The following is a 111553-nucleotide window of genomic DNA, read 5'->3' on the forward strand; positions in this document are numbered from 1 at the left end:
GGGTCGGCCCGAGTACGCCGCGGCGGTGCTCGCCGACGGGCACCGGTTCCTGTTCCAGGTCGACGAGGAGGGCTGGCCGCAGGACGGCGCGCTCGCGGACGTGGTCGACGAGTACCTCTGGGGCTTCGGGTCGGTGTACTTCTACGGCACGCCCGGCGCGGACGGCGTGCCACCGGAGGTCGTCGCCGGTTTCATCGACTTCTGACCGGGTCCGGCGCGGGTCGGCTGGTCACGGGCACAATCGGCGGGTGCCACCCGACCCGACCCGCAGCTTCACCGCGTCGCCGAACGCCCTGTTCGCGACGCACGTCGCCCGTACGGCCCGGCTGTCGCCCGGGTTCGTGCGGCTCACGCTGACCGGGCCGGACCTGGCCCGGTTCGCCCCGTACGGCCTCGACCAGCGCGTGAAGATCCTGCTCGGCGGTCCCTGCCCGGAGCTCGCCCCCGGCCTGCCCGAACGCGAGTGGCGACGGGTCTGGCGCGCGGTCCCCGAGGACCGTCGACCCGTCCTGCGGAGCTACACGGCCTACGAGGTGCGGCCCGCGACCCGGGAGATCGACCTCGACTTCTACGTCCACGACCCCGCGGGTCCGGCGAGCGACTGGGCGCTGGGCGCCGCGCCCGGGGACCCGCTCCTGGTGTCGGGCCCGGACGTGACGGCGGGGCGGCCCGCGCACGGCATCCAGTGGGAGCCCGGGCCGGACGTCCGCCGGGTGCTGGTCGCCGGCGACGAGACCGCGTACCCGGCGATCCGCGGCATCCTCGCCGCCCTCCCCCGGTCCGTCCGCGCCGACGTCGTCCTCGAGGCGGGCGACCCCGCCGACGCCGCGACGCTGGACGACGTGACGCACGGGCCCGGCCGGTCCGCGCGCGTGGTGCTCCGTGCGGGCGCGCCGGGCGGGGTGGCGCTGACGGCGGCACTCGGTCGTTGGGTGGACGAGCACGGCGCCGCGGCCGCCGATCTCGGGACGGGGTTCTACGCGTGGGCGGCGACCGAGAGCACGCGGGTGCGCGCCGTCCGGGACGCGTGGGACGGCGCCGGCCTCGACCCCGCCCGGGTGCACACCCAGGGCTACTGGCACGACCGGCCGCGCTGACTCGGGCCGCCGACCTGCGCGGACGCCGAGTCGGGTCGAAGTAAGGGTTTGCTAACCTTCCCTCGCCCGCACGTCGCGGGCCCTGCTCGAGAGATGGGGTAGCACGTGCGTTCTCCGGTGACCACCACCCGGACCGGGACCGGCCTGCTGGCCGCCGCGGTCGTCGCCCTCCTGGCCGCGTGCAGCGGCGGGTCGGGCGACGGCACCGCCGCGACCGACGGCGCCTCGACCCCCGCCGCCGAGGCGAGCCACGTCGTGGAGCACGCGCGCGGCGAGACGGAGGTGCCCGGGGCGCCGACCCGGGTGGTCGTCCTCGAGCCCGTCCAGCTCGACACCGCCGTCGCGCTCGGCGTCGTCCCCGTCGGGGCCGCCGTGCTGAACGAGGCCGCCGGGGTGCCCGCCTACCTCGGCGACGAGGCCGCGGGCATCGAGACCGTCGGCACCGTCCAGGAGCCCAACGTGCAGAAGATCGCCGCACTCGCGCCCGACCTCATCATCGGCACCGAGTCCCGGCACTCCGCGCTGTACGACCAGCTCTCCGACGTGGCACCGACCGTGTTCATGGCGTCGCAGGCCGACCCGTGGCAGGACAACGTCCGGTTCACCGCCGAGGCGCTCGGCGACACCGCCGGGGCCGACGCGCTGCTGAATGCGTACGACGACCGGTGCGCCGCGATCGCCGACGAGCTCGGCACCGCGGGCACGACCGCCCAGCTGATCCGGCCCCGCGACGGCATCCTCACGCTCTACGGGCCCACGTCGTTCGCGGGCAGCACGCTGGAGTGCGTCGGCCTGACCACCCCGGAGCGCGACTGGGAGGACTCCATCTCCGTCGACCTCTCCCCGAGCTGGTGCTCGAGGCCACGGCCGACCTCGTGCTGGTCACCACCACGGACGTGACCGACGAGTCCACCGTCCCCGAGGCGGTGCGCGCCAACGCCGACGCCCTCGGCACCGTCGAGCTGGTCGACCAGTCGACCTGGATCACCGGCGTCGGGCCGCTCGGCGGCCAGGCCGTCCTCGACGACATCGAGCGGATCCTGCGCGCGGCGGCGTGACGACCGCCCTCCCGCGACCGCACGCCCCGGCGGCGGCGCGACGGCTCCGGCCGCCGCGCCGCCGCGCGGGTGCGTGGGTGCTCGGCGCCGTCGCGGCGCTCGGCGCGGTCGTCGTGCTGTCGCTGCTGGTCGGCGCCAACCCTGTCCCACCTGGCGACATCTGGGCCGCCCTGCGCGGCGGCGGCACCGCGACCGCCCAGCTCGTGGTCGACCAGCGCGTGCCCCGCACCCTGGCCGGCCTCGCCGTCGGCGCCGCGCTGGGCGTCGCCGGGGCGCTCATGCAGGCCGCGACCCGCAACGCCCTCGCCGACCCCGGCCTGCTGGGCGTGAACGCCGGCGCCGCGGTCGCCGTGGCGGTCGGGATCGCGTTCCTGGGCGTGACCGCGCCCGCCGGCTACATGGGCCTCGCGTGCGCGGGCGCCCTGGTCGCCGCGAGCACCGTGCACCTGCTGGGCGGCGCCGCCGACCCCCGGGCCGCCCCCGGCCGCCTGGTCGTGACCGGGGTCGCCGTCGGCGCCGTCCTCGCCGGGCTGACCACCGGGATCACGCTCACCCACCCGGACACGTTCGACCGGATGCGCGGCTGGAGCGCGGGCAGCCTCCTCGAGCGCGGTCCGCAGGTGCTCCTGCCCGTGCTGCCGCTGCTGGTCGTCGGCCTGCTGCTCGCCGCGGGCGTCGCGCGCAGCCTGAACGCCGTCGCCCTGGGGCCGGACGTCGCCCACGCGCAGGGCGTCGACGTCCGGCGCACCCGCGTGCTCGTGCTCGCCGCGATCACGCTGCTCGCGGGCGGCGCCACCGCGGTCGCCGGGCCGATCACGTTCGTCGGCCTGATGGTCCCGCACGTCGTGCGCTGGGTGGTCGGCACCGACCAGCGGCGGGTGCTCGCCGGGTCCCTGGTCGCCGGGTGCGTGCTGGTCGTCGCATCCGACGTCGTCGGGCGGATCGCGGTCCCCCCGGGCGAGATGCCCGTCGGCGTCGTCACCGCGTTCGTCGGCGCGCCCGTGCTCATCGCGCTCGCGCGCCGGCGCCGGGCGGCCGCGCTGTGACCGCCCCGGCTCCGGCCCGCCGCGGGGTGCGCGTCACCGGCGGCCCCCGCCGCCGCGTCCTGCTCGGCACCGACCGCCGGCACGTCGGCCTCGGCGTCCGCGAGGCCGCGGTCACGGGCGTCGCGCTCGCCGCGGTCCTCGTGCTCGGCGTCGTCGCGCTGGCCGTGGGTGACTTCCCGGTCCCCGTCGGCGACGTGCTGGGCGCGTTCACCGGCCGCACCGACGGGCTCGCCCGCACGGTCGTGCTCGAGTGGCGTCTCCCCCGAGTCGTCGCCGCCGTGCTGTTCGGGGCGGCGCTCGCCGTCGCCGGCGGGGTGTTCCAGGCCGTCACCCGCAACCCCCTGGCCAGCCCCGACGTGATCGGCCTGTCCAACGGCGCGTTCACGGGCATGCTCGTCGCCCTGGTCTGGTTCGGCGGCAGCTGGCCGCTGCGCACCGGCGGCGCCCTCGTCGGCGGTCTGCTGGCCGCCGCGACGATCGCCCTGCTCGCCCGGGGCGGCGGGCTGCAGGGGTTCCGCCTCGTGGTCGTCGGCATCGGGGTGTCGTCGATGCTCGCCGCGTTCAACACGTGGGTGCTGCTGCGCGCCGACCTCGAGACGGCACTGCTGGCCTCCGCCTGGGGTGCCGGCACGCTCAGCACCGCCACCGCCGAGCTCGTCCTCCCGGCCGCGGCCTGCGTCGTGCTGCTGCTCGCGCTGGTCGCCGGACGGTCCGCCGCGCTCGCCCAGCTCGAGCTCGGCGACGACGTGGCGGCGACCACCGGCGTCGACCCCCGGCGGGACCGTGCCGTGCTGCTGCTCGGCGCCGTCGGCCTGGTCAGCGCCGTCACCGCTGTCGCGGGCCCGGTCGCGTTCGTCGCGCTCGCCGCGCCGCAGATCGCCCGCCGCGCCGTCGCGGGACCCGGCATCCCGCTGGGCGTCGCCGCGGCGACCGGTGCGCTCGTGCTGCTCGGGTCCGACCTGATCGCCCAGCACCTGCTCCCCCTGACCGTGCCCGTCGGCGTCGTCACCATCGTCGTCGGCGGCGCCTACCTGCTCTGGCTGCTGCTCCGCGAGGCGAGGACCCGATGACCGCGACCGACCCCACCCGGCTGCGCGCCGACGGGCTGACGCTCCGCTACGACCGCCGCACCGTCTCCGAGGACCTGTCCCTCGCGGTGCCCGACGGCTCGTTCACCGTGATCATCGGCCCGAACGCCTGCGGCAAGTCGACGCTGCTGCGGGCGATGTCCGGCCTGCTCCCGCCCGCCGCGGGCCGGGTGCTGCTGGACGGCGCACCCCTCACCTCCTACCCCGCGCGCGAGCGCGCCCGCCGCCTCGCGTTCCTCCCGCAGTCGATGGCCGCACCCGAGGGCATCACCGTCGCCGAGCTCGCCGCACGCGGGCGGTTCGCCCACCAGGGGCTGCTGCGTCGGCACTCCGCCGCGGACGCCGACGCGGTCGACCGCGCGCTCGCCGCCACCGGCACCGCCGACCTCGCCGACCGCCGCCTCGACGAGCTTCTCCGGCGGGCAGCGCCAGCGGGCGTGGATCGCGATGGTGCTCGCGCAGGACACCCCGCTGATCCTGCTCGACGAACCCACCACGTACCTCGACATCACCCACCAGCTCGAGGTGCTGACCCTCCTGCACCGCCTCCACCGCACCGGCCGCACCGTCGTCGCCGTGCTCCACGACCTGCACCTCGCCGCTCGGTACGCCACGCACCTCGTCGCGATGAAGGACGGGCGCGTCGTGGCGCAGGGGCGGCCGGAGGACGTCGTCACCGGCGCGTTGGTGCGGGAGGTGTTCGCGCTCGACGGGACCGTGGTGGCCGACCCGGTGACGGGGGCGCCGCTGGTGGTGCCGGCGGACACGCGGTGAGGGGAGTCGCCGGTCGGCGGCGGGGGGGCGGGGGGGTCCGGACCCCGGGGACTGCGTCAGGTGAACACGAACGACGCGCCGCGGGATCCGCACCGTGCCGGAAGCGCCTGCTCGGCGGCGACCCCAGCAGCTGCCCGGCCGCGAGGTCGGAACCGGAGGCGGCAGCCCGGCGGGACGAGACCCGCCCGGGCGCTGACGCGTGCCCTCTGAGACCCGATCGGCCACGGGTGGACGATGAGCCTCGTCACTGCCGCATCAGCCGGGCGCGGCGCAGCAGGGACCGGATCCGCATGCGACGGCCTGCCGGCGCACGGGGCCGCACCCGTTCGTTCGTCCCGGACCACCACGAGCCACCGATCAGCGGCGAACCGATCAGGAGATCGGGCGGCCGGCGCCTCCCGACCAGAAGGCTGTGGTCCGCGACCAGCTCATCCAGTCGCGGATAGTGGTCGACCTCGGCCATCTCGCCAGCTGCGTACTCGATCGTCTCGATCAGTCCCGTGTCGCCGATCCACAGCAGGAGACTCCCCCACACCACGACGCCGTCGCGCGTGACGACCGCAGCGCACGGGATCGGAGTGCCCTCGGGCACCGCGATGGCGCCCTACGCCAGGTCCAGGTCGACGTACCAGCAGGTACCCGAGACGCCCCGAAGGCGCTCTGCCTGCGCGACGAGCGCGGCGTGCCACGGCGATCCGCGCGCTGCCTCGACCAGGAGACCGAGCACCGGGCGCACTTCGCCCAGCCCCGGGCAGCGGTCGCCCCACAACGGTTCCATCAGCCGCCCTCCTCCCGAACCATGACGACGCCCAGCGCGGGTCCACCTGCGTGGTGATCCGGGTCGAAGAGACCTAGCGATGGATGCGATCGCTCACTTCGGCTTGGAGCAGTCGGTCCAGGGCCTTGATATCCCGGATATCCGGACAAAGATGTTATCGAGTCACGTCGGTACACGTTCCAGTAGCTCGTGCATTAGGCGCGCAGCCTCACAATGAGCCAAGGATTCTCGCGGAGAATACCGCGCATCCCATGCCTTCGCGATTCACCTGCCCGCGTGTTTTCCAGTATCGCAGACGCAGCAATGTCGACGATTTCGACCACATAATCCCCGAGCAGCACGAGGATATACAAGTCCACCCAACTCTCGCTGTAGTAGAGCAGGATGCGCGGATTTATTTCGCGAACGCGCCCATCCGCATGTCGGGTCATCAGGCAGGCGACGATCGCCCCGCGGGTCGGCTCGCAATCTGTCGGAACCTGGACCGCCCGGCCCGCAATCCGACGGGGGACTGCAGAGCTTCGCCGTCTAGTCGAACGCACAGCGCGTCGTCGCCCTGCCGAGAGAGGCCTCCCAGCGAGGGCGCATGGCGTCGAGATCACTTCGGAGCCCGCCCGGGGAACATGCCGTGTAGTTATACATGGGGCGCAGACGCACGTGATGTGGAATGACCGGCGATCTCCCCTTCTGCCCCGATGCCAATCGCCCTGAGTATATCACCCAGCCAAACGAGGTGATATGTCGTGGCGCGCTCTGGGTCATCGACGACCGCACGAATCTCTTTCATGCAGTCGCTCAGCTGCCCTAATCCTGGATCCTGCGGAGAGCGGGACGGGTCCAACACATCCGCGGGATCAAGAGCCCAGTAGTAGTCCGCATTCAAACGAACTCGGCCCTCTTCCACGAGCGCAAGGGAGTCAATCATGTCATTGAATGCGCCCTTGATAACCCTCAAGTCGATGTCCGTCACTTCGTACTCCGATGCTGTTGAATTCGGCGTCTCGAGTTTCCTGATCCGACCTTCATAGATCGAGTTGCGAACTGCGAGGCTCGCTACCTCGCCGCGCGCCCAGCGGTACGCGGGATATCCTGGTCGCCGCGCCCGAACTCTGGCGATCAGTCAGAATCATCAGTACCGATTGCCCACGGCGGGGGTCCAACCTGGAGCGCCGGAAGCCAGTGATCGCCCGACGTCGGTCCGCGGTTGTGGTCACGTTGCACATGACCCTGGACACTGAACTCAGTGCGGAGTCCGGGAACGAGCGAGCCGATTCGCGCTTGTAGTTCGCGAGTCCAAGACGAATGATTCGGATGAGGTTCTTCAGCATATCCGACGAGGAGTTCCGCGCGGCCCGGCGCTCCGCGCACCATGACATTCACGAGGTCCGAGGTCACCAGCCCCCGAAGCGCGATGAAGACGACGATGCGCAGTTGGGCCGTCGAACCGTACGAACTCGAGACCGGCTCATCCCAAGCCCAGTTGCGGCCCGTCGGGTCCCGCTCCCCGTGCCTCGCGTAGACGACAAAATCATCTGGCCCAAGCGCCGGTATTTCTGGTGGCGGCAATGTCAACGGCCGGCGGTCGAGGGCCGTTGGCTCTCGGTGGTCCACCTGCGCCACCATCTCTCCGTCGAACTCTGAAGCGTCGTCGAGGTCCTGCGCCGTGACGGCGTCTTCGTACACGAACAACCCGCCAACTTCACCCCGCTCTGGGGTCGAGCGCGCTCGTACGACCACATACCTCAGACGGGGCGTTGGGATGTCCAGCAGCGCGAGGCATGCTCCTCCCGCCCAGTGGAATTGCGACTCGCCACCTCGCTGGCCCCGGGACCCGGGCTTGTAGCGTGGGTCGGGGGCGTATTCGGGGTTCTGCGTCTTGGAGCCTCTCACTACACTGCCCTCCATGCCGATTCGGAGTTGACCATCGGTCGAGTGGGGCAGAAGTGAACCTCCCGTGTGGTGAAGCCAGTTAGGCCGAACTCGAGCGCCCGAAACAAGTCCGAACCGCCAAGGTGCTGTCGTGGAGATGGGATTGTCGGCTCCGGAAATCTCGAGGACGCGACGCTGGCGCAGACCCCGACGGTGGCTGCGATGCACGCGGCGAGGGCGACGGCGGTGCCGATGACGGCGCCAGCGATCTCGCGTTGTGACCGGAACCCCGTTCATCGCCACCTGAGCTTTCTGGGTTCCAGTCTTTCGTGAGTTCGATCTTCGGAAGAGTCCTGGTCATGACGATCGCGGCAATCAACGGGCGTTTCTGACCACGTATTTGGGGCGTTAGATCCACTCTTCAACCTCATCGGCCGTGGGATACTTCTTGACCAGCTCTTTCTCGACGACGGCGAACTCGACACAGTCGATCACGCCCGTCCGTGATTCGCTCCATAAAAGTAGACTGCCCGGCGGTTCGATGCCAGATCGTGTGATGAGTTCCCGACGTAACGGGATCTGCGTACCACTTGGCATCGGCAAGCAGTCTCCGTCGAGTATCAAGTCTGCATACCAGAACGTGCCCGTGACGCCGACGACTGCGTCGACCTGACTCTGGAGCGCTTCGAACCAGGGGTCGCTTCGACTCACGTCAACAAATACGCGCAAAATGGAGACGACATCCTCGAATGGTGGTGGTCCACTACTTCGGGAACCTGACACAGCTACCTCGATTCACCGCTCACCTGAAGCGCGCTGTGTGTTGCTCGGGCACAAACATCGTCGATACTCTAAAGACCCCGTTCACGACGACACTGTGCCAGGCGTCGTGGACTGCGCAGTCACTTCGGCCCGCCATCGCCTTCGATTTCCTGGCAGCGCGCGCCATCATTCCGCTGCTCTGCGGGGCAAGGCCGGTGCAGCACTGACCCACTATTCAGCGCGGCGTGTTTGCACCCGTCGAATCCCATGTCCGATATCGACCTCGTCTCGTAATGAGATGTCGCTCGGCCATGAGATGACGAGTGCAGCCGGGGCTGTCTTTATGCCACCCCACCAACCAGCATCCCCATATCCGTGCGGCCCACGGAAGGCCACCTCGGGATCGAACGCCCAGTAGTAGTCCCCATCCACGCGGGCCTCTCCACCGGTCATAAGAGCAAGGGAGTTCATGAACTCGACGAGCGCCCGCATGTTGAAGTTCAGACCGATGTCCGTCACGGCGCGCAGCCCCGCTGTGGTGCTGTACCCGACGCCTCCGGTGGGCCATCATCTGGTCATCCATTGGACTCGTCGCTGGCTTCCTCGTGTAGGCGCACAATAAGCCTGCCGCGATATTCAATCTGCATGTCACCCAGCTCGGAGATTATGTGTGCGGAGGTCTTTGTAATCGTGTGCACGACAGGGTGATCCCAATCCAATTGTCCCGAGGCGTCCCGCACAGGTTCTTGCCCTGTGTTCGACCACGTCAAGCGACGCAGCTGGTCAAACGCTAGCGTCCCCTTTCGGAACGACTCGGCCTCTCCCGATCGAGGTTTGCGATAGTCCCGGTGCCCCGGTAGTAGGACGAAGTCGAACTCAAGTTCGAGCAAGCGGGGTCCAACGGAGACGCCCAGGACCCAACTCTCGGCCAGGTCGATATTATCCAGGTCCATCAATGACATCTCACACCGCCATGGGATAGTGATTTCCGCCGCCTCGGCGGGTTGTTGGTTGGCCCATAATATCGATTCTCCTAAGGCCTGGACTGCGGATCTCTACGTGAGGGCGGGGGCTTCCTGGTGCACGCGTGCTGTGTTCTCCGCACGAGATGCTCCGACGATCCCTCGGAGGCTGCGATGCTAGCAGCGGCGATCCAGCAGATCCTGGCGCTCGCGGCGATGCAAACGGCGACTCCGACTGTGACGACTCCCGTGACGATGGCGCCCTTGTGGTCGGAGATCCATCCGCCGACGGCGTTCCAGTCCGGCCATTCTCAAGCGAGACGCCGTCTAGTCCATATGGGTCATATAGCCTCCTCTCAATCGCTGGCCATCCGCGGTGGAGAATTAGATAGTGATTGTCTGCGGGACGCCTCGCTACGACCATCCCGGCGAAGCTCAGTGAATCCCCGCCCTCCGCGCACTTGTGTTGGTGAGCCCTGCCACGATGCCGAGACCGTTTAGGAATCGTCCCACTCATGGAGCTCGCGCGGAGACGGGTAGTGGTCGATCAGTTCCATATCATAGGCCGCCATTTCGACGCAATCGATCAGGCCTTCGTCTAGCCATACGAGAAGCGTTCCGGCGAGTTTTCCGTCGCCGCCGACGAACTCGACACCCCTGAGCGGATCAGGAACAGACTCAGGCAAGCGCGGCGGAGTCCCAGACACAACGATCTGGCAATACCAGTAGGTTCCGCGAACAGCCGACACGCTCTCGACCTGCTGGCGGAATACACCCGCCCACGGTGCGCCGCGATGACGGCGTGCAAAAGCGTGGAGCACAGAAACGACTTCGCGCAACTCTGGTGTGCGATTGCCGTGAATGCTGGAGTCTGGAGCCACACCTCCCCCGCTCTCGATCCACCTGCCCATCGACCATTCATCACCCATTGAGCGCGAGCCACCATTTCGGTATGTACATTGTTCCGAATCGAAACCCACCGGCAGTAACCAGTCCGTCCACTATTACCGGGACTCCATTGACCACGACCTGGACTTTCTGGGTCCCGGATCTCGTGAGGTCAACCTTCGAAATTGCCCGAGCCATGACACTGGCTGCGATCCCATCCGGAGTTCCCCCCATGCGAGATCCATATTGAACGAACCCATGCTTAAGCGGAGCATACCAATGAGCCACCTTGTTCGGTCGTGTCGCCTCTTGGATCAATCGATCGAGTTGCTGCCCGGCGGACGCGGACGGACGCGAAATGGCTTGATTGGATTGCGCCTTGTGGGGGCCGCTGCTGCGCGTCGTGCCGCCAGCGCGCGCGGGCGTTACTCGCATGGCTGCAGCGCTCGGCGCCCGAGCCGCACGATGTGCAGCCGTGACGCGGCTGGCTACGGCGCCCAGACTGGCAGTGATCCCGTACCCAAGCCCACCGGAGATGGCGCCAGCGGCCATGTCGTTCGCGTAGCCGGTCCAGGTGTACTGACCGTTGGCCTCGCCGGTGACCGCGTAGCCCGCCGCTGCACCGACGGCGCCTGCGATGACGCCGGTGACCGCTGCTGCGGCGACCGCGGACCCGCCGAATCCGGCGGCGATGCCGGCGGCGGCGATCCCGCAGATCCCGGCGCTGGCGGCGATGCAGGCGGCGACTCCGACGGTGACGACGCCCGCGACGATGGCGCCCTTGTGGTCGGAGATCCACCCGCCGATCGAGTTCCAGTCGGGCCAGTACCCCAGGACGTCGACGACGGTGAGGGGGTCGCTCAGGACGTAGGCGTAGGCGTGCAGGGTGCCGGGTTCGGTGAGCAGTCCTGCCCAGGGGTCGGGGGTGGTGAAGGTGGCGGTGGTGGGGTCGTAGGTGCGGGCGTAGAACGCGACCAGCCCGAGGGTGAGGTCGGTGGTCTGGGAGGTGTACCCGTGGTCCGCGTCCCAGCCGGCGGTGGTGGTCTGGGTGTTGCCCCAGGGGTCGTGCCAGGCGATCTGGGTGAGGGTGTCGCCGGTGGCCTGGGCAATCACGGACCCGAGGGCGTCGGTGAGCTCCCACACCGGGCCCGCGGTGACACCGCCCGGCAGCACGGCGCCGCCGCCGCTGCCGTTCGGCTCGGTGCTGGGGTCGGTGGGTGGGTCGTGGGCGCCGGTGCCGCCGGTGGCGGGGGTGCTGGCGGGGCGGGTGGTGGTCTGGGCGGCGAGGTGGTCGGCGGCGTCGCGGGTGTAGGTGGTCGTGCCGAAGGTGTCGTCGGTGGTGGCGACCTGGGTCAGGTGGTCCCAGGTGGCGGTGGCGGTGTGCTGGACGAACTCGGTCGTGGTGGTGGTCGCCGCGAGCCGCCCGAGGCCGTCGTGGGTGGTGGTGATCGTGCGGTCGGGGTCGGTGGTCGTCGCCGGGCGGCCGTCGGGGCCGTAGGTCCAGGTCCGGATGGTGGTGTCCGGGGACAGGGGCGCGCCGGGGCGGGTCGTGGTGGCGCGGGTGCGGTTCCCGGCGTTGTCGTACCGGTAGTCGGTGAGCGTGGCCGTCGGGTTGGGGGCAAGTGCGCCCAGCACGGCCGCGGGGGTGCCGGGTGCCGGGGTGGTCGCCGCGCCGGCGGTGGTGTCAGGGGTCTGGCTGGTGTCGGTGGTCCGCAGGACGCGGTTGGCGGCGTCGTGGGTCGCGGTCTGGGTGTGGGTGGTCCCGTCGGGGTCGGTGCGCGTGGCGGTGAGCCGGTTGCCGGACGCGTCGTAGGTGAACGCGAGCTGCGTCACCGGCGCCGCCGGCTCGGGTACTGCGGGCGGCGCGGGCGGTGCGGGCTCAGGGCTGCCCGGGGACTCAGGGCTGCCCGGGGACGAAGTGCCGTCGCCGGGTCCGCCGGACGGGCTGGGGAGGTCGGCGGTCTCGCCGCCCGTGGTCGGCGCAGTCGGAATGGCCGGGACGGATTCAGTGCCGGTGGTGAGCCGGCCCAGCGGGTCGTAGGCGTAGGTGCCGGTCAGGGCGCGTCCGCCGGTGTCGATGCGGGTGCGGGACGCGACGTGCCCGGTCGGGGTGTAGGTCTGGTCGATCGCGATGTCCCAGACCCCGGACCCGGTGGTCCCCGCGCCGGGCAGGGTCCGGCCGGCGAGGTAGTCCTCGCCCGGCAGGCAGACGTCGCAGGTCGTGGCGACCTCCCCCGGGGCCGGGACCGGCACGGTGGCGACCTCGGTGACCTGGTGCCGCACCGTGGTGGTGCGCCCGGCGGGGTCGTAGCCGAACACGGACAGCGGCCCCGGGGTGCCGTCGGTGTTCGTGCGGGTGATCTGCGCGACCCGATCCGTGGGGTCGTAGGTGTAGGCCAGGGTCCCGGCGGGGGTGGTCTGCTCGGTCAGGCGACCGGCGCTGTCGTGGGTCCAGGTCTGGGTGGTCCCGTCGGGGGTGGTCTGCGCGGCACGCCGCCCGGCCGGGGTGTAGGTGGTGGTCAAGGTGCCGGTCGTGGTGCGTTGCGCGGTCTGGCGCCCGGCGGCGTCGTAGGTCCAGCCGGTCACACCGGTGGGGTCGGTCATCGCGATCGGGTTGCCGGTCGCGTCGTACTCGAACCGGACCTCCACCGCCGTGTCCCGGCTGCGGCCCTGGGTGGAGGTGACCTGGGCGACCCTGCCTGCGGGGTCGTACCGGTAGGCGGTCCTGCGCCCGTCGGGGTCGGTCTCGCGCAGGAGGCGGCCCGCGTCGTCGTACCGGTACGTGGTCCGGTTGCCCAGCGGGTCGGTCTCGGACCTCGGACGCCCACCAGCGGTGTACTGGTAGCGGGTGACCGCCCCGGTCGGGCCAACCACCTGCGCCAGGTCCCCGACCGGGGTGTACGCATAGGTGGTCGTGACGTCCCGGTCAGGCGCAGCAGCACGGGAGCCGGTGGCGGTGTCGGTGGTGTTGGTGGCGTTCTGGACCACCTGGGTGAGCTGCCCCGCGGGGTCGTACCCGTAGCGGGTGACCACCCCCGCGGGGTCGGTGCGGGTGGTCTGGCGTCCCGCCGGGTCGTACCCGAAGGCGGTGACCGCGCCGGTCGGGTCGGTGACCTGGACGATCCGGCCCGCGGGGTCGTGGGCGTAGGTCGTGCTCGCCCCGGTCGGGTCGGTGTCGGTGAGCACCCGCCCGGCCGGGTCGTAGGTGTACTGCCGCTGCGCGCCGCCGGTGGTTCCGGTGGTGGTGACGTGCCCGGCGGGGTCCAGGGTCCACTGCTCGCGGACCCCGTCGGCGTCCACGACCGCCACCAGGCGACCGTCGGCGTCGTACTCGAACGTGCTGCGCGCACCGGTGGGGTCGGTCTGCGCGACCACGCGACCCGCGGCGTCGTACTCGCTCGACGTGGTCCGCCCGGCCTGGTCGGTGGTCGCGACCACCCGCCCCGTGGGGTCGTAGGTGACGGTCTGGGTCCCGTCGGGGCCGGTGCGCGCGACCGGGCGCCCCGCGGCGTCGTAGCGGAGCGTGGTGGCCGCGCCGGTGGAGTCGCGGACCTCGACCAGCTGCCCACCGGGGGCGTAGGCGTACCCGGTGGACACCCCGTCCGGGTCGGTCTGCGCGACCATCCGGCCCGCCGGGTCGTACTCCCAGGTCGACACACCACCGGCAGGGTCGGTCTGCTCGATCACCCGCCCGGCTGTGTCCAGGACCCGAGCCCACACCCCGCCGGTCGGGTCGGTGACGGACGTGACCCGGTGCGCGGCGTCCAGGGCGTACGCGGTGACCGCCCCGGTCGGGTCTGTCACCGACACGAGCTCGTCCTCGGGGTTGTACGCGTACCGGGTGGTCGCGCCGGTCGGGTCGGTGGTCTCGACCAGGCGGCGCCCGGTGTCCCACACCTGCCGGGTGACCGCCCCGGTCGAGTCCGTGACCGAGGCGAGGTTGTCGTTCGCGTCATACCCGTACGTCGTCACGGCCCCGTTCGGGTCGGTCTCGGTGACCAGGCGGCCCGCGGCGTCGTACCCGTAGGAGGTGCTTGCGCCCGACGGTGACGTGCTGCTCAGGAGCCGGTTGCCCGCGTCGTAGGTGAACGAGGTCGTCCGCCCCGACGGGTCCGTCGCTGACGTCTGGTTCCCGCGGGCGTCGAACGCGGCCGTCCAGCGGCCCCCGGCGGCGTCGGTGAACGCCACGGGGTTCCCCGCGTCGTCGTAGGACGTGACCTCGACCGCACCGCCTGGATGCGTCACCTCGGTCGGACGGCCCCCGGCGTCACGCGCGATCGTCGTGGTCAACGCTGGGTGGTCGTCGGTCCCGGGCTCCGTGACCCCGGTGACCCGACCCCACGCGTCTAGGACCAGGGTCGTGCGGCCGCCGCCGGGCGCGTCCACGCCCGTGGTCCTGCCCCAGGCGTCGAGGTCGTACGTCGTGCGCGCCCCGTCCGGGTCGATGACGGCGGTCGGGGTGTTGAGCTCCCCGTACTCCAGGGTGGTGGTCTGCCCGAGCGGGTCGGTGGACGACGTGACCCGCCCACGCCCGTCGACCTCGTAGGACCACACGGACCCGGCGGCGTCGGTGTAGTCCACCCCACCGGCCCGGTAGGCGAACGTCCGCACCCCGCCGACGCCGTCGCCCTGGGACACCACCCGCCCGGCGCCGTCGAACACGTTGCTCAGGTACACCTCCCCCGCGGCGTCCCGGGCCGTGGTCAGGCGGTGGGTGTCGTCGTAGTCGAAGCCCCGCACCCGCCCGTCGGGACCGGTGATCGTGCGCAGGTCCAGCGCGGCGTCGTACCCGAGCTGCCAGGTCCGCCCGTCCGGGGCGCCCAGCGCGGTCACGACCCCGCGGGCGTCGGACGTCACGGTGACCCGCTGCTGCCCGGGCAGCACCACGGCGGTCAGGGGCCGGAACATCGCCTCGTCGGTCAGGGCTGCGTACTCGAACCGCGTGATCGCACCGGTGGGGTCGCGCTTCTCGATGACGTCGCCGACGCCCTCGGGGTGGGAGGCGTCGAACCGCCACGTGGTGCCGTCGTCGACGGTCAGGACCAGGTGCCCGCCACCGCCCTCAGCCAACCGGGCGCCGGTGTTGGCGTCCGCGACGTACCCGCCGGCCCCGTCCGGGGCGAACACGTACGACGCCCCGTCGCCGCGCACGACCATCTCCGACCCGTCCGCGAACCGCTGCACCCGCGCGGTCAGGTCACTGCTCCAGGACGTCCCGAACCGGGACACCCGCCCGTCCGCGGAGTTGTAGACCAACGCCACCTGCGTGTCCGACCCGCCCGGTCCGGTGACGTGGAACAGGTCCTCGAGCTCGACCAGGTTCCCGGTGGTGAAGTTCACCGGGTCGCCCCCGTAGGCGGCGTAGTTCGCGAACCCCAGCTGCATCCACGCCGCGACCTGCGCCGCGGACGGCGGGGCCGGCCACCCTCCACCACGGTTCGGGTCGGAGCAGTCGAACCCCTGGTTCTCCAGCTGCAAACCCAACGACGTGAACACCCCGTCCACCACGAACGAGAACCCGTGGTCGATCACCGGCCGGTCGAAGTTGTGGTCCAGGAACAACGTCTCCAGGTGGATCACCGCACCCGGCAACCCCGCGTACTGCGGGTACGTCAGGTTCGCCCGCGCCTTCGGGTTCGCGGGCCGGCCCGTGTAGACCGGCAGGACCCCCAGGACCGTCGCGCGGGCCTGCTCGTCCAGGGGCCCGCCGCGGGAGTAGACCTCCGAGCCGCCGTTACCGATGTTCCCCCACGCCGTGCCCTGGTTGCCGTTGAACCCGAACGTGACCGTCAACGCCGGGTCGTGCGCGAACGCCATCCCCGCCCGCACGTCCCGGCCCAGCTCCGGGGTCGGGGTCGTGCGGGTCACGACCACGTCCGCGTTGCACACCTGCGTGAGTCGCGCCGCGACCTGGTTCGCCAGGGCGACGTTGTACCCGACCTCCGTGACCCGCGGCCCCGGGGAGTTCGCGAACGCCCGGTCGTTGTCCGGATCCAGCACCACCCGCGGCCGCGGGTCCCCGACGTCCTTGCCCCCGATCACCACGAACTGCGACAGATGGTCCAGCTCCCCGACCACCACCGACCGCTCCACATCCAGGAACGACGGCACCACCACCCACGCGCCGGCGTCGGACTCCCGCGTCACCAACCGCACCGACCCGGCACGGACGCCCTCCAGCGCACCCGGGTCGACCTGCACCTCGACCCGCACACCCGGAACCGAGTCACCGTCGTCGCCGGCCATCGACTCACCCAGCACCACGTCGAAGCCCGCCGCCTCGGGGTGCGGGGCCCGACCCACCGGCAGACCGCCGATCAACGTCGACCCGTCCGCCGCCTCGGTCACCGGCAACGACCCAGCCGTCCGGCGCGCCCCAGCACCCCCGGCAGGCTCGGGCGCGTCGGGCGCGTCGTGCGGGAACGACGTCACCTGCTGCCCGTCCGGGTCGACCGCCGACACGTCGAACCCCGGCGCCAGCACCACCATCTGCTCGGACCCGGCCGTCGCCGTCACCGCGTCGTCCAGCGCGGTGACGCTCACCTCGACCGGCCCGGCCAGGTCGTGCCCCGAGAACACCACCGACACCGACTCGCCCGACACCACCCCGCCCGCCTCGGGCGTCACCGACCCCGACCCCCACACCGGCGCGGTCACCTCGCCCGCGGCCCCGGGAGCGGCCTGCGGCTGCGGGTCCGGTGCCACCGGATCCGGCCCCGGGTCCACTGCGGCGGCGGCGTTCGCCCGCGCCCACGCCAGCACCTCGCCGGCCGCCCGCGCCCGCGCCACGGCCGGCGACGGCGTCGCCGGGACGAGCATCACCCCGACCAGCGCCGCGACGCACGCACCCCCGACCACCCCGCGACCGACCCACGCCGCCAACGCGACCGTCACACCCCGCACCCGGCCCGCGGCGCCCACACCGCCCACGCCGCCGCCGCTCACGCCGACACCCCCGAGCCCGACGCGACCCGACCCCGCCGCAGGTCCCGCCACCCCCGCAGCACCAACCCCGACCCGCCCAGCACGCACGCCGCAGCCAGCAGCCACCACACCGCCGCCGCCCCCGTCGTCGCCAGGGCGCCACCTGCCACCCGCAGGCACGCCACCAACGCCGCCGCGTCCGCGACCCCGTCACCGTCGAGGTCCTCCGACCCGGTCGCGTCCACCGCGTTCCCGGCGATCAGCGCCTCGACCCAGTTCTCCACCCCGTCACCGTCGACGTCCCCCCGCAGCACCCCGCCCGGGCACCCGCCCGCCCCGCACAGCAGCACCCCCACCGCGTCCGGGATCCCGTCACCGCCGACGTCCACGCCCGTGTTCGCGCACCCCGCGTCCCCGCAGACCAGCACCTCCACCGCGTCCGGCAACCCGTCACCATCGACGTCCGCCCACGGCACCGCACACGTCCCCGACCCGCACAACGCCTCCTCGACCCGGTCCGCGACCCCGTCACCGTCGACGTCCGCCCACCCGCGCCGGTCCACCAGCCCCGACCCCGCGAACGACACCTCGCCGGCACCAGCGGGCGAGACCGACGACCCCCGCTCCAGACCCGGCAGCAGCCCCGCGACCTCCCGCGCACCACCCCCTGCCCGCTCCTCGACCTCGCCCGGCGCCGCCACGGCGACACCCACCCCGAGCACCACCAGCACCAGCCCGGCCACCGCCACCGCACCCGACGCGGGCGAGGTCGGGCGCGCGGACGAGGACACGCGGACAGCAGGCATCGGACCCCCGGAGGACAGGCCGGCGCACCCGCCCAGCAGACGTCACCCGTCCGCCGAACGGGTGAACCCGACAAGCGAAGCCCCAGGCTGGCGCCCTGCCCCGTCCCCGATCAGGACCAACGTCCCCTACTCAGCCGCCTCGCCCTCTCCGAGCCTCGGCACACCCGATCGCCCCGACGGCCGACTGAGTGGTCCCCGCGCGCCACCGGCACCGTCAGCCCGACGGCCGCACCAGGCACCACTCGTTCCCCTCGGGGTCCAGCAGCACCTGGAACGCCCCGCCGCCCGAGATCTGCACGGTCCCGACCCGGCGCGCGCCGAGCACCTCGGCCTGCTCCGTCGCCCGCGCGATGTCGTCGACCCGCACGTCGAGGTGCAGGCGGTTCTTCCCGGCCTTCGGCTCGGGGACCTTCTGGAACGACAGCTGCGTCCACCCGGGCGGCACCACGTACCACCAGGCGTCGTCCCGGCCCACGGGCTCGCCGCCCAGCACCTGCGCCCAGAACCCGGCCAGCGCGGCCGGGTCGGCGCAGTCCACCACCACCTCGTCGATGCTCCCGATCATGCGCGCACGCTAGACCCGCGGGTGGGCCTGGCGGGCACGGGCGCGGCGGTCGGGTTCAATGGGCAGGACCAAGGTCCCCCGCAGGAGGTCTCGATGACGCCGCCCCCCGTGACTCTCGCGCGGTCCGGCGCCGCCGGCCAGATCGGGTACGCCCTGCTGTTCCGGGTGGCGAGCGGGGAGATGTTCGGCCCGGACACGCCGGTGCGGGTGCGGATGCTGGAGCACCCGGACGCGCTGGCGTCGGGTGCCGGGGTGGCGCTCGAGCTGCAGGACGTCGCGTCCCCGCTGCTGCTGGACGTCGAGGTGACCGCCGACCCGCGGGTGGCGTTCGACGGTGCGGACGTGGCTGTCCTCGTCGGCGCGCGGCCTCGGACGGCCGGCATGGAGCGGGCCGACCTGCTGAGCGCCAACGCCGGGATCTTCGGACCGCAGGGGGCGGCGCTCAACGACGTCGCGGGTGCCGGGATCCAGGTGCTGGTGGTCGGCAACCCCGCGAACACGAACGCGATGATCGCCGCCGCGCACGCGCCCGACGTGCCGCGCGAGCGGTTCACGGCGCTGACCCGGCTCGACCACAACCGGGCGGTGGCGCAGGTGGCGCTCCGTGCGGGGGTCAGCCCGCGGGACGTCACGCGGGTGGCGGTCTGGGGCAACCACTCCCCCTCGCAGTACCCGGACCTGCGGCACGCCCGGGTGGCGGGGCGGCCCGCGCTGGAGGTCGTCGACCGCGCGTGGGCCGAGGGCGAGTTCATCGACACCGTCGCCCAGCGTGGCCGCGCGATCATCGCCGCGCGCGGCGCGTCGTCGGTCGCGTCGACCGCCACGGCCGTGATCCAGCACAGCCACCTGCGCCGCCACGGCGTCCCGGACGGCGACTGGACCTCGGCGGGGCTGGTGTCGGACGGCTCCTACGGGGTGCCCGAGGGCCTGGTCTGCTCGTTCCCGGTGACGTCCGTCGACGGGGTGTGGCAGGTGGTGCCGGGCCTCGAGCTCGACGCGTTCTCGCGAGCGCGGGTCGACGCGTCGGTGGCGGAGCTCGTCGCGGAGCGGGACGCCGCCCGCGCGCTCGGCCACCTGGACCCGACCGCGCGGGCGGCTGCCCGCCGCGCCTGAGGACGGCTCAGCCCAGCAGGGTCAGGTGGGCGCAGACCGCGACTGCGCGCACCACCCCCGCCCCGACGGCGGTCGTGCCGGCCAGGACGATCGCGACGGTGTACGGGACGACGAGCGTCGCGGACCCGGGTGATGACGGCCTCGATCCCGGCGGGCGCCACTGTGGCCACGCCGAGGCGGGACGCCTCCGGGTGCTCCGCGCTCGCGACGTCCGGCCCCGCCGGTCTGGTCGGCGCTGCCGCAGGCGCGCTGCTCCTCGTGCTCGGCGGGGTCGCGCTCACCCGCGTGCGTCGAGCGCCCCGACCCTGACCGCCCAGCGCGCCGCTCCACCCCCGCCCGCGTACAGTCACGCCACGCGCCCCGCCCCTCCCCCGCCGGAAGCAGCCGAGGTCGAGGGTTCCGGCCGAGATCGACCGTTGAAACCCACGACCTCGGCCGACGCCCTCGACCTCGCGAGCAGCACCGCGGGGAGAGGGGAGGCGGGGGCCCTGCTTCGAGGAGAGCCGATGAGCACCACCCGACCCGTGTCGACCGAGCAGGCCCTGCCCGAACCCGACGGCCCCGACGGGCCCCTGCGGTCGGTCGTGGTGGTCAACCCCGCACGCGTCGCCGACCTCCCCGAGCGCCGCGCCGCGGTCGACGCCGCCCTGGCCGCCGCCGGCTGGCCGGCGCCCGAGTGGATCGAGACCACCCCCGAGGACCCCGGCGCCGGGCAGACCCGCCGGGCCGTCGCGGACGGGGCCCAGGTCGTGTTCGCGTGCGGGGGCGACGGCACCGTCCGGTCCTGCGTCGAGGGCATCGCCGGGACGGACGCGGCACTCGCGGTCCTGCCCGCCGGCACGGGCAACCTGCTCGCGACGAACCTCGGCGTCCCCGAGGACCCGGCCGCGGCGGTGCGGATCGCGACGGAGCGCGGGCGGCGGCGGATCGACGTCGGCGAGGTCGACGGGCAGGCGTTCGCGGTCATGGCGGGCATGGGGTTCGACGCGGCGCTGCTCGACGACGCGTCGACCACGCTGAAGGCGCGCCTCGGACCGGTCGCCTACGTCTTCTCGGCGCTGCGGCACGTCCTCGACCGGCGGATGGAGGTCGAGATCCGCCTCGACGACCGCCCGCCGCTGACCCGGCGGGCCCGGTCCGTGCTCGTCGGCAACGTGGGCCGGCTGCAGGGCGGCGTCCACCTGCTCGTCGACGCCGAGCCCGACAACGGGCAGATGGACGTCGCCGTGCTCGCCCCCCGCTCGCTCGGCCACTGGGTCCAGACGTCGTGGGGCGTCCTGCGCGGGCGCGGGCGGGTCCCGCACCTCGAGGTGCTCCGGGCCGCGCGGATCACGGTCGTGAGCACCCAGGAGCAGCGGCGGCAAGCTCGACGGCGACGTCATCGACCCCGGCCGCGAGCTGACCGTCACGGTCCGGGCCGGCGCGCTCGAGCTGTGCGTCCCGCGTCCGGAGCGCAGCCCCGACCTCACCGAGGGCGCGGACCGCCTGACCTGACCACCGTCAGGAGTTCCGGCGGACCGGGACGACGGCGACGTCGCGCAGGACGTCGCCGTCGACGACGGCCGTCATCAGCGTGCACGCGGGCTGGCGTCGGCGGTCGGTCGGGGAGCCGGGGTTCAGGAGCCGGATGCCGCCGGGGGTGACGGAGTCCCACGGGATGTGGCTGTGCCCGAACACCAGGACGTCCGGCCGCCGGTCGCCGGCGGACGTCGCGTCCACCCGGCGCTCCCGGCCGGTGGCGGCGCCGGTCTCGTGCACCACCGCGAGCCGCAGGCCCTCGACCTGCGCGGTGGCGACCTCGGGCAGCCGTGCCCGCAGGTCGGGGCCGTCGTTGTTGCCGTGCACCCCCACCAACCGGGCGGAGCGCGCCTCCAGGGCGTCGAGCGTCGCGAGGTCCACCCAGTCGCCGGCGTGCACGACGACGTCCGCGGCGTCGACCGCGCGCCACACGTCGTCGGGCAGGCGGCGGGCCCGTGCGGGGACGTGCGTGTCCGACAGGAGGAGCAACCGGGTGACCACGGCCCCATGATGCCCGCGGAGGGCCCGCGCGGGGGCGCGCCGCTGCTAGCGTGACCGCCCACCCGGCGGCGTCCGGGCGCCGCCCGACCGGAGGAGACCCGCGTGCCCCCCACCGTGAACCCGTGGCGCGCCGCCGCGCGGGACGCCTGGTCCGTGGTCTGGCGGTGCCTCGCGGTGCTGACCGCGCTGGCCGCCGTGGCCGCCGTGGTCGTGGCGGCCTCGTACCGCTCCGACGACCTCCTCGACGGGGCCACCGGCTCGGCGTCGATCGTCGGCATCATGTGGCTGATGCACGTCGCGGTGACGCTGGTGGTGGGCTACCCGGTCGGGCTGGTCGTCAGCCGACCGCTGCTGGGGGTGACCTCGCGCGCGGGCGCTGCGGGCTGGTTCGCGCTGGCCGGTGCGGTGTCGGGGGCAGCCGTCGTCATGATCGTGCAGTTCCCGCCGGTGGTCTGGTTCGTCCTCGGCGGGGTCGTCGCGGGCGGCGCACGCGCGTGGGCGCACGGACCGATCCGGCGCCGGGCCGACCGGGACGCCCAGGCCCACCAGGCCGCCGCGACGCCCTGGCCCTACCCCGCGACCCCGGTCGGCGAGGCCGTCGACCCGCTCTAGCCGCGCGCGTCCGTCAGCGCCCGGCGTCGACGGCGTCCAGCCACCCCGCCAGCAGCCCGGCCAGGGCGGCGGGCTGCTCGTGCGGCAGGGCGTGCCCCGCGCGGTCCAGGACCGCCACCGTGGCCCGGGGGTGCACGGCGAGCAGGTCGAGCGCGGCCGCCCACCCGACGGTCGCGTCCCGCCGACCGGCGACGACGAGCACCGGCCCCCCGTACGGCGGCCCGTCGGTCCCGGACAGCTCCCACCGCTCGCCGACGCGCGCCGCCGCGGCGTCGTCGGCCAGCGCCGCACCCGGGGCGACGAACCGCCGGTACCGGTCGAGCATCTCCGCGGTCTGCACGACCAGGTAGTCCCGGAACCCCGCGTCCCCGAGGCCCGGGTCCGCGACCACGGGCCGGTGCTCCGGCACGTCGCGCGTCCCCGCCAGCAGCGGGCAGACCAGCGCCAGCCCGGCGACCTCGCCGGGCCACCGGGCCGCGAACCCGTGGGCGTAGTACCCGCCCGCCGAGTGCCCGACCAGCAGCACCGGCGCTCCGCCGGCCACGTCGTCGACGAACGCCCGCAGGAGGTCGAGGACCCCGTCCGCGCTGCGCAGGTCCGTCGGCGCCGGGCTCAGCCCGCAGCCGGGCAGGTCCGGGTAGATCCGCCGCAGCCCGCCGTACACCCGCAGCGCCGCCTCGAAGCACCCCTCCGGCTCCCGGTGGTCCACCCCCGCGCCGTGCAGCACCACCACGGGCCGCCCCTGCCCGTGCTCGACGTGGTGCAGCGGCGCGGTCACTCGTCCGCCGGCTCGTTCTTGCCGCGGATCACCAGCAGCGGGTCGGGACGCCCGACCACCGACGCGTCCTTGCCGTCGTAGTCGAACTGGCCGAGGAAGAACCGCATCGCGTTGATCCGCGCGCGCTTCTTGTCGTTGGACCGGATGATCGTCCACCGCGCGTTCCGCTTGTCGGTGCGGCGGAACATCTCCTCCTTCGCCGCGGTGTAGTCGTCCCACCGGTCCAGCGAGGCGAGGTCCATCGGCGACAGCTTCCACCGGCGCACCGGGTCGAGCTGCCGGATCGCGAACCGGGTGCGCTGCTCGGTCCGCGACACCGAGAACCAGAAGCTTGGTGACGTGGATCCCCGAGTCGACCAGCATCTTCTCGAACGCCGGGGCCTGCGCCATGAACGTCTGGTACTCCTCGTCGGACGCGAAGCCCATCACCCGCTCGACGCCGGCCCGGTTGTACCAGGACCGGTCGAACATGACGATCTCGCCCGCGGTCGGCAGGTGCTGCACGTACCGCTGGAAGTACCACTGGCCGCGCTCGCGGTCGCTCGGCTTGGACAGCGCGACGACCCGGGCGGTGCGCGGGTTGAGGTGCTCGGTGAACCGCTTGATCGTGCCGCCCTTGCCGGCGGCGTCCCGGCCCTCGAACAGGATGATCGCCCGCTTGTCGTTGTCCTCCAGCCAGTACTGGAACTTCAGCAGCTCGACCTGGAGGCGGTACTTCTCGAGCTCGTAGGCGTCGCGGTCCAGCAGGTCGGGGTACGGGTAGCCCTCCTGCCAGGTGTAGACGGGGTTGCCCTCGGGGTCGATCAGGTCGGGGTCGGGTGTGTGGCCGTCACGGACCGTGTAGCCGGTGTCCCGCAGGTACTCGATGTATCCCCGCAGGTCACGCGGCTGCTCGTCTCGGGTCATCCGGGGCTCCTGGTGGCCGTCGCGTCACGGGCTGCTGCCCTCTCGGATCCTCAGCCACCCACCGGCGGGGCGCAACCGCCCGTTCGTGCCGCGTCAGCCGCCCAGCACGACGCGGACCGCCCGGAGCGCGTGCTCCCGCGCGGCGTCGGGGGTGGGCGCCGACGCCAGCCCGAGCAGCCGGCGGCGGTGCGGCTCACCGAGCAGCAGCGTGTAGAGCTCCGGCGCGGACCGCGCCGGGTCGTCGACGCGCCCCGCCAGCAGCTCCCCGAGCGCCGCGATCGAGGCCGCGGGCCCCTGCGCGTAGAACGTGGCCGCCAGCCCGGGCAGCTGCGGCGCCTCGGCGGTGACCAGGCGGTGCAGGGTCACCGCGTCGTCCCCGTGCAGGGTGTGCACGATCCGCGCCGCCACCGACTCCAGGTCCGCCTCGCCGGGGTCGGGCGCCCGTTCGTGCGCGTGCAGCCGGTCGACCGCGGCGAGGAGCAGCCCCGTCTTGTCGGTGAACCACGTGTAGACGGTGCGCTTGCTGACGCCGGCCGCCGCGGCGACGGCCTCGACCGTCGTGGCCGCGAAGCCACGCTCCCCGAACAGCGCGACGGCGACGTCCAGCACCGCCTCGCGGCGCGCGGCCACCTCGTCGGCCCGCGGCCGTCCCCGGCGCCTCGGCACGGCGTTCTCGTCCTGGTCGCTCACGGACTTAATGCTACGGTGCGGTTTCTTTATCGACAAGGAGGACCCCCGTGGACGGATACCGGGTGCTGCACGTGGCGTTCAGCGACGACTGGGAGGCGTGCGCGCGGTTCGGGGGGTACGACGTCGCGACCCGCAGCACGCTCGTCGAGACCACGGGCTTCGTGCACGCCACCACCCGCGACGGCCTGCCGGCGGTGCTGCGCGACGTCTACGGCGACACCACCGAGCCCCTGCTGCTGGCCGTCGTCGACGAGGACGCGCTCGCCGAGGCCGGCGTGCCCGTGACGTGGGTGCACGCCCGGCCGGGCGCCCCGGCGACGCCGCGGATCGGCGGCGTGCTGCCGATGGACGACCGGACCGTCGTCGCCATGCTCGAGCTCGCCCGGGGCGCCGGCGGCTGGTCGGCCCCCGACCTCACCGGGCTGCGGGTCCGCGCCGCAGCACCCGAGGACCAGCAGTAGCCCGACGCGCGCGGGCAACCTGACACCACTCGGCTCTTGCATGACACCACCGGTGGTGTCATGCTGACGTCATGGACCTCACGCGCTACGTCGACGACCTCCAGGACCGGCTGCTCACCGCGGCCGACGCCGCGGGCGGCGACGCCCGGGACCTCGCCCAGCGCCTCACCGCACCGCTCGACGCGGCGGTCCGGCTCGTCCTGCTCGAGGCCCTGTCCGCGGCCGCCGGTGAGATCACCGCCGACCTCGCCCCCGGCTCCGTCGACGTGCGGCTGCGCGGCGGGGAGCCGGAGTTCGTGGTGGACGCGCGCTCCGACGCGGGGTCGCACGCAGCCGCACCGGCACCCGCCGCACCCGCACCCACGGCCGCACCCGCACCCGCACCGGTCGACGCCGACGAGGGCGCCACCACCCGCACCACCCTGCGCCTGCCCGACCACCTCAAGGCCCAGGTCGAGGTCGCCGCCGCGCGCGAGGGCCTCTCCGTCAACTCCTGGCTCGTCCGGGCGGTCGCCGCCGCGCTCGAGCCCGTCGACCGGCCCGCCCTGCAGGCCCGTCCCGAGCAGCGCGGCACCCGGCTCACCGGCTGGGTGCGCTGACACCCGCTCCGCCCGCTCCACCGCCACCTGACACCACACCGACACCACCCGCCTGGAGCCGTCATGCCCACGTACCCCGCACCCACCCCGGTCGCGGTCGCCGTCGACCTGCTCGTCGGCACGCTGCACGTCGTCGCCGGGGACCGGGACGACGTCGTCGTCACCGTGCTGCCGCTCGACCCCGCCAAGCAGCGCGACGTGCGCGCCGCCGAGGAGGTCCGCGTCGACCGCGTCGGGGACACCGTCACCGTCACCGGCCCGCGGTGGAAGCAGTACCTCCCGTTCGGCACCGGGACCCCGGCCGTCACCGTCGAGCTGCCCACCGGGTCAGACCTGTCCGGCACCGCCGGGACCCTCTACGCGGAGGGCACGCTCGGCACGGTCAGGATGTCGGTCAACGCCGGCAACGCCCGCGTCGGCGAGGCCGACCGGCTGGACCTGAAGGCCTCGGCCGGCTCGGTGACGGTCGGCCGGACCACCGGCGCGACGACGGTCCGGGCCGGCGCGGGGTCGGTCCGGATCGGGGAGGTCGCCGGGCAGGCCACGGTCCGCGCGGCCAACGGGACCACGACCGTCGAGGCCGTCACCGGCGCCCTGCACGTGGCCGGCGCCCACGCCGACGTCGCGGTCGGTCGCGTGCGCGGGACCCTGACCGCCAAGGCGGCGTCCGGCGGCATCCGCGTCGACCGCGTCGAATCGGGCACGGTCACGCTGACGACGTCCTACGGCTCCATCGAGGTCGGCGTGCCCGAGGGCACCGCCGCCTGGCTCGACGTCGCCTCGGACCACGGGTCCGTGCGCGACGAGCTCCGCCCGGTGGAGGGCCCCGTCGTCGACGAGGACACCGCCGAGATCACGGCCGGCACCGGCTACGGCGACGTCCTCGTCCGCCGGCCCTGACCGCACCCGCACCACCCCACCCGCTCCCCGAGGAGGACCCCCATGTCCGACGACCTCGCCGTGGACGTCCGCGGCCTGCGCAAGTCCTACGGCGACCAGCTCGTGCTCGACGGCGTCGACCTCGCCGTCCGCGCCGGCACCGTCACCGCCCTGCTCGGCCCGAACGGCGCCGGCAAGACCACCACGGTCGGCATCCTGTCGACGCTCCTGCGACCGGACGGCGGCACCGCCCGCGTCGCCGGGCACGACGTCGTCACCGACCCGCAGGCGGTGCGCGCCGCGATCGGCGTCACCGGTCAGCTGTCGGCGGTCGACGACCTGCTCACCGGCGTCGAGAACCTGCGGCTCATGACGCAGCTGCACCACCTCGGCCGCGCCGCCGGGCGGGAGCGCACCGACGCGCTGCTCGCCCGGTTCGACCTCACCGACGCCGCGCGCAAGCCGGTGTCCACCTGGTCGGGCGGGATGCGGCGCAAGCTCGACCTCGCGATGACCCTGGTCGGCTCCCCCGCGGTCGTGTTCCTCGACGAGCCGACCACCGGGCTCGACCCGCGCAGCCGCCGGACGCTCTGGGACGAGGTCCGCGCCCTGATCGCCGCCGGCACGACGATCCTGCTCACCACCCAGTACCTCGACGAGGCCGACCACCTCGCCGACCGGGTCGCGGTGCTCGACGGCGGCCGGGTCGTCGCCGAGGGCACCCCGGCCGAGCTCAAGTCCACGCACGACGCCGGCACGCTCGACGACGTGTTCCTGCGCCTCACCGCGCCGTCGGCCGCCGCCGACCCGTCCTCGGAGGAGGTGGCCTGATGGCCGCCGTCACGCTCGCCCCCGCGCCCGTCGCGGTCGGTCCCCGCCCCGTCGCGGACACGCTCGCCATGTTCCGCCGCAACCTGCTGCGGGCCGTCCGCTACCCCGGCCTGACCGGGTTCACCGTCGGCATCCCGATCGCGCTGCTCCTGCTGTTCGTCTACGTGTTCGGCGGCGCGTTCGGCGCCGGGGTCGCACCCGGCGTCGCCCCCGGTGCGGACGGCCGGGCCGCGTACCTCGACTACATCACCCCGGCGATCCTCCTGTTCGCCGTCGTCGGTGCGGCGCAGAGCGTCGCGATCACCGCCGCGATGGACGCCACGAGCGGCATCATGGCGCGGTTCCGGACGATGGCCATCTCCCCCGGGTCGGTCCTCGGCGGGCCGGTGCTGGGCACGGTGGTGCAGGGGGTGCTCGCGGTCGCCGTGGTGCTCGGGCTCGCGGTGGCGCTCGGCCACCGACCGGGTGCCGGGCCGCTGGGCTGGCTCGCCCTGCTGGGGCTGCTCGCGCTCGTCACCTTCGCCACCGCCTGGTTGTGCGTGGCGATGGGCCTCGCCGCCCCGTCGGTCGAGACCGCGTCGAACACGCCGATGCTGCTCACGTCCCTGCCGTTCCTCGGCAGCGGGTTCGTCCCGGTGGACACGATGCCCACGGCGGTGCGCTGGTTCGCCGAGTACCAGCCGTTCACCCCGATCATCGAGACGACCCGCAGCCTGCTCGCGGGCACGCCGCTCGACGCGGCGCGCACCGCGCAGGCCCTGGGCTGGACGGTGGTGATCGGCGCGCTCGGGTACGCGTGGGCGCGGTCGCTGTACCGCCGCGAACGCCGGTGACAGCGCGCCCGCACCGGGTGCACGCTGGGTCGGTGGACGCCACCTCCCCGGACCCCGGCCCGTTCTTCCACGGCACGCGCGCGGACCTCGCACCCGGCGACCTCCTGGAACCCGGCTTCCGGTCGAACTTCGGCAGCCACCGGGTCGCGCGCTACCTGTACCTGACCGCCACGCTCGACGCCGCGACCTGGGGCGCCGAGCTGGCGGCCGGGGACGCACCGGGCCGGATCTACCGGGTCGAACCGACCGGCCCGTTCGAGGACGACCCGAACCTCACCGACCAGAAGTTCCCCGGCAACCCGACGCGGTCGTACCGCACCCGCGCACCGCTGCGGGTCGTCGGCGAGGTCGAGGACTGGACCGGTCACCCGCCGGAGGTCCTGCAGGCGATGCGCGACCACCTCGCCGAGCTCGACCGGGCCGGCGTGGAGGCGATCGAGGACTGACGCGTGTCGGCGGCGGGTCGTACGATCCGCGACATGCCCGACGACACCCCGACGCTGCTGGTCGCCGACGCCGCCGCCTGGCGGGCCTGGCTCGACGCGCACGAGGACGAGACCGCCGGGGTGTGGCTGGTCCTCGCCAAGAAGGGCGTCGTCGACCCCACGTCGCTCACCTACGCGCAGGCCCTCGACGAGGCCCTGTGCAGCGGCTGGATCGACGGCCAGAAGCGCGCAGGCGACGCCGCGACGTTCCTGCAGCGGTTCAGCCCGCGCCGGGCCCGGTCGCTGTGGTCGCAGCGCAACATCGAGCACGTCGCGCGGCTCACCGCCGAGGGCCGGTTCCGGCCGCGCGGCCACGCCGAGGTCGACCGGGCCCGGGCCGACGGCCGCTGGGACCGCGCCTACGCCGGCTCCGCGGCGGCCGAGGCGCCGGAGGACCTGCTGCTCGCGCTCGACGCGGTGCCCGGCGCCCGCGCGCGGTTCGACGCGCTGAGCCGCCAGGACCGGTACTCCGTGCTGCACCCGTTGATGACGGCGGCGACGCCGCAGACCCGGCAGCGCCGGCTCGACCGGGCCGTGGCGCAGCTGGCCGCTTCCGACTAGCCCTCGGGCGCCGGCCGCGGTGCGGAACCCCCGGCCGCGCGCGCCTGGAGCCGCTTGCGCAGGAAGACGTACGGCAGCAGCCACGTCGCCACGGCGGTGACCAGCCAGACGAGCACCACCGCCGCGATCCACGTCGCGGCTCCACCGGTGACCCGCAGCCCGTCCGAGATCGTCTGCGCCAGCAGCAGCGCCACAAACGTCGACACCAGCCCGATCCCGCCGAGGAACGCGCTCGCGTACTTCCGCGCGGTCATCGCGATGAACGGCGTGAGGATCGCCTGGGCGACCGTGAACACGACCACCGCGGTGACGAACCCGCCCGGGCTCAGGTGGAACCCGTCGAGCACCAGCGACGTCACCCACAGCCCCAGCGCGGCGGACCCGAGGAAGATCGCGACACGGATCAGGAAGATGACCATGCGCCGACCGTAGACCCGCCGCTCCCGCCCGCGACAGGGCCGGTGCGTCCAGGGACCCGGGTCAGCTGACGCCGGCGGCGTGGGCCCAGGCGACGGCCTCGGCGCGGGTCGTCGCACCGATCTTGCGGTAGATCGACCGCACCTGGGTCTTCACGGTGTTGCGGGACACGAACAGCCGTCGGGCGATCTGCTCGAGCGTGACGTCCTCCGTCAGCTCGGACAGCACGACGCGCTCACGGACGGACAGCGGCTCGCCGGCCAGGGCGGCGTCGGCGCGTGCGTCGGCCGGTGCGGCGGTCCGTGCGTCGGGGAGGGTGGCAGGGAGTGCGGCGGGCGTCAGGACGCGCATGGTGGACTCCGGTCGTCGGGGGTGACGGGTGATCCGTCCTGCGCCGGGTTCGTCGCCGACCACCCGGCGGATGGGTCCCGTGGGGAGCGTCACCCGTTCGGCCCGCCGGTTCCCCGGTGACGACCGACCCCGCGGCTACGCCGGGCGGTCGCCGCAGCCCGCCGCGAGCACGCGCACGGTGCTCGGCGGATTCGCCGCGAGCAGGTGCGCGGGACGGACGGGCCGGCGCTCCAGGCCGCCCCCGCAGTTCGGGCACGCGCGTCCCGGGAAGGTCGCCACGCAGTCCGCGCACCAGGTGCACTCGAAGGTGCAGATGTACGCGTCGTCCGCGTCGGGCGGCAGGTCACGGTCGCAGCACTCGCAGCCCGGACGGATCTCGAGCACGGCACCTCCCGGTCGGCGGCGGCCCCGGCAGCCGCCGCCCCACTATGCCCGACCCGCCCGCTCCCCCGCGCCCCCGGCACCCGGCCCCGTCACCCGTCCCCGTCACCCAGCACCCGACGAGTGGTCACGACACGCTGGTCCGAGCACCCGGACCCCAGCGTGTCGTGACCGCTCGACGCCGCGCCGCGCGCGGGCGGGAGCGGGGGCGGGCGCGGAGGCGGGCGCGGGCGCGGGCGCGGATGATCGGGGCATGGTCCGTGTCGCGATCGACGCCCGCACCGCCGTCCGCCTCGCCCGCGAGGAGATGGTCGTCGACGGCACCCACCGCCTCGTCGCCCCGCACCGGCTGCGGTCGGAGGCGATGGCGCTGCTCTACGCCGAGGTGCGCGCGGGCACGCTCGCCGACGCCGCCGCACGAGCCCTGCTGGACCGGGTCACCACGACGCCGGTGCGGCTGCTCGGCGACCGGGTGTCACGGGCGACCGCCTGGCAGATCGCCACCCGGCTCGGCTGGGACGACACCGGGCCCGCGGAGTACCTCGCGGTCGCGCAGCTGCAGGCCGACGTGCTCGTCACCGTCGACGAGGAGCTCGCTCGCCACGCCGCGGGGATCGTGGCGACGGCGCCGTTCGGGTTCCTCTCCGGCCCCTAGGCCCCCGTCGCCGCCAGCCACGCGCGCGGCGACGCGCCGAGCCGCTGCGTGAACGCCCGCGAGAACGCGGCGGACGTCGCGTAGCCGAGCTCGGTCGCCGTGCGGGACACCGAGGCGCCGGCGCGGAGCCGGTCCTGCGCGACGGTCAGCCGCCACCGGGTCAGGTACTCGGCGGGCGGCTGGCCGACCGTCTCCTTGAACCGGGCGGCGAACGCGCTGCGGGACATGCTCGCCTCGTGGGCCATCGACGCGAGCGTCCAGGCGCGGCCCGGCTGCTCGTGCACGGCGACCAGCGCCGGGGCGAGACGCGGGTCGGCGAGCCCGGTGAGCAGGCCGGCCGGCAGCGCGAGGTCGTCGGTGTGGTCCAGCACCCAGCGGAACAGCTCGATCAGCACGACCTCGAACAACCGGTCCGCGACGAGCCGCCGCCCGCAGCGCACGTCGTCGACCTCGGCGAACAGCAGGTCGAGGGCGGGCCCGAGGCTGCGGACCGCGTCGAGCGGCAGCACCAGCACGGGCGGGAGCGTGCGCACCAGCGGGTGGGTCTCGCCGCCGGCGAAGTCGAGGGTCGCGCAGGCGAAGTCGGAGTCGTCGGTCGGGGCGTTGTGGAACGCGTGCTCCAGCGGCCGGGGGTAGAGCAGCAGGCTGGGGGTGTCGACGACCCTGCGCTCGATCCGTCCGCCAGCGCCGACGTGCTCGATCTCCATCGCGCCGCGCCGGAGCACGTGCAGGAACCCGCGCCCGGGCCGGGCGGCGAAGGTCGTGACGCCGCACAGCGGGCCCGTGTGGAACACCTCCGTGCGGACGCGGAGCTGCTCGAGCAGGGAGGAGAGCCGGTCGACGGGAGCCACCCACCCAGTATCGCGGACGATCAGACGCATATGGAAGACGCTGCGCGTCTTTTCGTCCACCGATCCGCGCCAGGCTGGAGGCACACCGCAGGACGGGACCCGTCCGGCGGCACCTCCGACCGAAGGAGCACCACCATGTCCCGCGTCCCGCTCGTCGACCCCGCCACCACCACCGGCCCCGTCAAGGAGCAGCTCGACCAGGTCCGCGCCGCGTTCGGGGGCGTGCCCAGCATGTTCCGCGCGGTCGCCGGCTCCCCCGCCGCCCTGCAGAGCATGTGGGCCCAGTTCGGCGCCCTCGGCACCGGCACGCTCGGTGCCGCCGTCGGCGAGCAGATCGCGGTCGCCGTGGCGAACCGCAACGCGTGCGAGTACTGCCTCGCCGCGCACACCGCGCTCGGCCGCAAGGCCGGCGTCCCGCGCGAGGCGATGGCCGCCGCGCAGGACGGGGCGTCGGACGACCCCCGCACCGCCGCGGTCCTGACCTTCGCGCTGCGCCTGGTCGAGGAGCGTGGGCACGTGTCCGCCGCCGACGTCCAGGCCGTCCGGGACGCGGGCTGGTCGGACGAGCAGGTCGTCGAGGTCGTCGCGCACGTCGCCCTCAACCTGTTCACCAACTACGTGAACGTCGCCCTCGAGGTCCCCGTGGACTTCCCGACGGTGCCGCTGCGCCGGGCCGCCTGACGGACACCCCGGCCGTGCCCCGCGCCCACACCGGCGCGGGGCACGGTGCTCGCGTAGAGTCGACCCTCGGTGTGCCGGGAAGTCTGGTCGGCGTCCCGCTCGGCGACCCCGCCGGCGGGGCCAGCCGCGACCCGAGGGACACGATGCCGAACCCCACCCCCACCCCCATCCCCACCGCCTCCCCCCTGCGCCGCTGGGCGACCCGCGAGACGACCGGCGGCGCGCTGCTGATCGTCGCCGCGCTGGTCGCCCTCGTCTGGGCGAACTCCCCCTGGCGCGCGGCGTACGCGACGCTGTCCGACACCGTGGTCGGCCCGGCCGCCTGGGGCCTGGACCTCGACCTCGCCCACTGGGCGGCCGACGGCCTGCTGGCGGTGTTCTTCTTCACCGTGGGGCTGGAGCTCAAGCGCGAGATGGTCGTCGGCAGCCTGCACGACCCGCGCCGCGCCGCCGTCCCGGTCCTCGCCGCGGTCGGCGGGATGGTCGTCCCGGCGGTGCTCTACACCGCCGTCGTGCTGGCGGCGGGCGACCCGGCCGCGCGGCACGGCTGGGCGATCCCGACCGCCACCGACATCGCGTTCGCCCTGGCCGTGCTCGCGATCTTCGGACGCGGCCTGCCGGTGGCGATCCGCACGTTCCTGCTCACCCTCGCGGTGGTCGACGACCTCCTCGCGATCGTCGTGATCGCGGTCTTCTACACCGACACCGTCTCGTTCGGGTGGCTCGCGCTCGCGGCGGGCGCGGTCGCGCTCTTCGGCGTCCTCGCGCGCTCACGCGTCGCGCACCCGGCGCTGCTCGCGCTGCCGGCCCTCGCCGCCTGGGTGCTGATGCTGCACTCGGGGGTGCACGCGACGATCGCCGGCGTCCTGCTCGGCCTGGTCGTCCCCGCGCGCCCGCTCGCCGGCGAGGGCGACGACCGCGCGCACCGGTACGAGGCCGCGGTCCGGCCGTGGTCGTCGGTGCTGGCCCTGCCCCTGTTCGCGTTCTTCTCCGCGGGCGTCACGGTGGTCGGCGGCGACGGCGGCGTGCTCGGGCAGGCCGTCGTGCCCGCCGTCGTCCTGGGGCTGGTCGCCGGGAAGGTCACCGGCGTGCTCGGCACCGTGGCGCTCGCGACCCGCACCCGCACCCTGCGGCTGCCCGAGGGGGTGGGGCTGCGGGACCTGCTCCCCGTGGGGATGCTCGCGGGCATCGGGTTCACGGTGTCGCTGCTCATCGCGGAGCTTCTCGTTCGACGACCCGGCGCTCGCGGACGGGGCGAAGGTCGCCGTCCTGGTCGGCACGACCGTCTCCGCCGTCGCCGCGGCGGTGCTCCTGCGGCGGGACGCCCGGCAGGCGCGCGACGCGGACATGAACGACGACGGGGTGCCGGACCGGCCGCAGGACGTCATCGACGACCGGCCCCGCTGAGCGCCCGGCGCACCGGTCGGCGCACCCGGTCCACGCACCCGGTCAGCGCACCCGGTCCAGCGCGTGCCGTCGGCGGCTCACCCGCAGGTGGGTGCGCGCGGCGAACCGCGGCACGCCGGTCACGTCGCGGGCCTGCGCCGTCAGGGCGGCGACCGCCTGGCTGACCGCGCGCAGGTCGGCCTGCGCGTCCACGGTGATCGTGCTGCTCAGGACGGTCCGCCCCCGCTCGGTCACGAACGACGCGCGCGCGGCGGTCACCCCGTTCTCCCGGCCCGCGAGGTCGGCGAAGTGGCTGGCGACGCCCGGCAGGTCGAGCACCAGGCGTCCGGTGGCGTCCGACCCGGGCAGCGCGACCCGGGTGACGCGCGTCGAGCGCAGGTGCGCGAGCAGCCACGCCACCCCGACGACCACGAGCACGACGCCGGCGACGGCTGCGGCGGCCGGCCACCACGCAGCGGTGGTGACTTCCTCGGCGCGACCGGGGTCGAGCGACGCCGGGGCACCCGACCACAGGTCGGACAGCGCGCCCGACCACCACGCGACCAGCGCGAGGCCGACCACGAGCAGCAGCACCCCGAGCAGCAGCGCGACGGTGCGGTTGGTCCTGCGCAGTGCGGGTCTCATCAGCTCTCCCTGTCGTCACCGGCGCGGGCACGGACCCGCACCCGCGGGGTGCGCTCGAGCACGGCCAGGGCGTCCTGGACCGCGTCCTGCACGGCGGCGGCGGTGGTGCCGGAGCCGGTGGTGCGGGCGGTCACCGTGACGGTGCCGGCCGTCGCGGTGGTGCTCGCGTCGAGCACGCCGTCGACCCGGCGGGCGGCCGCGGACGCCAGGCGGGCGACGTCGACGGGCAGCAGGTACTGGCCGTTGCCGTCGCTGACCGGCACGCCCCGGCGCCGGCGGGGGCGCAGCGCCCCGACCAGCAGCAGCAGCCCGAGCAGCGCGACCAGCCCGCCGACCACGGCGACGCCGGGCCCGGGGGTCACGGTCCCGGCCGCGTCGGCGGCGCTGGTGATCCAGTCGCGTCCGCCCAGCACGTCGAGGCGCACCAGCGCGTCGTGCGCCAGCACCAGCCCGAGGGCGACGAGCAGCACGGCGAGCACCAGGCCGATCCACGCCGTCGCGGTGCGGGTGCGGGGCGGCAGCGCCTCGACGCCGTCCGTCGCCCGGTCGTCGACGTGGCTCATCGGACCCGCCTCCGCACAGGGGCGGTGTCGTCCACGCTCGCGACGACCACGTCGACGGCGTCCGCCCGGACACCGGCGTAGCGCTCGACCGAGCGGGTGACCTCGTCCCGGACCGCCGCCGCCGTGCGCGCGGCCGGCGCGGGCCAGGCGAGCGCGATCTCCACGACGAGGGTGGTGCGCAGCCCGCTGCCGGTCGCGGTCGCCCGCGGGTAGCCCCGGCCCAGCGGGCCGATCCCGCCGGAGGTCGTCGCGACGCCGGGGACCGACCGCGCGGCCTGGCCGGCGACCTTCTCCACGACGCGGTCGGCGACCTCCAGCGACCCACGGTCCCCGGTGGAGCGTGGCTCCGAGCTCGCGCGCTCCGGGGCGACGACGTCAGCCACGGCGCCGACCGCCCACGAGGGCCCCGAGGTCCAGGGTGCCGCTCAGCTGGGCGGCGACGAGGCCGCCCACGGCGCCGAGCACCAGGGCGAGCAGGAAGCCGGTGAACCCCCCGGCGATGGCGGCGAGCGCCAGCAGCAGGCCGACGACGACTCCGGACGTGGTGGACGACATCACAGCTCCTCGGGTGGTGCGGGCGACGCGGCCGGTGCCACGTCGTCGATGTACACGTGCACGGGGCCCGGGACGATCCCGGCGACCTCGCGGTGGACCCGCTCGGCGACGGCCCGCAGGTCGGCGGTCTGGTCGACGACCAGGTGCACGTCGGTGCCGTCGGCGGTGCGGCGGATCCCGGGGACCCGGCGACCGGGCAGGTACGTGCCGATCTCGCCGAGCGGCCCGCCGTCCAGGCGGACCACCCCGGGCACGGCCTGCACGACCGCGGCGAGGACCTCCGCCGGGTCGGGCTCCCGCGCGTCGGGCAGGCGGGGGTCGACCGGGCCGGCGGTCACTGGACGCGCGGGGACTCGGCGGGCTCGGCAGGCTCCTCCTCGGGCAGGTGCACGTCGTTGACCGCGATGTTCACCTCGGTGACCCGCAGCCCGGTCATCCGCTCGACCGACTGGATCACGTTGCGGCGCACGCCCTCGGCCAGGTCGACCACGGAGACGCCGTACTCCGCGACCAGCTCCAGGTCGATGGCGGTCTCCCGCTCGCCGACCTCGACGGTCACGCCCTGGGACCGGCTGGTCGAGGCGCCCGGGATGCGCTCGCGCAGCGCGCCCATCGCCCGGGCCGCACCGCCGCCGAGGGCGTGCACGCCGACCACGCTGCTGGCGGCGATGCCGGCGATCTTCGAGACGACGCCGTCGGCGATGCTGGTCGAGCCGTGCTCGGTCTGCAGCGGGCTGGACTGGCCGCCGCGGCTGCGCTCGGTCGTGGCCAGGTCGGCGCGGGTGGTGGTGCTCGTCTGCTCGGTCATCGGACTCTCCTTCTCCCGGGGCGCGGGGCCCCTCGGGGTGCCGGACGCCCGTCCGGCGCCGACACTCGTGTAGTGCCCGTCCCCCGCCGAAGTTCACGGGGCGCACGATGTGACCTGCGTCACACGGAGCGTCCGAGGGGGCGCGCCCCGCGATGACTCCCGACGACGAGGCCGAGCTCGCGCGGCAGGCCGCCCTGGGCGACCGGGACGCGTTCGTCGCGATCGTCGACCTGCACGGTCCGGCCCTCTACCGCTACGCGCGCCGGATGCTGCACGACTCCGGCGAGGCCGAGGACTGCGTCCAGGACGCCCTCAGCGCGGCGTGGACGGGACTGCCCCGGTTCCGCGCGGAGTCGAGCCTGAAGACCTGGCTGTTCGGGATCCAGGCCAACGTCGTGCGGCACCGCCTGCGCCGGCGCGTGCCCGAGCCGACCGACCTCGTCCTGGACGCCCCGGCGCCGGCCGACGACGACGACCCGACCGCCCACCTGCTGCACACCGACCTGAGGTCCGCGCTCGCCGCGGCCCTCGACACCCTGCCGCCGCTGCAGCGGGCATGCTGGATCCTGTTCGCCGTCGAGGGCCTGAGCTACGAGGACATCGCGTCCACCCAGGCCACGACACCCACCGTCGTGCGGGGCCAGCTGGCTCGTGCGCGCCGCACGCTCGGACGGAGGCTCGAGAGATGGCGATGACCGACGACGACGACCTCGACGGCGTGGACGACCTGCTGGCCCGCGCCGCCGGCACCCTGCGCGAGCACACCGACGCGGGCTGGGTGCAGGCCCGCGCGTCGCTCGTGGCGAAGATCCGGTCCGCCGTCCGCCCGTCCGCGCCCGTCCGAGCCCGCCACGCCGCCGGGACGTTCTTCGTCGCCGGCTCGGTGCTGACCGCGGTGGTGCGGCACGCCATCGAGGGCCGCACCCGCGCCCGCCCGCACCGGATCACCCTGGACACCGACGACGACCACGCCCTGACCGAGGTGACCGTGCACGTCGGCGCGGCGTTCGGCGAGGCGCTGCTGCCGCTCGCCGACGAGGTGCGCCGCGTCGTGGTGGCCCAGCTGCGGGACACCCTCGGCGCACCGACGCTGCCGGCGAGCCTGGTCCGGGTCGACCTCGTGGTCGTGGACGTGTACCGGGCCTGAGGCACGGTGCCGCGTCCCCGCCCGGGAGCACGGCCGGTCGTGCGCGGAGCGCGGGCGACCGGCCGTGCGAGGGTCACGCCCCGTCGTACGCCACGGCGACGTCGAGCACCCACACGACCCCGAACCGGTCGCGCAGCATGCCGTACAGCGGCGACCAGCCCGCGGGCCCGAGCGGCACCACGACGGCGGCCCCCGCACCGGCGGCGAGGCGCTCCCACCGGGCCTCGACCACGGCGGCGTCCGTCCCGCGCACGGAGACGAAGTACCCGTTGGTCCCCTGCTCCCACGGCAGGTGCGCCGGGACGTCGTACGCCATGACGCGGAACCCGTCGGCGGACTCGACCTGCCCCCACAGGACCAGGTCGGCGTCGTCCGGGCCCGAGGCGGCGCCCGCGTCGGCGTAGGTGGCGATCGTCAGCTCGCCGCCGAAGACCTCGCGGTAGTGCTCGAGCGCCGCCCGGGCGTCGCCGCGCAGGTTGATGTGGGTGGTGGTGGACAGGGACATCGCGTCTCCTCGGTCGGTGCGCGCCGGCCCGGTCGGGCTCGGCACGGACGACGGTGCCAGCCCATCCGGTCAGGAACGGTCCGGATACCGCGGCACACTGGACGGGTGCCGACGACCTCGTCCCGCCTGCTGTCCCTGCTCTCGCTGCTCCAGGCGCGCCGGGACTGGCCGGCGAGCGTGCTGGCCGGCCGGCTCGACGTCACCGACCGGACCGTGCGCCGCGACGTCGACCGCCTGCGCGCGCTCGGCTACCCGATCACCAGCACCCGCGGGCGCGAGGGCGGCTACCGCCTCGACGCCGGCTCCACGCTGCCGCCGCTGCTGTTCGACGACGACCAGGCCGTGGCGCTCGCGGTGGCACTGCGGGGCGCGACCGCGTCGGGAGCGGGGATCGGCGAGGCGGCGGAGCGGGCGCTGCGCACGCTCCGCCAGGTACTGCCAGCCCGGCTCCGGCACCGGGTGGACGCGCTGCCCGTGGAGTCCACGCTGCCGGCCGACCCCGTCGACCCGGCCGTCATCGCGGCGGTCGGCGCCGCGATCCACGCCCGCGAGGTGCTGCGTCTCGACTACGCGAACCCGTCGCAGCACCCCGCCGAGGCCCGTGCGGCCCGCCGGGTCGAGCCGCACCACCTGGTGACCCGCGGCGGCCGCTGGTACCTGGTGGCGTGGGACCTGGACCGCGACGACTGGCGCACGCTGCGGGTCGACCGCGTGCGACCCCGCTCCCCCGGCGGTGCGCGGTTCACGCCGCGCGAGGTCCCCGGCGGCGACGTCACCGCCTACCTGGACGCCCGGTTCCGCGGCGCCGACGGCCCGGGGTCGGCCTGGCCGTGCCGGGGCGAGGTGCTGCTCGACGCGCCGGCCGCCGCCGTCGCGCCGTTCGCGCACGACGGGACCCTCGAGGCAGTCGGCCCGCAGCGCTGCCGGCTCGTGCTCGGCGCGTGGTCGTGGGCCGGCCTCGCGGCGACGATCGCCCGGTTCGACGTGGAGATCGAGGTGGTCGGCCCGCCCGCCCTCGCCGAGGAGTTCGACCGGCTGGCGCAGCGGTTCGCCCGCGCGGCGCACCGGGCGTGACCCCGCACCGCACCGCGCGGGTCAGATCAGCGCGAGCGCCGTGTCGAGGCTCTGCAGCGCCCCGGCGTTGTCGACCCGCGTGAGCGCGAGCGCGGCGACGACGAGGGCCGCGCAGGTGTCGGCGACCCGGGCCACCTCCGCGTCCGACGCCTGCGGGAACCGGGCGCGCACGCCCCGGCCGACCGCGTCCCGCATCTCGCCGCGGTAGGCCGCCACGGTGTCCCGGACGGTCTGGTCGTGCGCGATCGGCGCCCCGGCCGCGTTGATCAGCAGGCAGCCGTGCGCGGCGGTGAACGAGGCGGCGTCCTCCAGCGCCCGACGCAGCCCGCGCAGATAGACCTCGAGCGCGTCGGGTGCAACACCGTCGAGGGTGAGCGGCCGCAGCCGGGGCCGGACCACCTCGTCGAGGTAGCCTCGACGGCCGCGTCGAAGAGCCCGCGCTTGCTGCCGAAGGCGTGGTAGATGCTCGACCGGTTCAGCCCGGTCGCCTGCTCCAGCGCGGGCAGGGCCGCGGCTTCGTAGCCCTGCTCCCAGAACACCGCGCGTGCCGCCCGGACGACCTGCTGCGTGTCGAACGTCTGCGCGCGTCCCACGACCACCTCCACTTGTGCACCGACCGGTCCAGTATATAGTGGATCAGTCAGTTCAGAAACCAGGCGCTCCGGCGCCCGCGCAGAGGAGCCCCTCGTGATCGCCACCGGACTCGTGCTCGCCGGCCTCGCCGCACTCGTGCACGTCTACATCTTCGTGCTCGAGTCGGTGCTCTGGACGAGCGACCGCGCCCGCGCCACCTTCGGGACCACCCGCGAGGAGGCCGAGGCCACCCGCGCGCTCGCGTTCAACCAGGGGTTCTACAACCTGTTCCTCGCGATCGCCGTGGTGGTCGGGATCGTCGTCGTCGCCGCCGGCCACACCGCCGTCGGCGCCACGCTGGTGCTCACCGGCGCGGGCTCGATGGTCGCCGCCGGGCTGGTCCTCATGCTGTCCGACCGCACCAAGACCTCGGCCGCGCTCAAGCAGGCGGTCCTCCCGCTGCTTGGCGTCGTCGCGCTGGTCGTCGGCCTCGTCGCCTGAGCTGACACCCCGCCCCACCCGTCCCACCCGCACGTCCCGCAGGAGAACCCTCGATGTCGCACGCCGTCAGCACCCAGATCCAGCTCGTGAACCGCCCGTCCGGGTGGCCCACCCCCGAGGACTTCCGCACCGTCCAGGTCACCTACGGCGACCTGGAGCCCGGGCAGGTCCGGGTCCGCAACGAGTTCATCTCCGTCGACCCGTACATGCGCGGCCGGATGAACGACGTCAAGGCTACACCCCGCCGTACGCGCTCGGCGAGACGATGACCGGCGGCGCCGTCGGCCGCGTCGTCGAGTCGACCGTCGAGGACGTCCCCGTCGGCGCCGTCGTGCTGCACCAGCTCGGCTGGCGCGACGTGGTCCAGGACGACGCCACCGCCTTCCGCGTCGTGCCCGAGATCCCCGGCGCCCCGCTGTCGCTGCACCTCGGCATCCTCGGGATGACCGGCATGACCGGCTACGTCGGCCTCACCGCCATCGCCCACCTGCAGCCCGGCGACACCGTGTTCGTGTCCGGCGCCGCGGGGGCCGTCGGCACCGCGACCGGGCAGATCGCGCGCCTGCTCGGCGCCGGCCGCGTGATCGGCTCCGCCGGCTCCCCCGAGAAGGTCGCGCTGCTCACCGAGAAGTACGGCTTCGACGCGGCCCTGAACTACCGCGACGCCCCGGTCCGCGAGCAGCTGCCCGCGCTGGCGCCCGACGGGGTCGACGTGTTCTTCGACAACGTCGGCGGCGACCACCTCGAGGCGGCCCTCGACGTGATGAACCCCGGCGGGCGGCTCGCGCTCTGCGGCGCCATCACCGGCTACAACACCACCGACCGCGCCCCCGGCCCGGACAACCTGGCGAACATCATCACCCGCGGCCTGACCGTGCAGGGCTTCACGCTCGGCGGCTACCTCCAGCACGCGCCCGCGTTCCGCGAGCAGATGACCGGCTGGTTCGCCGACGGCAAGATCGCCTACGACGAGACGGTCGTCGACGGCATCGACCACGCCGTGGACGCGTTCCTGGGCATGATGCGCGGCGCGAACACCGGCAAGATGGTCGTCCGCACCGCCTGACGCACGACGAGAGCGCCGGTCCGCGGTCACCCGCGGGCCGGCGCTCTCGTGCTCAGCGCGTCCCGGTCACTCCAGGTAGTCGCGCAGGGTCTGCGACCGCGAGGGGTGCCGGAAGCTTCGACATCGTCTTGGCCTCGATCTGCCGGATGCGCTCGCGCGTCACCCCGTAGACCTTGCCGATCTCGTCCAGCGTCTTCGGCTGGCCGTCGGACAGGCCGAACCGCATGGACACGACGCCGGCCTCCCGCTCCGACAGCGAGTCGAGGACCTGCTGCAGCTGCTCCTGGAGCAGCGTGAACGTCACGGCCTCGCTCGCGGAGACGGCCTCGGAGTCCTCGAGCAGGTCGCCGAACTCGTTGTTGCCGTCCTCGCCGAGCGGGGTGTGCAGCGAGATGGGCTCGCGGCCGTACTTCTGCACCTCGACGACCTTCTCGGGCGTGAGGTCGAGCTCCTTGGCCAGCTCCTCCGGCGTGGCCTCGCGGCCGGTCGTCTGGAAGATCTGCCGCTGGACGCGCGCGAGCTTGTTGATGACCTCGACCATGTGCACCGGGATGCGGATGGTGCGCGCCTGGTCGGCCATGCCGCGGGTGATTGCCTGCCGGATCCACCACGTCGCGTACGTCGAGAACTTGAAGCCCTTGGTGTAGTCGAACTTCTCGACCGCACGGATGAGGCCCGCGTTGCCCTCCTGGATCAGGTCCAGGAACAGCATGCCGCGGCCCGTGTACTTCTTGGCGATCGAGACGACCAGGCGCAGGTTCGCCTCGACGAGGTGCGACTTGGCGCGACGGCCGTCGGCGGCGATCAGCGTGAGCTCGCGCTCGGTCGCGCCCGGGTGCGTCATGCCCTCCTCGAGGAGGTGCGTGGCGAACTGCCCGGCCTCGACCCGGCGGGCGATCTCGACCTCCTGCTCGGCGGTCAGCAGCGCGACCCGGCCGATGATGCGCAGGTAGTCCTTGACGGGGTCAGCCGACGCGCCCGCCGCCGAGACGATCGGCGCAGGTGCGTCGTCCTCGTCGGTGGTGAGGACGTACGAGGAGTCGGTGGTGGGGTTCTGGTCCGCGTCGGTACCGGCGATCACTTCGGTCATCAGGCTCGCTCTCTCATCCGGGAACCGTCGCACCGCGGCGGTCGAGGAGGTGTCGCACGCGCCTGCCGCTGCCGGGGACGGCAGCGAACCTGGGAGGTGCCGGGCGACGCCCGGACGCAGAACCCGGGGCGTCCCGGGACCGCAATGCGACCACCATTATAACATCCGCATTCGCGCGATTCCTCGCGGCCCGTCGTCGGAACGCTATTCGCGGGCGGGTCTCCACCCTCCTCAATGCGCAGGCCACCCGGGAAATTCCCCTGCCGAGGCCCCCTGCCGTGCCCCCTGCCGCCGCCCCCTCCCTCCCCACTCCCGCCCCGCCCGTCTGACGAGTGGTCACGACACGCTGGACGATGCGGCGGGCGCCCCGCGTGTCGTGACCACTCGTCGGCAGCGGGGCGGCGAGTCGGGCGGGTGCGGGTGCGGGTGCGGGTGCGGGTGCGGGTGCGGGTGCGGTCAGTCGATCGCGGGCGCGGTGGCGGCGCGGGTGGTGAGCACGGGGGCGAGCAGCACCACCGCGACGCCGGCCAGCGGGACGACGACCAGGCCCGCCCGCAGCGACGTCGCGTCGGCGACCGCCCCGACGACGGGCGGCGAGATCAGCACGCCGAGCCGCACCAGCCAGCCGACCACGGTCAGCCCGGTGCCGGGGCGCAGGCCGGGCAGCTCGTCGGCGGCGTGCATCGCGGCGGGGATCAGGGTCGCGACGCCGAGGCCCGCGAGCCCGAACCCGACGACCGTGCCCCACACCGTCGGCATGGCCAGCGCCGCTCCCATGCCGCCGGCGACCAGTACGCCCCCGGCCCGCGCGACGGCGCGCTGCCCGAACCGGTCGACCAGCCGGTCCCCGACGATCCGGCCGACGAACTGCATCGCCTGGAGCGCGACGAACCCGGTGCCGCCGACGAGCGCCGTCGCCCCGAGCGACTCCGTCAGGTAGATCGCGCCCCAGGTGGCCCCGGCGTCCTCGACGAGCATGCCCGTGGACGCGATCAGGACCAGCGCCGCGAGGGTCGCCCAGCGGACCAGGCGCGCCCGGCGCGCGGTGCGGACCGCCGGCACCGGACCGGCCGCGGGGTCGGCGTCGGCGGTCGCCTCGTCCTGCGGGGTGTCGGCTCCGGGCAGCAGCATCCGGCGGGCGACCACCGCGACGGCCGCGCACAGCACGCCCGAGAGGCCGAGGTGCACGGGCAGCGGGACCGAGGCGCCGGCCGCGACCGCGCCGAGGGTGCCACCGGTGACCGCGCCGACGCACCAGAGCGCGTGGAACGCGTTGAGGATCGACCGTCCGTACGCACGCTGGACGCGCAGGCCGTGGGCGTTCTGGGCGACGTCGGTGATCGCGTCCATCGCCCCGCCGACGAACAGCGCGGCGAACAGCAGCCCCACGACCGGCGCTGTGCCCGCGACGAGGATCGCGACGGCGGTGACCAGCGTCCCGGCCACGGCGACGGTGCCGGAGCCCCAGCGGCGCAGCAGCGGAGCGGCGCCGAGCCCGGCGATCAGCGCCCCCAGCGGGAACATCGCCACAGCGAGACCGAGCCCGGCGTTGCTCAGGTCCAGGGCGGACTTCACCTCGGGGTACCGGGGCAGCAGCCCGGCGAACACCGCGCCGTTGGTGAAGAACAGCATCATGACGCCGGCCCGCGCGCGCCGGAGCGCCGCGGTCGGTCGGGCGGCCGTCGGCCGGGTCGCGGTCGCACCGCCGTGAACGTTCACGGCGTCGACCGTAGCCGTAAGGTGCTCCGCATGGCAACGACCCCGGGCGCGGCGACGATCCTCGACGTCGCCCGCGAGGCCGGGGTCTCCCGCCAGACGGTCACGCGGGCGCTGAACGGGATGGCCGACATCAGCGACGCCACCCGCGAGCGGGTGCTCGAGGCCGCGCGGCGGTTGCACTACCGCCCGAACCGCGCCGCGCAGGCGCTGGTCCGGGGCAGCGGCGTCGCCGTCGGCTTCCTGGTCGAGAACCTCAGCAACCCCTACTACTCCGAGATGGCCTCCGCGCTCACCCGCACGGCGGCGGAGCGCGGCTGGAACGTCGTCCTGTGCGACCTCGGCGACGACGAGGCCGGTTCCCGGAGCAGGATCGAGGCGCTGCTCCCCCGCGTCGACGCGCTCGTGCTGACCGGGTGCCGCGAGGGCACCGTGGGGCTGATCCCGCTCGAGGACCTGCGCGGCGGCCTGCTCGGCATCCCGACCGTGATGCTGGACGGCACCCCGCACCCGGCCGTGGACGCGCTGGTCGAGGTCGACCACGCGGGCGGGGTGCGCGCGGCGGTCGACCACCTCGTCGCGCACGGCCGCCGGCGGATCGGCCTCGTGGCGAGCGACCAGCTGCCCGGCGCCCCCCGGCACGCCGCGTACCGGGACCGGCTCGACGCGCTCGGGCTGCACCGCGACGCGCGCTCGGAGGTCGCCGCCCCCGAGACGTACCGGGGCGGGGCCGACGCGGCCGAGCGGCTGCTCACGGCCGCGCCCGACCTCGACGCGGTGCTGGTCTACAACGACGTCATGGCCGCCGGGGTGCTCAAGGGCCTGGCCCGCCGGGGGGTCGCCGTGCCGGACCAGGTCGCCGTCATCGGGTGCGACGGCCTGGAGATCGGCGGCCTGCTCTCCCCCGAGCTCACCACCCTCGACCTCGACAAGACGGCGTTCGCCCGGCACGCCGTCGACGCCCTCGACGCGCTCCTGCGCACCGGGCGTCCGCCCGCCACCGCCCGGGTCCCGCTGACGCTCACGGTGCGCGCGTCGGCCTGAGGCTCACCACCGCCCTGGTGGCGGGACCTGCCCCGTCAGGCCCACGTGACGCCCGGCCTCCGCATCGAGCTCGGGCACGCCCTGGGCTACCCCGCTGGGACGCGCCCGGCCGAGGTCCCCGAGCTGCTGGGTGAACGGTCGCGCCGCGTGGGACCGGCGCCACGCGCGCACCGAGGCCCACCCGCCCACGACGGCCCACACGCCGGCCCACAGGAACGACCACGCGGCGCTCGCCCGGACCTGCTGGTCGTCGGAGCGCTGCGCCAGCACGATGTTCAGCACCCACCAGCCGACGACGACCAGCGCGACGGACGTGACCAGCCACGCCCGGCGACGCAGACGCGCGTGTGCGGCACGGTCGGTCGGCAGCGCGGACGGCACGCGAGCACCTCTCGGCAGCGGGTCGGGGTGACGCAGCAGGTCCGCCACGTCCCCCGTGCTCATCGGCAGGGGACGCGGCGGACCTGAGCAGCTCGACCGGGCAGTGGGTCAGCTCGTGGGGGCCACCGGGCCGAACAGCGGCTGGACGTCGGCCATCTCCAGGTCGGCGGTCGCCTGGATCAGCGCCAGCAGGTCGGTGTCCAGGCCCGGGGAGAACTCCTCGAACCGCTCCTCGGCGATCGTCATCGGCACGCCGGCGGGAGCCTGCTCGCTCGCGTCGAGCTCCGTGCCGTCCTTCGACGGGGACATGCCCTGGTAGATCTTCCCGGCCTCCGACTCGGCCGTGAGGTCGAACGTGTACTGCTTGCTCTGCAGCCCGAGGTCGACGAGCTTCTTCACCTCGGGGAACTTCTCGGCGTTCGTCCTCGGGATCGGCAGCACCTTCGCCCAGTCGACGCCGAGCGTCTCGAGCGCGCGGGCGTAGGCGTTCTCGTGCGCCTGGTCGCGGACGATCAGGTACGAGATCGTCGACCGTGCCGTCTTGTTGTCCGTCATCTCGTAGATCCGGCACTTCTGCAGCCGGCCCGTGGACTCCAGCATGAGGTTGTAGAGCAGGTCGAGCACGAGGTTGCCCGAGTTGTAGACGTACGAGCCGCTCCACGGGTTGCCCGCGGCGTCCACGGGCAGCGCGCCCTGCGCGGCGACGAGGTAGTGGTGGATGTTGCTCTGGTCCAGGGCGATACCCAGCGGCGTCGCGCCGCCCGAGCCGGGCTGGTCCAGCGGGTCGGTCTTCTTGCCCTGGTACCGCGGCGAGCCGTCGAGCAACCGCGCGATGGTCGTGCCGATCAGCTCGACGTGGCTGATCTCCTCCGTGCCGATGCCCTGCAGGAGGTCGCGGTACGGCTTCCCGGTCGGTCCGCGGAAGTTCATGCTCTGGAACAGGTACTGCATCATCGTCCGCATCTCGCCGAACTGGCCGCCGAGCCCCTCCTGGAGGGCGTTGGCCGCGGCCGGGTCCGGCTCGTCGGGGACGATGTCGTGGATGAGTCGTTGCACGTGCAGGTACATGGCGCTCTCGCTCCTGTGACCAGGTGGGACGGCAGCGTCCTGTCCTGGCGCCCGTGCCGTCCTGCCGCGCGGCTCCACGGCCGCGGACGTCCCGAACGTAACCCCGGGGTCCCGATCCGGCCACTGGTCTCCCGCTCGGGCCGCGGGTGGCGTACGGTCGCGGCAGAGCCACCGTCGGTGGGTCGCGGGCGATCGGACGGCACATGACCACCAGCCCCACCACGCAGCAGGCCGACGACACCACCCGGCCGGCACGTGGCGCGCAGCAGCGGATGACCCACGACTACTCGGTGCTCGCCCGCCGGGTGCGGGAGGCCGGGCTGCTGCGCCGTCGACCCGGCGCCTACGTGACCCGGTTCGCGCTCACCCTGACCGCGTTCGCCGCGGTCTGGGTGGCCGTCGTGCTGGTCGGCGCGTCCTGGTGGCAGCTCGCCGTCGCGGCGGCGATGGCGTTCGTGCTCGCCCAGCTCGCGTTCCTCGGGCACGACAGCGCGCACCGGCAGGTGTTCCGGTCGCTGCGCTGGAACGACTGGACGTCGCGGATCGTCGCGAACCTGCTGGTCGGGCTCAGCCACGGGTGGTGGACCACGAAGCACGACGCGCACCACACCGCCCCCAACCAGGAGGGCGAGGACCCGGACATCGCGCCCGGTGTCATCGCGTTCACCCCCGCGGTGATGGCGACGCGGCACGGCTGGCGCGGCTGGTTCGCCCGGCACCAGGGCTGGTTCTTCTTCCCTCTGCTGACCCTCGAGGGACTGAACCTGCACGTGTCGAGCGTGCGGGCCCTGTTCAGCCGACGCCCGATGCGGCACCGCGCCGTCGAGGCGCCGCTGCTGCTGGGCCGCCTCCTCGTGGTCGTCGTCGTGCTGTTCGTGCTGCTGCCCCCGGGGATCGCCGCGGCGTTCCTGGGCGTCCAGCTCGCGGTGTTCGGCGTGCTGCTCGGCGGGGCGTTCGCGCCGAACCACAAGGGCATGCCGATCGTGCCGCCGGGCGCGGGCGTGGACTTCCTGCGCCGGCAGGTGCTGATGTCCCGGAACATCCGCGGCAGCTGGGCCGTCGACCTGATGATGGGCGGGCTGAACCGGCAGGTCGAGCACCACCTGTTCCCGAGCATGCCGCGACCCAACCTCAAGCGGGTCCAGCCGATCGTCCGCGAGTACTGCGCCGAGCTCGGCGTGCCGTACACCGAGGTCGGGTTCTTCCGGTCGTACGCGATCGTGGTCCGCTACCTCAACGACGTCGAGCGGCGGGCGCGCACCCCCGACGGGTGCCACGTCGCGGCGATGTACGGCCGCTGACCGCCCCGGGCAGCAATCCGCTGGGCCCGGCTCGCCCCCGTCCCTAGAGTCGGACGCATGAGCCGCGACGACGCCGCACGACACGACGCTGCACGCCACGACGCCGCACGACACGACGCCGCCCGCCACGGGGCCGCCCTGCACGAGCGGGCGCTCGCCACCGGCTTCAGCGGCGTGATCCGGGTCGACGTCGGCGACACGGTGGTGTTCGCCCAGGCGTACGGGCTCGCGGACCGGGCGCACGGCATCCCGGCGACCGTGGACCACCGGTTCGGCGTCGCGAGCGTCGCCAAGGGCTTCACGGCGCTGACCGTCGCGTCGCTGGTCGAGGAGGGGCGGATCGGCCTCGACGACCCGGTGCGCGCGGTGCTCGACTCCGACCTCCCGCTGGTCGACGACGCGGTGACGGTCCGGCACCTCCTGAGCCACACCTCCGGCATCGGCGACTACCTGGACGAGAACGTCGCGAGCGACATCACCGACCACGTCCTGCCCGTGCCGGTGCACCTGCTGGACGACGTCGAGGCCTACCTGCCGGTGCTCGACGGGCACCCGCAGGTCGCGCCTCCGGGTGCCGGGTTCGCGTACAACAACTCCGGCTTCGTGCTGCTGGCCCTCGTGGCGCAGCGCCTCACCGGCACCGAGTTCACCGAGCTCGTCCGGCAGCGGGTCCTCGAGCCCGCGGGCATGTCCCGCACCGGCTACCCCCGCACCGACGAGCTGCCCGGCGACGTCGCGCTGGGGTACCTGCACCCGACCGGGCTGCGCACCAACGTGCTGCACCTGCCCGTGCGCGGCAGCGGCGACGGCGGCCTGGTGACGACGGCGCACGACCTCGCCGCGTTCTGGCGGGCCGTGCTCGCGCACCGGGTCGTGGGCGCCGGCACGCTCGCCGCGCTCGTCGAGCCGGTCAGCACCGTCGAGTCCGAGGGGATGCGGTACGGCCTCGGGTTCTGGCTGGGCGCGGACTCCCCCGACCTCGTCCTGGAGGGCTACGACGCGGGCGTGTCCGCGCGCACCCGGCACGACCCGGTCACCGGCGTGACGGTCACGGTGGTCGCGAACTCCTCGGACGGCGCCTGGCCCGTGCTGCGGGAGCCGGCCGGCGCCTGACGGGACCGAGCAAACGCCGTCGGCCCCGTCAGACCCGGCGCGGGGTGGTCGCGTCGACCGGCTGCGTCGCCGCCCAGCTCGCCAGCACCCGGAGGGCGTCGGCAGTGCCGCTGCCCGGCGCGGCCGTGTAGACCAGCATCGTCAGCCCCGGCGCCGCCGCGATCGTCATCGAGTCGTACATGAGCTCCAGCCGCCCGGCGACCGGGTGCTGGATCCGCTTCGTCCCGCCGGTGTGCAGGTGCACGTGGTGCGCGGCCCACCGGGTGCGGAACTCCTCGCTGCGGGTGGAGAAGCTCACCGACCAGCGCGGTCAGGTCGCCGTCGAACGGGTCCCGCCCCGCGGCGGACCGCAGCACCCCGACGGTGTCGTCCGCGGCCCGCTCCCAGTCGACCCAGTACTCCCGCGCCCGCGGGTCGAGGAACGCGAACCGTGCGTGGTTCGGCCGGTGGCCGGGGTCGTCGAACAGCGGGGCGTACAGCGCCCGGGCGAGAGCGTTGCAGGCGACGATGTCGAGCCGGTCGTCGCGGACCACCGCGGGGGCCTCGGTCATCGCGTCGAGCATCACCTGGACGCTGAGGCCCACGGTCCTGGCCCCCGGGCGGCGACGCGGCCGGCCGCTGCCCGGTCCGGCGGCGCGGGCGAGGTCGCGCAGGTGGCGGCGCTCGGCGTCGTCGAGCCGCAGGACGGTCGCCACGGACTCCAGCACGCTGTCGGACGCGCCGGCGAGGTTCCCGCGCTCGAGCCGCACGTAGTAGTCGACGGACACCCCCGCGAGCATCGCGACCTCCTCGCGACGCAGCCCCGGCACCCGGCGGTGGCCGCCGTAGTCCGGCAGCCCGGCCTGCTGGGGGCTGATGCGGGCCCGGCGCGACCGCAGGAAGTCGCGGACCTCGTCACGGTTGTCCATCCCCCCACGGTAGGCGTCGACGCCGACCGGCGACCGGCGACCGGAGCGAGGGGGGCCCTGGCGGTACCCGTCACGACAGGGCCCGTCGCCGCACGCGCCACCGCCCCGCGGCGGTCGTAGCGTCGAGGACGAACCGTTCCGCCCGCCCCACGCACCAGGAGGTCGCCCCATGCACCGTCGTCTGCTCGGTCAGGGTCTGGAGGTGTCCGCCGTCGGGATCGGCGCGATGGGCATGAGCCAGAGCTACGGCCCGAACCCCGGCGACCGGGACGCGATGATCGCGGTCCTGCGCGGCGCCGTGGAGCGCGGCGTCACGTTCGTCGACACCGCCGAGGTCTACGGCCCGTACGTCAACGAGGAGCTGGTCGGCGAGGCGCTGGCGCCCCTGCGCGACCAGGTCACGATCGCCACCAAGTTCGGCTGGCACATCGCCGACGGCCGGATGCAGGGCACCGACAGCCGCCCGGAGCAGATCCGTCGCGTGGCGGACGCGTCGCTGCGCCGGCTGCGCACCGACACGATCGACCTCTTCTACCAGCACCGCGTCGACCCGGACGTCCCGGTCGAGGACGTGGCCGGCGCCGTCGGGGAGCTCGTGGCCGCGGGCAAGGTGCGCCACTTCGGGCTGTCCGAGGCCGGGGCCGGCACGATCCGGCGCGCGCACGCCGTGCACCCGGTGACGGCCGTCCAGTCGGAGTACTCCCTGTGGACCCGCGACCCCGAGCCGGAGGTGCTGCCGACCTGCGCGGAGCTCGGCATCGGGTTCGTCCCGTTCAGCCCGCTCGGCAAGGGGTTCCTCACCGGCACGGTCGACGCCGGCACGACCTTCGCGGAGGGCGACATCCGGCACCGCGTCCCCCGGTTCTCGGCCGAGAACCGGGCCGCCAACGCCGCCCTGGTCGACCGGGTCCGGGAGCTCGCCGCGTCCCGCGGCGCCACCCCGGGGCAGATCGCCCTCGCGTGGCTGCTCGCCCAGCAGCCGTGGGTCGTGCCGATCCCCGGGACCCGCCGGATCGAGCGCGTCGAGGAGAACGCGGGCGCGACCGCCGTGGCGCTGTCCGCCGACGACGTCGCCGGGCTCGACGCCCTCGCCGGCGCCGTGGGCGTCCAGGGCAACCGCTACGACGACGCCGGCATGGCGATGGTGGGGCTGTGAGCGGCTGGACCCCGGCGAGCTCGACCGGGTGCACGCGACGGACGAGCTCGACCCTGCGGCGGGCCCCGTGGACTGAGGGCCCTGCGCCCGTCACCCAGCGCCCGTCACCCAGCGCCCGGGCTCACCCGGCGCAGGGGCTCACCCGACCTCGGGGCTCACCTCGCCGAGGCGACGCCGGAGGTACCGCCGCTCGGTCGCGTCGGTGACGAGCGCGAGGGCCACGCGGTACTCGTCGGCCGCCTCCGCGGTGCGACCCGCGCGGCGCAGCAGGTCCGCGCGGGTCGCCGCCACGTACGGGTTCCCCCGCAGCCTCGGGTCCGGTGCCACCGCCGCGAGCACGCGCAGCCCCGCGTCGGGTCCGTCGGCCATCGCCACCGCCACCGCGCGGCCGAGCTCGGCGAACGGCGACGGCGCGACGGCGACGAGGTCCGCGTAGTGCCTGGCGACCGCGGGCCAGTCCGTCGCGGCGACCGACGCCGCCCGCGCGTGCTCGGCGGCCACCCGGGCCTGGACGAGGTACGCGCCGCGCCGCCCCCCGTCGCGCACCAGCCGCTCGGCGTCCGCCAGCGCCGCGAGTCCCGCGGCGGTGCGGTCGGCGTCCCACCGCGTCCGGTCCTGCTCCTCGAGCGGCACGAGGTCCCCGGCCGCGTCCGTGCGCGCCGCCCGGCGTGCGTCCTGGAGCAGCACCAGGGCCAGCAGCCCGTGCGTCTCGGGGTCGTCCGGCACCAGCCGGGCGACGAGTCCGGCGAGCCGCACCGCCTCGTCCGCGAGCCGGGCACGCTCGACGTCCGCACCGGCGCCGGCGGTGTACCCGGCGTTGAACGTCAGGTACACGACCGCGAGCATCCCGTCGAGCCGCTCCGGGAGCCGGTCGGCCGACGGCACCCGGTACGGGATGCCGGCGTCGACGATCTTCCGCCGGCCCCGCACCAGGCGCTTGGCCATCGCCGCCTCGGAGACCCCCCAGGAGCGGGCGATCTCGTCCGCGGGCATCCCGCAGACCGTCCGGAGCGTGAGCGCCACCTGCACGTCCTGCGCGAGCGCGGGGTGGCAGCAGGTGGCGATCAGCGCCAGCCGGTCGTCGGGCACCGCCGCCGGCTCGTCGGCCTCGGACGCGGGACCCGCGACCGCCCCGACCGCCGCGGCACCGGGCGGGGCCAGCGTCGCGACCTGCACGAGCCGGCGCTGCTCCGCCCCGGCGCGGCGGAGCCGGTCCAGGGCTCGGCGGCGGGCGGCGGTGGTGAGCCACGCGCCCGGCCGGTCCGGCACCCCGTCCCGCGGCCAGGCGATGGAGGCCGCGGCGAACGCGTCCTGGGCGCAGTCCTCGGCCAGCGACCAGTCGCCGGTGATCCGGATGACCGCGGCCACCACCCGGGACCACTCGTCGCGGAACGCGCCGGTCAGCGCGCCCTCGACGTCGGTCACGGCTGCCAGAAGGGCCGGACCTCCACCGCACCGACGCGGGCGGCCGGGTGGGCGGCGGCGGCCTCGATCGCGGCGTCCAGGTCCGTGGCGACGACGAGCGCGACACCGCCGATCTGGTCCGGGGTGCCTGCGTAGGGGCCGGTGACGACCTCGGTGCGCCCGTCGCGGACCCGCACGGTGCGGGCCTCGGCGGCGGGGCCGAACCGCAGCCCGGCGGACCCGTCCGACGGCTCCGGCGCACCGGCCTGCTCGGCGAGCAGCAGCAGGTAGTGGCCCGCTCCCGCGTCCTCGGCGGCGAGGGCGGCGGTGCCCGCGGTGCCCCGGGCGGCAACGACCTCGCGGACCTCGATCGCGCCGAACCGGGCGACCGGGTGCGCGGCGGCCAGGTCGAGCGCGTGGTCGAGGTCGTCGACGTCGAGGACGTCGAACCCGCCGACCAGCTCCTTGTACTCGGCGAACGGGCCGTCGGTCACCAGCGTGCGGCCGTCGCGGACCCGCACCGTCGTCGCCGCGTCCGCGTCGGCCAGCCTGTGCCCCTCCCGGCGCCCCTCGCGGTCCGCCCGCTCGGCCCAGCGGGTCGGGTCGGCCTCGGCGGCGGTGGGGGCGGCGTCCGCGCCCACCCGGACGATCGTCACGTACGTCATGGTTCCTCCTCGGTGTGGTCACCTGTCACCCGGACGACGCACGACACCCGTCCGGGAGGACACCCGGGGTGGAACCGGTGCGGGCGGACGCCGTCGTGCGCCCGCACCGGGTCACCTCACTGCCAGACGACGGGCGCCGGGAAGTAGGCGTTGTCGGCGGACGCCATGAACGAGGTGTAGGACTCACCGTTGTACTCGGCGGCGGTGACGGGCTCGGACTCCCCCAGGGCGACGAAGCAGGAGACCGCGATCTGGTTCTCCTCGTCGTAGTCGGGCAGCTGCAGGCCGCAGCTGTCCCCCGGGCCCGAGAACGCGAAGCCGCTGGTCAGGTACTGCACGTCGGCGCCGTCGCGGCCCAGCGGGAACAGGTCGATCGTCTCGGGCGTGGTGTCCGCCGGGATCTCGTACAGCCACTGGTGCTGCACGACGACGCCGAACGGCGTGTAGCCCTCGAACTCCTCGGCGTTGGAGAACTGGTCGAACAGCTTCGGGTCGAGCTTCTGGATGCCGAGGACGCTGACGCCCACGCCGCCGGTGGCCTCGGCGCCGTCGGCGCCGGTGTAGGTCTGGTTGAGCCACGCCGGCGCGCCGAGCGCGAGGGCGGTGCCGGGACCGGTGACCGCCTGCGGCTCGCCGAAGTCGACCGCCTCGACGTCGTGGTTCACGGGCAGCGCGCCCGACGTCCCGCTGTCACCCTTCGAGCGCTCGGTGCCGGACGAGGCGGTGGAGTCGGCCGCGGGCGCCGCCTTCGGCTCCTCACCACCACCCGAGCAGCCGGCCAGGACGAGGGACAGGGCGAGCGCGCCGGTGACGGCGACGTACGGAGTCTTCACGGGAACCCATCGATCGGTGTGCAAACGGAGCAACCCGGACGAACCGGGCGCGGCCCCGCGAGCCTAGTTGCTGTGCACCCGCTGTGCAGGCCAGCCCCACGAACGGGTGCACCGCTCGGCCGACCCGCCGGTCAGCCCCCGACGTACGCCGCGAGGTGCTCCCCCGTGAGCGTCGACCGCGCCGCCACCAGGTCCGCCGGCGTGCCCTCGAACACCACCCGCCCGCCGTCGTGCCCGGCGCCCGGCCCGAGGTCGACGATCCAGTCCGCGTGCGCCATCACCGCCTGGTGGTGCTCGATGACGATGACGGACTTGCCCGAGTCGACCAGGCGGTCCAGCAGGCCGAGCAGCTGCTCGACGTCCGCGAGGTGCAGGCCGGTCGTCGGCTCGTCCAGCACGTAGACGCCCCCCGGGTCGCCCATGTGGGTGGCGAGCTTGAGCCGCTGCCGCTCGCCGCCGGACAGCGTCGTCAGCGGCTGGCCGAGCGACACGTACCCGAGGCCGACGTCCGCGAGCCGCTGCAGGATCGCGTGCGCCGCCGGGATGCGGGCGTCACCGGCGCGGAAGAACTCCTCGGCCTCCGTGACCGGCATCGCCAGGACCTCGCTGATGTCCTTGCCGCCCAGGTGGTAGTCGAGCACCGCGGCCTGGAACCGCTTGCCGCCGCACAGCTCGCAGGTGGTCGCGACCCCGGCCATCATCGCCAGGTCCGTGTAGACGACGCCCGCGCCGCTGCACGTCGGGCACGCGCCCTCGGAGTTCGCGCTGAACAGGGCGGGCTTGACCCCGTTGGCCTTGGCGAACGCCTTGCGGATCGGCTCGAGCAGCCCGGTGTAGGTCGCGGGGTTGCTGCGCCGGGACCCGCGGATCGCACCCTGGTCGACGGAGACGACCCCGGCGCCGCGCGGGATCGAGCCGTGCACCAGCGAGCTCTTGCCGGAGCCCGCGACGCCGGTGATGACGGTCAGCACCCCGAGCGGGATGTCGACGGAGACGTCCCGCAGGTTGTGCCGGGTCGCGCCGCGGACCTCGAGCGCGCCGGTGGGCGTGCGGACCTCGGGCTTCACGTGCGCCCGGTCGTCGAGGTGCCGCCCGGTGAGCGTCCCGCTGGTGCGCAGGTCCGCGACGCTGCCCTCGAAGCAGATCGTCCCGCCCGCGGAGCCCGCGCCCGGCCCGAGGTCGACGACGTGGTCCGCGACCGCGATGGCCTCGGGCTTGTGCTCGACGACCAGCACCGTGTTGCCCTTGTCGCGCAGCTGCAGCAGCAGGGTGTTCATCCGCTGGATGTCGTGCGGGTGCAGGCCGATGGTCGGCTCGTCGAACACGTAGGTGACGTCGGTGAGCGACGACCCGAGGTGCCGGATCATCTTGGTGCGCTGCGCCTCGCCGCCCGACAGGGTGCCCGACGGCCGGTCGAGCGAGAGGTACCCCAGGCCGATGTCCACGAACGAGTCGAGCGTCTGCACCAGGGCCGTGAGCACCGGCGCGACCGACGGCTCGTCCAGGCCCCGGACCCACGCGGCGAGGTCGCTGATCTGCATCCGGCAGGCGTCGGCGATGCTCACGCCGTCGATGGTCGACGACCGCGCGCCCTCGTTCAGCCGGGTCCCGTCGCAGTCCGGGCAGGTGGTGAACGTGATCGCGCGCTCGACGAACGCCCGGATGTGCGGCTGCATCGCGTCGACGTCCTTGGCGAGGATCGACTTGCGGATCTTGGGGATCACGCCCTCGTAGGTGAGGTTGATGCCCTCGACCTTGATCTTGGTCGGCTCCTTGTGCAGCAGGTCGTGCAGCTCCTGCTCGGAGAAGTCGCGGATCGGCTTGTCGGGGTCGAAGAACCCGGACTGCGTGAAGATCCGGCCGTACCAGCCGTCCACGGTGTACCCGGGGATCGTCAGCGCGCCCTCCATGAGGGACTTGCTGTCGTCGTAGATCTCGGTGAGGTCGAAGTCCTGCACGGTGCCGCGACCCTCGCACCGCGGGCACATGCCGCCGGTGATCGTGAAGTCGCGGCGCTCCTTGGTGGTGACCCCGCCCTTCTCGAACGTGACCGCGCCCGCGCCGCTGATCGACGCCACGTTGAACGAGAACGCCTGCGAGGACCCGATGTGCGGCTGCCCGAGCCGGCTGAACACGATCCGCAGCATCGCGTTCGCGTCGGTCGCGGTGCCGACGGTGGACCGGGGGTTCGCGCCCATCCGCTCCTGGTCGACGATGATCGCGGTCGTCAGGCCCTCGAGCAGGTCGACGTCCGGGCGGCCCAGGTTCGGCATGAACCCCTGCACGAACGCGCTGTAGGTCTCGTTGATCATCCGCTGGGACTCGGCCGCGATCGTCCCGAACACCAGCGAGCTCTTGCCCGAGCCGGACACCCCGGTGAAGACGGTCAGGCGCCGCTTCGGCAGCTCGACGCTCACGTCCTTGAGGTTGTTCTCCCGTGCCCCGTGGACGCGGATCAGGTCGTGGCTGTCGGCGGCGTGGACCTGCTCGGGCACGGGCTCTCCTTGCGTCGGCGCGCTGCGGGTCAGCGCTGCTCCTGGATGCGGATCATGTTCCCGGCGGCGTCCCGGACGGCGCAGTCCCGGACCCCGTAGGGCTGGTCGGTGGGCTCCTGGACGACCTCCACGTCGGCCGCCTGCAGCCGGTCGAAGAGGGCGTCGAGGTCGGGGGTGGCGAGCACGATGCCGGCGAAGGTGCCCTTCGCCATCATCTCGAGCACCGTGCGGCGCTCCTCGTCGGTGATGCCCGGGTCGACCGCGGGCGGGGTCAGCACGATCGCGGTGTCGGGCTGCCCGGGCGGACCGACCGTCAGCCAGCGCATGCCGTCGTAGCCGACGTCCAGCCGCAGCTCGAACCCGAGCAGGTCGCGGTAGAACGCCAGCGCCGCGTCGGCGTCGTCGTGGGGCAGGAAGCTGGAGTGGATGGTGAGGTTCATGTCGCCCACGCTAGGGTCGCCGCCGCGTCGCGGGCTTCTCGATTCCTGACCGGTCGGGTGACCTGCTTCGTGTGGCAGGACGGCGGCTCCGCGACGGGTCGGTCTCCGCCGGCGACCTGCCGCCGGTAGGTGCTCGGCGGCACGCCCACGAGCTGCGTGAACCGGGTGCTGAACGTCCCGAGCGACTGGCAGCCGACCGCGAAGCACACCTCGGTGACGCTCAGGTCGCCGCGACGCAGCAGCGCCATCGCGCGCTCGATCCGGCGGGTCATGAGGTAGGCGTAGGGCGACTCCCCGTACGCGGCCCGGAACTGGCGGCTCAGGTGGCCGGCGGACAGGTGCACGCCGCGGGCGAGCGCCTCGACGTCGAGGGGCTGCGCGTACTCGCGGTCCATCCGGTCCCGGACGCGGCGCAGCAGCGCGAGCTCGCGCAGGTGCGGGGGCGTCGGCTCGGTGCTCACCCGCTGATGCTGCCACGCACCGGTCGCAGTCCGGCACCCCCTCGACCACCTACGCAGGCGCCGGTCAGCGGCCGCCGACCACCGCCCGCACGGCCGCCTCGGTGGTGCGCCGGTCCGCGGGGTGCTCGTCGAGCGCACGGTGCAGCGCCAGCCCCTCGACCAGGGCGTCCACCCGGCGGGCCTCCTCGGGCGTGAAGTGGCGCTCGAGCTCCGCCCGGCTCCGCCGCATCCAGGCGGTCGTGATGGCCCGGAACCGCGGGTCGCGCGCGGCGAGCGTGTAGAGCTCGTACGTCACGACCCGCCCGCGGTCGCCGTCCGGGTCGGACAGCTCGTGGACCAGGTCGACCACGGCGACCACGGCCGCCTCCCGGTCGTGTGCGGCGCCGAGGTGCGCCTCGAACGTGCGCGCGACGGAGTCCGCGAACCGGCTGAACGCCTCGTGCAGCAGGGCGTCCATCCCGTCGAAGTGGTACGTCATCGAGCCGAGCGGGACGTCGGCGCGGGCGGCGATCCGGCGGTGCGACACGCCGGCGACGCCGACCTCGGCGACGAGGTCCAGCGTGACGTCGACGATCCGGTCGCGCCGGCCCGGGTCGCTGCGGCGGGTGCCCACGGTCGCCGGCGTCAGATCGACCGGATCACACGGGCGGGGTTGCCGACCGCGACGCTGTTCGGCGGGACGTCCCGGGTGACCACCGAGCCGGCGCCGACGACGCTGTTGTCCCCGATGGTGACGCCCGGGCACACGATCACGCCGCCGCCGAGCCAGACGTTGTCGCCGATGGTGATCGGCTGCGCGGCCTCGAGCTTGTCGCGGCGGGGCTGCGGGTCGACCGGGTGGGTGGGGGTGAGCAGCTGGACGTGCGGGCCGATCTGGCAGTCCGCGCCGATCCTGATCGGGGCGACGTCGAGCGCGGTCAGGCCCATGTTGACGAACGTCCGCGGGCCGATGGTGACGCGGCTGCCGAGGTCGACGTGCACGGGAGCGCGGACGAACCCGCCCTCCCCGACCTCGCCGAACAGCTCCGCACGACCGACTGCGCCGCCTCGGGGTCGACCTCGTAGGCGTCGCGGAACTGCGCGGCGAGCCGGATGCCGCGGTGGACGGCCTCGGTGATCGCGGGGTCGTCGGCGATGTACAGGTCCCCGGCGAGCATCCGCTCGTGGTTCGTCCTCGGGTCGCCGGCGAAGTAGTCGCGTGTCATGCGTACGAGCGTACACAGGTTCAGCGCAGGGCGTCCCGGTACGGCCGGAACATCTCCCGGAGCTTCCTGGGCGTACAGCTCGGGCTCCTCGACGGCCGCGAAGTGCCCGCCCCGCTCGGGCTCGGCGACCCGCACCACCCGCGTCGTGCGCTCCAGCCACGCGCGCGGCGGCCGCAGGATGTCGGCGGGGAACAGCGCGAAGCCCGACGGCACCTCGACCCGCCGCCCGAGCTGCTCCGGCGGGATCGCGGCGTTGGCGGCGTACATCCGCATCGACGACGCGATCGTGCCGGTGAGCCAGTAGATCGTCACGTTCGTCAGCACGTCGTCGTCCGAGAGCCCGTCGCCCAGGTCGCCCGCCGCCCGGGTGTCGCTCCACGCCCGCATCTTCTCGACCACCCACGCGGCCAGCCCCGCCGGCGAGTCCGTGAGGCCCACCGCGGCCGTCTGCGGCTTGGTGCGGTGCACCGCCGCGTACGCGCCCTCGGTCGCGCCCCACGCGGCGGCGTCGGCGAACCAGGCGCGCTCCTCGGCCGTGAGGTCCGCGGGATCGCCCGCCCAGAACGGCAGGCCGCCGTCCGTGCGGTGCACCGCCACGACCCGGTCCGGGTGGTCCAGTGCGAGGTACCGGGCGACGTGGCTGCCGATGTCACCGCCGGCCGCGCCGAACCGCTCGTAGCCGAGCGTCGTCATCAGCCCGGCCCACAGCCCGGCCACCGCGACCGAGTCGGGCGCCGCACCCACGGGCCGGTCGGAGTACCCGAAGCCCGGCATGTCCGGGACCACCACGTCGAACGCGTCGGCCGGGTCACCGCCGTGCGCGCCGGGGTCGGTCAGCAGGTCGACCACCTTCGCGTACCGCCACGCCGAGTCGGGCCAGCCGTGGCACAGCACCAGCGGCAGCACCGGACCGGTCGGCGCCACGGCGCGCGCGTGCACGTAGTGGATCCGACGGCCACCGACCTCGACCCGGAAGTGCGGGTGGCGCGCCAGCTCCGCCTCCTGGGCACCCCAGTCGAACCCGTCCGCCCAGTAGGCGACCAGCTGCCGCAGCCGGTCGACGTCGGCGCCCAGGGACCAGCCCGCGTCCTGCGGCGCGTCCGGCCACCGGGTCGCCCGCAGCCGGGCGCGGAGGTCGTCGAGCACGGCGGGCTCGGTGCGCAGCTGGAACGGCTCGGGACGGGACGTCGCGTCGGTCACACCGCCACCCTAGGACCGACCGCGCGACGACCCTGGCCCGCCGGTACCGTCGCGGCATGCCGAGCACCCCGCGACCCACGCCTCGACCCACGCCACCCCCCGCCACCCCGCGCACCGTCGTCCTCACCGGGGCCAGCGACGGGATCGGCGCCGCCGCCGCGCGCGAGCTCGCCGGCCGCGGGCACCGGGTCGTCGTGGTCGGCCGGTCGCCGCAGAAGACGGCCGCGGTCGCCGGGTCGATCGGCGCGGCGCACCACGTCGCCGACTTCGGCGACCTGGCGGACGTCCGGCGGCTCGCCGACGAGCTGCGCGCCTACGACCGCATCGACGTGCTCGCCAACAACGCGGGCGGCATCTTCGGCGACCCGACACCCACCGTCGACGGCTTCGAGCGCACCTTCCAGGTCAACCACCTCGCGCCGTGGCTGCTCACCACCCGGCTGCTCGACGTGCTGCTCGCGTCGCACGCGTCGGTGATCCAGACCTCCAGCGTGGGCGCGCGGCTGTTCGGTCACCTGCGGCTCGACGACGTCGCCCACGACACCCGGTCCAGCGCCCAGCAGACGTACGGCACCGCGAAGCTCGCGAACATCCTCATGACCACGGAGCTGCACCGGCGGTTCCACGGCGACGGGCTCTCCTCGGCGGCGTTCCACCCGGGCATCGTCGCGACCGGCTTCGCCGCGCAGTCGCCCAGCATGATGCGCCGGTTCTACACGGGCCTCGCCCGGCGGTTCATGACCTCCCCCGAGCGCGGTGCGGAGCAGCTCGTGCGGCTCGCCGACGGCACGCCGGGCGTCGACTGGGAGTCGGGCACCTACTACGAGCGCGGCCGGCCCGCCCGCCGCACGAACCCGCAGGCCCGGGACGCGGCGCTGGCGCGCGACCTGTGGGAACGGACCGCGCGGATGCTCGGCGAACCTGTGCGCTGACCCGCTAGCGTCGCCGGAGGGGGGCGCGCCGGGCGCCCGGGGACGAGGGGGCGACGTGGACGACACCGAGGGCTGGCGGCTGATGGTGCCGGCGCCGTACGACGCGGTCTGGACCGTGGTCGTCGTGCTGGTGGTGCTGGTGGTCGTCGCGGTGGTGGTCCGGCTGCTCCGTGGCCCGCGCCGCAGCCCGGGCACCCGCGACCAGCGCGACCCGCAGGACCCGCGCGACCCCAGCGGACGTGACACCGCGAGGTAGCACCTGTAACCTCCGGGTGACAGGTGGAGGTGGACGATGCAGCTGGACGACCTCGTGGGCGTGCTCGGCGCGCTCGCGAGCCCGCAGCGGCTGCGCATCCTGACCGAGCTCGGCAGCGAGAGCGTGCACGTCAGCGAGCTCGCACGCCGGGTCGGCATGTCGCGCCCGCTGCTCTACGGCCACCTGACCCGGCTCGAGCAGGCCGGGCTCGTCCGCGGCCACCACAGCGTGTCCCCGGACGGCAAGGCGCTGCGGCACTTCGAGCTGGTGCCGTTCGACCTGCACGTCACCCCCGCGGTCGTCGCCCAGGCGGTCGCCACCCCTGCACAGGAAGACGCGTGAGCATGGACTCCCTGCCCTGGATCGCCTGGATCGTCCTGGCCGGCATCGTGTTCGGCACGATGGCGTCCGCGGTCGACACGATCGCGAAGAACCGGCGCAAGATCGCCGAGATCCACGCCGCCCCGGCGCGCGCCGAGGTGCTCGGCCGCCTGGACGCCATCGAGCAGCGGCTGGAGCGCATCGAGCGCGCGCTCACCGACATCCCGGGCTGACCAGGATCCGGTCGCCGGAACGCCCACGGAGCACCGGCCCGCTCCCCTAGCGTGGCCGGGTGACCGACCCGCCCGCACCGCTGCCGCGCGCCGCCGTCCTGGACGGCGGCGTGACCGGGCCGACCGTGCACCCGTCGGGCCCGGTGCACCTGACGCTGCGGCTGCTGCTGCTCGCCGTCATCGCGGTGGGCGTGCTCGGCGTGACGCAGCAGCCCGTCACGCGGTCGGTGGACGACCTCGTGGCGGCGCTCGACGCCGGCGAGGTCGCGACGGTCACGCTGGAGCGGATCGACGACGGCGCCACCATCGCGCAGGTGCGGTGGACCGGCTCGGGGCGGGCCGGGAGCGCGACCTACCTCGTCGCCCCCGTCGGCGCGTCCGGCGGCGACGAGGGCACCGCGCCACCCGACGACCGGCGACGGGTCCTCGACGCGGCGGCGGGTTCACCGCGCGCGGTGGACGTGCGGACGACCGACACCCTCCCGCCGGCGGCGCCCTGGGGGCTGGGCCTGACGGCGGCGACGCTGCTCGCGCTCGGCACGCTCGGCGGTGCGCTCGTGCTGCTCGTCGCCGGCCGCGAGCCGCGGCTCGCCACCCGGTGGGCGTGGTTCTGGATGACCGGCGGCGCCTGGCCGGTGTGGCTCGCCTACCTGCTGCTCGAGCCGACGCCCGCGTGGAGCCGCCGCACCGTGGTCGGGCCCGTCCGCCGGCTGACCGGCGGGTGGGCGTTCCTGGCGCAGCTGCTGCTCGCACCGCTGCTGATGCAGGCGCTCACCGGGTCCTGACCGCCGGCCCGGCGCTCACCGCACGCGGCCCAGGGCGATCGCGGCCCGCATCAGCGCCGCGATCGACTCGTTGTCGGTGATCGTCCCGTCCGCGACCCGCTCCAGCACGACCGGCCAGGGCAGCCGGTGCGTGGCGACGATGCCCTCCTCGGCCTGAGACGTCGCCTCGCCCTGACCCGTTGCGTCGCCCGGCGCGCGCAGCCCCCGCGCCAGCAGCACCCGACCCGGCGCGTCGCACACGCCGTTGAGCGAGAACACCTCCCCCAGGTCCTGCCACGCGTCCGCGAGCAGCCCCGTCTCCTCGGCCAGCTCCCGCCGCGCCGCCACCAGGGCGTCCTCGCCGTCGGACCCGCCCGCGGGGACCTCGAGCGACCGGCGGCCCGTGGGGTACCGGTCGACCTCGACCAGCACCACCTCGTCGTCGTCCGTCACCGGCACCACGAACACCGCCGGGTGCCGCAGCTCGACCACGCCGTAGACGCCCTCGCCGCCGTCCGGTCGGGTGACGGCGTCCTCGCGCACCCGGATCCAGGCGTTCTCGTAGACGGTGGTGGAGGTGCGGGTCTGCCAGGCGGTCACGGGTGCCGAGCCTAGCCACCGCCGCGGGTCCTTCCGTCGGGCGGGCGACGCGGCCATGATGGGCGCATGTCGTTCCAGGCGTACCTCGACGCGATCGAGGTGAAGACCGGCAGGACCCCGCGCCAGCTCGTCGAGGAGGCCACGGCGCGCGGCCTCGCCGAGCCCGGCATGAAGGCCGGGGCGATCGTCGCGTGGCTCGCCGAGGACTACGGCCTCGGCCGCGGGCACGCGATGGCGCTCGTGCACGTCATCACGAAGGGCCCGACCATCAGCGGCGCGCACGTCGGCGGCACCGGCAGCCACCGCGACGCGTCGGACACGCTCTGGCTGGACGGCGCGGCGACCCGCCCACCGACCTGACCGGCCGGCGTCACCGCTGCGGCCACGGCGCCCACGCCCCGCCGGGCAGCCCGCGCAGCCGGGCCCGGGCGTCGCGCACCAGCGGGCGCGGCAGGTCGTCGTGGAGCGGGCCGGAGGACGACGCCTCGCGCCCCTCGCCGCGGAACGTGTGGGTGAGGACCGGTCGCGGCCACCCGGACAGGTCCTCGTGGAACCGGCCGTCGACCACGGCACCGACGTGCCACTCCAGGTCGTCGGCCACGGACTGCGCCGACTCGTCGCACGCGTCGCACCCGCAGACCGGGAACGGCGCCTCCAGGAGCACACCCGCGCGCAGCACCACCCCGGGGAACGACGTGACGACCAGCGTGAGCGGCGCGGCGAGCGGCGAGCGCGGCCGGAGGCGAACGGCTCGGCGGACGCCCGCGGGCGGGTGCACGAGGTCCGCGGCGAGGGCCGGGTCGTCGGCGACCTCGACGTCGTACCGCCGCACCAGGTGCTCGACGAGCGCCCCGGCGACCTGCTCGAGCAGCGCGAACCGCTCCGGGTGCGACGTCACCCCGTACGCGTCCTCGGGCGGGCCGTCCGGCCACCGCGACCCGTAGGGCACCTCCCGGCCGTCCTCCCCGAGGTACCGGACCACCCCGCCCTCGGGCCGCACATACCCGTCCACGGCACCGACCCTAGGGACCAGCCGTCGCCGAGGTCGAGCCTTCCGCTCGACACGCCGCCGCGACACGCCGGGGTGCGTGCCGAACCCTCGACCTCGGGCCACCGGCGGGCCGGGGCGGCGGGGTTGCGCAGGACAGGGGCGCAGCGGGGGGACAGACTGCGTGCGTGCGGACGATCGGTGTCGAGGAAGAGTTCCTGCTCGTGGCCCAGGACGGCAGCCCCCGGGCGGTCGCGGCGGCGGTGCTGCAGCACGCGTCGTCGCAGGACGGGGACGACCACCCGGAGGTCCCGGGCGGGTCGTTGGAGAAGGAGTTCGCGCAGGAGCAGATCGAGACGTCGACCCACCCGTGCACGGACCTCGGTGCGCTGCTCGAGGAAGTCCGCGCGGGCCGGTACCGCGCCGACTCCTCCGCCCAGCACGCCGGCGCGCACATCGCGGCGCTCGCGACGTCGCCGCGCCCGTCCGGGCCGACGGTGGTCGTGAACCGGCGTTCGCAGCACATCGCCGAGGAGTTCGCCCAGACCGCCCGCGACCAGCTCACCTCGGGGTGCCACGTGCACGTCGAGGTCGCGGACGACGACGAGGGCGTGCGGGTGCTGGACCACCTGCGCCGGTGGAACCCGCTGCTGCTCGCGCTGAGCGCCAACAGCCCGTACTGGCAGGGCGAGGACTCCGGCTACGCGAGCTTCCGGTCGCAGGTCTGGGGACGCTGGCCGACGGCGGGACCGACCGCCCCGTTCGGCGACGCGGACACCTACCGGGCGACGGTGGCCGAGCTCGTCGCGAGCGGCACGATCCTGGACACGGGCATGGTCTACTTCGACGCCCGGCTGTCGGCGCGCTACCCGACGGTCGAGGTCCGGGTCGGCGACGTCTGCCTGGACCCCGAGGACGCCGTCCTGCTGGGCGCGCTGGTCCGGGGCCTGGCCGAGACCGCGCTCACGGAGTCCGACCCCGCGCCGCAGCCGCGCACCGAGATGATCCGCGTGGCGGCCTGGCGCGCGGCCCGGTCCGGGTTGGACGGCGACCTGGTCAGCCCGAGCACCGGGCGGCCCGTGCCCGCGCCCGAGGCGGTCGCGGAGCTCCTGGCGCACGTCACCCCCGCGCTGTCGGCCGTGGGTGATCTGGACTGGGTGCGCACCCACCTCGCCACGCTGCTGGAGCGCGGCAACGGTGCGCAGCAGCAGCGTCGCTGGCGGCACGAGGGCGCGGACGAGGCGGAGCACGTGCGTCGCGCCGTGCGCCGGACCCTGGCATGATCTCCCCTGCACCGGCCTGACCTGGACGTCCGACGAGCCGTACGGGCCCGCCCCCGCGAGCCCACGACTCCCCCCGGTCCGCCCGTGCCGTCCTCGCCGCGCGTTCACGGGACCTTCACGCCAGACTGGAACACCGAACGGTCCCCGGACGTTGAGCACCACTGAGTAAGCAACACGTCTGTACGTCAAGGCACGGAGGTCCCTGATGTCGAACCGGTCCCTGCGCGGCATGCGCATCGGGTCCCACAGCATGGAGACGGACGAGGGCGTCGACTTCGCACCCCGTCTCCAGGCGTACTACGACTGCCCCAACGGGCACACGATCATCCTGCCGTTCTCGGTCGAGGCCGACGTCCCGGTGGTGTGGGAGTGCCGGTGCGGCGAGGAGGCGCTCCTGCGGGACGCCTCGAAGCCGGAGCCGAAGGCCACCAAGCCGCCCCGTACGCACTGGGACATGCTCCTGGAGCGTCGCACCATCAAGGAGCTCGAGGAGCTGCTCGACGAGCGCCTCGACCTGCTCCGGGCGGGCAAGCTGCGTCGCAGCGCCTGAGCCGCACGTCGTCCCTGCGGGCCTCGCACCTTCGTGGTGCGGGGCCCGTCGTGGTTCCGCGGCCGGTGCGCGATCCTCCGCGCCCGGTGCGACGGGGTGCAGCGGGGGGCGACGGCGGGCGACCGGTCAGCGGCGCGCGAGCCGCCGGGCCAGCGACCGGACCTGGGCGACGCGGTGCTGCGCCCCCCACACCGTGACCCGGACCAGCGCCTCGACGACGATCGACCGGCTCATCTTGGACCGCCCCTCGGCCCGCTCGACGAACGTGATCGGGACCTCGACGACCCGACCTCCGGCGCCGAGCACGCGCCACGCCATGTCGATCTGGAAGCAGTACCCGTGCGAGGCGACCTCGTCGAGCGCCAGGCCGGCCAGCGCAGACGCCCGGTAGGCGCGGAACCCGGCGGTCGCGTCCCGCACCGGCAGGCCCATCGCGAGCCAGGCGTAGACGTTCGCGCCGCGGGACAGCAGCTGGCGGTGCAGCGGCCAGTTGACCACCCGGCCCCCGCGCACCCAGCGCGACCCGATCACCAGCTCCGCGTCCGGCACCCGGGACAGCAGCCGGGGCAGGTCCTCGGCGCGGTGCGACCCGTCGGCGTCCATCTCCACGACGACGTCGTAGCCCTCGTCGAGCGCCCGGCGGAACCCCGCGACGTACGCGGTGCCGAGTCCCTGCTTGCCCGTGCGGTGCAGCACCCGGATCGCCTGCCGCCCCCGGGACGCGGCGTCCTCGGCGGCGATCCGCTCGGCGAGCTCACCGGTCCCGTCGGGCGAGGCGTCGTCGACCACCAGCACGTCGGCGTCGGGGACGTGCAGGCGCAGCGCGGCCAGCGCGCGCGGGAGGCTGTCGCGCTCGTCGTAGGTCGGGACGACGACGAGGACCCGGCGGGCGGTCACGCGGCCGGGCCCGGTCGGTCGGCGCGCCGGACCCGGCGGGCGCCCGCCGTGCCGGCCGCGGTCATCACCAGGGCGAGCGCCCCGACGATCCCGCTGGGCCACGCCCCGAGCCGCGCCGCCGGTGTGAGCGACTGGCGCAGCGGGAGGCGGGCGACGAGCTGCGCGGGCGTGAACAGCTCGGTCTGCTGCGCGACGGTCCCGTTCGGGGCGATGACGGCGCTGACGCCGACCGTCGACACCTGGACGGTCGCGCGCCCGAGCTCGACGGCCCGCAGCCGCGCCATCGCGAGCTGCTGGGTCGACTCGGCGGAGTAGCCGAACGACGCGTTGTTGGTCTGCACCACCAGCACCTCCGCGCCCTCCCGCACCGCCTCGCGGACGATGCCGTCGTAGGCGACCTCGAAGCAGATCACGTCACCGATCCGGACGGTGCGGCCGAGCCGCTCGGACGCCAGCGAGACCACGCCCGGCTCGGTGCCGGGGAGCATGTCGTTGCGCACGAGGTCGACGGCGGACGAGAACGGTCGCACGAGGCTGCGCAGCGGGATGTACTCGGCGAACGGCGCGGGGCGCTGCTTGGAGTACCGCGCCACCGGTCCCTTCCCCGGCTCCCAGAGCAGCGAGGTGTTGTACCGGCCGCCGCTCTCGGGGTACTCGATCGTGCCGACCAGCAGCGGGGCGCCCACGGCCCGCGCGGCGGCGTCGATGTCCGCCGCCGCGGCGGCGTCCACCTGCGGGTCGATGTCGGTGCCGTTCTCCGGCCACAGGACGACGTCGAGGTCGCCGGGTGCCACGCCCTGGTCCAGCAGGGCGTACGTGCCCGCCAGGTGGTTGTCGAGCACCTCACGGCGCTGGTCGAACGCGTGCAGGCCGGGCTGGGCGACGTTGCCCTGCACCGCCCCGACGCTGAGCGTGCCGTCCTCCGCGCGCGTGTCCATCGGGACCAGCATCCCGACGACCAGCAGCGCGCCGACGACGGCCAGGCGCCCGAGGGTGGGCAGCAGCGCGAACCGCCGGGCCGCGGACCAGGCGAGCGCGAGGGCGACGCCAGCGGCGACGACCGCCGCGGACACGAGCGGCGCGCCGCCGAGCCGGGCCAGCGGCGCCAGCGGCGAGTCGGCCTGGGAGAACGCCAGCCGACCCCAGGGGAACCCGCCGAACGGCCACAGCGACCGCAGCTCCTCGACCGCCACCCAGAGCACGACGAAGACGACCAGCTGCAGCGACGCACGCCGCCAGACGGCCTCGCCGCGGCGCGCCCACGACCACGCGGCACCCAGGAGCGCGATGAACCCGGCCTCCGCGACGGACAGCGCCAACCAGGGCACCGGGCCGACGGCGTCGTCCGCCCAGGTGAGCAGCGGGACGAAGAACGCGAGGCCCCAGACGAACCCGAGCAGGGCGTTCCACCGGGCGCTGTCGCGCCGCATCGCGAGGAACAGCAGGGCGATCCCGGGGCCGGCGGCGAACCACCAGCCGAGGTCGGGGAAGGCGGTCCAGGTCAGCAGACCACCGAGGAGCGCCAGGACCGCGCTCCACCAGCGGGAGGGGTCACGTGCGGGCACCGCGCCAGGGTACGGCACCCGGCTGTCCCTCCAGCACGCGGCTCGCGCGCGCCCGGCACCGGGTGAGGGACGGACCGACCGGCCCGCGTGTCCTTCGTACCGCACGGCACCGCGGAGCGGCGTCGGCGTTCTCTGATGAACACGCGGGCCCGGTCGGGGCCCGATGCGTTCCGGACGGTCCGCCGCGGGCTCACGCCGCGCGGGGAGTGGTCCGGACCACTCCCGAGAACCTATCGGAGCTGCGGGGGGTGTCAAGGGGGCGATCGGCCCCGTCAGGGGTGTCGCCGCAGGTCACTCCGGCGGGTCGGGTTGCCCGATTTGTCGCGATGATTCCGCCGCCTCGGCGTGTCGGTCGGCGTGTCGATCGGGCCTCGCCGCGGGCCGTGCGGGTGACACGCCGGGCGGGACGCGCCGGGCGGTTCACCCGACCGAGCGAACGGTCTCAGCCGAGCTCGTCGTGCAGCACCACCCCGGCGCGCACGGTCCGCACGCAGCGGGGCGCGGGCGCGTCCTCGACGAGCTGCGGCAGCCCGCCGCCGGTGCGCCAGACCGCCAGGTGCGCCGGCGCACCGACCTCCAGCAGACCCGCACGCGACTCCCCCGCGCCGGCGGCGAGCCAGCCCCCGCGGGTGTGCGCGGACACCGCGGCACGGACCGGGATCCGCTGGTCGGGCGTGCGGTGCGCCACCGCGGCCCGCACGGCACCCCACGGGTCGAACGGCGTGACCGGGCTGTCCGACCCCAGCGCCAGCGGCACCCCGCCGGCCCGCAGGTCGGCCAGCGGGTGCAACGACGCCGCACGCCCGCGACCCAGCCGCGCCGCGTACAGCCCGTCGTCGCCGCCCCACGCCGCGTCGAACGCCGGCTGCACCGAGGCGGTGAGCCCGAGCAGCACCATCGTGGCGAGGGCCGGGGCGTCCAGCATCGGCACGTGCTCGAGCCGGTGGCCCGCCGCCCGCACCGCGTCGACGCCCTCGAGGTCGCCCGCCACCCGGAACCCGAGCAGCACCTCGTCGGTCGCCCGGTCCCCGATGACGTGGAACGCCGCCTGCACGCCCGCGCGGGTGGCCGCAGCCACGTGGTTGGTGACCTCCTCCGCGGTCAGGTCGAGCCGGCCGTCCGGGTGCGCCCAGTCCGTCGGCGCGTCCGCGTACGGCGCGCGCAGCGCCGCGGTGCGGCTGCCGAGCGACCCGTCGACGGCCAGGTCCCCGCCGACGCCGGTCAGCCCCGGCACCGCGGCCAGCAGCTCCCGCACGTCGTCCACGGTCTCGCACAGCTCCGCGCGGTACCCGACCACCAGCGGCAGGCCCGACGCCGGGTCCGCGGTGCCCGCGAGCAGGGCCGCGAGCCCGGCCCGGGACCCGAGGTGCGGCGCGCTCTGCTCGTGCACGGCCACCAGGCCCGCGCGCGCCGCGGCGGCGAGGGCGGCCGCCTCCAGGGCGTCCCGGCGCTGCGGCGCGACGTCCAGGACCGCCCGCCGGGCCGCGGCGTGTGCCGGCCCGGTCACCAGCCCATCCTCGCGCCACCCCGGCAGCTCCGGCAGCCCGAGCACCTGCGCGAAGGACGTCGACACCACGCCGGCGTGCAGGTCCGCCCGGCCGAGGTACACCGGCGCCCCCTGCGCGACCGCGTCCAGCTCCGCACGCCGCGGGGCGCGGCGCTCCGGCCACGTGTGCTCGTCCCAGCCGTATCCGCACAGCGGGTCCCCCGCCGCGGCGGCCGCTCGACCCGCCGGACCGCTGACCGCGGCGTGCACCCGGTCGAGCACCTCGCCGAGGTCGCGCGCGCCGTGCAGGTCGACGGACGCCAGCCGCAGCCCGGTGTCCAGGACGTGGGCGTGCGCGTCGACGAACCCTGGCGTCACGAGCGCGCCGTCCAGGTCGACCACCTCGTCCGCGCCGTCCACGAGCCCGTCCGCCTCGTCGGCGCGACCGACCCACGCGACCGCTCCGTCCGCGACCAGCAGGGCCGTGGGGGCGTCGTCCAGGGGGTCGCCGGCGGGGACCGTGCGGCGCAGGGGCTCGGCGACGCGTGCGGCGAGGACCTCGGCGGTCAGCACCGCACCGCCCCGGTACAGGGTGGTGCTCACGGTCCGCACCCTAACCACGCGCGTCGCGTCCGGCGCGCCGCGCCCGAGCGTCGGGGGCGCCTCAGGTCCCCGCGTACGCGACCACCCCGCGCCGCACCGCGCCGACGGCCTTGCGGGCGGTCTCGCGCACGTGCGGGTCGGGGGCGGCCTTGGCGACCTGGTCCAGCACGTCGACCACCTGCTTGCACCAGCGCACGAAGTCGCCCGCGGCCAGGTCGGCGTCCCGGAGCACGGCGTCCAGACCGCGGCCCGCGGCCCAGCGGTGCAGCGGCGTGACGAGCCCGAGGTCGAGCGGCTGGATCGACTCCAGCCGGTGCTCGGTCTCGAGGTCGTCGAAGCTCGGACCAGATCTGGTTCGTCGCCTCGAGCGCCAGGCCGAGGCGGCCCGCCGGACCGCCGGGGACCGTCGGGTTCCGGTCCCGGTCGTCGCGCCGCGCGGAGTACACGACCGCCGACACCGCCGCGGCGAGGCCGGGCACGTCGAGGTCCGCCCACGCCCCGCGGCGCAGGCACTCGGCGAGCAGCAGGTCGTTCTCCGCGTAGAGCCGGCGCAGCCAGCGCCCGTCGTCGGTCACGACGACCGTGCCGTCGTCGGCGGAGCCCAGGTACCCCAGGCTGCCCAGCACGTCGCAGATCCGGTCGAACACGACCGCGATCGACCCGGTGCGCCCCTCGATCCGCCGGACGAGCGCCCGGTGCTCGCCGTCGAGGCGGTACCAGCGCTCCGCCCAGCGGGCGTGGTCCTCGCGGTCCGGGCACTGGTGGCAGGGGTGCGCCCGCAGCGCGCGGCGGAGCGCGGCGATCGCCTCGTCCTCGTCGGCGGCCACGACCGCGCGGCCGCGACGACCGGGAGCCGGCGCACCGTCGACCCGCCCCGACGCGATCTCGGTCCGCAGCTGCGCCGCGAGGTCCCGGCGCGCGGACGCCGCCCGCGCCGAGAACCCGCGCGGGACCGGCAGCCGGCCGAGCGTCCGGACGCCGTCGCCGACCTCCTGGACCGACAGCCGCCGCACCTCGCGCTCGGTCGTCAGCACCAGCGGTCGCGCCCCCTCGAACCCGCCCGCCGTGCCGGGGTCCAGCACGACCGCGTGCACCGCGCGCCGGCCGCTGGGTACCGCGACCACGTCGCCGACCGCGAGGCCCTGCAGGCTCTGGGCCGCCGCCTGCCGCCGCTGCGCCGCCGACGCCCGGTGCAGGCCCCGCTCCCGGTCGCCCAGCTCGCGACGCAGCGAGAAGTACTCCCGGAAGTCGCCGAGGTGGCAGGCCATCGCCTCGGCGTAGCCCTCCAGCGCCTCCGCGTGGCTCTGCGCCTGCCGCGCGAGCCCCACGACGCCCCGGTCCGCCTGGAACTGCGCGAACGAGGTCTCCAGCACCTCGCGCGCCCGGACCCGCCCCACCTGCGCGACGAGGTTGACCGCCATGTTGTACGTCGGCCGGAACGCCGACCGGAGCGGGTACAGCCGCTTCGAGGCGAGGCCCGCCAGCGCCATCGGGTCCAGGCCGCCACGCCCGAGCACGACCGCGTGCCCCTCCGTGTCGATGCCACGCCGACCCGCCCGCCCGGTGAGCTGGGTGTACTCCCCCGGCGTCACGTCGACGTGCTGCGAGCCGTCCCACTTGACGAGCTTCTCCAGCACCACCGACCGCGCGGGCATGTTGATGCCCAGCGCCAACGTCTCGGTGGCGAACACGACCTTGACCAGACCGCGGGCGAACGCCTCCTCGACGGTCTCCTTGAACGCGGGCAGCATCCCGGCGTGGTGCGCCGCGACACCGCGGACCAGCGCGTCCACGAACCCCCAGTAGCCGACGACGTCCAGGTCCTCGGACGGGATCGACGCGCACCGGGCCTCCGCGATCTCGCGGATCTCCGCGGCCTCGGCCGGTGACGTCAGGCGCAGTCCGCCGGCCAGGCACTGCTGGACGGCCCCGTCGCACCCCGCGCGGGAGAAGATGAACACGATCGCGGGCAGCAGCCCCGCCTCGGCAAGCACGTCGACCATCACGGGCCGCGGCACCGGCCGCGGTCCCCCCGGGCCGCCCGGTCCCCCGGGACCGCCGGAGCCGCCGCCGTCGCGCCGCCGTCCGCCCGGCCCGCGGTAGCCGCGGTCGCCGGCCCCGCGCCGCCCCCGGTGCGGCCCGTCGCCGGACCGGTCCGCGCGGCGCAGCAGGTGCGCGAGCTCGGGGTTGATCGGCGGGTTCGCACCGGGCGCCGTCGGGTCCACGTGCCCCGCGTACAGGTCGAGCAGGTCGTCCCGCACCAGCACGTGCTGCCCCAGCGGCACCGGCCGGTGCTCGCTCACCACCACGGCGGTGTCCCCCCGCACGGTGCGCAGCCAGTCGCCGAACTCCTCGGCGTTCGAGACCGTGGCGGACAGCGACACCAGCTGCACGTCGGCCGGCAGGTGGATGATCACCTCCTCCCACACCGGGCCGCGGAACCGGTCCGCGAGGTAGTGCACCTCGTCCATCACCACGTACCCGAGGCCGTCGAGCGTGCTCGACCCCGCGTAGAGCATGTTCCGCAGCACCTCGGTGGTCATCACCACCACCGGCGCCTCGCCGTTCTGGGTGGTGTCGCCGGTGAGCAGGCCGACCTGGTCGGCCCCGTAGCGACGGACCAGGTCCTGGTACTTCTGGTTCGACAGCGCCTTGATCGGCGTCGTGTAGAACGCCTTCCGACCGGTGGCGAGCGCGAGGTGCACCGCGAACTCGCCGACCACCGTCTTGCCCGCGCCGGTCGGTGCGGCGACCAGCACGCCGCTGCCGCGCTCGACCGCCTCGCACGCCTCGACCTGGAAGTCGTCCAGCGGGAAGTCCACGAGCCCGCGGAACCGCGCGAAGCTCCGTCTTCTCCGCCGCCGCGCGCCTGCGGGCCGCGGCGTACCGCTCGGCCGGCGAGAGCTCGTCGGGGTCGGGCTGGGGGTTCGACCTGCTGCGTCCCGTGCTGCGTGGTGCCACGGGCCCAACCCTAGGCGGAGCCGGCCGCCAGCACCCGGACGGCGCCCGGGTGGACCTCGGCGACGAGCGGCAGCGGGCCGACCGGCTCCCCGTCGGCGTACGCGACCGGCGCCTCCCGGCCCAGGTGCGGCGCGTGCTCGACGACGATCCGCCGGGTCCGGATCACCCGGACCTGCGGGTGCCGCAGGTGCCGGCCGGTGTACATCCCGGGGAAGATCCGCACGACGCCGGCGCGCGAGATCGGGCCCGCGACCACGACGTCCAGCAGCCCGTCGTCCAGCGAGGCGTGCGGGGCGATGTGCACCCCGCCGCCGAACCACGGGCCGTTCGCCGCGACCACGACCGTGCCCGCGGACTCCCACACGCCCTCGTCGGTGGTGACCCGGTAGCCGTAGGGCTCGAACGTGCGCAGCTCCGGGACCAGCGCCCGCACGTAGCGGGCCGAGCCCCGCGGCCAGGTCAGCGCGTTCGCGCGCGCGTTCACGGCCGCGTCGATGCCGCAGGACAGCGCACCCAGGAACCACTCGCGGGCGGTGTGCGACGGCGAGCCCACGCTCACCGCGTCGATCACCCGCGGACTCGTCAGCAGCGCCCGCTCGATCACGTCCACGGACGCCGCGACGTCGCCGGCGGGCAGGCCCAGCGCCCGGGCGACGTCGTTGCCGGTGCCCGCGGTCACGATCCCCAGCGGCAGGTCGGTGTCTGCGACGACGTTCGCGCCGAGGTGCACCAGCCCGTCCCCGCCGACCACGACCAGCGCGTCCAGGCCCGCGACGGCCGCCCGGCGCGCGTGGGTCGTCGCGGTCAGCAGGTCGTGCGCGGACAGGTCCTCGACCCGGTGCCCGCGGCGGCGCAGCGCGTCCAGCACCGCCGCCCCGACGCCCACGCCCCGGCCCTTGCCCGCCGCGGGGTTGACCAGCACCCCGAGGTGGCTCACCGGGCGAGCGTCCCGTCCGCCGGCTCGGTGCCCGCCAGCCGCCGGGCGACCCGCCGGTCGCGCAGCAGCGACAGCCCGACGGCGGCCATGTAGAGCGCGGCGGTGGGCGCGGCCAGCACCAGCATGGTCAGCACGTCCGGCGTCGGCGTCATCACCGCGGAGAACACGCAGGACAGCAGCACGGCCCAGCGCCAGCCCCGCAACCAGGTCCGCCCCTCGACGAGGCCCACGAGGTTGAGCGAGACCATCAGCACCGGCACGAGGAACGCGATCCCGAACGCCAGCACGAACCGCATCACGAAGCTGAGGTAGGTCTGCGCGTCGATGAGGTTGGTCGCGTTCTCCGGCACGAACTCCGTCAGCACCACGACGGCGCGCGGCAGCGTGTACCAGGCGAACGCCGCGCCGGCGAGGAACATCGGCACCGCGACGGCGAGGAACCCGAGGGCGGAGCGGCGTTCGCGGGAGGTCAGGCCGGGGGTGACGAACGCCCAGAGCTGGTACAGCCACCAGGGGCTCGACACGATCGCGCCGATGAACAGCGCGACCTTGAACTTCATGTCCATCGCCGACGCGAGCCCGGCGAAGTTCACCGACGCGACGACCCCGCGCTCGGCGGCGGCGTCGAGCAGCGGGTCCTGCAGCGCCCCGAACACCGGGTCGTAGACGATCCAGCCCAGGATCCCGCCGACGAGCATCCCGACCGCCGCCAGGATCACGCGCTTGCGGAAGCTCGATCAGGTGCTCGCGCAGGGGCATCCTGCCGTCGGGGTCGGCCGACGGTCGACGACGTGCCACGAGCCGGTCAGGCCCGCGGGTCGGAGGTGTCGCGCTCCGTCGGGACCACGGGCGGCGTCACCGGCGCAGCCGGGGGCACGGGTGCCGGCACGACGGGTGCCGTGGGGGCCGCCGCGACGGGAGGCACGGGCGCGGCCGGCGTCGTCGCCGTCGCGTCCTTCTTGTCGTCGTCGTCCGTCAGGTCGCGGACCTCGCGCTTGAAGATCTTCAGCGACTGGCCGATCCCGCTGGCCAGGTCCGGGAGCCGCTTCGCCCCGAACAGCAGCAGGACCACGATCAGCAGGACCACGAGGGTCATCGGGTGCTCGAAGAGCCGCCCCATAGCAGTACTCCCTGTTGCAGGTTCGATGGTCTGGCGAGTGTAGCCCCCGGACCTGCGCGGGTGACGCAGGTCACGCCCGGGCGCGGGTCGGCGCGGGGTCAGCGCGAGTAGGCGCGCCACCCCTCGCGGGTCGCCCGGTCCCGCTCGCGACGCCGCTCCCGGCGCACCGCGGCCTCCTCGCGCAGCTGCGACCAGCGGCGGCGCGCGCCGTCGGGGTCCGGCAGCAGCACCGCCTCGCGCGCCGCACGCGCGGCCCGCTCGGCCTCCTGGGCCTGCTCGGCGAGCGTCGACGCGTGCGCCGCCAGCTCGCCCAGCACCTCGGACGCGTGCTCCAGCTCGGCGACCAGTGCCCGGAACCGGCGCCACAGGTCGCGGCCCAGGACGAACGCGCCGACGAGCGTGCCCACGACGAGCACCGTCCACACGACCACCCAGACCATCGGGCCAACCTATCCCGTCACGCGGTCGGTGCGGACGTCGGGGCGGCGAGCGGGCCGTACGCCGCCAGCGCCGCCCGGGCGCGGTCGGCCACGTCGCGCGCCACCTCGGGCGGCCGCACCCCCAGCACCTCGTCCGCCGCCTGGAGCAGCAGGCTGCGCAGGAACGCCGGCCGGACCACGCGCACGTCCACCTCGAACGTCCCGTCCGCGAGGTTGCGCACGCCCTCGACGGGCACCGTCTCCGCGACCCAGCGCCCGGTGCTGCGCAGGTGCAGCGTCACGACGTCGCCCGACGCGTCCGGCCGGAACTCCGCGGTGGCGCCGCGCCCGGCGCCCGGGTGCTCGTCCGCGGGCACGTCGAGCACCTCGGCGGCCACCACCCGGTCCAGGCGGAACAGCCGCTCGTCCCCGGCCCGCAGGCACCACGCCTGCAGGTAGGACCGCTCGTCGCTGGTCATCAGGCGCAGCGGGTCGACCTCGCGGTCGCTGGTGACGTCCGACGCGTTCACGTACCGGATGCGCAGGCGGCGACCGCGGGCCAGGGCGGTGCGGATCGCAGCCACCACGTCGGGCCGGCCGTCGACCGCGAGCCGCACGTCGACCGCGCTCGCCGCGTCGCCGGTCGCCGCGGTCAGCTTGCCGAGCGTCGAGCGCAGCACCGCCTCGTGCTCCGGGTCGAGCGACGGGCCGAGGTCGGCGACCATCGCGCTCAGCGCCGCGAGCAGGGTGACGGCCTCGCGCGTGCCGAGCCGCAGCGGCCGGGTCATTCCCCGGGCCTCGGTCAGCCGGATCTCGCCGCGGTCGTAGGAGTCGGCGTCGAAGTCGATCAGGTCGTGCGGGTAGTAGCCCGGGGTGCCGCTCATCCACAGCGTGTCGACGTCGGCCATCACCTGCGAGGCCGTCACGCCGAAGTGCGCGGCCAGCTGCTCGACGGACACGCCGTCGTTCCGGTCGAGGTAGCCGATCATCCCGAGCAGCCGGAGCAGCCGCTCGCTCGCGCGCTCAGCCACGACGCACCCCCGCGGGCGCGGCGTCGGCCGCGTCGAGCGCGGCGGCGACCCGCAGCAGGCGCAGCACCGCGTCGCGCAGCCCGGCGGGCTCGGCCACGAGCACCGCGTCGCCGTAGCCCGCGACCTCCTCGGCGAGCTTCCACGTGGCCCGGTACGGCACGCGCACCAGGTCCCGGTCGGCGACCGCGGCGCGCAGGTCCGCGGGCGCGTCGTCGGGCAGGGTCGTGACCTCGCCGCGGGCGCGCAGCGCCTCCGCGCGCTCGGGGCGCAGCGCGAGCACGGCGGTGCGGTCCTGGCGGGCGTCGAACGACTGCAGGGCCGCCTCCAGCTCCGCCGCCGACGGCAGGTCGAACGCGTGCTCGGCGCCGACGGAGCGCACCCGGCCCTCGATCCGGCTCAGCCGGAACGACCGCGACGCCGCGCGGTCGACGTCCCGGCCGACCAGGAACCAGCCACCCCGGCGCGCGACGAGCCGCCAGGGCTCGACGAGCCGCTCGCGCACCTCGCCCGTGCTGGCCGCCCGGTACGTGAACCGGACGCGCTGCCGCGCCTGGACCGCGTCGAGCAGCGGACGGAACGCGTCGCCACCGGCCCGGACCCGCGGCGTCAGACCCGCGGCGAGGTCGGTCGACCCCGCGCCCGCGCCGACCGCCCGCAGCTTGGTCAGCGCCCGCGAGGTGTCCGCCTGCACCGAGCGGTCCTGCCAGAACTCCGCGGCCAGCGACAGCGCGCCCAGCTCGGCCGGGGTGAGCTCGAGCGGCGGCAGCGCGTAGGCGTCCTGGTCGATCCGGTAGCCGATGTCGTCCCCGTGGCCCGCCGCGGTGACGGTGGCGACCGGGATGCCGAGGTCGCGCAGGGTGTCCTTGTCGCGCTCGAACATCCGCTCGAAGGACTCGTCGGACGGCGCGTCGCCGTAGCCCGCGACGGTGCGGCGGATCTGCTCCTTCGTCATCCGGCCCGGCGTGTGCACCAGGGCGATGACGAGGTTCAGCAGCCGCTCGGCGGGGTGGATCTGCTCGGACATCGGCACAACCGTAGTGGCCGGTAGCGTGGTCCGGTGATCACGTGGCGCGCGGGAGTGGTGGAGCAGGTCGGCCGGACGTGGCCGGGGGCGGTCGAGCTGACGGTCGCGGTGGCCGCCGGGGTGACCGGCCCGGAGCCGGTGAGCGTGCGCGCGCTGGCCTACCCCGCGCTCGTCGGCACACCCGAGGTCGGCGACCCGGTGCTGCTCAACGTCTCCGCCCTGGCCCGCGGTCTCGGCACCGGCGGGTACGCCCTCGTGGTCGCGCCCGGCTCCCCCGGCCGGCTGCCCGCGGACCCGGAGCCCGGCCCCGGCCACCTGGTCAAGGCCCGCTACACCCCGCTGCAGGCGATGGTGCTGGGCGTGGACGACCAGGAGTCGCCGCACCACGAGCTGCTCCGCGACGCCGACGACCTGGGCGGGATGCCGGTCGTCGTCGCCGACCTGCACTCCGCCCTGCCCGCCGTGGTCGCGGGTATCCGGCACGCGGACGCCCTCCTCGCCGGGACCGGCGCCGTCCACGCGCCGCTGCGGGTCGCGTACGTCATGACCGACGGCGGCGCGCTGCCCGCGTGGTTCTCGATGGCGGTCGCCGGGCTGCGGGACGCCGGGTGGATCGCCGCGTGCCTCACCGCGGGGCAGGCGTTCGGCGGCGACCACGAGGCCGTCACCGTGCACACCGCCCTGCTCGCCGCCCGGCACGTCGTCGGCGCGGACGTCGTGGTGGTCGCCCAGGGCCCCGGCAACCTCGGCACGGGCACCCGCTGGGGATTCTCGGGGGTCGCGGCGGGCGAGGCGGTCAACGCGGCCGGCGTGCTCGGCGGGCGACCGGTCGCGTCCCTGCGCGTCTCGGGCGCCGACGCGCGCGAGCGGCACCTCGGCATCTCGCACCACTCGACGACCGCCTACGGCCGGGTCGCGCTGACCCCCGCGGACGTGGTCGTGCCGGTGCTCGGCGCGGAGCTCGCCGACCTCGGCCGGCGGGTCGCCGACCAGGCCCGCGCACTCACGGAGCCCGCGGGCCGGCACCGGCGGGTCGAGGTGGCTGCGGGCGCGGACCTGCTCGCCGCGCTCGGGTCGTCGCCGGTCCGCCTGTCCACGATGGGCCGCGGTCTGGCGCAGGACCCGGCGGCGTTCCTCGCCGCCGCGGCAGCCGGGGTGCACGCGGCGCGCGTCGCGCGGGGGGTCGCCGGCGCCTGACCCGGTGGCCGCGTCAGGCCGCGGGGCCGGTGCGCTGGCGCACCTGGACCAGCGTCGCCAGGCGGCGCGCCTCCTGCCGGGCGCGCTCGCCGTCGCTGCGCTGCACGCCCATCACCGCGAGCGAGTCGCCGTCATCGAGCTCGAGCTGCACCCACGGCCGGCCCTCGCCGAACCGCACCCAGACGATCTGCGCCCACGGCACCGTGCGGGTGGTCGCGAGGTTGCGCACCCGCAGGCCGTCCGGCCCCGGGACCGCGCGCACCGTCGCCTGCCGCCAGCAGAACCAGACGATCGCGAACCCGACCAGACCGATGCCGACCCGGTCGCCGAGCGCGAACCCGACCAGACCGGTGCCGGGGAGCAGCACGAGCAGCAGCACCGTCGCGAGCGCGACGACGCACCCCAGCGTGCCGGTCACCCAGCGGGCGAACCGGGGCCGGAACACGTCGTCCAGCCGCGGCCGCCGCGGCGTCCCGCCCGTCGGCGCCCCGTCGCCCTCGGTCACCGCGGCCGTCTCAGAGCCGGCAGGCGTGGATCGACGTCACGAGGATCGCGCGCGCGCCGACGTCGTACAGGGCGTCCATCACGCGGTTCGTCTCGGCGCGGCGCACCATCGCGCGCACGGCCGCCCACTCGCTGTTGTGCAGCGGGGACACCGTCGGCGACTCCAGTCCCGGCGTGATCGCGACGGCCTGGTCGACCAGCGCCAGCGGCACGTCGTAGTCCATCAGCACGTACTCGCGGGCCGTGAGCACGCCCTGGATGCGCCGGGTGAGCACGTCCAGCCCGGCGGGCTCGGCCACGTCGGCGCGCTTGATGAGCACCGCCTCGGACTTGAGGATCGGCTCGCCGAACACGTCGAGGCCCGCGGCGCGCAGCGTCGTGCCGGTCTCCACGACGTCCGCGATCACGTCGGCGACGCCGAGCCGGATCGCGGTCTCCACGGCGCCGTCCAGGCGGACGACCTCGGAGGGCTCGACGCCCTGCCCGCGCAGGTAGTCGGCGACGAGCACCGGGTAGGACGTCGCGACGCGGCGCCCGGCCACCTGCTGCACGTCGGTCATCTGACCGGCCTGCGTGGCGAACCGGAAGGTCGAGCGCGCGAACCCGAGCTGCAGGTGCTCGGTCGCGGGCGACGCGGAGTCCAGCAGCAGGTCGCGGCCGGTGATGCCGACGTCGACGGTGCCGGTGCCCACGTACACCGCGATGTCGCGGGGGCGCAGGAAGAAGAACTCGACGCCGTTGTCGGCGTCGGGCAGGACGAGCTCACGGGAGTCGCGGCGCTGGCGGTAGCCCGCCTCGCGCAGCATCTCGGCGGCGGGCTCGGAGAGCGAGCCCTTGTTCGGGACGGCGATCCTCAGCACGGGGTGGTCCTCAGGGGGTTCAGGTGTGACGGAGACGGAGCGGGTCAGAGGTGGGTGTACACGTCCTCGAGGGTCAGGCCCTTCGCGACCATGAGCACCTGCAGGTGGTAGAGCAGCTGCGAGATCTCCTCGGCGGTGCGCTCGTCCCCCTCGTGCTCGGCGGCCATCCAGACCTCGGCCGCCTCCTCGACGATCTTCTTGCCGATCGCATGGACCCCGGCGTCCAGCTCCTTGACGGTCCCGGACCCGGCGGGGCGGGTGGTGGCCTTCTCGGTCAGCTCAGCGAACAGCGCGTCGAACGTCTTCACGCCCGCCAGGGTAGACGCTCGCGCCGCAGGCCCACGCACCGGCTCAGCCCTCGACACCCGCGGCGGCGGTCACCTGCTGCGGCTCGGACTCCCGCCGGGCGCGCCACCACACCACGAACCCCGACACCACGACGCCCGCGTAGACCAGGTAGAGGAACGCCGACGGGTAGTAGCCGGCGCTCAGCAGCAGGGGCACGCCCACGGCGTCGACCGCGATCCAGATGAGCCAGAACTCGATCCAGCCGCGGGCCATGCCGTAGGTGGCGAGCAGCGAGCCGACGAAGATCCACGCGTCCGCCCACGGGCCGTACGACCCGATCTCGCGGAACACCAGCGCGCACACGACGGTGCCGACGACGGCGACCACGCCCAGCTGGATCCAGCCGGACGGTCCCGCCCAGCGCGGCACGACCGCCGGGGCGTCCGGCTCGCCGTGCTCGCGGGCGACCCGCCGGGTCTGCGACCACCGCAGCCAGCCGTACACGGCCACGGCGACGAAGAACACCTGCCGGCCTGCCTGCCCGTACAGGTCGGTGGCCTGCGGGGTGTGGAACACGCCGCCGAGGAACACGGTGAACAGCAGCACGTTGCCGACGATGCCGACCGGCCACGCCCAGATCCTCCGGCGCAGCCCGCCGAGCGCGGACGCGAGGCCGAACAGGTTGCCGATCACCTCGCGCCACAGCACCGGGTGGCCGGCGACGACCAGCTGGGCGTCGAACAGCCAGGTGAGCAGGTTCACAGCGCGCGCAGGGCGACGACGGTCGCGACCGCGGCCTCCGCGGCCTCCGCGCCCTTGTCCTCGTGCGAGCCCTCGAGCCCGGCGCGGTCGAGCGCCTGGGCCTCGTCGTCGCAGGTGAGCACGCCGAACCCGACCGGCACGCCCGTGGACACCGCGACGTCGGTGAGCCCGGACGACGCCGCCTGGCACACGTAGTCGAAGTGCGGGGTGCCGCCGCGGATCACCACGCCGAGCGCGACCACAGCGTCGACCGATCCGCTGCGGGCCGCGCGCGCCGCCGCGACCGGCAGCTCGAACGTCCCGGGTACGCGGATCTCCCGCACGTCGGTCACGCCCGCCGCGGCCAGCGCCCGGCGGGCGCCCGCCAGCAGACCGTCCATCACGGTGGTGTGCCAGCTGGCCGCCACGACGACGACCCGCAGGCCGCTGCCGTCCGTGGTGATGCTGGGTGCGCCGCTGCCGCTCATCGTGCGTCCTCCGGGTCGTGCGGGGTGGGGGTGGTGGTGTCGTCGTGGTCCAGGCCGGGCAGCAGGTGCCCCATCGCCCGGGCCTTGGTCCGCAGGTAGGCCTCGTTGTGGCGGGTGCGCCCGACCTCGAGGCCGCGCACGTCGGCGACCTCGATGCCGTGGGCCACCAGCCCGGCGACCTTCGCGGGGTTGTTGGTCAGCAGGGTGATCCGCCGGGCCCCGAGGTCCTCGAGGATCGCGGCCGCCGCGCCGTACTCGCGCCGGTCGGCGGGCCAGCCGAGGTCGAGGTTGGCCTCGACCGTGTCCCGGCCCTCGTCCTGCAGCGCGTACGCGGCGACCTTCGCGAGCAGGCCGATCCCCCGACCCTCGTGCCCGCGCAGGTAGACGACCGCGCCGCCGTCCCGGGCCGCGAGCTCCAGCGCGGCGTCCAGCTGCGGGCCGCAGTCGCACCGCGCGGACCCGAACGCGTCGCCGGTCAGGCACTCGGAGTGCACCCGCACCACGGGCTGCTCGGCGAGACCCCGCGCGGCGACCAGCGCCACGTGGTCCGCGCCGGTGCGCAGGTCCCGGTACGCGTGCACCCGGAAGTCGCCGTGCGCGGTCGGCAGCACGGCGCTGTGCGCGCGGTGCACCCGGCGCTCGGGGGCCGTCGCCGCGGCCTCGGCGCCGGGGGCGGGCTCGGTCGGCAGGTCCCCGCGCGCGGTGCGGAACGCGATCAGGTCCTCGATCGTGATGACCACCAGCCCGTGCTCGCGGGCGAGCGCGACGGTGGCCGGCAGCCGCATCATCGTGCCGTCGTCGTGCACGAGCTCGGCGATGGCCGCGACCGGCGCGACGCCCGCGAGACGGCAGAGGTCGACCGCCGCCTCGGTGTGGCCCGCCCGGTGCAGCACCCCGCCGGGGACCGCCCGCAGCGGCAGCACGTGGCCGGGACGGATCAGGTCCTCGGTGCCGGACGCCGGGTCGGCGAGGACGCGCAGGGTGCGGGTGCGGTCGGCGGCCGAGATGCCCGTGGTCACGCCCGTCGCCGCGTCCACGGTCACCGTGTACGCGGTGCGCCGCGGGTCCTGGCTCAGCGGGACCATCAGCGGCAGGTCGAGGGCGTCGGCGCGGGCCCCCGTCATCGGCGCGCACAGGTAGCCCGACGAGTGCCGGATCGTCCACGCCACCCACTCGGGGGTCGCGAGCTCCGCGGCGAGGATGACGTCCGCCTCGTTCTCCCGGTCCGGGGAGTCGGCGACCAGCACGGGCCGGCCGGCGCGCAGCTCCGCGAGGGCCTGCTCGACGATGCCCAGCTCGACCGGGTCCGGCTCGACGGTGCCCGGCTCGACGGCGCCGCGCTCGCCCGGCCGCGTCATCGCGCGCTCCCCCGCCCGGCGACGTCGCCCGTCGCCAGCAGCCGCTCCACGTACTTCGCCAGCACGTCCACCTCCAGGTTGACCCGGGTGCCCACGGCCGCGTCGCCGAGCGTCGTGCCCGCCAGCGTCGTGGGGATCAGCGAGACGCCGAACCAGTCGTCGCCGACGGCCGCGACCGTCAGCGAGACCCCGGCCACCGCGACCGAGCCCTTCTCGGCGACGTACCGCGCGAGCGACGGGTCGAGGGCGACCTCCACCTCGTCCCACCGCGGTCCCGGCGTCCGCCGCCGCACCGTGCCGACGCCGTCGACGTGCCCCTGCACGACGTGGCCGCCGAGCCGGGCGTCCGCGCGCACCGCCCGCTCGAGGTTGACCCGCGCGCCCGGCACGAGGTCGCCCAGCGCGGTCCGGCGCAGCGTCTCGGGCATCACGTCGGCGACGAACGTCCCGTCACCAGCCAGCTCCGCCACGGTCAGGCAGACGCCCGCGACGGCGATCGAGTCGCCGTGCCCCGCGTCGGACACCACGAGCGGGCCGCGCAGCGTCAGCCGCGCGTCCGTCCCGTCGGCGCCCGCGCCCGCGACCTCGATCGCGACGACGGTCCCGACCTCCTCGACGATCCCGGTGAACATCAGCGGTCCTCTCCCTCGACGTCGGCCTCGACGAGCACGTCGGGCCCCAGCGGTCGCACGGCGCGGGTGCGCAGCCGCAGCGCGTCCCCGATCGCCCCGATGCCCAGGTCGGCCACGGCCGGGCGGCCGGCGCCGAGCAGCACGGGCGCCACGTACGCGTGCACCTCGTCCACCACGCCCGCGCGCAGGAACGCGGCGGCGAGCGTCGGACCGCCCTCGACCAGCACCCGGCGTGCCTCGCGCTGCTGGAGCGCGGCGAGCACCTCCCGGGGGTCGTGGGTCCGCAGGTGCAGCAGCTCCCCGCCCGGCCCGTGCAGCCGACCGCCGACGGGCAGGTCCCGGTCGCCGACGACCACGCGCAGCGGCTGGTGCGCGGCGAGGTCGCCGTCCGCGGTCCGCGCCGTCAGCGCGGGGTCGTCGGCCAGCGCCGTCCCCGTGCCGACGACGAGCGCGTCCACCTCGGCGCGCAGCGCGTGCGCGTGCGCCCGCGACTCCGGCGACGTGATCCAGCGGCTCGAGCCGTCCGCCGCGGCGACCCGGCCGTCGAGCGTGCTCGCGAGCTTCAGCGTGACGAACGGCCGCCCGCGGCCCACCGCCCGCAGCCACGGTCGCAGCAGCGCCCGGCCCGCGGCCTCCTCGACGCCGACGACGACGTCGACCCCCGCCGCGCGCAGCCGGGCCGCGCCGCCGGTCGCGTCGGGGTTCGGGTCCGTGACCGCGACGACGACCCGGGCGACGCCCGCGTCCAGCAGGGCCACCGAGCAGGGGCCGGTCCGGCCGGTGTGGTCGCACGGCTCCAGGGTCACGACGGCGGTGGCGCCCCGGACGTCGGCACCGCGCCCGCGGGCGTCCGCCAGCGCGGCGACCTCGGCGTGCGGGGTGCCGGCGCCGCGGTGGTGGCCCTCGCCGAGCACGCGTCCGGCCGGGTCCAGCAGCACGCAGCCGACGCGCGGGTTCGGGCCGTGGGCCGGGCCCAGGGCCGCGAGGTCGAGGGCACGCAGCATCGCGGTGCGCTCCGCCCGCTCGCGCCCGGCGCCGTCCCGCTCGTCCACGCCCTGCTCCTCACCCTCGGCCTCGACGGCTCCGGGGTGGCGGGCGGCGTGCGGGTGCACGACGACCACGGTGCACCTGGCTCACGCCGGGCGCACCGCCACGTCTCCTCCCATCCGGACTTTCACCGTCGGTCCTGGAGTTCCACCAGGTCAACCGCTCGCGCCAGAGGCGTCTGCGGGTCGCGGACTGTCACCGCCGGCTCGGAATTGCACCGACCCCGGAGCACGTGTGTGTGTTCTGCCAACGATGATGCCACACGGGGCATTCCCGCCCCGGCGTCCGCGCGGCCGGTGACCGCGGGTCCGGGAGGGTCAGCGCCGGGCGATGGCCTCGTCCGCGAGGGCGCGCAGCGCGTCGATCTCCGCGTCCGGGTCCGGCGCCCCGTACACCGCGGACCCGGCGACGAACACGTTCGCCCCCGCCTCGGCGACCGTCGCGACCGTCGACCGCGACACCCCGCCGTCGACCTGGATCCACGTGCCCGCGCCCTGCTCGTCGACGGCGGCGCGCAGCCGGCGGATCTTGGGCAGCGTGCCGTCGATGAACGCCTGGCCGCCGAACCCGGGCTCGACGGTCATGACCAGCACCATGTCGAACTCCGGCAGCAGGTCGAGCAGCGGCTCGACGGGGCTCGCGGGGCGCAGCGCGATGCTGGCGCGCGCGCCGGCCGACCGGATCTCGCGCGCGAGCCGCACGGCGGCCTGGGCGGCCTCGGCGTGGAACGTCACCGACGCGGCGCCCGCGTGGGCGTACTCGACGGCCCACCGGTCGGCGTCCTCGATCATCAGGTGCACGTCCACCGGCACCGGGGCGACCTCGATGATCCGCTTCACCACGGGCAGGCCGAGGGTCAGGTTCGGCACGAAGTGGTTGTCCATCACGTCGACGTGCGCGTAGTCGGCCCGCCCGATCCGGTGCAGGTCGCGCTCGAGGTTCGCGAAGTCGGCGGACAGGATGCTGGGGCTGATCAGTGCGTGCACCCCGCCAGCGTATCGGCGTCGCCCGCACCCGGCAGGGACGGACGACGCCGCGACGTCAGGAGGTGCGGCGCAGCAGCGTCAGGTGCATCGCGTCGGTGCCGTGCACGTGCGGCCAGAGCTGCACGTCGGGCCGCTCCGGCAGGTCGAGGTCCGGGGCGATCCCGAGCACGACCGCCCGCGCGTCCAGCACCTCGGCCCCGATCCCCGCCTTCGTCGCGGCGCGCCGGGCGTCCACGACGGCGAGCTGCGTCTCGGCCAGCACGGGCGAGCAGGTCACGTAGGCGACGACGCCGCCCACGCGGACCGCCCGCAGCGCCGAGGCGAGCAGGTCCCGCTGCAGCGCGCCGAGCGACGCCAGGTCCGCCGGCGTGCGCCGCCACCGCGACTCGGGCCGCCGACGCAGGGCGCCGAGGCCGGTGCACGGGGCGTCCAGCAGCACCCGGTCGAACGCGCCGGGCTCGGCGTCGCCGAGCTCCCGGCCGTCGCCGACCCGGACGTCCTCGACCGCGCCGTCGGGCAGCGCCGCCACCGCCTGCCGCACGAGGCGCGCGCGGTGCGGCTGCACCTCGTTCGCGAGCAGGGTCGCGCCCTGCTCCGCGGCGAGCGCACCGAGCAGCGCGGCCTTCCCGCCGGGCCCCGCGCACAGGTCGAGCCAGCGCGCGTCGGGGCCGTCCAGCGGGGCGGCCGCCAGCGCGAGCGCGACGAGCTGGCTGCCCTCGTCCTGCACCCCCGCGCGGCCCGCGCGGACCGCGGCGAGACCGGCCGGGTCCCCGCCGCCGGACAGCGTCACCGCGGTCGGCGCCCACCGTCCGGGGGTGGCCTCGGGGCCGGCCGCCTCCCGCAGCTCGTCCGCCTCGACCAGGCCGGGGCGTGCCACGAGCGAGACCCGCGGCGCCGCGTTGTCGGCCGCGAGCAGGTCGCCGAGCTCGTCGGCGCCCCGGCCGTTGCCGACCAGCGCCTCGCGCAGGGCGCGCGTGACCCACGCCGGGTGGCTCTCGACCACGGACAGCCGGGCCACCGCGTCGGTGCCGGCGGGGTCCGCGGCGTCGCCGACCCGCTCCAGCCAGGTGTCCAGCGACTCGCGGGACACGGCGCGCAGCACCGCGTTGACGAACTGCGCCGCGCCACCGCCGACCTGCTCGCGGACCAGGCCGACGGTCTCGGAGACGGCGGCGTGCGGCGGCACCCGCATGCCGAGCAGCTGGTGGGCCCCGAGCCGCAGCGCGTCGAGCACGGGCGGGTCGATCTGGTCGAGCGGCCGACCGGCGCACCGGGCGATCACCGCGTCGTAGCGGCCCCGCAGGCGCAGGGTGCCGTAGGCGAGCTCGGTCGCGAACCCGGCGTCCCGGCCGCGGATGCCGCGGTCGCGCAGCATCGGCGGGAGCACGAGGTTGGCGTACGCGTCGGACTCCGCCACCGCGCGCAGGGCGTCGAACGCCGCCGTGCGCGCCGCGTCGGCCCCGCGGCGCCGCTGGGACGGCGCGGTCGCGGTGCGCTGCCGCGGGCCGCCCCGCGCGCCGCCGTGCCGCGACCCGTCCTGCCGGTGCCCGGTCACGCCGTCACCTCCGGCGCGCCGAGCACGGTCCCCTCGGCGAGCCGGGCGCCGCGCGCCCAGTCCGTCGCCGCCATCGCCCGCTTGCCCGCGGGCCGCACCTCGACCAGCCGCACCGCGTGCGTGCCGGTGCCGACCAGCACCTCGGCGCGTCCGGCCCGGAGCTCACCGGGGGCCAGGTCGGTCACCTCCTCGGCGAGGCGCACGGGGCCGAGCCCCAGGCGCGCGCCGTCGGGCAGCGTGGTCCAGGCGCCGGGCGCGGGGGTGCAGCCGCGCACCCGCCGGTCCACGGCCATCGCGGGGTGCTCCCACCGCACGCGGGCGTCCTCCGTCAGCAGGCGCGGGGCGAGGCTCACGCCCTCGGCGGGCTGCGGCACCGCCGCGAGGATCCCGTCCTCTAGCGCGTCGAGCGTGCTGACCAGCAACCCCGCCCCGGCGTCGGCCAGACGTCCGAGCAGGTCGCCCGAGGTGTCGAGCGGCCGGACCGTCTCGGTCAGCGTGCCGAGCACCGGGCCGGTGTCGAGCCCGGCCTCCAGCCGGAACGTCGTCGCGCCCGTGACCTCGTCGCCGGCGATGATCGCGTGCTGCACCGGCGCGGCACCGCGCCAGGCGGGCAGCAGCGAGAAGTGCAGGTTGACCCAGCCGTGCCGCGGCACGTCGAGCACCGCGGGCGGCACCAAGTTCCCGTAGGCGACGACCGGCGCGGCGTCCACGCCGAGCGCCGCGATCCGCGCCTGGACCTCCGGGTCCCTGAGCGTCGCGGGCGTCAGCACCTCGAGGCCAGCCTCGAGGGCGCGCTCCTTCACGGGGCTCGGTGTGAGCGTGCGACCGCGCCCGGCGCGGGCGTCGGGTCGGGTGAGGACGGCGACGACCTCGTGGCGGGAGGCGAGCAGGGCGTCCAGGGCGGGCAGCGCCACCGCGGGCGTCCCGGCGAAGAGCAGGCGCATGGGTCACGATCCTAGGCGCTGCACGGCGACCCGCGGTGCCGCGCGGACGACCGGGCTCAGCCCGAGAGCACCCCGCGCGCCACGAGGTCCGCCCGCAGCGCCGCGGCGTCGGTGAACAGCACGGCCTGGAACCCGAGGGCGGCCGCCGCGTCGACGTTGGCGGGGCTGTCGTCGACGAACACGGTCCGGGCGGGCGCCAGGCCGAACCGCTCGGCCACGATCCGGAAGATCCGCGCGTCCGGCTTCGCGACGCCCTCGCGCCCGGAGACGACCACGTCCTCCAGCCGCCCGATCACCGGCGCGGCGGGCACGGCGTGGTGGAACGTCTCCGCGGACCAGTTCGTCAGCCCGAGCACCCGCACCCCGGCGGCCCGCAGGTCGTCGACCACCGCGGCGCTGCCCGGCACCGGGCCCGGCAGCGCGTCGGCGAACCGCTCGACGTACAGGTCGAGCATCGCGACGTGCTCCGGGTGCCGCGCGGCGACCTCGGCCCGGGCCTCGGACCACGGCCGCCCGGCGTCCTGGCGCAGGTTCAGCGCGGGGAAGTCGACGTCCGCGAAGAACCGCCGGACCTCGGCGTCCGTTCGCCGGCCGGCGAACGCCCGCGCCGGGTCCCACGACACCAGGACGTTCCCGAGGTCGAGCACGACGGCGTCCACCGCCGGCCCGTGGGTGCGGTCGTGGTCGGGTCCGGGACCGGTCACAGCATCTCCTCCGGGTCGAGCCGCACCCGCAGGCTGCCGCCCTCGCGCCGGGCGCTGCGGACCGCCATCGCGGCGGCCAGGTCCTTGGCGAGCGTGCGGCCGTGGGCGGCGGGCACCCGCACCAGCGCGCGCACCGGCGGGTCCAGCGACTCCTGCACCGCCGCCCCCCGGCGCCGAACGGCTCCGGCTGCGGGACCGGGCCGAGCACGTCGCCGCCGTCGGGCAGCGTCAGGCGCGCCAGCACGGCGGCGACCACCTCGCGCGTGCCCGTCAGCTCCGCGACGCGGACCACCGGGGGCAGGCTCACCTCGGCGCGCTCCTCGAGCTCGCGCTGCGCCAGCCCGACCGGGTCCCAGCGGACCAGCGCCTGGGTCGGCCGCTCGGCGGCGTCGCCGACCAGCAGCACCACGCCGCCGTCCCGCGCCGACCGCACCAGCGCGGCGGCCGCCATCCACCGCCGCAGCGCGTCCTCGGTGGCGCGCAGCGCCGTCGACGCCGTGCTCACGGCGGCGTCGAGCAGCACCGCGGCCGCGTACCCGCCGGGCGCCACGGGCTCCGCGCCGATCGTGGAGACCACCAGCGCGGGCTTGTCGGGGACCTCCGCGAGCACGCCGCCCGACGACCGCGCGCCCGAGGTCCGGACCGTGACACCGGTGAAGGCGCGCCCCAGCTCCTCCGCGGTGCGGTCCGAGCCGACGACCACCGAGCGGAACGTCCCGTTGCCGCACGCGTCGCACCGCCACTGGATCGCGAGCCGCCCGCACCAGCGGCACTGGGCTGTCGCGTCGCCCGAGCGGAGCTCCAGCGGCCCGTGGCAGGTGGTGCAGCGCGCGACCTCGCGGCACCGCGCGCACGCCACCGCGGGCAGGTAGCCGGCGCGCGGCACCTGCACCAGCACCGGTCCGTCGGCGAGCCGTTCCCGGATGGTCCGCCAGGCCTCCCCGGGCAGCCGCGCCGCGGCGGCGGCACCCTCACGGGCCAGCTCGACGCTGGTCAGCGCGCGCACCCGCGGCGCCCGGGCCCGCACCACGTCACGGTCCGCCAGCACGGCGCGCGCCCAGCCCTGCTCGACGAGGGCCTGCACCTCCACCGACCGGCTGTGCGCCGCCAGCAGCAGGCCGCTGCCCTCGAGCTCCGACCGCAGACCCAGCACCTCGCGGACGTGCGGGTACGGGGCGCGCGGCTCGGCGTGCAGGTCGTCGCCGTCGTCCCAGCAGACGGCCAGCCCCAGGTCCCGCACGGGGGCGAACGCCGCGGCCCGGGTCCCGACGACCACCCGGGCGTGCCCCCGCAGCGCCGCCAGGTACGCGCGGTACCGCAGCGCGGGGCCGTCGTCGGCCATCAGCCGCACGTGCGCGGCGTCCGCGCGGTCGGGCGACCAGGCGGGCACCCCGGCGTCGGTCAGGGCGGCGCACACCCGGTCGACGTCGCGGGCGTCCGGCACCACGACCAGGACCCCGCGACCCCCGGCCAGCGTGGCGACCGCGGCCTGGGCCACCGCGTCGGGCCAGCGCTCCCCCGGCGGGCCGGGCAGTGCCGACCAGGCGGCGCGCGGGGCCCCTCCGGCCGTCAGGTGCGCGAGGAACGCCGGGCCGCCGCGGTAGGGCGTCCACGCGGGAGCAGCGGACGCAGCAGGAGCAGCAGGGGCGTCGGGCGCGGCGGGACCGGTCGGCGTCCCGGGGGCGGGCGCCGGCGGCGGCACCTCCCCCTCGGTGCGGGCGTGCCGGGGCGGCACCGCGAGCCGGAGCACGTCGGCGAGCGTGCCCGCGTACCGGTCCGCCACCGCCCGGGCCAGCCGGCCGACGGCGGGGGTCAGCACGGGCTCGGGCGACACCACACGCCGCAGCGGCACGAGCGCGCCGTCGTGGTCCGCCTCCGCGACCCGCTCCAGGACGTACCCGTCGACGTCCTGCGCGCCGAACCGCACCTTGACCCGGGTGCCGGGCACCGCGGTCCCGGCCATCGTCGCCGGGACCAGGTACTCGAACGGGCGGTCCAGGTGCGGGGGCGACAGCTCGAGCGCGACCCGCGCGACCGGCAGGTCGGCGGCGGGCTCGACGTCCACGTCCCGCGCGCGGACGCGGCGCCGGGGCCGGGCGGGCACGTCGAGCCCGAGCAGCGTCGGCTGCTCCGGCGTGCCCGCGCCGCCCTCGGCCACCGCGTCCGTCGGGCCGGTCAGGACAGCGCGGCGCGCAGGGCGTCGACGCGGTCGGTGCGCTCCCAGGTGAAGTCGGGCAGATCGCGACCGAAGTGGCCGTAGGCGGCCGTCGCCCGGTAGATCGGACGCAGCAGGTCGAGGTCGCGGATGATCGCGGCGGGTCGCAGGTCGAACACCTCGCGGATCGCGGCGGTCAGGCGGTCGACCGGCACGGTCTCGGTGCCGAACGTCTCGACGTACAGGCCCACGGGGTGCGCCTTGCCGATCGCGTACGCGACCTGGACCTCGCAGCGGCGCGCCAGGCCCGCGGCGACGACGTTCTTGGCCACCCAGCGCATCGCGTACGCGGCGGAGCGGTCGACCTTCGACGGGTCCTTGCCGGAGAACGCGCCGCCGCCGTGGCGCGCCATGCCGCCGTAGGTGTCGACGATGATCTTGCGGCCGGTCAGGCCGGCGTCGCCCTGGGGACCGCCGACGACGAACTGACCGGTCGGGTTGACCAGGAGCCGGTAGTCGCTGGTGTCGAGGTCGAGCCCGGCCTCCGCCAGTACCGGGGCGACGACGTGCTCCGCGATCGCCGGGGCGAGCTCGGTCTCGAGCTGCACGCCCGGGCCGTGCTGCGTGGACAGCACCACGGTGTCGAGCTTCACCGCGCGCTCGCCGTCGTACGCCACGGTGACCTGCGTCTTCCCGTCGGGGCGCAGGTCGGGGATGATCCCCTCCTTGCGCACCAGCGCGAGCCGCTCCGCGAGGCGGTGCGACAGCCAGATCGGCAGCGGCAGCAGGCTCTCGGTGTCGTCCGACGCGTAGCCGAACATCAGGCCCTGGTCGCCGGCGCCCTGGGCGTCCAGCGGGTCGTGGTCCTCGGCGTCCTGACGGGACTCCCAGGCCTTGTCGACGCCCTGCGCGATGTCCGGCGACTGCTGGCCGATCGACACCGAGACGCCGCAGGAGTCGCCGTCGAAGCCGATGTCGGACGACGTGTACCCGATGGCCTTGACGACCTGCCGGACGATCTGCGGGATCTCGACGTACGCGCTGGTCGTGACCTCGCCGGCGACGTGCACCAGGCCCGTGGTCACCATCGTCTCGACCGCCACACGGGCGGACGGGTCCTGCTCGAGGATCGCGTCCAGGATCGCGTCGGAGATCTGGTCGCAGACCTTGTCGGGGTGCCCCTCGGTCACCGACTCGGACGTGAAGAGGCGCAGCTCGGCATGGGTCATGAGCCCAGGCTACCGGGGTCGACCTGCTGGTCCGTCAGCCGCGACACGACGGCGTCCCACAGCCCGTCCGCGACCTCGTCCTTCGACCCCGCGACCGTGACGACCGTCTCCCCCTGCGCATCCAGCACGGTGACGGCGTTCTCCGTGGCGCCGAACCCGCGCCCGCCCCCGACCGCGTTGACGGCCAGCAGGTCGGCGCCCTTGCGGACGGCCTTCGCCCGGCCGTGGGCGAGCACGTCGCCGTCGGCGTCCCCGGTCTCCGCGGCGAACCCGACCACGACCTGCCCGGGCCGCACGGGGTCGCGGACCAGCTCGGCCAGCACGTCGGGGTTCTGCACCAGCGCGAGCGGCGGCACGGCACCGCCCGGGTCCTTCTTGATCTTGTGCTCCGCGTCGACCGCGGGCCGGAAGTCGGCGACCGCGGCGGCCATCACCACGACGTCGGCGTCGGAGGCGGCACCGCGGACGGCGTCGCGCAGCTCCGCGGTCGTCTCCACCGGCAGCACGCGCACCCCGGCGGGCGGCGGCACCGTGAGGTTGGCGGCGACCAGCGTCACCCGCGCGCCCCGGGCGAGGGCGGTCCGGGCCAGCGCCACGCCCTGCCGGCCCGAGGACCGGTTGCCGAGGAACCGCACCGGGTCCAGCGGCTCGCGCGTGCCCCCGGCCGAGACGACGACCGACCGGCCCGCCAGGTCCTGGGTGCGCGGCTTGCCCTCCCGGTCCACGAGGGCGAGCGCGGCGGCGGCGATCGCGTCGGGCTCGGGCAGCCGCCCGGGGCCGGTGTCGGCGCCCGTGAGCCGGCCCGAGTCCGGGTCCAGCACGTGCACGCCGCGCTCGCGCAGCGTCGCGACGTTGGCCCGCGTCGCGGGGTGCTGCCACATCTCGGTGTGCATCGCGGGCGCCATGAGCACCGGGCACGTGGCCGTGAGCAGCGTGGCCGCGAGCAGGTCGTCCGCGCGCCCCGACGCCGCCCGGGCCAGCAGGTCGGCGGTGGCCGGGGCGACGACCACGAGGTCCGCCTGCCGGCCGAGCCGCACGTGCGCGACCTCGGGGACGTCCTCGAACACCTCGGGCGTGACCGGGTGGCCCGACAGCGCCTCCCAGGTCGCGCGCCCGACGAACTCCAGCGCGGCCCGGGTGGGCATGACGCGGACGTCGTGCCCCGCCTCGGTCAGCAGGCGCAGGACGTGCGCGGCCTTGTACGCGGCGATGCCGCCGGCCACGCCGAGGACGACGCGCACGGGTCGACCGGTCTCAGGCCTCGTTCGCGGTGACCGTCAGCAGGCCCGCGTCGATCTCGCGCATCGCGATGGACAGCGGCTTCTCCTGCGGGCGGGTCTCCACCAGCGGGCCGACGTACTCGAGCAGGCCCTCGTTGAGCTGCGAGTAGTAGGCGTTGATCTGCCGGGCGCGCTTGGCGGAGTAGATCACGAGCGCGTACTTGGAGTCGGCGCGCTCGAGCAGGCGGTCGATCGGCGGGTCGGTGATGCCGATGGGCTCGGCGATGGTTCCGGACACAGTGGCTCCCGGTGGTCGGAGGGGGGTGGACGCAGGTCTGTCGCTCAGTCTACCGCGACGGGCAGGCCCATCAGGGCGACGAGCTCGTCCGTGGCGCGCCGGACGTCGTCGTTGACCACGGTGTGGTCGAACTCGGGCTCGGCCGCGAGCTCGACCTCGGCGGTCCGGAGCCGGCGTGCGCGCTCCTCCTCGTCCTCGGTGCCGCGGCCGACGAGCCGACGCACGAGCTCGTCCATCGACGGCGGCGCGAGGAAGACGAACTGCGCCTCGGGCATGGTCGTCCGGACCTGCCGGGCTCCCTGGAGGTCGATCTCGAGCAGCGCGGGCTCCCCGGCGGCGAGTCGCTCCTCGACCGGCCGCCGGGGGGTCCCGTAGCGGTTCCTGCCGTGCACCACGGCCCACTCCAGGAGCTCGCCCGAGGCGGCCATCGCATCGAACTGCTCCGGGGTGACGAAGTGGTAGTGCACCCCGTCGACCTCGCCGGGGCGCGGCGGTCGTGTCGTCGCCGACACGGACAGCCAGACCTGCGGGTACCGGGCTCGGAGGTCGGCGGACACGGTGCCCTTGCCGACGGCGGTCGGTCCGGCGAGGACGGTCAACCGGGCGCGCGGCGTCGTCATGCGGTCTGGTGCTCCTGGAGTCGTGCGCCCCTCAGCGTGCGGGGGACGGTGCGTGCGGCCGGCTCACCCGAACCGGTCGATGAGCGCCTTCACCTGGTGCGGGCCGAGGCCGCGCACCCGGCGGGTCTCCGAGATGCCGATCTCGGAGATGATCTGGCGCGCCTTGACCTTACCCACTCCCGGGAGGGACTCGAGCAGGGCGAGCACCTTGAGCTTGCCGATGGTCTCGTCCTTCTGGCCCTGGGCGATCACCTCGGACAGCGTGCCCTGCGAGTACTTCAGGCGGTTCTTGACCTCAGCACGGGCCTGGCGGGCGGCGGCAGCCTTCTCGAGGGCTGCTGCTCGCTGCTCGGGGGTGAGAGTCGGAAGTGCCACGTGAGTCACCTTCTCATCACTGTCAGGAGGCAGGACATTTGAACTTCCCAGGTGTCCGCGGGTCCGGCGCGACGTTGCGCCGGCCGGGGAGGACCCCATCTCCCGAGGATGGCACGGGATGGCCCGTCCGGCACGTTCCACCAGCGTGTCGTCCCGCACCCACCTGTCCGCACCCCCTCGCCGAGGGCGTACGAGACACCGCGAGGGCGCACTCCGGGGAGTACGCCCTCGCAGTGTCTCGTGCGCCCTCGCGGATTCCCGGGGTGGGGGTGGGGTGGGTGAGGTGGGGTCAGCGCAGGGCGTGGGCCGCGGCGTCGGCCGCCTGGTGCGCCGACGCGCGGAGCGCGGACCGGGTCGGGCCCGCCGCGAGGACGCCGCGCGAGGAGGACGCGAGGACCGCGTGCCGGGCGTGGCCGAAGACGGCGGCGAGCTCCGCGGGGCCGGCCCCCTGCGCGCCGACGCCGGGGGCCAGCAGCGGGCCGCGCACGGCCGCCAGGTCCACGCCGAGGCGGACTGCCGCGTCGCCGGTGGTGGCGCCGACGACGAGGCCGACGGACCCGAGCCCGGCTCCCCCGGTGCGCGCGAGCTCGGCGGCGTTCACCGCACCGGCCTCCCGTGCCACCCGGTCCGCGACGGCGACGCCCTCGGCGTCCCGCGCGTGCTGGACGGCCGCGCCCTCGGGGTTCGAGGTGAGCGCGAGCACGAACAGCCCGCGCCCGGTCGCCAGCGCGGCGTCGACCGCCGGGGCCAGCGACCCGAACCCGAGGTACGGCGACACCGTCAGCGCGTCCCCGGCGAGCGGCGACCCGTCGCGCAGGTACGCGTCGGCGTAGGCGCCCATCGTGGAGCCGATGTCGCCGCGCTTGGCGTCCACGACCACCAGCGTGCCGGTGTCCCGGCCCGCGGCGACGACCTCCTCCAGCACCGCGAGGCCAGCGGAGCCGTGGCGCTCGAAGAACGCGGCCTGCGGCTTGACGGCCGCGACCTGCCCCCCGACGGCCTCCATGACCGTCAGCGCGAACCGGCGCAGCCCCTCGGCGTCGTCGGGCAGCCCCCACGCGTCCAGCAGGGACACGTGGGGGTCGATGCCGACGCACAGCGGGCCGTGCTCGGCCATCGCCGCGCCGAGGCGCGCGCCGAACGGGACCGGGGTGCCCGTCACGCGCCCACCGCCGTGCCCGCCGCCGTCGCCGCGCGGCGCTGCGTGGTCGCCGCCCGGCGCGTCGCGGTGGCCGCGTCGTGCTCCTGCAGGCTCGCGACCCCGAACGGACCGGCCAGCGCCGCCTCGATGCCCTGCACCGCGGCCCCGAGCTGCTGCACGGTCGTCACGATGGCCTTGTCGGCCGCCGTCGTCGCCGCGCGGATCTCGTAGCCGTCGGCGCGGGCGCCCTGGCCGGACGGGGTGTTGACCACCATGTCGACCTCGCCGGCCGAGATGAGGTCGACGATCGTCGGCTCCCCCGCCGGCCCGCGGCCGCGGCTGAACTTCCGCACGACCGTCGAGGTGATGCCGTTGCGCTTGAGCACGGTCGCGGTGCCCTCGGTCGCGAGGATCTCGAAGCCCAGCTCCGCGAGCCGCTTGACCGGGAACACGATGGACCGCTTGTCCCGGTCCGCGACGGAGATGAACACCCGGCCGGACGTCGGCAGCCCGCCGAACGCCGCGGACTGGGACTTCGCGAACGCCGTCGGGAAGTCGGTGTCGAAGCCCATGACCTCGCCGGTGGAGCGCATCTCCGGGCCGAGCACGGTGTCGACCACGGTGCCGTCGGCGGTGCGGAACCGCTTGAACGGCAGCACGGCCTCCTTGACGGCGATCGGCGCGTCGAGGTCGATGACGCTCGCGTCGTCCTCGGGCAGCACGCCCGAGGCGCGCAGGTCCGCGATCGAGCGGCCGGTCATGATGAGCGCCGCCGCCTTGGCCAGCGGGACGCCGGTGGCCTTGGACACGAACGGCACGGTGCGCGACGCCCGCGGGTTGGCCTCGAGGACGTAGAGCACGTCGGACACCAGCGCGAACTGGATGTTCAGCAGCCCGCGGACCCCGACCCCGGCGGCGATCGCCTCGGTGGAGACCCGGATCCGCTGCAGCTCGGACTCCGACAGGCTGACCGGCGGCAGCACGCAGGCCGAGTCGCCGGAGTGGATGCCGGCCTCCTCGATGTGCTCCATCACGCCGCCGAGGAACAGCTCGGTGCCGTCGTACAGCGCGTCGACGTCGATCTCGATGGCGTCGTCCAGGAACCGGTCGATCAGCAGCGGCGGGAGGGAGCCGCCGCGCGCGGACGCGTCGGCCAGCGCGCGCTCGACGTACTCGGTGAGCTGGTCGTCCGAGTAGACGATCTCCATGCCGCGCCCGCCCAGCACGTAGGACGGGCGGACCAGGACCGGGTAGCCGATGCGGGCGGCGGTCTCCCGCGCGACGGGCAGCGTGGTGGCGGTGCCGAACGCCGGCGCGGGCAGCCCGGCGGCGGCGAGCACCGCACCGAACGCGCCGCGGTCCTCGGCGGCGTCGATGGCGGCCGGCGGGGTGCCGAGGATCGGCAGGCCGGCGTCCTCGAGCCGCTGCGCGAGCGACAGCGGGGTCTGCCCGCCGAGCTGCACGATGATGCCGGCGACGGGCCCGGCGGCCTTCTCGGCCTCGTAGACCTCGAGGACGTCCTCGAAGGTCAGCGGCTCGAAGTACAGCCGGTCCGCGGTGTCGTAGTCCGTCGAGACGGTCTCGGGGTTGCAGTTGACCATGACCGTCTCGAACTCGCCCTTGAGCGCCAGCGTCGCGTGCACGCAGGAGTAGTCGAACTCGATGCCCTGGCCGATGCGGTTCGGGCCGGAGCCCAGGATCAGCACCGCGGGCCGCTCGCGCGGGGCGACCTCGGTCTCCTCGTCGTAGGACGAGTAGTGGTAGGGCGTCCGGGCGGCGAACTCGGCGGCGCAGGTGTCGACGGTCTTGTAGACCGGGCGCACCCCGAGGGCCTGCCGCACCTGGCGCGCGACGTCCTCGGCGATGCCGCGCAGCTGCGCGACCTGCACGTCGGACAGGCCGTGGCGCTTGGCGCGCAGCAGCACCGCGCGGGTCAGCTCGGGGGCGGCGGCGGTCTCGGCGGCGACCTCGTTGATCAGCGCGAGCTGGTCGAGGAACCAGGGGTCGATCCCGGTGCGCGCGTACACCTCGTCGACGGACACGCCGGCGCGGAGCACCTGCTGCACGTCGACCAGGCGGTGCTCGGTCGGCACCGAGATCGAGGCGACGAGCGCGTCGAGCTCCTCGCCGGCGGCCGCGTCGCCGTCCCAGTGGAACGTCGTGCCCTTGCGGTCGATGGACCGCATGGCCTTGCCGAGCGCCTCGGTGAAGTTGCGGCCCATCGCCATCGCCTCGCCGACGGACTTCATCGTGGTGGTGAGGGTCGGGTCGGCGGCCGGGAACTTCTCGAACGCGAACCGGGGCACCTTCACCACGACGTAGTCGAGGGTGGGCTCGAACGACGCCGGGGTGGACCCGGTGATGTCGTTGGGGATCTCGTCCAGGGTGTAGCCGACGGCCAGACGGGCCGCGATCTTCGCGATCGGGAAGCCCGTGGCCTTCGACGCCAGCGCCGAGGACCGCGACACGCGGGGGTTCATCTCGATGACGATGATCCGGCCGGTGTCGGGGTGCACCGCGAACTGGATGTTGCAGCCGCCGGTGTCGACGCCGACCTCGCGGATGACCGCGATGCCGATGTCCCGCATCCGCTGGTACTCGCGGTCGGTCAGCGTCAGCGCCGGGGCGACGGTCACCGAGTCGCCGGTGTGCACCCCCACGGGGTCGACGTTCTCGATGGAGCAGACCACCACGACGTTGTCGTGCTTGTCGCGCATCAGCTCGAGCTCGTACTCCTTCCAGCCGAGGATCGACTCCTCTAGGAGCACCTCCGTGGTCGGCGAGTAGTGCAGGCCCTGGCCGACGATGCGGTGCAGGTCCTTCTCGTCGTAGGCGATGCCGGAGCCGAGCCCGCCCATCGTGAACGACGGGCGCACGACGACCGGGTAGCCCAGGTCCTCGACCGCCGTGAGGGCGTCGTCGAGGGTGTGCACGATCGCGGACCGCGCGGACTCGCCGCCGCAGACCTCGACGACCTGCTTGAACTGCTCGCGGTCCTCGCCCTTCTGGATGGCGGGGATGTTCGCGCCGATCAGCTCGACGCCGTACTCCTCGAGGACGCCGGCCTCGTCCAGGGCGATGGCCGCGTTCAGGGCGGTCTGGCCGCCGAGGGTCGGCAGGATCGCGTCGGGGCGCTCCTTGGCGATGATCGAGGTCAGCACCTCGGTCGTGATCGGCTCGACGTAGGTCGCGTCGGCGAACTCCGGGTCGGTCATGATCGTGGCCGGGTTGGAGTTCACGAGGACGACCCGCAGGCCCTCCTCCTTCAGCACGCGGCACGCCTGGGTGCCGGAGTAGTCGAACTCCGCGGCCTGGCCGATGACGATCGGGCCGGACCCGATGACGAGGACGGAGTGGATGTCGGTGCGGCGAGGCATCAGGCGCCCTTCGTGGTCGAGGTGACGTCGGTGGCCTGGCCCGCGGCGGCAGCACCCGCGGCGGGGTCGCGCATCAGGTCCAGGAACCGGTCGAACAGGTAGGCGGCGTCGTGCGGGCCGGCCGCGGCCTCCGGGTGGTACTGCACGGAGAACGCGGGCAGGTCGAGCGCCGCGAGGCCCTCCACCACGTCGTCGTTCAGGTCGACGTGCGACACCGTGACGCGGCCGTAGCGACCGCCGTCGTGCGGCGCGGTCGAGACCTCGTCCAGCGGGGCGTCCACGGCGAACCCGTGGTTGTGCGCGGTGATCTCGACGCGGCCGGTGGCGCGGTCGAGCACCGGCTGGTTCACGCCGCGGTGCCCGTAGCCGAGCTTGTAGGTCCCGTAGCCGAGCGCGCGGCCGAGGATCTGGTTGCCGTAGCAGATGCCGAAGAACGGGATCCGGCGGTCCAGCACCTCGCGGAGCAGCTCGACCTCGTGCGTCGCGGCGCCGGGGTCGCCGGGGCCGTTGGAGAAGAACACGCCGTCGGGCGCCGTGGCGAGCACGTCCTCGATGGACGACTGCGCGGGCAGGACGTGCACCTCGATGCCGCGCTCCGCCATCCGGTGCGGGGTCATCGCCTTGATGCCTAGGTCGACCGCGGCGACCCGCGCGACCGGCTCGGCCAGCGGCTCGCCGTCGGGGCCCAGCGCGGGCACGACGTAGGCGGTGTCGGTGGAGACCTCGCCGGCCAGGTCGGCGCCGGCCATCTGCGGGCGCTCGCGCACCTCGGTGACCAGGTCCTCGACCGCGCGGGGGCGGCCCGCGGCGTCCAGCAGCGCCTCGCCGGACACGATCGCGGCACGCATCACGCCGCGCTCCCGCAGGTGCCGCGTGAGCGCGCGGGTGTCGATGCCGGAGATGCCGACGACGCCCTGCGCCACCAGCTCCTCGTCCAGGCTGCGCTCGCTGCGCCAGTTCGACGCCCGGCGCGCGGGGTCGCGCACCACGTAGCCGGACACCCAGATCCGCCCCGACTCCGGGTCCTCGTCGTTGACGCCGGTGTTGCCGATGTGCGGCGCCGTCATCACCACGATCTGCTGGTGGTAGCTCGGGTCGGTGAGCGTCTCCTGGTAGCCGGTCATCCCGGTGTTGAAGACGATCTCGCCCCACGTCCGGCCGGTGGCCCCGTAGGCCTCGCCGGCGAAGGTCCGCCCGTCCTCGAGCACGAGCAGTGCGTCCGTCATGAGTTCTCCTCCGCACCCGCCGAGGCGGGCGTCGTGCCGATCAGGTCTGTGGTGGCCGTGCGCAGCGCGTCCGCCTCGTGGGCGTGCCGCAGCCGCAGGCCGGTGTCGAGGCCGCGCGCGTCGGTGGCGGGGTCCGGCGCCCAGGTGAGCACCACCAGCCCCTCGCCGCCGACGACCTTGCCGGCCATGCCGCCGGAGGTGCCGACCGCGCGCAGCGAGCCGCGCGGGACGAACACGTCCGGCGCCCCTCGTCGTCGCACGACCACGCCCGCGTCGCGGACCTGCACCGTGGCGGCCGACCGGACACCGAGGCCGTGGGCCCCGACCCGGTCCAGCCAGTCGCCGGCCCGGGTGGTGGACACGTAGGTCGCCGCCAGCTCCGCGGTGCGCGCCGCGCCGAGGGCGTCCTCCGCGGGGACCGCCGGGGGCGCCGGGACGTCCGCGGTGGCGCGGACGCGGTGCCGCCACCCGACGGCCATCGCGGACAGCGCGACGACGGCGAGCACCGACATGAGGGTGACCGAGAGCCAGGGCGGCATCAGGGCGTCACCCGCCCGGCGGCGAAGCCCGCGCGCTCCGGGTCGTCCTGCGGGACGCCGTCGAGCACCGTGGCGCGGCCGCGCAGGAACGTCGCGACGACCCGGCCGGGCAGCTCGCGGCCCCGCAGCGGCGAGTTCGCCGACGCGGTCGCCTGCTGCTCGGGGACGACCACCCGGCGCGCGTCGGGGTCGACCAGCACGAGGTTGGCCGGCTCCCCCACCGCGAGCGGGCGGCCCTGGTCCGCGACCCGGCCGATCCGCGCGGGCGTCTCGGACAGCACCCGGGCGACGTCCGCCCAGGTCATCCGGCCGGTGTCGACCATCGTCAGCTGCACCACCGACAGGGCGGTCTCCAGCCCGGTCATGCCGAACGCGGCGGCGGCCCACTCGCAGTCCTTGTCCTCGCGGGTGTGCGGGGCGTGGTCGGTCGCGACGATGTCGATCGTCCCGTCCGCCAGGCCCGCGCGGACCGCGTCGACGTCGCCCTGGGTGCGCAGTGGCGGGTTGACCTTGAACACCGGGTCGTAGCCGCGGGCCTCGTCGTCGGTGAGCACGAGGTGGTGCGGGGTGACCTCGGCGGTGACGTCGATGCCCCGGGACTTCGCCCACCGGATGATCTCGACCGAGCCGGCCGTCGACAGGTGGCAGACGTGCAGCCGGGACCCGACGTGCTCGGCGAGCAGCACGTCGCGGGCGATGATCGCCTCCTCGGCCACGGCGGGCCACCCCGCCAGGCCGATCTCCGCGGACACGACGCCCTCGTGCATCTGGGCGTTCTCGGTCAGGCGGGGCTCCTGCGCGTGCTGCGCGACCACGCCGTCGAACGCCTTCGTGTACTCCAGGGCGCGGCGCATCAGCACCGGGTCGTGCACGCACTTGCCGTCGTCGCTGAACACCCGCACGCGGGCGGCGGAGTCGGCCATCGCGCCCAGCTCGGCGAGGTGCTCCCCCGCCAGGCCGACGCTGACCGCGCCGACCGGGTGCACGTCGACCCAGCCCGCGGCCTGCCCGAGCCGCCAGACCTGCTCGACGACGCCCGCGGTGTCCTGCGTCGGCGTGGTGTTCGCCATCGCGTGCACGGCGGTGAACCCGCCCGCCGCGGCGGCGCGCGTGCCCGACGCGACGGTCTCCGCGTCCTCCCGGCCCGGCTCGCGCAGGTGGGTGTGCAGGTCGACCAGGCCGGGCAGCAGCACCATCCCGGTCGCGTCGATCACGTGCAGGTCGTCCGGGGCGTTCTCCGCCGCGTCGCCGGCCTCGGCACCGATCGCCGCGACGACGCCGCCCGCGACCAGGACGTCCGTACGCGCGCCGCCCAGCGGGGCGACGTCCTTCAGCAGGTACTGCGTGGTCATCGGGTGCTCACCTCGGGGGTCGGGACGATGGTCGGGACGGCGCCGGTCGCCGGTGGCGCCCCGGTGTCGCCGTCGCCGGCCAGCAGCAGGTACAGCACCGCCATCCGGACCGCGACGCCGTTCGCGACCTGCTCGACGATCACCGCGCGCGGCGAGTCGGCGGCGTCCGCGGAGATCTCCAGGCCGCGGTTCATCGGGCCGGGGTGCAGCACGATCGCGTGCGCCGGCAGCGTGGCCAGGCGCCGCGCGTCCAGGCCGTACAGCCGGGTGTACTCCAGCGGGCTCGGGAAGAACCCGCCGCCCGCCGTCGACATCCGCTCGCGCTGCACACGGAGCATCATCACCGCGTCCGGGCCCTGGGCGAGGACGTCGTCCAGCCGGTAGGACACCGCCGCCGGCCACGGGCCGACGCCCACGGGCAGCAGCGTCGGCGGCGCCACCAGCGTGACCCGCGCGCCGAGCGTGTGCAGCAGGTCGACGTTCGACCGCGCGACCCGGCTGTGCAGCACGTCCCCGACGATCGCCACGTGCAGGCCCGCGAGGTCGCGGCCGACGCCGTCCGGGTTCGTCGCGTCGCCCACGAGGTGCCGACGGATCGTGAACGCGTCCAGCAGGGCCTGCGTCGGGTGCTGGTGCATCCCGTCGCCCGCGTTCACCACACCCGCGTCGGTCCAGCCCGCGTGCGCCAGCGTGTGCGGTGCGCCCGAGGCCTGGTGCCGGATGACGATCGCGTCCGCGCCCATCGCCTGCAACGTCAGCGCGGTGTCCTTGAGCGACTCGCCCTTGGACACGCTCGAGCCCTTGGCGGAGAAGTTGATGACGTCCGCGCTCAGCCGCTTCGCCGCGGTCTCGAAGGAGATGCGCGTGCGGGTCGAGTCCTCGAAGAACAGGTTGACGACCGTGCGGCCGCGCAGCGTCGGCAGCTTCTTGATCTGCCGGCCCTGGGTCGCGGCCATCTGGCTCGCGGTGTCCAGGACACGGATCGCCGCCGCGCGGTCCAGGTCGGCCGTGGAGAGCAGGTGCCTCATCGCGCGGCCCCCTCGATCAGCACCGCGGTCCGGCCATCGGTCTCCGCCAGCAGCACGCGCACCCGCTCGGCGGTCGACGTCGGCAGGTTCTTGCCCACGAAGTCCGCGCGGATCGGCAGCTCGCGGTGCCCCCGGTCCACCAGGGCGGCCAGCTGCACCGCCCGCGGGCGGCCCAGGTCGTTCAGGGCGTCCAGCGCGGCACGGATGGTCCGGCCGGAGAACAGCACGTCGTCCACCAGCACGACGACCTTGCCGTCGATGCCGCCCGCCGGGACGCTCGTCGCGCCGATCGTGCGGGTCGGGTGCTGCGCCAGGTCGTCGCGGTACATCGTGACGTCGAGGCTGCCGACCAGGTGCTCGGCCACGAGGCCGGGCTCCACCGCGGCCAGCCGCTCCGCCAGGCGGCGCGCCAGCGGGACGCCGCGCGTCGGGATGCCGAGGACGACGAGGTCGTCGCCGCCCTTGTTGCGCTCGAGGATCTCGTGGGCGATGCGCGTCAGCGCGCGGGCCACGTCCTGCTCGCCCAGGACGACGGTGCTGCCGTGGGCAGCCGCTGCGTCGTCGGGCACGGGGGTACCGGAAGTCATCCGGGCCGTCTCCTTCCCCGCCTCACGGGACGGTGTTAAAGGAATTGCCTGTCCCGGGCACCCTACAGGGCCCGTCCGGGCGCGGCCGGTCGTGTCCACGTGAGCACCGCCACGCCGCCGGGACGCCGACGGCCCCCGCTCCACGAGGGAGCAGGGGCCGTCCGGGGCGTGCGCGGGACGTCAGGCCAGCAGCGTCGGCTTCAGGTCCACGACCCGGCCGAGCAGGCCGTTGACGAACCCGGGCGACTCGTCGGTCGACAGGTCGCGCGCGAGCTCGACGGCCTCGTCCACGGCGACCGCGTCGGGCACGTCGTCGTTGAACAGGATCTCCCAGGCGCCGATCCGCAGCAGCTCGCGGTCGACCGCGGGCATCCGCTCGATCGTCCAGCCGTGCGAGTGGGTCGCGATGATCTCGTCGATGCGGTCGCGGTGCGCGACCACGCCCTCGACGAGGTCGACCGAGTACTGCGGCAGCGCCGCCTCGGTGCCGGGCTGGGCGATCCGGTCGGCGAGCAGCGTCAGCGGGTCGAGGCGGCGCTGCTCCGCCTCGAAGAGGACGTCGAGGGCCCGCTTGCGGGCCTTGGTGCGGGCACCCACGTCAGTCGTTCACGCGACCCAGGTAGCTGCCGTCGCGGGTGTCGACCTTGACCTTGGTGTCCGACTCGAGGAACAGCGGGACCTGGATCTGGTAGCCGGTCTCCAGCGTGGCGGGCTTGGTGCCGGCCGACGAGCGGTCGCCCTGCAGGCCGGGCTCCGTGTACGTGACCATGAGGGTCACCGACGGGGGCAGCTCGACGTAGAGCGGCACGCCCTCGTTGGTCGCGACCATCGCCGTGGTGCTCTCGAGCATGAAGTTCGCGGCGTCGCCGACGGTGGCGGCCGGGACGGTGATCTGGTCGTAGTTGTCCGTGTCCATGAACACGAAGTCCTCGCCGTCCTTGTACAGGTACTGCATGTCGCGCTTGTCGACGTTCGCGGTCTCGATCTTCAGGCCCGCGTTGAACGTCTTGTCGACGACCTTGCCGGACAGGACGTTCTTCAGCTTGGTGCGCACGAACGCGCCGCCCTTGCCGGGCTTGACGTGCTGGAACTCGATGACCGTCCAGAGCTGGCCGTCGATCTTCAGCACGGTGCCGTTCTTGAGGTCGTTCGTCGTCGCCACGTCACTGCTTCCTGTCAGGGGTCTCGGGAGCCTCGCCACGCGCGTCCGCGCCGGGACGGGGCTGGGCCGCCGACCATCTTAGCGCGTGAGCAGCCACCGACCCGCGACACCCGCGGCCGCCGCCCACACCAGCGAGGCGAGCGTGCCGATCACGAACCGCTCCGACACCGCGGGGTCGTCGCCGCCGCGCAGCTCCGGGTACCGGCCGAGACCCTTGACCGCCACGACGACGGCGACGCCGCCCGGCTCCCCGGCGAGCAGCGTGCCGGTGACCGCGAGCCGTTCGAGGACGCCGATCCAGGTGCCTCCGCGCAGCTTGGCCCGGGCACGGTCACCGTCGGGGCCGTCGCCGGCGCGGGCCCGGCGGCGTCGGCCCCGGCGGGTGCCGGCGTCCGGCTCGACCTCCGGCGGGGCGGCGTCGGGGCCGTCGTCCGGCGCCGGCCGGTCCGCGAGGCGCAGCACGCCCGCGGCGGCGACCCAGCCGAGCCCGGCGCTGACCACGAGCGCGGCCAGCACGACCACGGCTCCCCACAACGGTGTCACGCGGCGCCCTCCCCGCCCGCGGCGAGCCCGAGCAGGCGGGCCGCGGCCGGTCTCGCCGCCGTCTCCTCAGCCCACATCGCCGTCTTGAGTCGCATGCTCACCGCCTGCTGGCTGATGCCCAGAGCAACCGCGAGGTCCTCCTGCCGGACCGGCGTCGCGCTCCGTCGCACCAGCTCGACGACGGCGCGCCCCTCGGGGGTCCGGCGAGCGGCGATCGCCCCGAGCAGCGCCAGCACCGCCTCGGCCTCGGCCGCTAGGTCGACCCGGTCGCCGCGGACCGACACCGGCGGTGAGCTGCGCGGTCGGCGCGCCTTCGCAGCCTCCACAGCCTCGCGTGCGAGCACGAACGCCGATCCCGATCCCGCACGAGCACTGGCCGGCAGCGGCGCGTCGACCGCCCCCGCGCCGACACCGATGGTCCAGCCGCCGATGTGCAGCAGGTGCAGCGTGACGTCGACCGCCAACCTCGGATCCGAGAACACCGCCTGCACCTCGTCCCCGGCGGTGCGCTCGAACGGGCGCACCAAACCACTCGGCGAGGCACCGGCGAGTGCGAGCGGGCCGTCGCTCGACAGACCGGCAAGCAGCGCGTCCACCTGGTCGCCCCGCTTCCGACTGGCTTCTTGGTCGACCGTCAGGACCCACATGGGGCGAGCATAGGGACCCGGACCGTCGCGCACAACATCGAAAGTTTGTACTAGCCACAAACAAAGAGCAATGCTTGTACACGCTCCGTACAAGTAGGGCGATCAGCCCAGCGAGATACCACGCACCGGTGCCGCGCCCTCGGCGATCTCCGCGTACGCCGCGACCAGCAGCGTCGGGTCGGGTCCCTCGAGCCGCGCGGGCCGCGCGACGCCGTCCAGGACCACGAACCGCAGCAGGTCCCCGCGGGCCTTCTTGTCCCGGCGCATCGCCGCGTGCAGCTGGTCCCAGCGGTCGCCGCGGTACGTCGTCGGCAGGCCGAGGCCGGTGAGGATCGACCGGTGCCGGGCCACCACGGCCTCGTCCAGCCGACCGGCGAGCCGCGCGAGCTCCGCGGCGTAGACCATGCCGACCGCGACGGCCGCGCCGTGCCGCCAGGAGTACCGCTCCACGTGCTCGATCGCGTGGCCGAGGGTGTGCCCGTAGTTGAGGATCTCCCGCAGGCCCGCCTCGCGGAGGTCCTCCCCCACGACCCGCGCCTTCACGGCGACCGCGCGCTCCACCAGCTCGGCCACCACCTCCGACGACGCGGCCCGCACCGGGTCGGTGACCTCGGGACCGTGCGCCTCGACCAGCTCGAGGATCCGCGGGTCCGCGATGAACCCGCACTTGACCACCTCGGCCAGGCCCGCCACGTAGTCGTGCCGCGGCATGCTCTCCAGCGCGGCGAGGTCGCACAGCACCCCGGCCGGCGCGTGGAACGTCCCGACCAGGTTCTTGCCCTCGACCGTGTTGATGCCCGTCTTGCCGCCCACGGCCGCGTCGACCATCGCCAGCAGCGTCGTCGGCACGTGCACCACCCGCACGCCGCGCAGCCAGGTCGACGCCACGAACCCCGCGAGGTCGGTCGTCGCGCCGCCGCCCAGGCCGATGATCGCGTCGCTGCGCGTGAAGTCCGCCTGGCCCAGCACCTGCCAGCAGAACGACGCGACCTGCGCCGACTTGGCCGGCTCGGCGTCCGGGACCTCGGCGAGCAGGGCCTCGTACCCGTGCGCCACCAGGTCCTCGCGCACGGCGTCCGCGGTGGTCGCCAGCGCGGCCGGGTGGATCACCAGCACCTTGCGGACGCCCTCGCCCAGCAGCCGCGGCAGCTCGCCCAGCAGGTTGCGGCCGATCACGACCTCGTAGGGCTGCTCCCCGGAGACCTGCACCGTGCGCGTCGTCATCGTCCCGCCTCGTTCCCGTCCTCGCGCTGGTCCGCCAGCGCCTGCTCGATCCGCTCCGCGACCTGCGCCGGCGTCAGGTCGTCGGTCGACACCGTCACCGTCGCGACCCGCTCGTACACCGGCCGCCGCTCCGCCATCAGCGCCTGCCACCGCGCCCGCGGGTTGCCGAGCAGCAGCGGCCGCGACTGGTTGAACCCCACCCGCGGGGCCGCGTGCCGCAGGCTCACGTCGAGGAACACCACCACGCCGCCCCCGGCCCGGTACGCCGCCAGCTCCTCCTGCGTGCCCGGGTGCAGCACCGAGCCGCCGCCGAGCGCCAGCACGCCGTCGTGCTCGGCCAGCGCGACCCGCACCGCCTCGTGCTCCAGCTCGCGGAACCGCGGCTCGCCATCCTCGACGAAGATCTCCGCCACCGGCTTGCCCGCGGCACCGGCGACGTCCGCGTCCGTGTCCCGCGCGGCGAGGTGCCACCGCCCGGCGAGCGTCTGCGCCACCGTGGACTTGCCCGAGCCGGGCGGTCCCACCAGGACCACCCGCGGCCGGTCGGTCATCGCAGCAGGTCGGGGATCGCCGCGACGTACGCCTCGAGGTTGCGGCGCACCTCGCCGACGGAGTCGCCGCCGGTCTTCTCCAGCAGCGCGTCCGCGACCACCAGCGCGACCATCGCCTCGGCGACGACGGCGGCCGGGGGCACCGCGCACACGTCGGAGCGCTGGTGCTGCGCCGTGGCCGGCTCGCCGCTGGCGGTGTCGACCGTCGCCAGGGCGCGCGGCACCGTCGAGATCGGCTTCATCGCCGCGCGGACCCGCAGGACCTCGCCGTTCGTCATGCCGCCCTCCAGGCCGCCGGCCCGGTTGGTGGCCCGCCGGATCACGCCGTCGGCGTCCCGCGCCATCTCGTCGTGCGCCTGCGAGCCGCGGCGGGTCGCGGTGCGGAAGCCGTCGCCGACCTCGACGCCCTTGATCGCCTGGATGCCCATGAGCGCACCGGCCAGGCGCGCGTCGAGCCGCCGGTCCGCGTGCACGTACGAGCCCAGCCCGGACGGCAGCCCGTAGACCAGCACCTCGACGACGCCGCCGAGGGTGTCGCCGGCCTTGTGGCAGTCGTCGATCTCCGCGACCATCGCCGCCGACGTCGCCGCGTCGAGGCAGCGCACCGGGTCGGCGTCCAGCGCCTCGACGTCGTCGGGCGTCGGCAGCACCGTCCCGTCCGGGACCGTCACCGGGCCGATGCCCACGACGTGCGACACGAGCCGCACGCCCGCGGCCTGCTCGAGGAACCGCGCCGCGACCGTGCCGAGGGCCACGCGGGCGGCGGTCTCCCGCGCGGACGCGCGCTCCAGCACGGGACGCGCGTCGTCGAACGCGTACTTGCGCATGCCGACGAGGTCCGCGTGACCCGGACGCGGCCGGGTCAGCGGCGCGTTGCGGGCACGGTTGAGCTTCTCCGGGTCGTCGACCGGGTCGGACGACATGACGTCGACCCACTTCGGCCACTCCGTGTTGCCGATCTCGATCGCGACCGGACCGCCCTGCGACTCCCCCAGGCGCACGCCGCCGAGGATCCGCACCTCGTCCTGCTCGAACGACATCCGCGCGCCCCGGCCGTAGCCCAGGCGGCGGCGCGCGAGCGCGGCACGGATGTGCGCGGACTCGACCTCGACCCCCGCGGGGAGGCCCTCCAGCACGCCCACCAGGGCAGGACCGTGCGACTCACCGGACGTCAACCAACGGAGCATGGGGCGGAGTCTTTCACGTCGGGGGGACACCACCGCGCCCCGGTCCACGAGGTGGGCCGGGGCGCGGGGTGGTGCGAGGTGCTGCGGGTGTCAGCCGAGCAGCGGGTTGCGGTTCGGGTCCGCGCCGGGGAGCGTCGCCGCGAGCTCCTCCGGGGTGACCACGGGGATCGAGCTTGTCGTCCGGCAGCACGTACAGGTAGCCGGAGACCACGAGCTCGACGTCGCCGGGCGCCGTCGCCGGCTTGCCGCCGCCGGCCGCGGCCTCGTCCTGGCCGGTGCCGGTCACGGTCGTCACCAGCAGCAGCCGGTCGGTCTGCTGCTGCACCGCGTCGACCCAGGCGAGGACGTTCGCGTAACTGCCGACGACCGTCATCGAGATCGGCACGTCGATGAGGCCGGCGGGCACTGCAGCGGCCGCTGCGGCGGCTGCCGCCACGGCCGGGTCGACCGTGGTGGTGGCGTCGGCGGCAGCGCCGGCGTCGTCGGCACCCTCGGTGGTCTCGGGCTCCGTGACCGTCGCGACGGCCGGCGGGACCGGCGAGGCGAACAGCTCGGGCGTCGACGGGCTGACCGCGGTCAGCGAGACCCCGTGCTCGGCGGCCTTGGCGTCGACCTGCCGCAGGTAGTCGGAGATGTCCGCGGTGGTCGGGACCTGGACCTGCAGCGCGGCCAGCTCGGCCTTGCTCTGGTCCAGGGTCTCGAACTGCGCCTTGAGCGTCTGGATCCGCGACCGGGCGGCGTCGTTGTCGGCCTCGACGCCCTGCGCGGTGGTGAGCGTCTCGCCGGCTGTCGTGAGAACCGGAGAGACCAGCAGGAACCAGCTGCCGACCATGATCAGCAGCGCGATGAAGACCGTCCCGGCGACCCAGGTGCTCGTCTTGGACTGTCTCATGTCACTCGTCCCCTTCGGCGGCGGCCGGCTGCTCGGCGGCGAACCGCTGCAGCAGTGCCGCGTCGTTCAGCTGAGCCGTGAGCGACACCGCGTAGTAGGTGGTGCCCTCCTCCTCGGCGGTGGCCACGGACGACACCCACGTGCTGTCGAGGCCGGGCAGCGCGTCGAGCGCGTCGATCAGGTCGGCGGCCACCGGCGGGGTGGTCGACCGCACCTGGAGCGCCACGTTGCCGATGCTCGCGCCCTGGAGCGGGTCGGTGCCCGTCACGGGCAGCGCCACCGGCGACGGCCCGGTGAGCGCGAAGTCGTCGATGCTCATCCCGACCGGCAGGACCGCGGAGATCGCGTCGAGGTAGGACTTCCAGGACACCTCGGGCGCCATGCCGAGGTCGCGAGCGAGCGTGGTCTGCGTGATCGCGCCGAGCACGCGCGGGACCTCCGCGTAGGTGGCCTCCTCCGCGCGCAGGGCGATCTGGGTGTCCTCTGCCGCGGAGAAGCTCCGCGTCGGCGGCCGAGCGCGCGAGCACCGCGCCGCCGTAGCCGAGGGCGACCAGGACCAGGACGGCGACCAGGCTGATGCCGAGCCACCGCTTGACGACGGAGAGCGAGCGCGCGGCGCGGACCTCCGGCGGCAGCAGGTTGACCTGCGGCAGGCCGGCGACGAACGCGGCGGGCGCGCCGCCCTTGGGCTTCTTCGCCGGGCGTGTGGCCGGGCGTTCCGCGGTGGCGGTCATGCAGCGACTCCGTGGGCGAGGCCGACGGGCATGGCGACGAGGGACTCGATGCCGGCCAGCCGGGAGCGGTCGAGGGACTTGCCCAGGCGCAGCCCCTGCAGGGCGTCGCCCAGTGCGACGGGGATCCGGCTGGAGCTGGAGAGGTACTGGCCCAGGCCGGGCAGGTGGG

At 75.0% G+C, this 111553-nt stretch carries 115 protein-coding genes, 11 pseudogenes and 1 riboswitch (2 of these 127 running past the window's edge); of the genes and pseudogenes, 40 read left to right on the forward strand and 86 right to left on the reverse strand.

Annotation, left to right across the window (positions count from 1 at the left end):
* The 8 genes and pseudogenes from AC1VL8_RS14325 to AC1VL8_RS14360 all read left to right on the forward strand — a co-directional run.
* A protein-coding gene (locus tag AC1VL8_RS14325; protein ID WP_483075633.1) for a hypothetical protein crosses the window boundary here: on the forward strand, positions 1-205 show its 3' portion. 374 nt of this gene lie to the left of the window's left edge; only the last 205 of its 579 coding nucleotides appear in the window; the start codon falls outside the window, past its left edge; its stop codon occupies positions 203-205.
* A gap of 43 nt (positions 206-248) precedes the next feature.
* Positions 249-1097, forward strand: coding sequence for a siderophore-interacting protein (locus AC1VL8_RS14330; RefSeq protein WP_483075634.1), 849 nt, complete (start codon positions 249-251; stop codon positions 1095-1097).
* A 117-nt stretch (positions 1098-1214) separates the two neighbouring features.
* Positions 1215-1997: an ABC transporter substrate-binding protein gene (locus AC1VL8_RS14335; protein ID WP_483075635.1), complete on the forward strand. Its 783-nt coding sequence runs from the start codon at positions 1215-1217 to the stop codon at positions 1995-1997.
* Positions 1994-2155 (forward strand): hypothetical protein, encoded by a 162-nt coding sequence (locus AC1VL8_RS14340; RefSeq protein WP_483075636.1) that lies wholly within the window; start codon positions 1994-1996, stop codon positions 2153-2155. The genes AC1VL8_RS14335 and AC1VL8_RS14340 overlap by 4 nt, the downstream gene beginning before the upstream one ends.
* Complete coding sequence (locus AC1VL8_RS14345) at positions 2152-3201, forward strand: FecCD family ABC transporter permease (RefSeq protein WP_483075637.1); 1050 nt, start codon at positions 2152-2154, stop codon at positions 3199-3201. Before AC1VL8_RS14340 ends, AC1VL8_RS14345 begins: the two co-directional genes overlap by 4 nt.
* Positions 3198-4271 carry a FecCD family ABC transporter permease gene (locus AC1VL8_RS14350; protein ID WP_483075638.1) on the forward strand — a complete coding sequence of 358 codons (1074 nt, stop codon included), beginning with the start codon at positions 3198-3200 and terminating at the stop codon, positions 4269-4271. Before AC1VL8_RS14345 ends, AC1VL8_RS14350 begins: the two co-directional genes overlap by 4 nt.
* Positions 4268-4727: pseudogene (locus AC1VL8_RS14355) on the forward strand (ABC transporter ATP-binding protein); the annotation flags it as partial. The gene AC1VL8_RS14350 and the pseudogene AC1VL8_RS14355, both read left to right, overlap by 4 nt.
* A gap of 9 nt (positions 4728-4736) precedes the next feature.
* Positions 4737-5063, forward strand: coding sequence for an ABC transporter ATP-binding protein (locus tag AC1VL8_RS14360; RefSeq protein WP_483076283.1), 327 nt, complete (start codon positions 4737-4739; stop codon positions 5061-5063).
* A gap of 244 nt (positions 5064-5307) precedes the next feature.
* Here the strand turns inward: AC1VL8_RS14360 and AC1VL8_RS14365 are convergent, their stop codons facing one another.
* From AC1VL8_RS14365 to AC1VL8_RS14400, 8 genes are all read right to left on the reverse strand, one after another.
* Entirely contained in the window at positions 5308-5655 is a 348-nt protein-coding gene (locus AC1VL8_RS14365) for a hypothetical protein (RefSeq protein ID WP_483075639.1), read from the reverse strand.
* A gap of 1302 nt (positions 5656-6957) precedes the next feature.
* The gene (locus tag AC1VL8_RS14370; RefSeq protein ID WP_483075640.1) at positions 6958-7524 is read right to left on the reverse strand and encodes a hypothetical protein; all 567 of its coding nucleotides are present in this window, start codon (positions 7522-7524) and stop codon (positions 6958-6960) included.
* Between the two features lie 594 nt (positions 7525-8118).
* A complete protein-coding gene (locus AC1VL8_RS14375; protein ID WP_483075641.1) occupies positions 8119-8421 on the reverse strand; it encodes a hypothetical protein in 303 nt (100 codons plus the stop codon).
* A 282-nt stretch (positions 8422-8703) separates the two neighbouring features.
* A complete protein-coding gene (locus tag AC1VL8_RS14380) occupies positions 8704-8991 on the reverse strand; it encodes a hypothetical protein (RefSeq protein ID WP_483075642.1) in 288 nt (95 codons plus the stop codon).
* Positions 8992-9931: 940 nt separating this feature from the next.
* Positions 9932-10363 (reverse strand): hypothetical protein, encoded by a 432-nt coding sequence (locus AC1VL8_RS14385; protein ID WP_483075643.1) that lies wholly within the window; start codon positions 10361-10363, stop codon positions 9932-9934.
* Complete coding sequence (locus AC1VL8_RS14390; protein WP_483075644.1) at positions 10356-17216, reverse strand: RHS repeat-associated core domain-containing protein; 6861 nt, start codon at positions 17214-17216, stop codon at positions 10356-10358. The genes AC1VL8_RS14385 and AC1VL8_RS14390 overlap by 8 nt, the downstream gene beginning before the upstream one ends.
* Positions 17217-17263: 47 nt before the next feature.
* The gene (locus tag AC1VL8_RS14395) at positions 17264-18037 is read right to left on the reverse strand and encodes a hypothetical protein (RefSeq protein ID WP_483075645.1); all 774 of its coding nucleotides are present in this window, start codon (positions 18035-18037) and stop codon (positions 17264-17266) included.
* 229 nt (positions 18038-18266) lie between these two features.
* Complete coding sequence (locus AC1VL8_RS14400) at positions 18267-18617, reverse strand: VOC family protein (protein ID WP_483075646.1); 351 nt, start codon at positions 18615-18617, stop codon at positions 18267-18269.
* 93 nt (positions 18618-18710) lie between these two features.
* Here AC1VL8_RS14400 and AC1VL8_RS14405 point away from each other — a divergent pair, with 93 nt between their 5' ends.
* Positions 18711-19730: a malate dehydrogenase gene (locus AC1VL8_RS14405; protein WP_483075647.1), complete on the forward strand. Its 1020-nt coding sequence runs from the start codon at positions 18711-18713 to the stop codon at positions 19728-19730.
* A 506-nt stretch (positions 19731-20236) separates the two neighbouring features.
* Positions 20237-21019: pseudogene (locus AC1VL8_RS14410) on the forward strand (diacylglycerol/lipid kinase family protein); the annotation flags it as partial.
* Positions 21020-21230: 211 nt separating this feature from the next.
* Here the strand turns inward: AC1VL8_RS14410 and AC1VL8_RS14415 are convergent.
* Positions 21231-21749: a metallophosphoesterase family protein gene (locus AC1VL8_RS14415; RefSeq protein WP_483075648.1), complete on the reverse strand. Its 519-nt coding sequence runs from the start codon at positions 21747-21749 to the stop codon at positions 21231-21233.
* A 102-nt stretch (positions 21750-21851) separates the two neighbouring features.
* Here AC1VL8_RS14415 and AC1VL8_RS14420 point away from each other — a divergent pair, with 102 nt between their 5' ends.
* Entirely contained in the window at positions 21852-22361 is a 510-nt protein-coding gene (locus AC1VL8_RS14420) for a hypothetical protein (RefSeq protein WP_483075649.1), read from the forward strand.
* A 13-nt stretch (positions 22362-22374) separates the two neighbouring features.
* Here AC1VL8_RS14420 and AC1VL8_RS14425 read toward each other — a convergent pair whose 3' ends face one another.
* The 3 genes and pseudogenes from AC1VL8_RS14425 to AC1VL8_RS14435 all read right to left on the reverse strand — a co-directional run bounded on the left by AC1VL8_RS14425 (position 22375) and on the right by AC1VL8_RS14435 (position 24735).
* The gene (locus AC1VL8_RS14425) at positions 22375-23139 is read right to left on the reverse strand and encodes an alpha/beta fold hydrolase (protein ID WP_483075650.1); all 765 of its coding nucleotides are present in this window, start codon (positions 23137-23139) and stop codon (positions 22375-22377) included.
* Positions 23136-24045 (reverse strand): annotated as a pseudogene (gene ppk2 / locus AC1VL8_RS14430) (polyphosphate kinase 2). The gene AC1VL8_RS14425 and the pseudogene ppk2 overlap by 4 nt, the downstream one beginning before the upstream one ends.
* Positions 24046-24138: 93 nt before the next feature.
* Positions 24139-24735, reverse strand: coding sequence for a TetR family transcriptional regulator (locus AC1VL8_RS14435; protein ID WP_483075651.1), 597 nt, complete (start codon positions 24733-24735; stop codon positions 24139-24141).
* A 47-nt stretch (positions 24736-24782) separates the two neighbouring features.
* Here AC1VL8_RS14435 and AC1VL8_RS14440 point away from each other — a divergent pair, with 47 nt between their 5' ends.
* The 7 genes from AC1VL8_RS14440 (at position 24783) to AC1VL8_RS14470 (ending at position 29384) form a co-directional block, all read left to right on the forward strand.
* On the forward strand, positions 24783-25196 hold the full coding sequence (locus tag AC1VL8_RS14440) for a DUF952 domain-containing protein (RefSeq protein WP_483075652.1): 414 nt from the start codon (positions 24783-24785) through the stop codon (positions 25194-25196).
* A gap of 71 nt (positions 25197-25267) precedes the next feature.
* Positions 25268-25795 (forward strand): histidine kinase, encoded by a 528-nt coding sequence (locus AC1VL8_RS14445; protein WP_483075653.1) that lies wholly within the window; start codon positions 25268-25270, stop codon positions 25793-25795.
* 63 nt (positions 25796-25858) lie between these two features.
* Positions 25859-26695 carry a DUF4097 family beta strand repeat-containing protein gene (locus tag AC1VL8_RS14450; protein WP_483075654.1) on the forward strand — a complete coding sequence of 279 codons (837 nt, stop codon included), beginning with the start codon at positions 25859-25861 and terminating at the stop codon, positions 26693-26695.
* A gap of 42 nt (positions 26696-26737) precedes the next feature.
* Complete coding sequence (locus tag AC1VL8_RS14455) at positions 26738-27505, forward strand: ABC transporter ATP-binding protein (RefSeq protein WP_483075655.1); 768 nt, start codon at positions 26738-26740, stop codon at positions 27503-27505.
* Positions 27505-28338: an ABC transporter permease gene (locus tag AC1VL8_RS14460; protein WP_483075656.1), complete on the forward strand. Its 834-nt coding sequence runs from the start codon at positions 27505-27507 to the stop codon at positions 28336-28338. The genes AC1VL8_RS14455 and AC1VL8_RS14460 overlap by 1 nt, the downstream gene beginning before the upstream one ends.
* A gap of 17 nt (positions 28339-28355) precedes the next feature.
* The gene (gene arr / locus AC1VL8_RS14465; protein ID WP_389230501.1) at positions 28356-28784 is read left to right on the forward strand and encodes an NAD(+)--rifampin ADP-ribosyltransferase; all 429 of its coding nucleotides are present in this window, start codon (positions 28356-28358) and stop codon (positions 28782-28784) included.
* Between the two features lie 33 nt (positions 28785-28817).
* Entirely contained in the window at positions 28818-29384 is a 567-nt protein-coding gene (locus tag AC1VL8_RS14470; protein ID WP_389229064.1) for a YdeI/OmpD-associated family protein, read from the forward strand.
* Here the strand turns inward: AC1VL8_RS14470 and AC1VL8_RS14475 are convergent.
* From AC1VL8_RS14475 to AC1VL8_RS14485, 3 genes are all read right to left on the reverse strand, one after another.
* Positions 29381-29803 (reverse strand): hypothetical protein, encoded by a 423-nt coding sequence (locus AC1VL8_RS14475; protein ID WP_483075657.1) that lies wholly within the window; start codon positions 29801-29803, stop codon positions 29381-29383. The genes AC1VL8_RS14470 and AC1VL8_RS14475 overlap by 4 nt on opposite strands.
* A gap of 61 nt (positions 29804-29864) precedes the next feature.
* Positions 29865-30152, reverse strand: coding sequence for a LuxR C-terminal-related transcriptional regulator (locus AC1VL8_RS14480; RefSeq protein ID WP_483075658.1), 288 nt, complete (start codon positions 30150-30152; stop codon positions 29865-29867).
* 135 nt (positions 30153-30287) lie between these two features.
* Entirely contained in the window at positions 30288-30536 is a 249-nt protein-coding gene (locus AC1VL8_RS14485; RefSeq protein WP_483075659.1) for a DUF1272 domain-containing protein, read from the reverse strand.
* Positions 30537-30786: 250 nt separating this feature from the next.
* Here AC1VL8_RS14485 and AC1VL8_RS14490 point away from each other — a divergent pair, with 250 nt between their 5' ends.
* Positions 30787-31188: a hypothetical protein gene (locus AC1VL8_RS14490; RefSeq protein ID WP_483075660.1), complete on the forward strand. Its 402-nt coding sequence runs from the start codon at positions 30787-30789 to the stop codon at positions 31186-31188.
* Here AC1VL8_RS14490 and AC1VL8_RS14495 read toward each other — a convergent pair.
* Positions 31185-32039: an AraC family transcriptional regulator gene (locus tag AC1VL8_RS14495; protein ID WP_483075661.1), complete on the reverse strand. Its 855-nt coding sequence runs from the start codon at positions 32037-32039 to the stop codon at positions 31185-31187. The genes AC1VL8_RS14490 and AC1VL8_RS14495 overlap by 4 nt on opposite strands.
* Before the next feature lie 135 nt (positions 32040-32174).
* Here AC1VL8_RS14495 and AC1VL8_RS14500 point away from each other — a divergent pair, with 135 nt between their 5' ends.
* Together AC1VL8_RS14500 and nhaA are read left to right on the forward strand one after the other, a co-directional pair.
* Positions 32175-32720, forward strand: a complete 546-nt coding sequence (locus AC1VL8_RS14500) for a carboxymuconolactone decarboxylase family protein (protein ID WP_389229088.1) — start codon at positions 32175-32177, stop codon at positions 32718-32720.
* Positions 32721-32863: 143 nt separating this feature from the next.
* Complete coding sequence (gene nhaA / locus AC1VL8_RS14505) at positions 32864-34291, forward strand: Na+/H+ antiporter NhaA (protein ID WP_483075662.1); 1428 nt, start codon at positions 32864-32866, stop codon at positions 34289-34291.
* Between the two features lie 459 nt (positions 34292-34750).
* Here the strand turns inward: nhaA and AC1VL8_RS14510 are convergent, their stop codons facing one another.
* Genes AC1VL8_RS14510 through AC1VL8_RS14530 form a run of 5 tightly spaced genes read right to left on the reverse strand, consistent with a single transcriptional unit; the run spans position 34751 to position 36677 of the window.
* A complete protein-coding gene (locus tag AC1VL8_RS14510; protein WP_483075663.1) occupies positions 34751-35314 on the reverse strand; it encodes a DUF6286 domain-containing protein in 564 nt (187 codons plus the stop codon).
* On the reverse strand, positions 35311-35697 hold the full coding sequence (locus tag AC1VL8_RS14515; protein WP_389229100.1) for an Asp23/Gls24 family envelope stress response protein: 387 nt from the start codon (positions 35695-35697) through the stop codon (positions 35311-35313). Before AC1VL8_RS14515 ends, AC1VL8_RS14510 begins: the two co-directional genes overlap by 4 nt.
* Positions 35690-35869, reverse strand: coding sequence for a DUF2273 domain-containing protein (locus AC1VL8_RS14520; RefSeq protein WP_483075664.1), 180 nt, complete (start codon positions 35867-35869; stop codon positions 35690-35692). The genes AC1VL8_RS14515 and AC1VL8_RS14520 overlap by 8 nt, the downstream gene beginning before the upstream one ends.
* Positions 35869-36207: a hypothetical protein gene (locus AC1VL8_RS14525; RefSeq protein WP_483075665.1), complete on the reverse strand. Its 339-nt coding sequence runs from the start codon at positions 36205-36207 to the stop codon at positions 35869-35871. Before AC1VL8_RS14525 ends, AC1VL8_RS14520 begins: the two co-directional genes overlap by 1 nt.
* Entirely contained in the window at positions 36204-36677 is a 474-nt protein-coding gene (locus AC1VL8_RS14530) for an Asp23/Gls24 family envelope stress response protein (RefSeq protein WP_389229109.1), read from the reverse strand. Before AC1VL8_RS14530 ends, AC1VL8_RS14525 begins: the two co-directional genes overlap by 4 nt.
* Before the next feature lie 152 nt (positions 36678-36829).
* Here AC1VL8_RS14530 and AC1VL8_RS14535 point away from each other — a divergent pair, with 152 nt between their 5' ends.
* Together AC1VL8_RS14535 and AC1VL8_RS14540 are read left to right on the forward strand one after the other, a co-directional pair.
* Positions 36830-37372 (forward strand): RNA polymerase sigma factor, encoded by a 543-nt coding sequence (locus AC1VL8_RS14535; protein WP_483075666.1) that lies wholly within the window; start codon positions 36830-36832, stop codon positions 37370-37372.
* Positions 37363-37824 carry a hypothetical protein gene (locus tag AC1VL8_RS14540; RefSeq protein WP_483075667.1) on the forward strand — a complete coding sequence of 154 codons (462 nt, stop codon included), beginning with the start codon at positions 37363-37365 and terminating at the stop codon, positions 37822-37824. Before AC1VL8_RS14535 ends, AC1VL8_RS14540 begins: the two co-directional genes overlap by 10 nt.
* Before the next feature lie 73 nt (positions 37825-37897).
* Here the strand turns inward: AC1VL8_RS14540 and AC1VL8_RS14545 are convergent, their stop codons facing one another.
* Entirely contained in the window at positions 37898-38329 is a 432-nt protein-coding gene (locus AC1VL8_RS14545) for a VOC family protein (RefSeq protein WP_483075668.1), read from the reverse strand.
* A gap of 105 nt (positions 38330-38434) precedes the next feature.
* Between AC1VL8_RS14545 and AC1VL8_RS14550 the strand changes: the two genes are divergently transcribed.
* Positions 38435-39403, forward strand: a complete 969-nt coding sequence (locus AC1VL8_RS14550) for a helix-turn-helix transcriptional regulator (RefSeq protein WP_483075669.1) — start codon at positions 38435-38437, stop codon at positions 39401-39403.
* 21 nt (positions 39404-39424) lie between these two features.
* Here the strand turns inward: AC1VL8_RS14550 and AC1VL8_RS14555 are convergent, their stop codons facing one another.
* Positions 39425-39802, reverse strand: a complete 378-nt coding sequence (locus AC1VL8_RS14555; RefSeq protein ID WP_483076284.1) for a hypothetical protein — start codon at positions 39800-39802, stop codon at positions 39425-39427.
* 80 nt (positions 39803-39882) lie between these two features.
* A pseudogene (locus AC1VL8_RS14560) lies at positions 39883-40101 on the reverse strand (hypothetical protein); the annotation flags it as partial.
* On the opposite strand from AC1VL8_RS14560, the gene AC1VL8_RS14565 reads away from it, so the two are divergent.
* Positions 40091-40477, forward strand: a complete 387-nt coding sequence (locus tag AC1VL8_RS14565; RefSeq protein WP_483075670.1) for a DUF1304 domain-containing protein — start codon at positions 40091-40093, stop codon at positions 40475-40477. The pseudogene AC1VL8_RS14560 and the gene AC1VL8_RS14565 overlap by 11 nt on opposite strands.
* Positions 40478-40530: 53 nt before the next feature.
* Positions 40531-41543 (forward strand): annotated as a pseudogene (locus tag AC1VL8_RS14570) (NADP-dependent oxidoreductase).
* Between the two features lie 66 nt (positions 41544-41609).
* Here AC1VL8_RS14570 and AC1VL8_RS14575 read toward each other — a convergent pair.
* Together AC1VL8_RS14575 and AC1VL8_RS14580 are read right to left on the reverse strand one after the other, a co-directional pair.
* A pseudogene (locus tag AC1VL8_RS14575) lies at positions 41610-42561 on the reverse strand (RNA polymerase sigma factor); the annotation flags it as partial.
* Between the two features lie 528 nt (positions 42562-43089).
* On the reverse strand, positions 43090-44352 hold the full coding sequence (locus AC1VL8_RS14580) for an MFS transporter (protein WP_483075671.1): 1263 nt from the start codon (positions 44350-44352) through the stop codon (positions 43090-43092).
* 30 nt (positions 44353-44382) lie between these two features.
* On the opposite strand from AC1VL8_RS14580, the gene AC1VL8_RS14585 reads away from it, so the two are divergent.
* Complete coding sequence (locus AC1VL8_RS14585; RefSeq protein WP_483075672.1) at positions 44383-45393, forward strand: LacI family DNA-binding transcriptional regulator; 1011 nt, start codon at positions 44383-44385, stop codon at positions 45391-45393.
* A 3-nt stretch (positions 45394-45396) separates the two neighbouring features.
* On the opposite strand, the gene AC1VL8_RS14590 is transcribed toward AC1VL8_RS14585, so the two are convergent.
* Both AC1VL8_RS14590 and AC1VL8_RS14595 read right to left on the reverse strand, forming a co-directional pair.
* Positions 45397-45837 carry a hypothetical protein gene (locus AC1VL8_RS14590; RefSeq protein ID WP_389229147.1) on the reverse strand — a complete coding sequence of 147 codons (441 nt, stop codon included), beginning with the start codon at positions 45835-45837 and terminating at the stop codon, positions 45397-45399.
* A 45-nt stretch (positions 45838-45882) separates the two neighbouring features.
* The gene (locus AC1VL8_RS14595; protein WP_483075673.1) at positions 45883-46842 is read right to left on the reverse strand and encodes a manganese catalase family protein; all 960 of its coding nucleotides are present in this window, start codon (positions 46840-46842) and stop codon (positions 45883-45885) included.
* A gap of 203 nt (positions 46843-47045) precedes the next feature.
* Between AC1VL8_RS14595 and AC1VL8_RS14600 the strand changes: the two genes are divergently transcribed.
* Together AC1VL8_RS14600 and AC1VL8_RS14605 are read left to right on the forward strand one after the other, a co-directional pair.
* A complete protein-coding gene (locus AC1VL8_RS14600) occupies positions 47046-48143 on the forward strand; it encodes a fatty acid desaturase family protein (RefSeq protein WP_483075674.1) in 1098 nt (365 codons plus the stop codon).
* A gap of 57 nt (positions 48144-48200) precedes the next feature.
* Positions 48201-49256, forward strand: coding sequence for a serine hydrolase domain-containing protein (locus tag AC1VL8_RS14605; protein ID WP_483075675.1), 1056 nt, complete (start codon positions 48201-48203; stop codon positions 49254-49256).
* A gap of 344 nt (positions 49257-49600) precedes the next feature.
* On the opposite strand, the pseudogene AC1VL8_RS14610 reads toward AC1VL8_RS14605, so the two are convergent.
* A pseudogene (locus tag AC1VL8_RS14610) lies at positions 49601-50335 on the reverse strand (helix-turn-helix transcriptional regulator); the annotation flags it as partial.
* On the opposite strand from AC1VL8_RS14610, the gene AC1VL8_RS14615 reads away from it, so the two are divergent.
* Positions 50334-51320, forward strand: a complete 987-nt coding sequence (locus tag AC1VL8_RS14615) for an aldo/keto reductase (RefSeq protein ID WP_483075676.1) — start codon at positions 50334-50336, stop codon at positions 51318-51320. The pseudogene AC1VL8_RS14610 and the gene AC1VL8_RS14615 sit on opposite strands and share 2 nt — an antisense overlap.
* 138 nt (positions 51321-51458) lie before the next feature.
* On the opposite strand, the gene AC1VL8_RS14620 is transcribed toward AC1VL8_RS14615, so the two are convergent.
* From AC1VL8_RS14620 to AC1VL8_RS14660, 9 genes and pseudogenes are all read right to left on the reverse strand, one after another.
* The gene (locus AC1VL8_RS14620; RefSeq protein ID WP_483075677.1) at positions 51459-52745 is read right to left on the reverse strand and encodes an RNA polymerase sigma factor; all 1287 of its coding nucleotides are present in this window, start codon (positions 52743-52745) and stop codon (positions 51459-51461) included.
* Positions 52742-53389 (reverse strand): YciI family protein, encoded by a 648-nt coding sequence (locus tag AC1VL8_RS14625; protein WP_483075678.1) that lies wholly within the window; start codon positions 53387-53389, stop codon positions 52742-52744. Before AC1VL8_RS14625 ends, AC1VL8_RS14620 begins: the two co-directional genes overlap by 4 nt.
* A gap of 116 nt (positions 53390-53505) precedes the next feature.
* Complete coding sequence (locus AC1VL8_RS14630) at positions 53506-54222, reverse strand: hypothetical protein (protein ID WP_389229176.1); 717 nt, start codon at positions 54220-54222, stop codon at positions 53506-53508.
* 131 nt (positions 54223-54353) lie between these two features.
* Positions 54354-56717 carry an ATP-binding cassette domain-containing protein gene (locus AC1VL8_RS14635; protein WP_483075679.1) on the reverse strand — a complete coding sequence of 788 codons (2364 nt, stop codon included), beginning with the start codon at positions 56715-56717 and terminating at the stop codon, positions 54354-54356.
* Positions 56718-56746: 29 nt separating this feature from the next.
* Positions 56747-57157, reverse strand: coding sequence for a VOC family protein (locus tag AC1VL8_RS14640; protein ID WP_389229188.1), 411 nt, complete (start codon positions 57155-57157; stop codon positions 56747-56749).
* Positions 57154-57618: a helix-turn-helix transcriptional regulator gene (locus AC1VL8_RS14645; RefSeq protein WP_483075680.1), complete on the reverse strand. Its 465-nt coding sequence runs from the start codon at positions 57616-57618 to the stop codon at positions 57154-57156. The genes AC1VL8_RS14640 and AC1VL8_RS14645 overlap by 4 nt, the downstream gene beginning before the upstream one ends.
* Positions 57619-57682: 64 nt before the next feature.
* Positions 57683-58231, reverse strand: coding sequence for a TetR/AcrR family transcriptional regulator (locus tag AC1VL8_RS14650; protein ID WP_389229194.1), 549 nt, complete (start codon positions 58229-58231; stop codon positions 57683-57685).
* Positions 58232-58242: 11 nt separating this feature from the next.
* Positions 58243-58823: pseudogene (locus AC1VL8_RS14655) on the reverse strand (sugar O-acetyltransferase).
* A 555-nt stretch (positions 58824-59378) separates the two neighbouring features.
* A pseudogene (locus AC1VL8_RS14660) lies at positions 59379-60023 on the reverse strand (epoxide hydrolase family protein); the annotation flags it as partial.
* Between the two features lie 56 nt (positions 60024-60079).
* Here AC1VL8_RS14660 and AC1VL8_RS14665 point away from each other — a divergent pair.
* Genes AC1VL8_RS14665 through AC1VL8_RS14685 form a run of 5 tightly spaced genes read left to right on the forward strand, consistent with a single transcriptional unit; the run spans position 60080 to position 62550 of the window.
* Positions 60080-60955, forward strand: coding sequence for an SDR family NAD(P)-dependent oxidoreductase (locus AC1VL8_RS14665; protein ID WP_483075681.1), 876 nt, complete (start codon positions 60080-60082; stop codon positions 60953-60955).
* A 55-nt stretch (positions 60956-61010) separates the two neighbouring features.
* Entirely contained in the window at positions 61011-61211 is a 201-nt protein-coding gene (locus AC1VL8_RS14670; protein WP_483075682.1) for a hypothetical protein, read from the forward strand.
* Positions 61212-61247: 36 nt separating this feature from the next.
* The gene (locus AC1VL8_RS14675) at positions 61248-61553 is read left to right on the forward strand and encodes an ArsR/SmtB family transcription factor (RefSeq protein WP_389229209.1); all 306 of its coding nucleotides are present in this window, start codon (positions 61248-61250) and stop codon (positions 61551-61553) included.
* On the forward strand, positions 61550-61765 hold the full coding sequence (locus AC1VL8_RS14680) for a hypothetical protein (protein WP_389229213.1): 216 nt from the start codon (positions 61550-61552) through the stop codon (positions 61763-61765). Before AC1VL8_RS14675 ends, AC1VL8_RS14680 begins: the two co-directional genes overlap by 4 nt.
* Before the next feature lie 59 nt (positions 61766-61824).
* On the forward strand, positions 61825-62550 hold the full coding sequence (locus AC1VL8_RS14685; protein ID WP_483075683.1) for a hypothetical protein: 726 nt from the start codon (positions 61825-61827) through the stop codon (positions 62548-62550).
* Between the two features lie 15 nt (positions 62551-62565).
* On the opposite strand, the gene AC1VL8_RS14690 is transcribed toward AC1VL8_RS14685, so the two are convergent.
* The gene (locus tag AC1VL8_RS14690; protein WP_483075684.1) at positions 62566-63129 is read right to left on the reverse strand and encodes an NUDIX domain-containing protein; all 564 of its coding nucleotides are present in this window, start codon (positions 63127-63129) and stop codon (positions 62566-62568) included.
* A 66-nt stretch (positions 63130-63195) separates the two neighbouring features.
* Here AC1VL8_RS14690 and AC1VL8_RS14695 point away from each other — a divergent pair, with 66 nt between their 5' ends.
* On the forward strand, positions 63196-63489 hold the full coding sequence (locus tag AC1VL8_RS14695; protein ID WP_483075685.1) for a DUF4287 domain-containing protein: 294 nt from the start codon (positions 63196-63198) through the stop codon (positions 63487-63489).
* A gap of 10 nt (positions 63490-63499) precedes the next feature.
* Here AC1VL8_RS14695 and AC1VL8_RS14700 read toward each other — a convergent pair whose 3' ends face one another.
* On the reverse strand, positions 63500-64141 hold the full coding sequence (locus tag AC1VL8_RS14700) for a DUF6226 family protein (protein ID WP_483075686.1): 642 nt from the start codon (positions 64139-64141) through the stop codon (positions 63500-63502).
* Positions 64142-64305: 164 nt separating this feature from the next.
* Here AC1VL8_RS14700 and AC1VL8_RS14705 point away from each other — a divergent pair, with 164 nt between their 5' ends.
* Positions 64306-65400 carry a carboxylate-amine ligase gene (locus AC1VL8_RS14705; RefSeq protein WP_483075687.1) on the forward strand — a complete coding sequence of 365 codons (1095 nt, stop codon included), beginning with the start codon at positions 64306-64308 and terminating at the stop codon, positions 65398-65400.
* Positions 65401-65605: 205 nt separating this feature from the next.
* A complete protein-coding gene (locus tag AC1VL8_RS14710) occupies positions 65606-65950 on the forward strand; it encodes an RNA polymerase-binding protein RbpA (RefSeq protein WP_147793582.1) in 345 nt (114 codons plus the stop codon).
* A 126-nt stretch (positions 65951-66076) separates the two neighbouring features.
* On the opposite strand, the gene AC1VL8_RS14715 is transcribed toward AC1VL8_RS14710, so the two are convergent.
* The 10 genes and pseudogenes from AC1VL8_RS14715 to AC1VL8_RS14760 all read right to left on the reverse strand — a co-directional run bounded on the left by AC1VL8_RS14715 (position 66077) and on the right by AC1VL8_RS14760 (position 77993).
* Entirely contained in the window at positions 66077-66847 is a 771-nt protein-coding gene (locus AC1VL8_RS14715) for a polyprenol monophosphomannose synthase (RefSeq protein ID WP_483075688.1), read from the reverse strand.
* A complete protein-coding gene (gene lnt / locus AC1VL8_RS14720; RefSeq protein WP_483075689.1) occupies positions 66844-68412 on the reverse strand; it encodes an apolipoprotein N-acyltransferase in 1569 nt (522 codons plus the stop codon). The genes AC1VL8_RS14715 and lnt overlap by 4 nt, the downstream gene beginning before the upstream one ends.
* A gap of 442 nt (positions 68413-68854) precedes the next feature.
* Positions 68855-70501, reverse strand: coding sequence for an amidohydrolase (locus AC1VL8_RS14725; RefSeq protein WP_483075690.1), 1647 nt, complete (start codon positions 70499-70501; stop codon positions 68855-68857).
* A 61-nt stretch (positions 70502-70562) separates the two neighbouring features.
* Positions 70563-73462 (reverse strand): annotated as a pseudogene (locus AC1VL8_RS14730) (DEAD/DEAH box helicase).
* Between the two features lie 10 nt (positions 73463-73472).
* A complete protein-coding gene (locus tag AC1VL8_RS14735) occupies positions 73473-74399 on the reverse strand; it encodes a diacylglycerol/lipid kinase family protein (RefSeq protein WP_483075691.1) in 927 nt (308 codons plus the stop codon).
* Positions 74396-75118 carry a twin-arginine translocase subunit TatC gene (gene tatC / locus AC1VL8_RS14740; RefSeq protein WP_483075692.1) on the reverse strand — a complete coding sequence of 241 codons (723 nt, stop codon included), beginning with the start codon at positions 75116-75118 and terminating at the stop codon, positions 74396-74398. Before tatC ends, AC1VL8_RS14735 begins: the two co-directional genes overlap by 4 nt.
* 86 nt (positions 75119-75204) lie before the next feature.
* Entirely contained in the window at positions 75205-75519 is a 315-nt protein-coding gene (gene tatA / locus AC1VL8_RS14745; protein WP_483075693.1) for a twin-arginine translocase TatA/TatE family subunit, read from the reverse strand.
* Between the two features lie 98 nt (positions 75520-75617).
* On the reverse strand, positions 75618-75959 hold the full coding sequence (locus AC1VL8_RS14750) for a hypothetical protein (protein ID WP_389229249.1): 342 nt from the start codon (positions 75957-75959) through the stop codon (positions 75618-75620).
* Positions 75960-75976: 17 nt separating this feature from the next.
* Positions 75977-76969, reverse strand: a complete 993-nt coding sequence (locus tag AC1VL8_RS14755) for a helix-turn-helix transcriptional regulator (protein WP_483075694.1) — start codon at positions 76967-76969, stop codon at positions 75977-75979.
* Positions 76962-77993, reverse strand: coding sequence for a helix-turn-helix transcriptional regulator (locus AC1VL8_RS14760; RefSeq protein ID WP_483075695.1), 1032 nt, complete (start codon positions 77991-77993; stop codon positions 76962-76964). Before AC1VL8_RS14760 ends, AC1VL8_RS14755 begins: the two co-directional genes overlap by 8 nt.
* Before the next feature lie 33 nt (positions 77994-78026).
* Between AC1VL8_RS14760 and AC1VL8_RS14765 the strand changes: the two genes are divergently transcribed.
* A complete protein-coding gene (locus AC1VL8_RS14765; protein WP_483075696.1) occupies positions 78027-79190 on the forward strand; it encodes a DUF3866 family protein in 1164 nt (387 codons plus the stop codon).
* Positions 79191-79203: 13 nt separating this feature from the next.
* Here the strand turns inward: AC1VL8_RS14765 and AC1VL8_RS14770 are convergent, their stop codons facing one another.
* The 13 genes from AC1VL8_RS14770 to AC1VL8_RS14830 all read right to left on the reverse strand — a co-directional run bounded on the left by AC1VL8_RS14770 (position 79204) and on the right by AC1VL8_RS14830 (position 89455).
* Positions 79204-79695, reverse strand: a complete 492-nt coding sequence (locus AC1VL8_RS14770; protein WP_483075697.1) for a PH domain-containing protein — start codon at positions 79693-79695, stop codon at positions 79204-79206.
* 10 nt (positions 79696-79705) lie between these two features.
* Positions 79706-80554 carry an ATP phosphoribosyltransferase gene (gene hisG / locus AC1VL8_RS14775; RefSeq protein WP_483075698.1) on the reverse strand — a complete coding sequence of 283 codons (849 nt, stop codon included), beginning with the start codon at positions 80552-80554 and terminating at the stop codon, positions 79706-79708.
* A 44-nt stretch (positions 80555-80598) separates the two neighbouring features.
* Positions 80599-80862, reverse strand: a complete 264-nt coding sequence (locus AC1VL8_RS14780; protein WP_389229267.1) for a phosphoribosyl-ATP diphosphatase — start codon at positions 80860-80862, stop codon at positions 80599-80601.
* Positions 80863-80905: 43 nt separating this feature from the next.
* The gene (gene pnuC / locus AC1VL8_RS14785) at positions 80906-81604 is read right to left on the reverse strand and encodes a nicotinamide riboside transporter PnuC (RefSeq protein ID WP_483075699.1); all 699 of its coding nucleotides are present in this window, start codon (positions 81602-81604) and stop codon (positions 80906-80908) included.
* Positions 81601-82071: a 6,7-dimethyl-8-ribityllumazine synthase gene (gene ribH, locus AC1VL8_RS14790; RefSeq protein WP_483075700.1), complete on the reverse strand. Its 471-nt coding sequence runs from the start codon at positions 82069-82071 to the stop codon at positions 81601-81603. The genes pnuC and ribH overlap by 4 nt, the downstream gene beginning before the upstream one ends.
* On the reverse strand, positions 82068-83429 hold the full coding sequence (gene ribB, locus AC1VL8_RS14795) for a 3,4-dihydroxy-2-butanone-4-phosphate synthase (protein WP_483075701.1): 1362 nt from the start codon (positions 83427-83429) through the stop codon (positions 82068-82070). Before ribB ends, ribH begins: the two co-directional genes overlap by 4 nt.
* Entirely contained in the window at positions 83426-84061 is a 636-nt protein-coding gene (locus AC1VL8_RS14800) for a riboflavin synthase (protein ID WP_389229277.1), read from the reverse strand. Before AC1VL8_RS14800 ends, ribB begins: the two co-directional genes overlap by 4 nt.
* Complete coding sequence (gene ribD / locus AC1VL8_RS14805; protein ID WP_483076263.1) at positions 84061-85065, reverse strand: bifunctional diaminohydroxyphosphoribosylaminopyrimidine deaminase/5-amino-6-(5-phosphoribosylamino)uracil reductase RibD; 1005 nt, start codon at positions 85063-85065, stop codon at positions 84061-84063. Before ribD ends, AC1VL8_RS14800 begins: the two co-directional genes overlap by 1 nt.
* Positions 85066-85211: 146 nt before the next feature.
* A riboswitch (FMN riboswitch) is annotated at positions 85212-85344 on the reverse strand.
* Between the two features lie 81 nt (positions 85345-85425).
* Complete coding sequence (gene rpe / locus AC1VL8_RS14810; protein WP_483075702.1) at positions 85426-86094, reverse strand: ribulose-phosphate 3-epimerase; 669 nt, start codon at positions 86092-86094, stop codon at positions 85426-85428.
* Positions 86095-86149: 55 nt separating this feature from the next.
* Positions 86150-87649 (reverse strand): RsmB/NOP family class I SAM-dependent RNA methyltransferase, encoded by a 1500-nt coding sequence (locus AC1VL8_RS14815; RefSeq protein WP_389229282.1) that lies wholly within the window; start codon positions 87647-87649, stop codon positions 86150-86152.
* Positions 87646-88593 carry a methionyl-tRNA formyltransferase gene (gene fmt / locus AC1VL8_RS14820; RefSeq protein ID WP_483075703.1) on the reverse strand — a complete coding sequence of 316 codons (948 nt, stop codon included), beginning with the start codon at positions 88591-88593 and terminating at the stop codon, positions 87646-87648. The genes AC1VL8_RS14815 and fmt overlap by 4 nt, the downstream gene beginning before the upstream one ends.
* 56 nt (positions 88594-88649) lie before the next feature.
* Positions 88650-89297: an HAD family hydrolase gene (locus AC1VL8_RS14825; protein ID WP_483075704.1), complete on the reverse strand. Its 648-nt coding sequence runs from the start codon at positions 89295-89297 to the stop codon at positions 88650-88652.
* Positions 89294-89455, reverse strand: coding sequence for a hypothetical protein (locus tag AC1VL8_RS14830; protein WP_483075705.1), 162 nt, complete (start codon positions 89453-89455; stop codon positions 89294-89296). The genes AC1VL8_RS14825 and AC1VL8_RS14830 overlap by 4 nt, the downstream gene beginning before the upstream one ends.
* Before the next feature lie 105 nt (positions 89456-89560).
* On the opposite strand from AC1VL8_RS14830, the gene AC1VL8_RS14835 reads away from it, so the two are divergent.
* The gene (locus AC1VL8_RS14835) at positions 89561-90169 is read left to right on the forward strand and encodes a hypothetical protein (RefSeq protein ID WP_483075706.1); all 609 of its coding nucleotides are present in this window, start codon (positions 89561-89563) and stop codon (positions 90167-90169) included.
* 917 nt (positions 90170-91086) lie between these two features.
* Here the strand turns inward: AC1VL8_RS14835 and AC1VL8_RS14840 are convergent.
* The 23 genes and pseudogenes from AC1VL8_RS14840 to pilM form a co-directional block, all read right to left on the reverse strand.
* Positions 91087-91455: pseudogene (locus AC1VL8_RS14840) on the reverse strand (primosomal protein N' family DNA-binding protein); the annotation flags it as partial.
* A gap of 17 nt (positions 91456-91472) precedes the next feature.
* Positions 91473-92681 carry a methionine adenosyltransferase gene (metK, locus tag AC1VL8_RS14845; RefSeq protein WP_483075707.1) on the reverse strand — a complete coding sequence of 403 codons (1209 nt, stop codon included), beginning with the start codon at positions 92679-92681 and terminating at the stop codon, positions 91473-91475.
* The gene (gene coaBC, locus AC1VL8_RS14850) at positions 92678-93922 is read right to left on the reverse strand and encodes a bifunctional phosphopantothenoylcysteine decarboxylase/phosphopantothenate--cysteine ligase CoaBC (protein ID WP_483075708.1); all 1245 of its coding nucleotides are present in this window, start codon (positions 93920-93922) and stop codon (positions 92678-92680) included. The genes metK and coaBC overlap by 4 nt, the downstream gene beginning before the upstream one ends.
* Positions 93923-93935: 13 nt before the next feature.
* Positions 93936-94199 carry a DNA-directed RNA polymerase subunit omega gene (gene rpoZ, locus AC1VL8_RS14855; protein ID WP_389229300.1) on the reverse strand — a complete coding sequence of 88 codons (264 nt, stop codon included), beginning with the start codon at positions 94197-94199 and terminating at the stop codon, positions 93936-93938.
* 44 nt (positions 94200-94243) lie between these two features.
* A complete protein-coding gene (gmk, locus tag AC1VL8_RS14860) occupies positions 94244-94819 on the reverse strand; it encodes a guanylate kinase (RefSeq protein WP_483075709.1) in 576 nt (191 codons plus the stop codon).
* 63 nt (positions 94820-94882) lie between these two features.
* Positions 94883-95194 carry an integration host factor, actinobacterial type gene (gene mihF / locus AC1VL8_RS14865; protein WP_389229306.1) on the reverse strand — a complete coding sequence of 104 codons (312 nt, stop codon included), beginning with the start codon at positions 95192-95194 and terminating at the stop codon, positions 94883-94885.
* Positions 95195-95483: 289 nt separating this feature from the next.
* A complete protein-coding gene (pyrF, locus tag AC1VL8_RS14870) occupies positions 95484-96356 on the reverse strand; it encodes an orotidine-5'-phosphate decarboxylase (protein ID WP_483075710.1) in 873 nt (290 codons plus the stop codon).
* On the reverse strand, positions 96353-99712 hold the full coding sequence (carB, locus tag AC1VL8_RS14875; RefSeq protein WP_483075711.1) for a carbamoyl-phosphate synthase large subunit: 3360 nt from the start codon (positions 99710-99712) through the stop codon (positions 96353-96355). The genes pyrF and carB overlap by 4 nt, the downstream gene beginning before the upstream one ends.
* On the reverse strand, positions 99712-100938 hold the full coding sequence (gene carA / locus AC1VL8_RS14880) for a glutamine-hydrolyzing carbamoyl-phosphate synthase small subunit (RefSeq protein ID WP_483075712.1): 1227 nt from the start codon (positions 100936-100938) through the stop codon (positions 99712-99714). The genes carB and carA overlap by 1 nt, the downstream gene beginning before the upstream one ends.
* On the reverse strand, positions 100935-101477 hold the full coding sequence (locus tag AC1VL8_RS14885; RefSeq protein WP_389229315.1) for a PH-like domain-containing protein: 543 nt from the start codon (positions 101475-101477) through the stop codon (positions 100935-100937). The genes carA and AC1VL8_RS14885 overlap by 4 nt, the downstream gene beginning before the upstream one ends.
* Positions 101477-102829: a dihydroorotase gene (locus AC1VL8_RS14890; RefSeq protein WP_483075713.1), complete on the reverse strand. Its 1353-nt coding sequence runs from the start codon at positions 102827-102829 to the stop codon at positions 101477-101479. Before AC1VL8_RS14890 ends, AC1VL8_RS14885 begins: the two co-directional genes overlap by 1 nt.
* The gene (locus tag AC1VL8_RS14895; RefSeq protein ID WP_483075714.1) at positions 102826-103857 is read right to left on the reverse strand and encodes an aspartate carbamoyltransferase catalytic subunit; all 1032 of its coding nucleotides are present in this window, start codon (positions 103855-103857) and stop codon (positions 102826-102828) included. Before AC1VL8_RS14895 ends, AC1VL8_RS14890 begins: the two co-directional genes overlap by 4 nt.
* On the reverse strand, positions 103854-104444 hold the full coding sequence (gene pyrR / locus AC1VL8_RS14900; RefSeq protein WP_483075715.1) for a bifunctional pyr operon transcriptional regulator/uracil phosphoribosyltransferase PyrR: 591 nt from the start codon (positions 104442-104444) through the stop codon (positions 103854-103856). The genes AC1VL8_RS14895 and pyrR overlap by 4 nt, the downstream gene beginning before the upstream one ends.
* A 180-nt stretch (positions 104445-104624) precedes the next feature.
* Positions 104625-105041 carry a transcription antitermination factor NusB gene (gene nusB, locus AC1VL8_RS14905; RefSeq protein ID WP_389229327.1) on the reverse strand — a complete coding sequence of 139 codons (417 nt, stop codon included), beginning with the start codon at positions 105039-105041 and terminating at the stop codon, positions 104625-104627.
* 1 nt (position 105042) lies between these two features.
* The gene (gene efp / locus AC1VL8_RS14910; protein ID WP_389229330.1) at positions 105043-105606 is read right to left on the reverse strand and encodes an elongation factor P; all 564 of its coding nucleotides are present in this window, start codon (positions 105604-105606) and stop codon (positions 105043-105045) included.
* Positions 105607-105684: 78 nt separating this feature from the next.
* The gene (locus AC1VL8_RS14915; RefSeq protein ID WP_389229333.1) at positions 105685-106149 is read right to left on the reverse strand and encodes a hypothetical protein; all 465 of its coding nucleotides are present in this window, start codon (positions 106147-106149) and stop codon (positions 105685-105687) included.
* Positions 106146-106796: a hypothetical protein gene (locus tag AC1VL8_RS14920; protein WP_483075716.1), complete on the reverse strand. Its 651-nt coding sequence runs from the start codon at positions 106794-106796 to the stop codon at positions 106146-106148. Before AC1VL8_RS14920 ends, AC1VL8_RS14915 begins: the two co-directional genes overlap by 4 nt.
* A 102-nt stretch (positions 106797-106898) precedes the next feature.
* Positions 106899-108020, reverse strand: coding sequence for a 3-dehydroquinate synthase (aroB, locus tag AC1VL8_RS14925; protein ID WP_483075717.1), 1122 nt, complete (start codon positions 108018-108020; stop codon positions 106899-106901).
* On the reverse strand, positions 108017-108571 hold the full coding sequence (locus AC1VL8_RS14930) for a shikimate kinase (protein ID WP_483075718.1): 555 nt from the start codon (positions 108569-108571) through the stop codon (positions 108017-108019). The genes aroB and AC1VL8_RS14930 overlap by 4 nt, the downstream gene beginning before the upstream one ends.
* On the reverse strand, positions 108568-109758 hold the full coding sequence (gene aroC / locus AC1VL8_RS14935) for a chorismate synthase (protein ID WP_389229345.1): 1191 nt from the start codon (positions 109756-109758) through the stop codon (positions 108568-108570). Before aroC ends, AC1VL8_RS14930 begins: the two co-directional genes overlap by 4 nt.
* Before the next feature lie 13 nt (positions 109759-109771).
* Positions 109772-110650, reverse strand: coding sequence for a hypothetical protein (locus AC1VL8_RS14940; RefSeq protein ID WP_483075719.1), 879 nt, complete (start codon positions 110648-110650; stop codon positions 109772-109774).
* Position 110651: 1 nt separating this feature from the next.
* Positions 110652-111077 (reverse strand): hypothetical protein, encoded by a 426-nt coding sequence (locus AC1VL8_RS14945; RefSeq protein WP_483075720.1) that lies wholly within the window; start codon positions 111075-111077, stop codon positions 110652-110654.
* Between the two features lie 303 nt (positions 111078-111380).
* Positions 111381-111553 carry the 3' end of a type IV pilus assembly protein PilM gene (gene pilM, locus AC1VL8_RS14950; RefSeq protein ID WP_389229354.1) on the reverse strand. It continues 889 nt past the right edge of the window, so only the last 173 of its 1062 coding nucleotides appear in the window; the start codon falls outside the window, past its right edge; the stop codon is at positions 111381-111383.

The organism is Cellulomonas sp. KU4C (assembly GCF_056868065.1).

Bases quoted from the DNA above. Each gene is read 5' to 3' on its own strand.
- AC1VL8_RS14360 (WP_483076283.1), top strand. From the start codon at position 4,737: ATGGTGCTCGCGCAGGACACCCCGCTGATCCTGCTCGACGAACCCACC.
- AC1VL8_RS14385 (WP_483075643.1), bottom strand. From the start codon at position 10,363: ATGGGTGATGAATGGTCGATGGGCAGGTGGATCGAGAGCGGGGGAGGT.
- AC1VL8_RS14400 (WP_483075646.1), bottom strand. From the start codon at position 18,617: ATGATCGGGAGCATCGACGAGGTGGTGGTGGACTGCGCCGACCCGGCC.
- AC1VL8_RS14405 (WP_483075647.1), top strand. From the start codon at position 18,711: ATGACGCCGCCCCCCGTGACTCTCGCGCGGTCCGGCGCCGCCGGCCAG.
- AC1VL8_RS14445 (WP_483075653.1), top strand. From the start codon at position 25,268: ATGGACCTCACGCGCTACGTCGACGACCTCCAGGACCGGCTGCTCACC.
- AC1VL8_RS14450 (WP_483075654.1), top strand. From the start codon at position 25,859: ATGCCCACGTACCCCGCACCCACCCCGGTCGCGGTCGCCGTCGACCTG.
- AC1VL8_RS14455 (WP_483075655.1), top strand. From the start codon at position 26,738: ATGTCCGACGACCTCGCCGTGGACGTCCGCGGCCTGCGCAAGTCCTAC.
- AC1VL8_RS14460 (WP_483075656.1), top strand. From the start codon at position 27,505: ATGGCCGCCGTCACGCTCGCCCCCGCGCCCGTCGCGGTCGGTCCCCGC.
- AC1VL8_RS14470 (WP_389229064.1), top strand. From the start codon at position 28,818: ATGCCCGACGACACCCCGACGCTGCTGGTCGCCGACGCCGCCGCCTGG.
- AC1VL8_RS14475 (WP_483075657.1), bottom strand. From the start codon at position 29,803: ATGGTCATCTTCCTGATCCGTGTCGCGATCTTCCTCGGGTCCGCCGCG.
- AC1VL8_RS14480 (WP_483075658.1), bottom strand. From the start codon at position 30,152: ATGCGCGTCCTGACGCCCGCCGCACTCCCTGCCACCCTCCCCGACGCA.
- AC1VL8_RS14490 (WP_483075660.1), top strand. From the start codon at position 30,787: ATGGTCCGTGTCGCGATCGACGCCCGCACCGCCGTCCGCCTCGCCCGC.
- AC1VL8_RS14500 (WP_389229088.1), top strand. From the start codon at position 32,175: ATGTCCCGCGTCCCGCTCGTCGACCCCGCCACCACCACCGGCCCCGTC.
- nhaA (WP_483075662.1), top strand. From the start codon at position 32,864: ATGCCGAACCCCACCCCCACCCCCATCCCCACCGCCTCCCCCCTGCGC.
- AC1VL8_RS14510 (WP_483075663.1), bottom strand. From the start codon at position 35,314: ATGAGCCACGTCGACGACCGGGCGACGGACGGCGTCGAGGCGCTGCCG.
- AC1VL8_RS14520 (WP_483075664.1), bottom strand. From the start codon at position 35,869: ATGTCGTCCACCACGTCCGGAGTCGTCGTCGGCCTGCTGCTGGCGCTC.
- AC1VL8_RS14530 (WP_389229109.1), bottom strand. From the start codon at position 36,677: ATGACCGAGCAGACGAGCACCACCACCCGCGCCGACCTGGCCACGACC.
- AC1VL8_RS14535 (WP_483075666.1), top strand. From the start codon at position 36,830: ATGACTCCCGACGACGAGGCCGAGCTCGCGCGGCAGGCCGCCCTGGGC.
- AC1VL8_RS14540 (WP_483075667.1), top strand. From the start codon at position 37,363: ATGGCGATGACCGACGACGACGACCTCGACGGCGTGGACGACCTGCTG.
- AC1VL8_RS14545 (WP_483075668.1), bottom strand. From the start codon at position 38,329: ATGTCCCTGTCCACCACCACCCACATCAACCTGCGCGGCGACGCCCGG.
- AC1VL8_RS14585 (WP_483075672.1), top strand. From the start codon at position 44,383: ATGGCAACGACCCCGGGCGCGGCGACGATCCTCGACGTCGCCCGCGAG.
- AC1VL8_RS14590 (WP_389229147.1), bottom strand. From the start codon at position 45,837: ATGAGCACGGGGGACGTGGCGGACCTGCTGCGTCACCCCGACCCGCTG.
- AC1VL8_RS14595 (WP_483075673.1), bottom strand. From the start codon at position 46,842: ATGTACCTGCACGTGCAACGACTCATCCACGACATCGTCCCCGACGAG.
- AC1VL8_RS14600 (WP_483075674.1), top strand. From the start codon at position 47,046: ATGACCACCAGCCCCACCACGCAGCAGGCCGACGACACCACCCGGCCG.
- AC1VL8_RS14605 (WP_483075675.1), top strand. From the start codon at position 48,201: ATGAGCCGCGACGACGCCGCACGACACGACGCTGCACGCCACGACGCC.
- AC1VL8_RS14615 (WP_483075676.1), top strand. From the start codon at position 50,334: ATGCACCGTCGTCTGCTCGGTCAGGGTCTGGAGGTGTCCGCCGTCGGG.
- AC1VL8_RS14625 (WP_483075678.1), bottom strand. From the start codon at position 53,389: ATGACGTACGTGACGATCGTCCGGGTGGGCGCGGACGCCGCCCCCACC.
- AC1VL8_RS14640 (WP_389229188.1), bottom strand. From the start codon at position 57,157: ATGAACCTCACCATCCACTCCAGCTTCCTGCCCCACGACGACGCCGAC.
- AC1VL8_RS14665 (WP_483075681.1), top strand. From the start codon at position 60,080: ATGCCGAGCACCCCGCGACCCACGCCTCGACCCACGCCACCCCCCGCC.
- AC1VL8_RS14675 (WP_389229209.1), top strand. From the start codon at position 61,248: ATGCAGCTGGACGACCTCGTGGGCGTGCTCGGCGCGCTCGCGAGCCCG.
- AC1VL8_RS14695 (WP_483075685.1), top strand. From the start codon at position 63,196: ATGTCGTTCCAGGCGTACCTCGACGCGATCGAGGTGAAGACCGGCAGG.
- AC1VL8_RS14710 (WP_147793582.1), top strand. From the start codon at position 65,606: ATGTCGAACCGGTCCCTGCGCGGCATGCGCATCGGGTCCCACAGCATG.
- tatA (WP_483075693.1), bottom strand. From the start codon at position 75,519: ATGGGGCGGCTCTTCGAGCACCCGATGACCCTCGTGGTCCTGCTGATC.
- AC1VL8_RS14750 (WP_389229249.1), bottom strand. From the start codon at position 75,959: ATGGTCTGGGTGGTCGTGTGGACGGTGCTCGTCGTGGGCACGCTCGTC.
- AC1VL8_RS14760 (WP_483075695.1), bottom strand. From the start codon at position 77,993: ATGTCCGAGCAGATCCACCCCGCCGAGCGGCTGCTGAACCTCGTCATC.
- ribH (WP_483075700.1), bottom strand. From the start codon at position 82,071: ATGAGCGGCAGCGGCGCACCCAGCATCACCACGGACGGCAGCGGCCTG.
- ribB (WP_483075701.1), bottom strand. From the start codon at position 83,429: ATGACGCGGCCGGGCGAGCGCGGCGCCGTCGAGCCGGGCACCGTCGAG.
- AC1VL8_RS14800 (WP_389229277.1), bottom strand. From the start codon at position 84,061: ATGTTCACCGGGATCGTCGAGGAGGTCGGGACCGTCGTCGCGATCGAG.
- ribD (WP_483076263.1), bottom strand. From the start codon at position 85,065: ATGCTGCGTGCCCTCGACCTCGCGGCCCTGGGCCCGGCCCACGGCCCG.
- fmt (WP_483075703.1), bottom strand. From the start codon at position 88,593: ATGCGCCTGCTCTTCGCCGGGACGCCCGCGGTGGCGCTGCCCGCCCTG.
- metK (WP_483075707.1), bottom strand. From the start codon at position 92,681: ATGACCCATGCCGAGCTGCGCCTCTTCACGTCCGAGTCGGTGACCGAG.
- gmk (WP_483075709.1), bottom strand. From the start codon at position 94,819: ATGACGACGCCGCGCGCCCGGTTGACCGTCCTCGCCGGACCGACCGCC.
- carB (WP_483075711.1), bottom strand. From the start codon at position 99,712: ATGCCTCGCCGCACCGACATCCACTCCGTCCTCGTCATCGGGTCCGGC.
- carA (WP_483075712.1), bottom strand. From the start codon at position 100,938: ATGACGGACGCACTGCTCGTGCTCGAGGACGGGCGGACCTTCGCCGGC.
- AC1VL8_RS14885 (WP_389229315.1), bottom strand. From the start codon at position 101,477: ATGCCGCCCTGGCTCTCGGTCACCCTCATGTCGGTGCTCGCCGTCGTC.
- AC1VL8_RS14890 (WP_483075713.1), bottom strand. From the start codon at position 102,829: ATGACCACGCAGTACCTGCTGAAGGACGTCGCCCCGCTGGGCGGCGCG.
- AC1VL8_RS14895 (WP_483075714.1), bottom strand. From the start codon at position 103,857: ATGAGGCACCTGCTCTCCACGGCCGACCTGGACCGCGCGGCGGCGATC.
- pyrR (WP_483075715.1), bottom strand. From the start codon at position 104,444: ATGACTTCCGGTACCCCCGTGCCCGACGACGCAGCGGCTGCCCACGGC.
- AC1VL8_RS14920 (WP_483075716.1), bottom strand. From the start codon at position 106,796: ATGTGGGTCCTGACGGTCGACCAAGAAGCCAGTCGGAAGCGGGGCGAC.
- aroB (WP_483075717.1), bottom strand. From the start codon at position 108,020: ATGACGACGCGCACGGTGCAGGTCTCCGGGGAGCAGCCCTACGAGGTC.
- AC1VL8_RS14930 (WP_483075718.1), bottom strand. From the start codon at position 108,571: ATGACCGACCGGCCGCGGGTGGTCCTGGTGGGACCGCCCGGCTCGGGC.
- aroC (WP_389229345.1), bottom strand. From the start codon at position 109,758: ATGCTCCGTTGGTTGACGTCCGGTGAGTCGCACGGTCCTGCCCTGGTG.
- AC1VL8_RS14940 (WP_483075719.1), bottom strand. From the start codon at position 110,650: ATGAGACAGTCCAAGACGAGCACCTGGGTCGCCGGGACGGTCTTCATC.